Raw genomic sequence first — 114,994 nt, forward strand, 5'->3', positions numbered from 1 at the left:
CGCGCCCCTTGCGGGGCGCGACAACTCGATCACAAATACCCACGGGTTGGTCTCCATTTCAATCCACGCGCCCCTTGCGGGGCGCGACTAATTATTTGGTGCGCAGCTATTCTTTGCTTAATATTTCAATCCACGCGCCCCTTGCGGGGCGCGACGCTCGGCACAATCGTGTCGGCCGCAGACGGGAACCTCATTTCAATCCACGCGCCCCTTGCGGGGCGCGACGTTCTGGCCCAGCAGGACCCGTTGGGAGCCAGCATGAATTTCAATCCACGCGCCCCTTGCGGGGCGCGACCGCATTGCGCGGAACTCGGCACGGGTAATGTGCATTTCAATCCACGCGCCCCTTGCGGGGCGCGACCTATGTCGGTGGGAAACAAAGCGTCGGATTCGGCATTTCAATCCACGCGCCCCTTGCGGGGCGCGACGCAAGGTGTTGCGTGCGATCTCCTGGATTGTAATATTTCAATCCACGCGCCCCTTGCGGGGCGCGACCTCATTCCCGCGCCTCCAAAAGTCGTTTGCACCATTTCAATCCACGCGCCCCTTGCGGGGCGCGACGCTCGTCCCATTAAAGGTAAGTTGTAACGTACAGATTTCAATCCACGCGCCCCTTGCGGGGCGCGACTTAGTTCTCCGTGACACCATACAGGGCAATGGTATTTCAATCCACGCGCCCCTTGCGGGGCGCGACGCCCCCCGTCACCGCCTCCGACAACGGCAAGGTCCTATTTCAATCCACGCGCCCCTTGCGGGGCGCGACCGGGGCCGGTATCATCACTAACCCCGCTTACTGATTTCAATCCACGCGCCCCTTGCGGGGCGCGACAGACGAACCTTATGGTATCGCTTGCCTACACGTTATTTCAATCCACGCGCCCCTTGCGGGGCGCGACTTGCACGATGGGACATGGTGGCCACATGGGTTAATTTCAATCCACGCGCCCCTTGCGGGGCGCGACCGGCGGGTCGTCTCAGTGCGATTTCGCCGGTCAAATTTCAATCCACGCGCCCCTTGCGGGGCGCGACCCTCAATCTCTTCCGGTGTGTCCCACGGCAGATTATTTCAATCCACGCGCCCCTTGCGGGGCGCGACCCTCACGCCCCTCTCGGAACTCCGGCATCAGCCGATTTCAATCCACGCGCCCCTTGCGGGGCGCGACTAAATGATCTGCAAGATTGATCGCATCACCGACCATTTCAATCCACGCGCCCCTTGCGGGGCGCGACTTCTGGACTACATCACCGGCTCCGCCGCCGGCATATTTCAATCCACGCGCCCCTTGCGGGGCGCGACGTGATGCGGTCTATCGTGGGGTAGGCGCTTAGAGAATTTCAATCCACGCGCCCCTTGCGGGGCGCGACCTACCCGATTGCAACGTAGCGGTACGTTATGCGGATTTCAATCCACGCGCCCCTTGCGGGGCGCGACCTTCTGCGCCAGCGCTACGGCGGCGGGCTCCAAATTTCAATCCACGCGCCCCTTGCGGGGCGCGACTGGTCATCGTGCCGCGTTCCCTGCCGGGCTACGTATTTCAATCCACGCGCCCCTTGCGGGGCGCGACGCCTGCTCCGCGCCATCCATACCAAGCTGGCCGGATTTCAATCCACGCGCCCCTTGCGGGGCGCGACTGCCGCCCGAGGGCAATGTCCTCGTTCGTCATCCGATTTCAATCCACGCGCCCCTTGCGGGGCGCGACTGTTCTCCCTCCGTTCTAGCTGGCTGGGTGGTTGCATTTCAATCCACGCGCCCCTTGCGGGGCGCGACGCGCTGCACACGGAATACCTGCGGCGGGAGTTGGTATTTCAATCCACGCGCCCCTTGCGGGGCGCGACCTTGACAAATCGCCTCCTTTCCCCCATAATGGGGATATTTCAATCCACGCGCCCCTTGCGGGGCGCGACGGATCTCCCCCACGTCCAGGGACCCCTTTCGGTTATTTCAATCCACGCGCCCCTTGCGGGGCGCGACCGCTCTGGGATGGCCATCCTTGATGGCTCCGGTGATTTCAATCCACGCGCCCCTTGCGGGGCGCGACTGCTCCGTCTACCGGGCCGGACAGCACTGCGCACAATTTCAATCCACGCGCCCCTTGCGGGGCGCGACGAATGAGGTCACGCCCAGGTTCAACCTGCTAGCTATTTCAATCCACGCGCCCCTTGCGGGGCGCGACTTGATGGCTCCGGTGGAAAATGTGGTGGAAACAAATTTCAATCCACGCGCCCCTTGCGGGGCGCGACACGGCAATGCAAAGTACCCTGACGGGTTAAAAAATTTCAATCCACGCGCCCCTTGCGGGGCGCGACCGGCTGTGTCCTTTTTGGCGTCTACGGCAGATGTATTTCAATCCACGCGCCCCTTGCGGGGCGCGACGAGAGTTTGGGCTCTACTGCTGGGACGACAAGGGGATTTCAATCCACGCGCCCCTTGCGGGGCGCGACGTTACCTGACCATCGAGAGCAGGTTGTATAGGTCCATTTCAATCCACGCGCCCCTTGCGGGGCGCGACCGCTGCTCGTCCGTCAAGGCTCCCCGCAGGACCTGATTTCAATCCACGCGCCCCTTGCGGGGCGCGACTATGGTCATTGTGGGTAAGTACACCGCGTAAAGATTTCAATCCACGCGCCCCTTGCGGGGCGCGACGCCCTGTTGGACGTGGATGCGCTCAAGGCCAGCAAATTTCAATCCACGCGCCCCTTGCGGGGCGCGACCCGAGCTTGCCCGGTATGATCGCATCTACCAGGTATTTCAATCCACGCGCCCCTTGCGGGGCGCGACGGACTACAACACCGCCATCCGTGGGGCCTGCAAATTTCAATCCACGCGCCCCTTGCGGGGCGCGACCGTTGCAAGCATAATCTTCCTCACGCCCCTCTCGATTTCAATCCACGCGCCCCTTGCGGGGCGCGACACCGGGGGTACATCAAGCCTCGCATCGGCTCCATATTTCAATCCACGCGCCCCTTGCGGGGCGCGACAGCAAAAGTGTACAAATTGCTTTGCACATTTTTGCGATAACAGACAAGTTTTGAGCAAATTTGCGCAGAATGCCGCCTGTCAGGGCATTCTAATCCCTTTTCCATTCAGAAAATCATTGCAGATTTGGGTGCGAACCGCCCGGGCAATTTCTGCGCGCTTGCGCTTCGCACTATAAGATCATCGGTTCCTCGGGCAGATACGTCTGCTTGCAGCCGAAGTGTTCGATCTTGTTCTCGTACTTCTTTCCCAAGTAGTAAAACCTCAGGCTGTCTTTTTCCGGATCAATGATCTTACAAAGCTCATTCTGCAGCTTCCGGTACTGCGCCGTGTCCAGCAGGCACTCGAACACCGAGTTCTGTACGCGCTGACCGTAGTTGACGCACTGTTTTGCGATCCTGCGCAGCCGTCCGCGACCGGCGGCGTCGCTCGTGTTCACATCGTAGGTGATCAAAACCAGCATAGGCGCCTCATTTCCACAAAAACGGCGGATAGTCCTCCAAATCGCCCCGCAGATACCGCGCCAGCAGCAGGCTTTGTACATACGGCACCAGCCCCCACGGCATCTTTTCTTCTAAAAACGGATGTGTAATGGTCTCCTTTTTCCGCTCCTGCCACTTTTGCAGAAACGTCCTGCGTCCCGCGTCCGTCAGCAGCACCGCGCCGCTCTCGCGGAAGTCAAAATCGCTTGCTTTGAGAACGCGGTTGTTGATGAGCGTGAGCACAAAGCGGTCGGCAAAGCACGGGCGCAGCTCCTCCATCAAATCGAGCGCCAGTGACTCTCGCCCCGGCCGGTCGCGGTGGAGATATCCGACGTAGGCGTCCAGCCCCACGCCTTCGAGCGCCGAGGCGCAGTCGTGTGCGAGCAGACTGTAAGCAAACGAAAGCAGCGCATTGAGCGCATCGAGCGGCGGGCGGCGGCTGCGCTCACGGAAGAAAAACGTCTCTTTTCCTTGCAAAATCATGTCATCCAGTACGCTAAAATACGCCGCGGCACCGACGCCCTCGAGGCCGCGCAGACTGTCGAGTGATGTCTCTGATGCGATCTGCGGCAAAAGTCCTTGTAACTGTTCGGATACAGCGGAAAAGCGTGCTTCGTCGATGCGCATGGCATGGTCGCGGCGTGTGCGCTCCACGCTCCACTTCGCGTTGTAGACCTTGCCGAAGACCATCATTCTGGCGACGCGGCAACTCTGTGACGGGTTGTCCGCTACGCGGTACTGCATCCGCCGCAGCAGGACGTTCCCCTGTGCCTGCCCCGCCATGCGCGCGAGGAATTTCCCGCGCGGTGAGCAGAACGCAAGTCCGATCTCCCGCTGCGCGCACGCGCCCATCAGGGCGGGCGATGCGCCTGCGTAGGAAAACGAGACGATGCTCTGCAGCGTGTGCAGCGGGTAGCGGGCGACCGCTTCTCCGCCGCGGTTCGCCACGATGTTTTCACCGTCCAGCGAGAGGTAAATGTCCTCCGATGTGACAAAAAGCGTGTTCAAAAGCTGTCTCATCGCTCTCCCCCCATCGCGCCACGCAGATACGCGGAAACGGACTTATTCCGCATCAGCTTTGGCAGACACAATTCTTTCAGTGAGCAGGCGTTGCAGCCCTTTGTCGGCTTCACTTTCGGTGTGCTGCCGCGCGCATAGAGCGCGTGCATCTCTTCAACGAGAGCGCGCACCTCCTGCCGCAGCTCGGGGATGAAATCAACTTCCGTGCGCCGTCGCGGCTCACCGTAATAGAGCGCGCCGCGTGGGATCTCGCAGCAGAGCATTTCTTCGAGGCACATCGCCTGACCGCAGAGCTGAAGCGCGTCCTCCGTGCCCTCTTTCGGCTTTCCGCGCTTATACTCCACCGGATATGGCTGCCACAGGCCCTCGCGATCCTTGAGTGGGATTCCCCTCTCATCCCGGCGAAATTCAAGCACGTCGCACGCGCCCGACACACCGAGCGTGCGGGAGAAAATGCGCATATCCCGCGTGATGAGAAAGTTTCCCCGGCTTTCGGTGAACGCGCCGTTGTGCGCGTTTTCGTGCAGGATCGCGCCATCCGTCGTGCGGTAGTTTTCCGCCCATTGGTTTTCGATGTGGATGAGCGCCCATTGCCGGCGACAGAATTTGAAGTGTTGCAAGCCGGAAAGCTGGAGAAAGTCCTCGTCGTTAAAGTCCATCGATTACTTCCGGTTCCAATCCGGGTAACGCTTCTACGCTGATGACATAGTCATCTACAGAAAGAGGAGTATAATCCGGATCTTTCAAAGTGACTTTTACCGAACGGTGCACCTTGGCAGAAGAATACTGCCCGTCCTTGCAGTTATGCTGCCACCAGAAAAGCTTGACCACCTCCATGGAGCCATCTGGGCGGGCGGAGGATGCGTCGTTGACAAACAGCGTCCGCAGACACTCCTTTACCACCTGTGCGTCTTCCTCCGTAAAGCCAGTCTTCTCCGCCAGCTGCACATTGATGGAGCCTTTCAGCAAATAGAGCCCGAACTGCACAAAGTGCTTATTGCCCATGGTGTCCGAAGAACGCTTTTCCCCCGGTTCGCCGTTGGCGCTTTTGGTAATCTGAAGGGTCTGTACTTCAACAGGGGAAACGCTCACCGCCTGGTGGATGGAAACAGGCCCCCGCACCCCTACAGAGACGCCGCCGGCGTCCTTGCCTTTAAAGGCGAACAGTTGTCCGAAGGTACGCACGTCCAGCCAAGTCTCGCAGGCCTTTTGGGTATACTCCTCACGGTTCTTGATGCCCTTCAGCACTGCAGACGCCCGCTCACTCAGGCTTCCGCAGCCGTCATCGCACCGGTCCTCGGACTGCACAAAGATCGGATAGCCCTGATCCTGCATCCGGTTGCGAATCTTCCGCTTGATGCACACATCGGAGATTTCGCCATAGTTGTTGTAATCCGTCCGGGGCCGATTGCCATTTAAGGGATCGCCGTTGGCATTTGCCATGCTGACCGAAACCAGCGCCACAAAGTCAATCTTATTCTGTAATGTACTCATTGCTTGCTGTCCTCCTCATTCTGCTCGTTTTCTTTTTTCTGATACAGTGCGCTGCGCTGGAGATAGTACCCCATCAGGTAGCTGGGTTCCAGAGGCCGGTTCTGCTGATTCTCCGGGAATTTGTCGATCTCTTCCATGATCTGACCGATCATGTTTTTGTAAAACACCCTGCTCCCCGGGTTAAGTTTCGGTAAATAAGCCTGTTCCAGCTGCTTTTCAAGATTGGCCGTTACATACATGGGCCGCCGACAGAAAACAGACATCTGCCGGATCGCGTTGGGTTCCCGATTTTCGTTGGTTCCGTAAGTGTCCCGCTCCGCCTTTTCCATCACGGCCAGCAGCCGGCCGAACTGATAGCTGCGATCCTGTTTGCCGGGATCCAGTGCCATGTTCCATTCCTCCCCGTTTCTGTCAAAGTCATATTTTTTCAAAACAGCACACGCTATAAACAACACTTCCCGCCAGATATTCCTATTCTGTTCAAAGGATTGCGGATTGGAAGCCCGCCGCGCCAGCGTGTCCTTGATGTCGGAGGGCAGCCTGGCCCGATCCACGCGGCAGAACACCAGCCGCTGGATCTGCTGCTTTAACACCCGATTGTCCGTTTTCATCTGGCCATTCTGGACCGTTCCAAAGGTGCAGTTCACAATCTGGTATAGGGACGGCGCCCAGATGGCCCCTTGCCAGTTGGGCCAGCAGCAGGTGGCATCCCAGTCGTGGAGTCTTTGCAGGAAATCCGACCCCATCAGTTCATTGTAGTAGGTCAGGGACAAGCGGCCTGTGGTGGCGGCGTCGAAGGCCGCAATCACAACCCCGGCAGAATCCGGCAGTACAGCCCGGTAGCCCAGAAGGGTCTTTCGCAGGTCCTCCTTGTACTCCGTCGGGTTTGTGATGGCAGTGGTGTCTTTCCGGAAGGCGTCTGTCACATTGCGGACGGGCTTTCCCTGGGGGTTCCAGCATAAGAATACCCTGCCGCCGATCTGGGTGCCCTGATTCGCGGCCAGCCAGCGCAGGGCGCTGTGGGCCTTTTGGGAAGCCCCATAGCTGACGGTGGCGGCCTGCCAATCCTCCGCGAACCGGCCTCGGTAGGTAAAGCCGCTACTGTCGTTGGAGGAAATAAGTTTGGCATTGCCGCCGCACACCGGGGCAATTCCCTTGGGGTGCTGGACAGCTGGCCGGGACAGCGTTCCGCTGATCATGCACAGCTTCTGCCCCTGGTCTTCCGTTTTAGCCCGGTAGTAATCGATAAAGGCGCGAAGCAAACTTTGATCCGCCCAGCACGCCTCCTTTTCGCCGTCATCCAAGCCAACCACCCGCCAGCGCACCATGGCGTCCTCTTCCCTGGGCCTGCCTTTTTCGTCCGAGTGGATCACACCGCATCTCTCCAGATCCCGGAGGATGGTACCGCCCTTCACATAATGCAAAATAGGATGGAGTTTGGGGTGCCCATAGGGCGACTGTGCCCATTGCGTTAGCTGCGCCACATACCCTTCGTATTTCTTGGCGTCGTATCCCGCCAGGTACTTCAGCTGGTCGCAGAGGGGGTGTGGCTTGGGATTAGTTCCGCTGCGCCCGCCAGATTCCTCCGTTACCGGAATCACAATTTTCGGTTCACTTTTGTCCACCGCTCTGGCGTTCTGAAATTGCCCATCTTGATCCACGGTAATCTCAATCTGCGCGGAGGTGAGAATGTGGGAGACAGGGGCCAGCGTTTCCTTTTCAGCCTGAGGCAGGCCCACAAGGCTGACATGGCAGTCGTAGGTTTCGCAGGCCTTTTGCAGCAGTCCCATTCAGTTCACCTCCCCAAATTCCCGCAGACCAGTAAAGTTTTCCAGCGATGTTTCAAAGGGCTTTATCTCCATATTCCCCAGAGTTTTGTGTATCGGACAGTCTTCCGGCTTCGGAAAAGTGATGACGCCCTTTCGCATCACCGCGTTCCAGAAATTTGCCGTCATCTTCCCTACCGTGTCCGGGGAATAGGCTTCGTCGGCATAGGTAATCCCGTGATACATTAGTCCGAAACTCAGTTCAGGGATCTCATCATAGCTGCTGCTTCCCTCGCCGAACACACAGGGCTCCACATAGCCCTGGCATTCCCGGGTTCCCAGAAAAATGTCTCGTCTGCCGCCCTTTCGGATCATCCGTTTGGCGATTTCATGGTGCTTGTTCTCATCCCGGTCCTGGGCCAGCTCCGGCCGGTTTTCGTTCCACTCAAAATGGGCCCGCACTTGGTAGCGGCAATGCTTCAAATAGGTGTAGTAAGCCAGGTCATTGCCGCCGTGGTACTTGATAGGCCGCATTCCCTTTACCTCCGTCTGGATGGGGTTCATCACCCGGACGGCGTCGATGTACCAAAGAATAGTGGGCTTCCAGTAAATTGAGGACAGGATTCCTTTCAGCGCTTCATAGGTAGGCACCTGATAGGTGCATTTCTCCCCGCCCAGGCGGAGAATGGGATCAGAAAAGAGCGCGTAATCTCCGGTAACTTGGAATTCCACGATATTGGGGTATTGCGTATTTTTCACGGTTACACCTCCAAAAATTGCATGGATGTTTCCTCTATGGATAACCCAATCTCTTTCTTGTAAAAGCCTTCTGAAAGCGCCCATGTGCTGGTATCACCGTCTCTGACCGGCCAAAGGCCGTGCTTCTCTTCCAGCCGCCGCCGCTGGTAGTCGTACAGGGAAATGGTATAGGGCTTGGCCTTTTCCAGCCATGCTTTCCGGTATTCCAGGTTTCTTTTCGCCTGTTCAGAGCCCAGCGCGGCAATCACCTCTTTGCCCGATTCATAGGGAACAATCACATCCAGATGGTCGTCATCATACACCTGAAACAGTCTGCCGGCCAGGCGGAATGCCTGGTTCAAGAAGTAGCTTCCAAAGCTTTCGGCCCGTTCATCCGCAAAGCAGCTGTTGTCAGCCAGCAGGCTGAAAATAGAATAGGGTTTTCCCCGAACCGGGTCATCCTGAAAGCCCTCCGGCATCTCCCGATAAAGGGTCTGGTAGTAAGCGTCGATGGCCGCCTTGGAGGAAAGATCCTCCTGAAAGTCTGCCGGACGGCGGCTATACCGGGCCATCAGGCTTTCGGTTGCGTCCTTTCCACGCTGAATGTCCGTCAGTTTCGCCAGGTTCTCATCCTGGCACTGCACCAGATACACCGGCGCGGGGCTGCCGGATTCGCCATTGCGGTTGCAGCGGCCTGCAGACTGCACAACGCTGTCCATCCCCGCCGAAAGCCGGATCACCCGCTGGAAGGAGAGATCCACCCCCGCTTCCATCACCTGCGTGGATACGCAGAGGATTTTCTCTCTTGATTCCTGCGGCGCAGACTTCAAATTTTCCAGCGCCGCTTCCAGTTCTTTCAGCACTTTCCTGCGGTGGGCCATGCACATGGCGGCGGAGAGATGATAGCAGCGGAAATCACTGCCGGACAGCTTCTCGTATAGTTCCGCTGCCTCGTCTTTCTTGTTGCAAACAATCAGCAGACTCTCCGCCTGTTCCAAAACGCCCATGGCAAAGGCAGGAATCTCCGCCAGCCGCATTCTGCCGGCGGGCTGAATCCGCGTCCTGCGGAACACCTGCCACACCGCCGGGTCATAGGGCACCATCTCCGCCAGGTCGGAAACCAGCGGGTGCGCCGTCTTTTTCAGGCAGGGCTGGGTGGCGGAGCAGAGAATCACCGTTGCCCCGCAGACCTCCGACAGGAAATTCACCGCCAGGTTGAAAAGCGTCAGCATTTTGGCGGGCACGGTCTGTACCTCGTCCAGAATGATTACGCTGTTGGAAAGGGCCTGAAACCGGCGGATGGAGGAGGTTTTTCCATCCAGCAGGGTATTCAGCATCTGCGCCAGAGTGGTGATGATAACGGGAGCACTCCAGTCCTCCATTAGCAGTTCCTGCACATTCAGTTCTTCCGTTTCCTCCCGGGGGCGGACAAGGTTGGAGTGGTGTTCCAGAATGATGCTGTTATCTCCCACATACTCCTTAATTACTTCTGCGTTCTGATCCAGAATGGTCAGCAGCGGGGCGGTGAAAATAATCCGGGATTTGTTCCACCGGGCAGCATGGGCCAGGGCATAGCGCAGAGAACTCAGGGTCTTCCCCGCGCCGGTGGGCACATTCAGCTGATAAATGCCGCCCGGCCGCTCCGCAAATTGACGGCACTGATGGGAAATTTCCTGTCTGGCTCTTTGAATCTCCATACTGCCTTTCCCTGGCGCATGGGAGAGTTTTTCCAGTTCTCCTTCCAGGTGCTGCAGGCAGGTATTCCAGAGTTCCCGCTTGTCTTTCAAATCCTCCGGCCTGGGGCTCCCCGTCTGAAATTCCGCCGTGTCCCGCCGGTCCCCCTGAATCACCGCCGACAGCAGCAGCCGGGCCGTCAATCCCACATAGAAATAGTGGGCGGTGGATTCCGCAGGTTCCGAAGATATTAACTTCCCAATTCTCTCAAAAACCGGCTCCAGTTCGGCGCAGGCCTCCTGAACCAGTCCGTCCAGTTCCGCCTGCCCGGCACAGTGGGCGAGAAAATTCTCCATGGATTCCCGGTACTCATTATCGTGGGTGGAAAGTCGGTGGCAGAATCCGGAGGCGTGGTTTTCATCCACGCAGTCAAACAGCCCGTGGTGGGCGCCCACGGCAAAGGCCAGCAGTTCACAGGCAATGTCATCAAAAGAAAGGGGCGCGGTACCGTGATACTGTTCCAAAAGGAACCTGACCCCAGCAAAGGTGTGCACCACGGAGCCCCGCCGAACCGGTTCTCCCCGCGCGGCGCTTTCCAGATACGCCTGAAACAGCGATGAGAATTTTCCCGCGTCGTGGAGCAACCCCGCCAGATACGCCGCTTTGGAAAGGTCCATGCCGGACAGGCATTCTGCTGCGTAGTGGGCAGTTGCCCTGCAATGCTCCGTGACGGTTTGGCGGCGCAGACCATCGTCTGAAATGTGGGCATAATACTCCAATCCAACACCTCCCAAAAAGCAAAAATCAGCTCTGCGCGATCACAGAGCTGACTGCCGGGGCCGAAGTTTAGCCCTGAATCTTGTCTATACAATACACAAAATGGAAAAGAAAGTCAACGACAATAGGTTTAGACATACAAATTTATCTAATGTCCAACCGCCGCACTCCGTTTACAATTCTTCCGCCTTGAACGTGGTATATCCCTCGTAGTAATAGCTATGATCGATGCCCTTCATGAACACCTCGCGGCTATTCACATCGTCCGTCAGGGCCGCTTTCAGCAGCACCTTGATCTCCACATCCTTGATGGGGCTGCGCTCCATCGCCAGCAGGTAGTCCTCTTTATCGACACGGCTCCAGTCCACCACCTGCCCGATGCAAGCCTTCAGCATTTGGTCGAGCCACAGGCGGGTGCTGCGGCCGTTGCCCTCCCGGAACGGGTGAGCAATATTCATCTCTACATACTTTTCGATGATCTCGTCATAGGTGGACTGCGGCATCTTGTCAATGTTGGCCAGAGCTGCCTCCAGATACATCAACGGTACAAAACGGAAGTTTCCTTTCGCTAAATTCACCGTGCGGAGCTTTCCGGCGAAGTCATAAATGTCCTCGAAAAGCGCCTTATGAATGGCTTGCAGCGAAGTGAATTTGCCGCGCTCCAACTTGTCCAAAGCGCCGCGCTCGAACAGTTCCACGGCTTTCTTCTTGCTGATACGCTCCTCCTCTCGGGCAAGCTCGGCGGAGTTGGTGATGCCAAGTTTATTTTCCAGTGCCATTGTGGGCCTCCCTGATTCTTGTTGATGTCGTACCGTATTGATCCATCTGCCTATAATCTCACAAAATTATTATACCATAAAACGCCATATCCACAAGCAGAAAAGGAGACATCAAAGGAATGGAGCCAACCGGCATTTTGCACATTCGCGTTTTTGTCCTCTTTTTCGGCCTGTAACCCTTGCGGCGCAAGGCTTTTTTGCGGTCGTGGCCCTTTTGCCTCCACAGTCGGCACAGAAGAGCTGGGCCATTTGGAGATGATCGGTGCGCTGGTTCATCAGCTCACCCGAAACCTGAATGACAACGACGTACGGATCGCCGAATTCGCTCCTTATTTCGTGGACCATACCACCGGCGTATACCCCACGGCGGCCTCTGGCTTCCCCTGGAGCGCAGCCTCCATCGCAGTCAAAGGCGATGTGATCGGGGACCTGACAGAAGACATGGCAGCCGAGCAAAAAGCGCGTATTACCTACGACAATATCCTGCGTCTTTCCGATGACCCCGATGTCAACGACGTCATCCGCTTCCTCCGTGAACGGGAGGTCGTCCACTTCCAGCGCTTTGGCGAGGCGGTGCGCCTGGCTAAGGAGAAGATGGATCAGAAAAACGTCTATTTTGTCAATCCTGCCTTCGATAAGTAAGTCCTTTCTGCGCATGAATGCAGCCCAGGACCTGTGGTCCTGGGCTGCATGTCCGCTATGTAAAGTTTCTATCACTGCCCGCCGCAGCCGGTGCAGCCGTGGGAGGATGCCCACAGTTGATCCGCCGTGATCTTCCATTGCTCCGATGCTTCCTTGCACTTATCGCACAAGTCGTGGACGTCCTCCGGGTGGACCATGTCGGTGGAATGGGCCCCGCTCTGATCCACCATGTCTGCCAGCCGGCCGTAGTTATCCAACAGCGGGCAGGGGCGCAGGTAGTTTTTGCTAAAGGGCTGATTCTGCCGATAAGCCATAAACAGCGGAGATCGGTAGGCCTCCAGCAGAGTCTTATTGTGGATGTTGGAGTCCGAGTAGTGGATGAAGGCACAGGGCTCAATGTCTCCGTTGGCGTTGATGTGGCAATAGTGCCGGCCACCGGCAATACAGCCTGACACGTACTCCCCGTCGTTCCAAAAGTCCAGAGTAAAAACCGGCTTGGTTTCGCGGAACTTGCGGATCTGGTGGTACATGAACGCGCGCTGTTCAGCCGTGACCATCAGCTCCGGTACTGCATCGGTGCCCACCGGCATATAGGTGAAGAACCAGGCGAACTTGACGCCCCATTCCACCATCTGATCAAAGTATTCCTCGCTGCCGATGACATCGGTATTGGCCCTGGTGTAGCAGCAGGAGACGCCGAAGGGCAGCTTCTTCCGCTTGAGGATCTCCATCGCCCGCCTAACAGCCTGGAACGTACCCTGCCCACGGCGGGAATCGGTGGCCTGCTCAAACCCTTCCACGCTGATGGCGGGAACAAAGTTCTTTACCCGCAGCATCTCGTCGGCGAAGGCCTCGTCGATGAGCGTGGCATTGGTGAAGGACAAAAACACGCAGTCCGGGTGGCGCTCACACAGCGTGATGAGGTCCTTCTTCCGCACCAGAGGTTCTCCCCCGGTGTAAAGGTACATATAAGTGCCCAACTCCGTACCCTGCTTTACGATGGAATCCAGCGTCTCCAGGTCCATGTTCATTCGATTGCCGTACTCCGCCGCCCAGCAGCCGGTACAGTGGAGGTTGCAAGCGGAGGTCGGGTCCATCAGGATGGCCCACGGGATATTGCAGCCGTACTTCTCGCTGTTCTGGATCTGCTTGGGATAGCCCAGCAGACTGGCATTCACGATGAAGTTCTCAAACAGGGTCCTGCGTACTCCATCGTCAATGTCCGTCCAGAGGCTCTTGATCAACTGATACCAATTGCTCTCAGGGTCCTCAATCACCTTGCGAAACTGTTTCCGCGCGGGCCCGTAGACATTTTTCGTGTCCAACTGGTCCGCCCAATCAATCAGTTTGGGAAGATTGCGGTCCGGGTCCTGATCCAGGTAGCCATACACCATGGACATGCCCGCCTTTTTGAGTTGATCCATCCAACCCATACAGCCATCACTCCTTCTCTCTCAACGCGGAAACTCTCTTTATCTGTATGGTACTAAAGTCAGTATAGCACCTTCCGCCGCACCGGGCCATGGACAAAAAAGAAAAAATGTCACAAGCGGGCTCCAAATGGCTCAATAAATTGTATTTTCAGTCTGTTCCGTCAGATAACATCTGCAAAAATTCCGCCTCAGACAGAACAGTAATCCCCAGCGCATTGGCCTTGTCCAGCTTGGAGCCGGCCTCCTCCCCCGCCACCACATAGCTGGTTTTCCTGGATACGGATGAGGACACCTTGCCCCCCAGGGCCTCGATTCGGGCCCCTGCTTCCGCGCGGCTGAAGTGCTCCAGCGTGCCGGTGAGGACAAAGGTCTTCCCCGCCAGACGGTCGTCCACCGGCTGGGCCTGACTGGCCGTGTTGACCCCCGCCCCCTTCAGTGAGGCGATCAGGTGCTCGGCCTGATCGCTGTGAAGCCACTCCGCCAGACTGCGGGCCGTAATCTCCCCGATATCGTCCACCGCCGTGAGCTCCTCCACTGTGGCCTGGCTCAGGCGGTCCAGCGTCCCAAAGCGGGCAGCCAGCACCTTGGCCGCCTTTTGCCCCACCTGACGGATACCGAAGGCGAACAGCAGCCGGGACAGGTCCCTGGACTTGGACTTCTCAATGGCGGCTATCAGATTCTCCGCCGACTTCTGCCCCATACGCTCCAATTGAGCCACCGACTGGGCCTCCAGCCGGTAGAGGTCGCCCGGAGTGCGGACCAGCCCGGCCTTGACCAGCCCCTCTACCACCGCAGGTCCCAGACCCTCAATGTCCATGGCGTCCCGGGACGCAAAATGGGTCAGGTTGCGGAGAAGCTGGGCTGGGCACTCGGCCCCGGTGCATCGGATGGCGGCGCCGTCTTCGTCCCGCGCCACATGTGCGCCGCATACCGGACAGCGCTCCGGCAGACGATAGGGCTGCGTCCCCTCCGGCCGCTTCTCTCTTACAACGCCGACCACCTCCGGGATAATCTCTCCCGCCTTTTGGACCAGCACGGTGTCGCCAACGCGGATGTCCTTCTCCGCGATATAGTCCTGGTTGTGCAGGCTGGCGCTCTGGACCGTAGTACCTGCCAGGCGTACCGGCTCCAGCACAGCTCTGGGGGTTAGCACACCGGTCCGCCCCACCTGTACCACGATATCCAGCACCCTGGAGGGCTTTTGCTCCGGGGGATATTTATAGGCTGCAGCCCAACGCGGAAATTTCGCGGTGCTTCCCAGCAAAGAACGCTCTTGTAAGGAATTTACCTTTACAACAGCCCCATCGATATCATAGGGATAGGCAGTGCGGTTTTCCCCGATGGACCTGATACTCGCTCCCGCCTGCTCGATGGTGCTGCAGGTATCATGGGGGATCACCTTAAACCGCATACGTTCCAGCCAGTCCAGGCTTTCCGTATGTGTTGTAAAGGAGATTCCCTCCACATACTGCACATTGAATACGATAATGGACAACTGCCGCGCCGCCGCAATCCTGGGGTCCAACTGCCGGAGGGATCCCGCAGCGGCATTGCGCGGATTGGCAAAAAGAGCCTCTCCGTTCTGCTCTCGGTCCTCATTCAGCCGAGCAAACACCGTGCGGGGCATAAATACCTCCCCGCGGACAATCAGGTGCGGGACCGGCTCGGGCAGCTTCAGCGGAATGGCGCGGATCGTCTTGAGGTTAGCCGTCACGTCCTCCCCCACCCGGCCGTCCCCGCGGGTGGCGCCCCGGACAAAGGCGCCGTCTACATACTCCAGTGCTACCGACAGCCCGTCTACCTTAGGCTCCACGTCATATTCCGCCTCCGGCACCGCGCCCCGGACCCGCTGGTCAAACTCGGACAGCTCCCCCAGATCAAACACATCCTGGAGACTCTCCAGCGGAACCTGGTGGGTGACTGGCTGAAAGCCCTCCTGCACCTGTCCTCCGACTCGCTGCGTGGGAGAATCCGGAGTCACAAGCTCGGGATGCGCGGCCTCCAGCTCCTCCAGCCGGCGGAGCTGATGGTCATAGTCATAATCGCTCATGGTGGGGTTGTCCATCACATAATACTCATAGCCGGCCTGATTCAGCACTGTACGCAGCCGTTCGATCTCAGATTTTGCATCCATTCAGGAATCCTCCTATTTTGGCATCAAAATCGGGCGGTAAAGCGGGGGCCAATCGCCGCAGAAGCAGGAAAGCCCAGTAACCGCACAGTGCGCCCAAACGATTCAGGATAAGGTCGTTGATATCGCTGTTCCGCCCCACAAAAAGCGGTGTGATCTCCACGAAAAGGGAGCTGCACACGCCAGTCAGCAGAGCCTTCCTCCAGCCGGGCCCGTCCCATAGCAGGGCGGGGAAAAACCCCAGTGGAGCGAACATACTCAGGTTGCCCAAAAGCATAAAAGAAAACCCAGGGACCACTGGTCAGCCCCAGAGCGGCCAGGCGCCTTCTGCGCCAGGGCCGCAGACAGAAAAACACCGCCGCGGCCGCAAGGGCACTGGGCAACATCTGGAGTCCATAGTCCCAGATGTTGCCCAGATGCCACAGCATTTTTGGATCGGATTCATGGTTCCCCGTTCCCTTCTCTCTCAGGCCCCTCCCCACTGCAGGACGGTATCCGGCACCGCCCCTACGATCACCGTTTCGGCCACCGGGATCTGAGCGCCGATTTCGGTGTTCAGCGTGCTGCCCGGCAGGAGAATCTCCACCGCTACGGTCACATCCAGCAGGATCTGATGCCGGGTCTGGTTGATCCCGGCATCGGAGAGGCTGCTTTCAAACTCCGCATGTGCCGTACCCACCGCAACCACCTCTACCGGCAGTTCCACGCCCTTGCCGGACAGCAGGTTGATGCCGGTCAGGTTCCCCGCCGGTATGGCCAGCTCCGCCCGGTCCAGGCTGTCCACCGCTTCAACGGCGATGCCCAATATCCTGGTCCTCAACGCGTTAAGGGCGGCCATATCGCTGACCAAAGCGGTAATGCGCCCATTCTCGTCCGTTTCCATCCGGATCAAATCCCGATAGCCCAGCCCCAGCTCGGCCACATAGTCGGAGATGGCCCCGTCCAGCGTGCGGGTGACCACATTGGAGACCTTGGCCCTGGCTGCGGCCTCCAAAATGGGGCGCAGCCGCAGATCCACCGCCCAGATGAACAGCAGCGCCAGCCCGATCCCCAGGATGGCACTCCACAGGAGGCCTTTTCGCTTTCCGCTCCTCCGGGGCCGCCGCCGGGAAAGCCGCCGTACCCAAGCGTACCTCAGATGCATCAGAGGTCACCCCCTTATGCAAGCCTATGCGGCAGGCCGCTTGACCTATTCCCCCTTCAGCAGCTCCTCCACCGCCAGGAGCACGCCCGCCTTTCCCGACTCATAGGTGAGTCCGCCCTGAAGGTAGACCGTGTAGGGCTCCCGCATGGGGGCGTCGGCGGAGAGTTCGATGGAAGCTCCCTGAATAAAGGCCCCCGCAGCCATAATGACTTGACAGTCATAGCCGGGCATGTCCCAGGGCTCCGGGGTCACATAGGAGTCCACGGGGGCTCCCTTCTGTATCCCGCGGCAGAAGCGCTTCACCTTCTCCGGCTCGCCAAAGTGGATCATCTGAATGATATCGTGTCGGACCGCATCCGACGCCGGGTCGGCACGACAGCCCAGAAGTTCCATCAGCTTGGCGCCAAATACAGCGGTCTTCACCGCCTGGGCCACTGTATGAGGGGCAAGGAAAAGCCCTTGATAGAGCAGGCGGTTATTGCCCAGCGTAGAGCCGCACTCCCTGCCGATGCCTGGCGTGGTCAGCCGCATGGCGGCAGCTTCCACCAAGTCCCGGCGCCCCGCGATGTAACCGCCGGTGGGGGCCAGACCTCCGCCGGGGTTCTTGATGAGAGACCCCACCACCAAGTCCGCCCCCACATGGGTGGGCTCCCGGGTCTCTACAAACTCACCGTAGCAGTTGTCAACCAGGATATGGACCTCCGGCCGGACCTGGCGGACAGCCGTGCACAGGGCCTTGATCTCCTCCACAGAGAGGGAAGCCCGGGTAGCGTAGCCTCTGGAGCGCTGGATCAGCACTGCCTTGACACCGGGCTCGGCCACGGCCGCTCGAATGCCCTCCACGTCCGGCTGGCCGTCGGCGGTCACATCCACCTGGCGGTAGCCGATCCCATATTCCCTCAGAGAGCCGGGCCCCTTGTCCGACACGCCGATTACCCCCAAAAGGGTGTCATAGGGCGCTCCCACCGCCGATACCAGGGTGTCACCTGGCTTCAAAGCCCCGAACAGGGCGCAGGAGATGGCATGGGTCCCATTGACGAAGCCGATGCGGACCAGCGCGTCCTCGGTGCCAAACAAATCGGCATAGATGGCATCCAACTGGTCCCGGCCCATGTCGTCGTATCCATAGCCGGTGGTTCCGGCAAAGTAGCTCTCTGCCACGCGGTGTTTTTGAAATGCGGCCAGGACCCGCTCCGTGTTTTCCGCCGCAATGGCGTCGATGCGGGAGAACTGCTCCGTCAGGCCCCGCTCCGCCTGGGCTCCAAGCGCCCGGACACGCTCGCTCAACTGTAAAGTCATATGACTTGCTTCACTCTGCTTTCTCTATGGTTTCTTCAGCTCAAAGCCGGGCCTCGGCAAAAGCGGCTGCCAACCGGGCGCAGGCTTCCACATCCCCACGGTCCACCATCTCCACCGGGGAATGGACGTAGCGGCAGGGGATGGAAATTCCGCCGGTGAGCACGCCCATGCGTGTGGTATGGATGGACCCGGCATCGGTGCCGCCGCTCTTGATGACATCCATCTGCGCGGGAATGACCCGCTCCCTTGCCAGTTCGGAGAGCTTCTGCACCATTTCGGGATGGCAGATGACTGAGCTGTCCATCACCTTGATGGCGGCTCCGCCGCCCTGGATGCTGCTGCCCCGGTGTTTGGTACCCAGCTCGTCTCCGCTGAGGGTGACGTCCACGGCTATGCCGTAGTCCGGGTCCACGGCATAGGCCACCGTTTTGGCCCCCCGCAGCCCCAGCTCCTCCTGAGTGGTGAAGACGAAATAGAGATCGTTTTCGCTCGTTTGGAGCTGCTCCATCGCCAGCAGCAGGACGACGCAGGAGATGCGGTTGTCCATATAGGGAGAGACCAACCGGTCTCCGGCGGCAAAGGTGGGGGTATTGTAGACTGCGGTATCTCCGATCTGTACCATAGCCTTGGCCTCATCGGCGTCATGGGCACCGATGTCAATATAGAGATCATCCAGGGTCATGTCCTTGGGCTCCACCCCCTCATCCAGGGAGATCACTCCCTGTACGCCACTTTTAAACCGGACAGGGGTATGCAGGATGCTGTGGGGATGCAGGCCGCCCACCTTGCCAAAACGGAGAAAGCCCTCCTTCTCGATGTGGGTTACGATACAGCCGATGGAGTCCATATGGGCGCAGAACAGCACGCGGGAGCCAGGTCCCTTTTTATGGCAGATCAAATTCCCCATCACGTCGGTGCTGCACGCGTCCACATAGGGGGCGGCCAGTTTCTGGATGGCGTCGGCGATCTCCCGTTCGTCGCCGGAGGGACCGTGACAGGCATTGAGGGTCTGAAGCGTGTGCAGAATATCCATGATACTTCCTCCTACTGGTTGGACGAGGCGGCAATGGCCTCGATAAATTTCCGGGTCAGGGTATACATGTGGCCGAAATCGCGGATCGAGGCTACACTGGACGGGGTATGGAGGTAGCGGACCGGCGCCGATACAGCCGCCACCCGAACGCCCGCCTTGGTGCGCTGGATAGCAGAGGCGTCATTTCCGCCGGAGATATAGTCTTTGGTCTGCCAGGGAATGCCGTTCTCCTGAGCCAGACGGCGAAGCAGCTCAAAGAGCTCCCGGTCATAGGCCGTACCGCCGTCCATAAAGGAGAGCACCGGCCCTTTGCCCGGCGTAGCCACCCGTTTATGTGCCGCCGTACCGGGCAGATCGGCCGCCGTGGTGCCCTCCAGCACAAGTGCGATCTCCGGTGTGACCGAGAAGGCCGCACCGAATGCGCCGCGGGTCCCCACCTCCTCTTGCGCGGAGAATACAAAGAGGCAGTCCATGGGCAGGTCCTGCTGGATCAGCCGGAGCATGACGGCGCAGCCCACCCGGTCATCGATGGCCTTGGCCTTCAGCATCCCGTCGCCAAACTCCACCGCATCGCTTTCAAAAGCAGCCAGATCGCCCAGAGCCACCAGCGCTTCCGCCGCTTCCCGATCCTTGGCCCCGATGTCGATATACATGTCGTCCAGCTTGGGAACGGTCTTTTCCTCCTCGGCGGTCACCAGGTGATACGCCTTAAGGCCCACTACGCCGGGCACCTTCTTGTCCCCGATCCGGACCTTTTTCCCGATGACCACCCGCCGGTCGAGCCCGCCCACCGCGGCAAACTTCAGATAGCCGTCGTCCGTGATGTCGTTGATGATGAAGCCCACCTCGTCCATATGGGCGGTGAGCATCAGCTTGTGGCCGGTGGCCCGCTCCCCTTTCTTGAAGACGATCAGGTTGCCCATCACGTCGGTCCGGGTCCAGTCGGCGTAGGGCTCCGCCTTGGCGCGGATGAACTCCCGGACCGCGTCCTCAGCGCTGGAGACGCCGTCGAGGCAGCACAGCTCCTTGATGAGACTCAGCACAGCTTCCCCACCTCCTTGCCCAGATTTTCCGTAAAGGCGGCCAGCAGGGCCGCCACATGCTCGATGTCTTGGATATCCAGCACCTCGATGGGACTGTGCATATACTTCAGGGGCAGGGAGACCACCGAGGTGGCCACCCCCTCCCGCGTGACCTGCATGCCCCAGCCGTTGGTGCCGGTGTGGCCCTCCATGACCTCCGGCTGATAGGGGATGGCATTGGCCTTGGCCTTCTCGATCATGCGCTGAGTCATCCAGCGGGTCATATTGGGGCCGATGCCGATCTGCGGCCCACCCCCAATGGAGCTGCGGCGGTGGAGGTTGGCGTCCGGCGTCTTGCCGTGGGTCACGTCCACCGCTACACAGAAGTCCGGGTTGATGCCATAGGTGCCCACCTTGGCACCCGCGCCACTGACCTCCTCCCGGGTGCTGCCCATGATATAGAGGTCCACATCCAGAGGCTTGTCCTTCAGCAGCTCGGCCGCCCGTAGCAGGGTGACGAAGCAGGAGCGGTCGTCCATGGACTTGCCGCAGAGCTTGTCCCCGTCCAAGGCGAAGCTGCCGCCGCGAAAGACCATCGGGGTGCCGATTGGGATGGCCGCCTCCGCCTGCTCCTGGCTCATGCCGACATCGACGCGCAGGTCGTCAATGGGGATGGACTTTTTCATATCCTCCGCCTGGAGCACATGGGGCGGCAGGCAGGCCACAACGCCCAGGATGGGGGGCTGCGTCATTACCGTGAGCTCCCGGTCGGGCAGCATCCTGGGGTCTACCCCGCCGATGGTGCGGAAGCGGAGAAAGCCCTCCTCGATGCCGGTGACCATGAGGCCGATCTCGTCCAGATGGGCGTCCAGCAGCAGCTTCTTCGCGCCCGGTCTGCCGCACAGGCGCACGCCGATGGCATTGCCGAAGCGGTCTACCGCCGCCTCATCCACATAGGGACGCATCAGCTCCACGGCCTGCTCGGCCACCGCCCGCTCAAAGCCGGAGGGGCCCGCCATGGAACATAGAGTATCCAGTGTCTTGCGAATGTCCAATGAATTCACTCCTTGCCGTGACGTTTGCGGGGCCGCCCCCGGATGGAGACGGCCTCTGGACGCCACTTATTCTCTTTACAGCTCGTAGATGATCTTCTTGAATGCCTCGCCCCGCTGAGCAAAGTTCTTAAACTGGTCAAAGGAAGCGCAGGCCGGCGAGAGAATCACCACATCCCCCGGCTTGGCCATGCTGTGGGCCGCCAGGACCGCCTCGGTAAAACCGTCGTACTTGGTGATGGGCGGCTGCCCGTGATACTCCGGGCACCCGCGGACCGCGGCGCTGATCTTGTCCGCCGTCGCGCCGGTGAGAATCAGGTGCTTGACGTGAGCCACCACCTCCGGTCCCAGCACGTCAAAGGGAATGTGCTTGTCGTAGCCGCCGGCGATCAGGATGACCTTTTCCGCAAAGGAGCGCAGCCCGGCCATGGTCCGCGACGGGCTGGAGGCGATGGAGTCGTTGTAGTAGCGCACACCGTCCAGCGTCCGCACCAGCTCGATACGGTGCTCCACGCCGCCAAACCGGGCGGCAAAGCCCCGAATGACCTCGTCCGGCACCAGGCCGTCCACGGCGGCGATGGCCGCCATGTAGTTCTCCACGTTGTGGCCGCCGGGCAGGAGGATGTCTTTCAGCGGAAGCACCGGGCGGGCACGCACCTCGTTGGCCACCCAGATGGCCCCGTCCTTGAGGTAGACGCCCCGCTCCAGCTCCTCCCGGCGGCTGAATTCCATCACCCGGCCGGGAGCCGTCTCCGCAAAGCCGTGGGTAATGGCGTTGTCCCGGTTGAACACAGCCTTTTCGTCATCGTTTTGGTGGATAAAGATATTTTCCTTGGCGGCCACATACTCGCGCATGGACTTGTGGACATCCAGATGGTTGGGGGCCAGGTTGGTGACCACCGCGATCTCCGGGCTCAGGTCCATGGTCATGAGCTGGAAGGAGGACAGCTCCAGTACCGCCCAGTCCTGGGGCTCCATACCGTAGACGTCGGCCAGCAAAGGTTTTCCGATGTTGCCGCCGAGGTAGGTGTTGTGCCCGGCGGCCTTGAGCAGAGAGGCGATGATGGTGGTGGTGGTGGTCTTGCCGTCGCTGCCCGTCACACCGATGGTGTGGCAGGGGCAGACCTGAAAAAACACCTCCATCTCTGAGGTGACGACGCTTCCCCGGGCCTGTGCCTCCAGCAGCGCCGGCACGTCCGGGCGCATTCCCGGCGTACGGAAGATCACCTCCTGATCCAGTCCCTCCAGATAGCGTTCCCCTAACTGCAGGCAAGCGCCAAGGCTCTCCAACTCCTCACAGAGCCCCCCAAACTCCTCCCGCTTATTCTTGTCACAGGCTGTCACGGAAATACCCTCTCGAAGGAGCATTTTGATCAGCGGCGTGTTGGATACGCCGATCCCGATGACAGCCACTCGTTTTCCCTTGAGACCGGCCAGATACTCCCTGATGTCCATACTGCCGTCCCCCTTTGCTTCTAAAATCAACTGGAATCACTCGATGAATGCAATTATTATACTGTATCCAGCCAAATATTTCAATCGAATCCGCACCGGTTTACAGAGTGTTTGACTTTCCCTCCTGGATGAGGTACAATAAGATCCGCAAGTAAGCTGGACAGTCGCGTGAGCAGGCCGAAAGGCCGCGCATGAGGAAAGTCCGGGCTCCACAGGGCAAGGATAACGGGTAACGCCCGCCGGAGGCAACTCCAGGAAAAGTGCAACAGAGAGATACCGCCTTGCCCCTCACGGGGGACGAGGTAAGGGTGGAAAGGCGAGGTAAGAGCTCACCCGATGGCTGGAAACTGCCCATCGCTGTAAACTCTATCCGGAGCAACACCGTGGAGGGACACAAAGGCCGGCCCGGCCGTCCCGAGGAGGTGGCTGGAGCGCGCCGGCGACGGCGCGTCTAGATAGATGACTGTCTTCAATGACAGAACCCGGCTTACAGGTTTGCTTGCAAATATGGGGTCCGAAGGCTGATCGCCTCCGGCCCCCTGTTTTATGCCCGGGTCAGGCTCCCATCCGGTCAAAGCGGCGGGCGGTCCATGACCGTCCGCCGCATATGGATCGGATCTGTTGCTTATTCCTGCTCCCAGTTATGGTACACGTTCTGGACATCCTCGTTCTCTTCCAGAAGGTCGATGAGCTTCTCCATGTTTTTGATATCCTCTTCGCTCTCCAGCTTGACATAGTTCTGAGGGACCATCTCCACTTTAGCGGAAACGAAGCTGTATCCTTTCTCCTCCAGCGCCGCCAGCACGGTGCCGAAGCCGTCAGGGGTGGTGGTGATTTCAAAGCACTCGTCGTCGGAGGCATCCATGTCGTCGGCCCCGGCATCCAGCGCGTCCATCATAACGGTGTCCTCGTCCAGATCTTCCTTTTCGATGACGATGACGCCCTTCTGATCAAAAGACCAGGAGACACAGCCGGTGGCGCCCAGCCCCTTGCCGTACTTATCCAGCAGATGGCGCACCTCGGGAGCGGTGCGGTTGCGGTTATCGGTGAGTGCCTCCACGATGACGGCCACACCGGAGGGACCATAGCCCTCATACACCACGCTCTCGTAGCTGTCGGCATTGCCGGAGCCCAGAGCCTTGTCGATGGTGCGCTTGATGTTGTCGTTGGGCATATTGGCGGCCTTGGCCTTGGCCACGACGGTGGCCAGCCGGGAGTTGTTGTTGGGGTCGCCGCTGCCGCCCTGCTTGACCGCCACGATCATCTCGCGGGCGATTTTGGTGAAAATCTGAGAGCGCTTGGCGTCCGCCGCGCCCTTGGTTTTCTGAATATTGTGCCACTTGGAGTGTCCAGACATAATATCGATCCCTTCTCGAAAATTGGCAAAAGCATTTTATCACAAGCCTTTGCAGATGGCAACCCCCCCACGGCCCCACAGCGCTTATAAATAGGAAAAAACCTCGCCATGGACGGCTGAAATCCGCACTTCAAGGCCCGGAAAGGCCCGTTTCAGACGCTCCGCCAGCACCGGGCAAATCACGTTTTCCGTTGGAAAATGTCCCGCGTCGATCAGGTTGAGCCCCAGCGCCCTGGCATCCAGGAAGCCGTTATATTTTACATCCGAGGTGATAAAGGTATCGCATCCCTGGGCGAGGGCGTCCCCCATCAGATCGCCGCAGGCACCGCCGCCCACCGCCACCCGGCGGATCGGCCGTCCGGCGTCCACGTAGCGCACGCCGTTAGCCTGCAAAGCCGTTTTCACCTGGGCGGCATAGTCTGCCAGCGTGACAACTGCCTTTCCTTTCAGCACCCCTACCCTGCCGATCCCATAGGGGGCGCCGTTCTCATCCACGCCGCTGGTCTGAAGCATTTCAATTTCCGTCAGGCCTACGGCCCGGGCCAAGGCGTCGTTGATACCCCCGGCCACGGCATCCAGGTTGGTGTGGGCGCAGACGGCGGCGATGCCGCCCTCGGCCAGAGCCAGCAGAATGCGTCCCGTGGGGTCCTGATCGGTCACCGAGCGGGCGGGATGAAAAATAACGGGATGGTGAGAGACGATGAGCTCCGCCTTCCACTCCGACGCCTCCCGCACCACCTCTTCCGTGATGTCCAGAGAAACTAGAATGCGCGTTACCTGCCGCCCTCCCCTGCCCACCAGAAAGCCTGCGTTGTCAAACGACATCTGATAGGAAAACGGAGCCAGTTGATCCACAAATGCATAGATTTCATTTACCGTTGCCATTTGTCCCACTCCTCTTTCATCCGTGCCAGATCGGCGTACCGCTCGGTGAGCTCCTCCAGCCGCCCCGCGTCTCCCGGCTTGGTGGAGCGGCGCAGCCCCTCCAGGGCGCGGCTGGTACGGTTGAGCAGCAGAGTCAAATACTCTGTCCTCCAGGGGCTGTCCATACCCCGGTATTGCCGTCCGGCCCAGGCTTCGCCCGGACTCAGCGCCGACATCGGGCCGGGGCGCGCCTGCATGGTATGGTACAGGGTCTCCCCCTCCCGGATCAGTTCCTCCCGCTGGATGGAAAAGCCGTGCCCCGCCAGCCAGAGCCGCAGGTCCGGCACAGAGGTCATCGGCTGAAGCAGGAAGGTATGTTCCCCCTCCTGGGTCCAGGCCGCGGTCTCCAGGATAGAGGCGATGGTCTCCCCGCCCATCCCGGCAATGGCAATCACATCCGCCTCTTCCGGCCGTACCGGCGCAAGGCCGTCTCCCAGCCGGAAGGAGATCCGCTCCGTCAGGCCGTGCCGGGCAGCCGTCTGGCGCGCCCGCTGCAAGGGCCCCTCCCGCAGATCGGTGGCAATCGCCTGCTCAATTACACCCTGCTCCAGCAGCCAGACCGGGAGCCGGGCGTGGTCGGTCCCCACGTCGGCAAAGCGTGCGCCCCGGGGCACCTGACGGGACAGGGCCAGCAGCCGCGGCGTCAGCATAATCGGTCTCACTTGGTTCACCTCACCTTCTGTCCGCGCATTTCACAGCACAGGGTAATCGGGACAGATATCCTCGTAATGGCCGTCCTTCATCCGAAATCCGCCGGGGATGACGCCCAACGGCTGAAAGCCCAGCGGCTTCCCCTGAAGCAGGCAGTCCAAGACCGGGTCCCGGTCACCATAGGCTCTTACGTATACGCTCATTTCTGCTGGTCCCTCTTTTCTGCACAAGAAAAAGCGGAGCGGCGACGCCGCTCCGCTTTCCTCTGGTTTTTACTTCACAGCCGCCAGCACGGAATTGACCTTTTCCAGCAGAGCGTTCACGTCCACGCCGTGGACCATGCAGGCCTGCTCCACGGTCTCGCCGCGGGAGGAGGGGCAGCCCAGGCAGTGCATGCCGATGGACAGGAAAATGGGAGCCGTCTCGGGGGCGATATCCAGAATGTCGCCGATGATGGTATCTTTGGTGATCTGAGCCATTGAAAACTACCTCCAAATGAGTAGGAATTAGGGTATGCTTTAGTATACCCCATAATCCCGCATATTTCAATAGTCAATTCTCTCCCTGGACAGAAAAAGAGGACGCCGCAATGCGGCGCCCTCTTTTTGCGTTCCTGGATTAACCCTGCTCACGCATACGAGCAAAGCACTCGCTGCAGTAGACAGGCCGATCGGACTTGGGCTCGAAGGGAACCTTGGCCTCGCCGCCGCAGGCAGCGCAGGTCGCAGTGAAATACTCGCGGGGGCCGCGGGCGGCCTGCTTGCGGGCATCACGGCAGGACTTGCAGCGCTGGGGCTCGTTCTGGAAGCCGCGCTCGGCATAGAACTCCTGCTCACCAGCGGTGAACACGAACTCCTGGCCACATTCCTTGCACACTAAAGTCTTGTCTTCGTACATGATTTTTCCCTCTCTTTGACTCGTTTGCCCAGGTCCGGAATAAACCGACAGTGCTGGGTCTGTAATATTGCGTTCAGCCTTGGCTGAAATCGCCAGATGAAAGGTGCTGCGCCACCTTGCGCCGAATGCGCTGCACAGCGTTGTCCACCGCTTTCGGGGACCGGTCGACCTCTGACGCAATCTCCATATAGGATAAACCGCGCAGGTAGAGGTCCAGAATTTGTGCTTCGAAGCCGGATAACTGCCCCTTGAGCGTCCCCAGCCGTTCCCGTCGCTCTTCCCTGCTGATCAACATATCCTCAGGGTTCTGCTGAGGCTGCCGGGATGCGCTGAGTGGATAACTGTCGGTGTTCCCATCTAAAAGAGGGGTTTCGTAAGAGACATAGTGATTGAGCGGGGTATGCTTATCTCTGGCTGCCGCCCGAATGGCGGAGAGAATGCGATTTCGAATGCAGGTTTCGGCATAGGTGCGAAAGGAGCTTCCCTTACCAGGGACGTACTCCCGAATCGCGTTGAGCAGTCCCACCATGCCCTCCTGGATGAGGTCCTCGCTGTCGCCCCCGGCCAGAAAATAGGGCCGGGCACAAACACGCACCAGGCGGTTGTAACGCATCACAAGGGCTTCCTCTGCGATGCGGTCGCCTGATGCGGCCAACGAACACAGCGCCTCGTCTGCAGTTGGATTCTGGGTGGTGTAAACTGATTTCATGCCTGAACTCCTTGAGTATTATAGGGCGAAATAGGGTGCAATGTCAAGCGTTTATGCAGATTATTTTATGAAATTAAAAAATTTCACAGCCTTTTTATGACATTTGCCAAGAGTTCCGCCGACGTTTGGGCCATTTCCTCGCTCTGGGCCTCCACCATAACGCGTATGAGTGCCTCCGTGCCGGAGGGACGCACCAGTACACGGCCATTCTCCCCCAACACCGCCTCCTGCTCCGCCACGGCCGCCCGCAACGCTTCGGACGCCATAATGGACCTCTTCTGGGCGTTATCGGTCACCGCCACATTGACCAGCACCTGGGGATACTGCCTGCAGTCGGCCACCAAGCGGGAGGCGGGCACTCCCGCGCTGTGGAGCAGGCTGAGAAATTGCAGAGCCGTCAGTTCTCCATCGCCGGTGGTGGCGTGCTCCAGGAAGATCATATGGCCGGACTGTTCGCCTCCCAGCCGATATCCGTTGGCAACCATGCACTCCAGTACGTTGCGGTCCCCTACGTCGGTACAGACCACCTGCATCCCGTTTTCACGGACAAAGCGGTGCAGACCGATGTTGGACATGACCGTGGCCACCACGGTACCGCCCGGGAGCTTCCCCTGCTCCTGCAGCCAGCGGCCGCAGACCGCCATGATCTGGTCGCCGTCAATGGTCTCGCCCCGCTCACTGACCAGCAGGCAACGGTCTGCGTCGCCGTCGAAAGCCACGCCCAGATCATAGCCTCCCGCCTGGACCATGGCGACCAGGCCCTCCAGATGGGTGGAGCCGCACCCGGCGTTGATGTTCACGCCGTCCGGGTCGGCGTTGATGACGTCCGTATGCAGATCGGAGAAACGGTCAAACAGCCGGGCGGCTGTAGCCGAGGCCGCGCCGTTGGCGCAGTCTACCAGGATGCGCAGGCCGGCCAAATCCGAGTCCACCGTGGACACCAGGTGGTCGATATAATCCTCCGACGCCTTGGGGGCCACATAATGGACTCGTCCGATCTCCCCGTGGGTCTTGCGGGGGACCTTGTTGGTGCCGTTCAGGATGATATCCTCAATTTTTTCCTCCAGCTCGTCGGAGAGCTTGAAGCCCTGCCCGTTAAAGATCTTAATGCCATTGTGCTCAAAGGGATTGTGCGAAGCGGAGATGACGATGCCGGCGTCGGCCTTCTCATCCAGCGTCACCCAGGCCACTGCCGGGGTAGGGATGGTTCCCAGATCCAGCACGTCGGCCCCGGCGGAGCACAGCCCCCCAATCAGCGCCCCTTTCAGCAGGTCGCAGGAGATGCGCGTATCTTTGCCGATGGTGAACAGCGGCCTTCCGTCCTTCTTCTCTTCTGAGAGGACCTGCGCGGCGGCGAGGCCCACTTTATAGGCCAGCTCGGCGTCCAGGCCGGCGTTGACCACGCCGCGGATACCGTCTGTGCCAAACAGTCTACCCATTCTACATCAGCTCCCGACTATGTCATGATAGCTCCATCTGCTCCTGGCCAAAATAGGCCAGGCCCAGATGTCCGTATGCTTTTTTGGTGACACACCGCCCTCTGGGGGTGCGGGTGAGGAAGCCCATCTGCATCAAATACGGCTCGTAGACATCCTCCAGAGTGACGGCCTCCTCGTTGATGGTGGCGGCCAGGGTCTCCAGGCCCACGGGGCCGCCTCCGTAGTGCTCAATGATGCTGCGGAGCATCCGGCGGTCGATGGTGTCCAGCCCCAGGTGGTCCACCTCCAGGGCGGTCAGGGCCTGGTCGGCCACAGAGCGGGTGATGACGCCGCCGGCCTTGACCTGGGCAAAGTCCCGCACCCGCCGGAGCATCCGGTTGGCGATCCGGGGCGTGCCTCGGCTGCGTTTGGCGATCTCCATGGCCCCCTCGTCCTCGATGGGGACACCCAGGATACCGGCGGAGCGGGTGACGATGAGGCAAAGCTCCTCCGGGGTGTAGAGCTCCAGACGCAGGGTGACGCCGAACCGGTCCCGGAGCGGCGCGGAGAGCTGGCCCGCCCGGGTGGTGGCCCCGATCAGGGTGAATTTTGGCAGGTCCAGACGGATGGAGTTGGCCGAAGGCCCCTTGCCGATGATGATGTCGATGGCGTAGTCCTCCATGGCCGGGTAGAGGATCTCCTCCACCGAGCGGTTGAGCCGGTGGATCTCGTCCACAAAGAGGATATCGTTTTCATTCAGGTTGGTCAGCAGGGCCGCCAGGTCGCCGGGCTTTTCGATGGCAGGCCCGGAGGTAATGCGGATATTGACCCCCATCTCGTTGGCAATGATGCCGCTGAGGGTGGTCTTGCCCAGCCCCGGGGGTCCGTGCAGCAGCACATGGTCCAGGGGCTCATGGCGCATTTTGGCCGCCTGGATAAAGATCTCCAGGTTTCCCTTGGCCTTCTTCTGGCCAATGTATTCGCTCAGGGTCTTGGGGCGGAGGGAGTATTCCCCCTCGTCCTCCCGCAGCAGCGAGGTGGTTACCAGAGGCTGCTCCGTCTCAAAGCCCTCGCTGGAAAAGTCGATGCTCAAACACCCCGCCCCCTCTTGATTCGATATCGTTCCGCCCGCATGCTATTTCACCATCTTTTTCAGGGCCTGCTTGATGACGTCCTCCAGCTTGAGATTCTCCACGTCAATGCCCTTCAGGGCCACGGAGACCTCCTGGGTGCTGTAGCCCAGCACCGCCAGGGCGGCGGCGGCCTCAGTGGATTTGTTCTCCGGAATGATGGTCACGCCGGTACCGCCGTAGGGCTCCCCGCCCGCCGTCATCTGCCCCTTGGCCAGCTTGTCCTTCAGCTCCAATATGATGCGCTGTGCAATCTTCTTTCCGATGCCCGGCGCCACGGTGAGGGCTTTTTCATCCCCGGTGATGATGCTCATCGCCAACCCCTCCGGCGAGGTGGAGGACAGGATGGACAGGGCCGCCTTGGGACCCACGCCGGACACACCGATGAGTTCCAGGAAGCAGTTCTTCTCCTCCTCCGTGGCGAAGCCGTAAAGCTCGAAGATCTCCTCCCGCACATAGAGGTGGGTGTAGAGCTTGGCGCTCTCCCCCACCTTGAGCCGGGCCAGGGTATTGTGGGTGGTGCGGCAGGCGTAGCCCACCCCGCCGCAGTCCACAACCGCCAGATAGGGGGCCATATGGGCCACCGTCCCCTTCAAATAATAAAACATGGTGGATGCTCCTATTTCTTTCGTACTTCATAGCGCCCACTGCCCGGCCGGGCAGCTTCGGGGCTTTGCAGGCGGGAGGTACGGGAGCGGGCGTGGCACAGGGCGATGGCCACTGCGTCCGCCGCGTCGTCCGGCCGCGGAACGGCGCGGAGTGCCAGAAGCCGTCTGGTCATCTCCATAACCTGCCGCTTTTCCGCTTTTCCATAACCCGCCACCGCGAGCTTGACTTCCGACGGGCTGTACTCAAAGATCGGCACGGCCTGCCGCTCCGCCTCAGTCAGAATGACGCCCCGCGCCTGGGCCACGCTGATGCCGGTGGTCACGTTGTTGTTGAAATAGAGCTCCTCCACCGCCATGGCATCCGGCTGGAACACCGTCAGCAATTCGCTCATATCGTTGGATATTTGCAGCAGTCGGGCTGGCAGAGGCTGTCCGGCGGGGGTGGTGATGGTCCCGCACCGGATCAGGCGCGTAGTCCCCCGCTCTGCCTCCAAAACCCCGAATCCCACAATGGCAAAGCCGGGGTCAATCCCTAAAATGACCATGGATACCTCCCAGTGTTCATACAAGGGATATTGTACCACGGCCGGCGGGCCGACGCAACCAAAAAACCCGGAACAAGATGCTCCGATCTGCGGCCGCATTTCCTTCCGGCCTCAGGAAGGCAAAAAGCCTCTCCCCAGTCTATGCATTCCAATTGCTTTATACGACAGGTTCTGCTATAATATGTTTCAATAATGGAACCATTCAGGAGGTTTTGAGATGGAACGCCAGGTCCACGCCATGTACTTCAGCGCCACCGGCACCACCGAAAAAGTCGTAACCGCCATCGCCGACCATATCGCCCGCACGTGGAACGGCACGGCTGCCCTGCGCTTCGACTTCACGCTGCCCGCCGCCCGTCAGGCTGTCAAGGCCTTTGGAGACGGGGATCTCGTCATTTTCGGCGTACCGGTCTATGCCGGTCGGGTCCCCAACGTACTGCTCAACTACCTGCGCACGGTGGAGGGCGGCGGCGCACTGGCCGTCCCCGTGGTCTGCTATGGCAACCGCAATTTCGACGACAGCCTGGTAGAGCTCCGGGACCTGCTGGAGGCGGATGGCTTCCGCACGGTGGCAGCCGGAGCATTCATCGGGGAGCACTCCTTTTCCACCACCCTGGCGGCCGGCCGCCCCGACCAGGCCGACCTGGAACGGGCCGCCCGCTTTGCCGACGGCATCCTGGAAAAGCTGTCAAAGCCCCTGGGGGAGTACATACCCATCCCGGTAGAGGGGCAAATCCCTTACCGACCCTACTATGTGCCCAAGGACCGCAACGGAAACCCGGTCAATATCCTGAAGGACAAGCCCAAGGTACACGACACGTGCAATGACTGCGGCCTCTGCGCCAAGGTCTGCCCTATGGGCTCCATCAGCCCTGAAAACGTACGGGAGTATACCGGCATCTGCATCAAGTGCGGCGCCTGCGTCAAAAAGTGCCCGGTCCACGCCCGGTACTATGACAGCTACAACTATCTCTACCACAAAGAAGAGCTGGAACTGGGTTTTACCCGGCGGGCCGAGCCCGCACTGTTCTTCTGAGCATCCGACGGTCAAAAAGGCAGACGCCGCAGCGTCTGCCTTTTTCATGCCCTGGGGTGGGCCTTGATGTATACGTCCTTCAGCTTCTGTTTGACCAGTTGGGCATAAATCTGGGTGGATGAGATGTCTGCATGTCCCAACATCTCCTGGATGGAACGCAGGTCCGCCCCGTTTTCCAGCAGATGGGCGGCAAAGGAATGGCGCAGGGTATGCGGGGTAATGTCCTTTTTGATGCCGGCCTTCTCCTGATAGTGCTTGATGATCTTCCAAAAGCCCTGCCGGGACATACGCCTGCCGTTCATATTGAGGAACAGGGCGGTCTCCTCCGGGTCCTCCACCAGTTGCGGGCGCACGTCGCGGAGATAGTCGTTCAGGGCCCGGACCGCCGCCGGATACAGGGGGATGATCCGTTCCTTCCCCCTCCCCTCACAGCGGAGAAACCCGCCGGACAGGTTGAGATTGTCCACATTCAGGTCGATGAGCTCGGTGACCCGGATGCCCGTGGCATAGAGGAGCTCCAGCATGGCATGGTCCCGATAGCCCTTGGCGTCAATGCACTCCGGCTGGTCCAGGAAAAGCTCCACTTCCTTGCTGGTCAGGATCTGGGGCAGCTTACGCTGCACCTTGTCCGGGACCACGCTTCGGGCCGGATTGGCCGAAAGCCGGCCCGCATGGACCATATAGGCGTAAAACGACTTCAGGGAGGCCACTGCGCGTGTGACGGTGGAGACCGACTTGCCCTTGCTGACGAGGTACTTGACGTAGCGCTCCACATCGCTCTGCGTCACGTCGTCCAGCGCACGTTCCTCCCGCTCCAGGTAGGCCGCAAACTGCCGAACGTCCCTCAGATAGGAGCTCAGGGTATTGGCAGAAGCCTTTTTTTCGGTTGTAAGAAATACCTCATAGTCCTTCAGATCGTCCAAGCCAATACCTTCTCTACTCCAGGATTCAAAACAGCGGGGCCACCAGCCGGACCAGCGCGGGCACTGCCGCATACTCCAGCAGTGCGCAGAGACACAGCGCGGCGCTGCACAGGCCGCACCGCACCCAATACGCCCGGCCAAAGGGCAAACTCCGCTTGCCGTCTCCCAAAAATCGCCCGGCCAGCAGCCGGGCCGCCGCCAAGCTCTGCACCCCCAGCACAAACAGGACGGGAATGGCCACCAGCCCCGTAACGCCAAAGGTGAGGAAGGCCAGCACCCCGCCCACGCCGCCGAACATGCGCACAAAGGAGGTGATGGCGAAGGATAGCAGAAAGCCCCGTATGGAAAACAGCACTGGGATGCCCAGCAGCCCCAGCCCCGTAAAGCCCATCAAAACCGCAAAGACCGGCCAGCGTATGGTGCTCCAGACCACGGATAACATATGAGGCGGCGCCGCCTCACCGGCCCGGGCGGCGGTCAGATACCCCGTTACATAGGCGCGCAGCATATCGCCTCCGCCGCCGCCTACCTGAGCGGCCAGCCCGCAGCCCAGTACACCGCCCAAAGCAAAGGCGGCGGACACGACCACCAAAGCGGGCAATATGCCGCCTGCCGGTACATCCCATATCCTCACGATACGCTTTCTCACTCCCATGGCCGTCACCTCTCTCTGACAGCCTATGAGACAAGCGTTGGGATTATTACCGGCCCAGCTCCCTGGATCGCTGGGTGCAGCGGCGCATGGCCTCCAGCATGAGACCCTCGTAGTTCATCTCATCGAAGGCCGAAAGAGAGGCCAGCGTCGTTCCGCCGGGCGAGCAGACCTGTCTGCGCAGCTCCCCCGGAGTTTTTCCGCTCTCCTGCAGCAGCTTGGCGCACCCCTCCATGGTCTTGGCCGTCAATCGCAGGGCAGTACCGGCGTCGATCCCCACCGAGACCGCCCGCTGGACCATGACCTCGGCCATGCGGAAAAACCAGGCGGGAGAAGAGCCGTTCACGTTGATGATATCGTCCATCTGCCCCTCGGGGATCACCACCACCTCGCCAGCCGCGGAAAAGAGCTTCAGCACCGTCTGAAAAAGCGCAGGCGGTACGTCCGGCGCTTCCGCCACCGCCGTGGCGCCCACTCCCACCATCAGCGGCGTGTTGGGCATTGCACGCACCACGTGGGCGCCGGGCAGCATTTCCCGCAGGTAGGCGGTGGAAACGCCCGCCGCGATGGATACCACACACCTGCCAGCCGTCACACCGCCCAGTCCGGGAAGCACATCCCCAAACATTTGGGGCTTGACGCCCAGCACGATCACGCTGGCCTGCTCCGCCACCCGGCGGTTGTCGGTGGTCGTATGGACGCCCCGTTCCTGAAAAGAGGCCAGCTTGCCTTCACTGCGATTGGAGAGCCAGACCTGTCCGGGCGCGACCAGGCCCTGGGACAGCACCCCGTTCAATATGGCGGAATTCATATTTCCAGCCCCGATAAAGCCCAAAATCAGCTCGTCCATGGCAAGTATTCCTCTTTCTTTTTCTCAAATGGTGTAAATACTATAATCGAAGCTACTGCAATATGCAATGGCTTCCAGGGGATTTTATCATTTTTGTGTATTATGTCAATGCATTATGTATACTGAATTATGTAAATCGCAAGGATAAGGAGCTGGGCGGTGTATCGCGCACCGCCCAGCTCCTTATCTAAATATAGTGCTTTCAGCATTTGCAACCGCAAGATTTTGCTATTTCCCGCAGGATAGCCGCCGCGGGCCGTGGTATACTCTCTGTATAATTACATTTTGTATAAGCTATCAGCCCATACCGGCTGCCAGGGCCTTCAACGCAATGGCGCACTCCAGCCGTTTGCGCTCCATCTCGCACCCCACATGGTTGGGCTTTTTTATGTCTCCATTTACGAGCAGATTAGAGGCGCTGCATCCGCCGCTGCAATAAAAGCGGGCCCAGCAGTCCCGGCACTCCTCCCTGGTGTAGATGTTCAGGCAGGAGAACCGATGGGACAGCTCCATATCGAAGCTGCCGTCGGACAGGCTTCCGATTTTGTACGCGGGATTGCCCACAAACTGGTGGCAGGGGTAGATGTCCCCTTCCGGCGTGACGGCCACGTACTCGCAGCCCGCCCCGCAGCCACGCAGCCGTTTGATGACGCAGGGGCCCTGGGCCAGGTCCACATTGAAGTGGAAGAAGTTCACGTCGGCCCGGTCCTTCAGCTTCTCCGCCAGCTTCTCATACTGCTCCAGAACCACCGGCAGATCCTCATCCTTCAGCGCATAGCCGCAGGTCTCCTCCCCCACTACCGGCTCCACAGAGACGTTGCGGAAGCCCAGGTCGGCCATATGCATGACATCCTCGGCAAAGTCCAGATTATAGTGGGTAAAGGTGCCCCGCAGGTAGTAGTCCTTGGTTCCGCGGCCCGCCACCAGCTTTTGGAACTTGGGAACAATAACCTCATAGCTCCCCTTCCCGTTGACCGTCTTGCGCATGCGGTCGTTGACCTGGGGTCGCCCGTCCAGCGAAAGGACGGCGTTGGACATCTCCCGGTTGATGTAGTCGATGTTCTCATCGTCCAGCAGGACTCCGTTGGTGGTAATCGTAAAGCGGAAACACTTACCGGCCTTTTTCTCAATGGAGCGTGCATAGGCTACTGTGGCCTTGACGGTATCCATCGCCATCAGCGGCTCGCCGCCGAAGAAGTCCACCTCAATATTCCGGCGGCTGCCGGAGCGCTGGATGACAAAATCAATGGCCCGTTTTGCGGTCTCAATGTCCATGATCTTCCGACCGGTACCGAAGTCGCCGGTGGACGCAAAACAATACTGGCAGCGCAGGTTGCAGTCGTGGGAGACGTGGAGGCAAAGGGCCTTGATGGGGGCGGACTGCTGCAGGGCGGTGGCCGCCGCGGGGTCCACATAGTCGTCCTCCACAAAGAGCAGCCCGTTCCCGGCCAGCTCCCGCAGGTCCTGCCATCCCTCCTCCACCGCCTCTGTGCGGTATTCGGGTAGCCGGGCCAGGAGCTCCGGCGGACAGTGCTCTGCCATGGGGGGCTCCACCAGGGGCAGCAGGCGGTAGGTCAGGTCGTCCAGTACATGGACGGCCCCGCTGTTTACGTCCACGGCGAGTTTGACGCCGAGGGCTTCAAATGTATGTACCATCTTTCTTTCCTTTCGGGCATGGAAAAAGGGTGGGGACCCCCACCCTTTCCAATCGTCTCAGAATCTTACTGGTTGTTCTCGCACTTCTGGTTGGCAACGGTGCAGGAGGTCTTGCAGGCAGACTGACAAGAGGTCTGGCACTCGCCGCAGCCGCCGTGGGCAGCGCTCTGCTTCAGCGTGGCGCCGTTGAGCGTTTTGATATGGGTCATGGTATCTCCCCCCTATATGTAGCATTTGGGTGAATTATAGCACAGCATCCCATGTTTTTCAATCTTATTTTTTTCTCCGCTTCTTTTTTGGCTTGGAGCCCATCAGTCCGGCCGCCGCGCCGCCGCACAATCCCCCGCACAGCAGACCCAGTCCGCCCGCCTCCAAGGACATGCTCTCAAACAGCAGGACGCCCACGGTGAGCAGCAGCAGGAAGAACACCGCTCCGACCGCCAGGCCCACGATCAGGGCCCGGGAGCCACAGCGCCGCACCGCAGTCATCGCACCGGCAAAGCCGCCGATCACGCAGCTCACCACCGCCATCTGGTACATCAGCCCCTCCTGAAGCCAGCCGCCTGAGATTCCGATCGAGCACAGGAACAGGAACATGAGGCAGACCGCCAGCGCGACGACGCCGCCCAGCAGAATATTGGTCATGGCCCGGACCAGCCGCGTCCCCTGATCCTCTTCCGTCTTGCGCATAAAACACCCTCCTCGCAACAGCTTTGTACAGCCTATGCGGGGAGGGTGCTTGTCATGCTATTTTGTTCGAAAGGAATGTTACTTCGTCTCTTCAGTGGTCTGGGCGCCCTTGGTGGAAATGGCCCACTTGGCGAACTCCATCCGTACACGGTCCGCGCCGGTCTCGATGACGATGCTCTCATCCTTTACGGCGCAGATCGTGCCGAGGATGCCGCCGATGGTGGTGATTTCATCCCCTACCTTCAGGGAGTTGCGCATCTCGTTGAGCTGTTTTTTCTTCTTGTTCTCCGGGCGAATGAGCATGAAGTAGAAGATGACCAGCATCACTACAATCATACCAATGGTTCCGAACTGCTCCAAAGTAATTCCCTCCAGTGATTTTAGCGTGTCGTTTGTGCCGGCCGGTACACGGCATTGCAGTATATTATACAGGTTGCGGTCATAATTGACAAGCCTTTTTCAAAATTTTGCGCCTTTTTGCCCCCGTTTCAAATCCGTCCATCCAGTTTCTGGGAGTACATGTGCCGAAACGCCTGGAAGCACCCCTGATCCAGCGCCTGACGGATGCGGGCGGTCAACTCGTTGTAGAACCAGAGGTTATGCAGGACGGCCAGGCGCATGGCCAGCATCTCTCCTGCCACGAACAGGTGGCGGAGATAGGCCCGGGAGAAAGAGCGGCAGGCGGGACAGCCGCAGTTGGGGTCGATGGGCCGCTCATCCAGCTTGTACTTCTCATTTTTGATGTTCATGGCCCCCTCCCAGGTGAAGAGCTTGGCGTGCCTGGCGTTGCGGGCCGGCATCACGCAGTCGAAGAAATCCACCCCTCGGGCCACGCCCTCAATGATGTTGGAGGGCGTGCCCACCCCCATCAGATAGCGGGGCTTGTCCGCCGGCATGTGGGGCTCCACCGCGTCGATGATGTCGTACATCACCTGGGTCTCCTCCCCCACCGCCAGACCGCCGATGGCGTAGCCGTCGCAGTCCAGCTTGGCGATCGCGTCCATATGCCACACGCGCAGGTCGGGGTAAGTCCCCCCCTGGTTGATGCCGAACAGCATCTGATGCGGATTGACCGCGCCGGGCTGGGCGTTGAGCCTCTCGTGCTCCTCCTTACAGCGCACCAGCCAGCGGTAAGTCCGCTCACAGGAGGGCTTGACATACTCATAGGTGGACGGGTTGGCCACACATTCGTCAAAGGCCATGGCCACATCGGAGCCCAGATGGGACTGGATGCGCATGGACTCCTCCGGCCCCATGAAGATGCGCCGCCCGTCGATGTGAGAGGCGAAGGTGACCCCCTCCTCGGTGATCTTCCGCAGGCCGGAGAGGGAGAACACCTGAAACCCACCGCTGTCGGTCAGGATCGGCCCCTTCCAGTCCATGAATCTGTGGAGCCCCCCCAGGTCCCGTACCACCTCGTCTCCCGGCCTGAGGTGGAGGTGATAGGTATTGGACAATTCGATCTGACAGCCGATCTCCGCCAGATCATGGGCGGAGACCGCCCCCTTGATGGCCCCCTGAGTCCCTACGTTCATAAACACCGGGGTCTGCGCCGTGCCATGAGCACAGGTAAAAACGCCCCGCCGGGCGCGGCCTTCGGTTTTGATGACTTCAAACATGCACGTTTACTCCTACATTTGTCTATAAAGTCTGGAAGAAGGCCCTCAGCTCTTCCCTTTTCGCTGCGGCCAGTTCCTTTTTGGGGATGCCCTCTACAGCCCCCTCCAGCGCCTGAAGCTGGTTCAGACAGGCGCCGGGGTCCACCTGGACCCGGATGCGGCGCAAAGCCTCCATGCTCCCCAGCTTACGGAGCTGTTCCGGCGTCTCCACGCCGATCTTCCGCAGATTGGCCGCAAGCACAGGGCCGATGTTGGGCAGGTCCGTCAATCGGTTCATGGATTTCTCCTCCCTCTAGTAAATGAACATCGCATCGCCAAAACTAAAGAAACGGTAGCGCTCCCGCACCGCCTCCTCATAGGCCGCCAGGATGTGCTCCCGGCCCGCCAGCGCCGAGACCAGCATGACCAGCGTGGACTCCGGCAGATGAAAATTGGTGACCAGCGCGTCCAGCACCTTGAACCGATAGCCCGGATAGATGAAAATATCGGTCCAGCCCGCGGAGGCCTTCAGGGTGCCGTCCTCACCGGCCCAGGACTCGATGGTCCGGCAGGAGGTGGTCCCCACGCAGACGACCCGCCCGCCGGTTTGCTTGGTCCGGTTGATGATGTCCGCCGTCTCCTGCGGGATCATGCAGTACTCCGCGTGCATCTCATGGTCGGTGATCTCGTCCTCCTTCACCGGCCGGAAGGTCCCCAGGCCCACGTGCAGCGTCACGTAGCACAGGCTGACTCCCATGGCCTGGATCTGATCCAGGAGCTCTCTGGTGAAGTGGAGCCCGGCCGTGGGAGCGGCGGCGGAGCCCACCTGTCTGGAATACACCGTCTGGTAGCGCTCCGGGTCGTTGAGCTCTTCCTTGATGTAGGGGGGCAGCGGCATTTTTCCCAGCCGCTCCAGGGTCTCTAGGAAGATCCCCTCATAGTCGAAGCGAATCAGCCGATTGCCTCCCTCCAGGGCCTCCAGGACCTCGGCCGTCAGCGCACCTTCCCCAAAGGAGAGCCGCGTCCCCGGCTTCACCTTCCGCCCGGGCCGGACCAGGCACTCCCACACCTGATCGCCCCGATCCACCAGCAGCAGCACCTCTGCCGCCCCGCCGGTGGGCTCCCGGCGTCCCAGCAGCCGGGCGGGCAGCACCCGGGAGTCGTTCATCACCAGGCAGTCCCCCGGCCGCAGCAGCCGGGGCAGATCGTAAAAATGTCCGTGGCCGGTCTCCCCGGTGCGCTTGTCCAGCGTCAGCAGGCGGGAACCATCCCGCCGCTCCAGCGGCGTCTGCGCGATGAGCTCCGGCGGCAAATCATAGTAAAAATCGGATGTCTTCATAAAGATCATGTCACTGCTTTCCTTACCGGACCTCAACGCCGGTAAAATAAAATTTGAGGATTTCCTCATAGGTGTGGCCCCGCCTGGCCATGGCATTCGCCCCCCACTGGCTCATCCCCACGTTGTGGCCCCAGCCGTAGGTGGTGACGGTGAAGGTGTTCCCCGACGCGGCTTCTCCCTCCATCCGGGCGATTCCGTCACGGGTGACCACATAGGGCATAGAGCCGGAGGGCACCTGGCTTACGTTTCCGCTGCCGTTTACCGCGTAGACGCCGCTCATGGAGGGCAAAACGCCATCCTTATTCACATAGTAGCTAGCCCCGCTGCCAGAGATGGTGTAGCGCTGGGACCGCAGCCCGAAAAAGGTGCGGGCCTTTTCCTTGGAAAAGGACCAGCTCTTCCCCGCCGCGTCGAACACCGTTACGGTAAGCACATTGCCGGTGGGTGTCGTCTCGGTGACCCGAAAATCCACCACGTCGGCACACATGTAATTTTTGGAGTGAAGCAGCTCCTTCAGTTCCCGTTTGGTAAACGTGACAGTGGAGGTGTATTTTTCGATTTGGCTGGCCACATCGGCCTCGTAGGGGTCCACGACTCCCTTCAGATAGGGCATGTCCACATCCGACCGCCAGACGTTGCCCACGCTCTCGGTGGCGCCGCCGTCGCAGGAAAAGTAAAAGGTCTGTGCCATGCGGCCGCCGTACCAGACGTGCTTTCCCGCCGTCTCCTCCGCCGCCCGGGCGGTGTTCGTTCCCGTCCAGGCCGTACCAAAATAGACCTGACAGTCGGTACTCCCGCAGACATCGAAGCCGTTGGAGCTGTGCTTGTTCCGATTCATGGCGGCATAGGTGCGCGCGCATACCGCCTGCGCCTTCAGCGCCTCCAGCGGCCAGGAGTTGCTCATCTCCCGGGAAATCACGCAGTTGACATAGTCCTCCATGGGCACGAAGTTGACCACCGTGAGGTTTCCTCCGGAGCGGCGCTGGTATTGGAAGTCCCCATAATAGCGGTAGCCCCGGAAGTGGGTGACGGTTTTGACACCGTCCTCCAGGCCGGGACGGACCGCCAGCGAGACGCCTGCGCCTCCGTCGAACTGGAAGAGGACCCGGCTGGTGCCGGTCCGGACCACCGAGACGCCGCTGCTGCTGGTGCCAACCGCCTCAGCTCCCGCCGCGCCCAGGGCGGCTGCCGCGGCGTTGGCCTCGCCACTGGTGAGATAGGCCCCCACCCGCACATAGTATGTCCCTTCTATCCAGGCCGGAAACCCGCCGGACACCGACACGGCCGCCTCCTGCGCCGCCTCAAAGGTGCCGTATGCCGTCGGGAGCTGGACGTGCCAGCAGCCCACCGCAATGTCGGAGGTGATGGTGTCATAATACCCGGCCCAGTCCCCCACCTTGCCGTAATAGACGTTTTGGGTCTTGACCACGGAGATGGCGCTCTCCCCCGTGCTGCCCACCGGGCAGAACCGCGTGTCCCCGTCAAAATAGCCGAAACGATAGCCCGTACCCACATCGTTGAGCAGGTTGGCGCCGGGCAGGGCGCTGCTTCCGTAAAACAGCCCCACCCGTATCACATCCTGCTCCGCCGCGTCCGCTGCTGAGACTACACCGGACAGACATATGACCGCAGCAAAAAGAATCGCCGCAAATTGTATGATTTTTTTGCCCATGTGGCCGCTCCATTTCTCTAAATCGCCGGTTTACAGTAGTAAAGAATTGTGTTAGGATATACCAAATATACAAACTCACCGACAAAATCTTCGCGGGAAATATCCAGTTTTGTCATTATACTACAGGTTCTGTCCCTCTTTCAACTGCTGTTTTCTCCGAGGGAGGGGAAACTCTGACCTGCTTCCGGTATAGAATGGTAATAACGAGACAATGGAGGTCTGCAGCATGGAAAAGTACAAGGTTGGCGTGATCGGCGGCACCGGCATGGTGGGACAGCGCTTTGTGACTTTGATGGAGAACCATCCCTGGTTCGAACTGAAGGTCATCGCGGCCAGCCCCCGCTCTGCGGGCAAAACCTATGAAGAGGCCGTGGGCGGCCGCTGGGCTATGGATACCCCCATCCCCGAGCAGGCCAAAAACTTGGTGGTGATGAACGCTGAGGCCGACGTAGCCGCCATCGCCGCCCAGGTGGATTTCGTCTTTTCCGCTGTGGACATGAAAAAAGAGGAAATCAAGGCGCTGGAGGAGCAGTATGCCCAGCAGGAGTGCCCGGTGGTCTCGAATAACAGCGCCCACCGCTGGACGCCCGACGTGCCCATGGTGATTCCGGAATTGAACCCCGAGCATATTAAAGTGGTGGAGGCACAGCGAAAGCGACTGGGGATGCGGCGCGGGTTCATCACAGTCAAGTCCAACTGCTCCATCCAGAGCTATGTGCCCGCTCTTCATCCCCTGCGCGGTTTCGGTCTGGAGAAGATCCTGGTCTGCACATACCAGGCGATCTCCGGCGCCGGTAAGACGTTCCAGACGTGGCCGGAGATGGCGGATAATCTGATCCCCTACATCGGCGGCGAAGAGGAGAAGTCTGAGCAGGAGCCCATGAAGGTCTGGGGCCATGTGGAAAACGGCGTCATCGCCAACGCCGTGAAGCCGGCCATTACGGCTCAATGCCTCCGCGTTCCCGTCTCCAACGGGCACACTGCTGCAGTTTTTGTGGATTTTGCGAAAAAGCCCCCGATGGACGAAATGAAGGCCATCTGGGCGGAATTCAAGGGCCGTCCCCAGGAGCTTCAACTCCCCATGGCCCCGAAGCAGTTCCTGCACTATTTTGAGGAGCCCGACCGCCCCCAGTCCAGGCTGGACCGGGACCTGGAGCGCGGCATGGCCGTCTCCATCGGGCGGCTCCGCCCCGATACGCAGTACGACTATAAGTTTGTCTGTTTGTCCCACAACACACTCCGCGGCGCAGCAGGCGGCGCGGTCGAGCTTGCCGAGCTGCTCTGCGCCGAGGGGTATATTACAAGGAGGTAATCCCCCATGAGAAACCCCGTATTTACCGGCGCCTGTCCTGCCATCGTCACCCCCTTCGACGCCAGCGGTGCCGTCAATTATACCGCGCTGGAAAAGCTGATCGACCATGTGATCGAGGCCGGAGTGGACGCCATCTGTGTCTGCGGCACTACCGGCGAATGTTCCACTCTCAGCCTTCGCGAGCACATCGCGGTGGTGGAGCACAGCGTCAAGTACATCAACCACCGGGTCAAAGTCATCGCTGGCGCGGGCAGCAACGATACTTCCGCCGCCGTCTACCTCTCCCAGCACGCGCAGGACTCCGGTGCCGACGCCCTGCTCCATGTCACCCCTTACTATAACAAGTGCTCCCAGGCCGGCCTTATCCGGCACTATGAGTACATCGCCGACCGGGTGGAGCTGCCCATCATCCTCTACAACGTTCCCTCCCGTACCGGCGTCTCCTTTACCGCCGAGACCTATCAGGTCCTGTCGCAGAACCCCCGAATCAACGGTGTCAAAGAGGCCTCCGGCAACTTCTCCCTGCTGGCTCACACCCGCCACCTGTGCGGCGATGATTTCTACGTCTGGTCGGGCAACGACGACCAAACCGTGCCTATGATGGCCCTGGGCGCCAAGGGTGTCATTTCTGTTGTGGCCAATGTGGCGCCCAAGCTGATGGTAGATATGACTCACCTCTGCCTGGCCGGGGATTATGCATCCGCCTCCAAGCTGCAAATCGAAAACATGGATTTCATCGACTCCCTCTTCCTGGAGGTCAATCCCATTCCCGTCAAGGCTGCCATGAATCTGATCGGCATGGAGGCCGGAGGACTGCGTCTGCCTCTGTGCGACATGTCGGAGAGCAATCTGGAAAAGATGAAGGCCGCCATGGCCCGCATCGGCCTGCTTCGCTGAACCTTGGAAAAACGCCCGGTGGGGCGGCCCGCTGCGGGCCGCCCCACCGCCATATGGACCGCAGAAAGGACTGTGAAAATTATATGCTCAAGCTTATTATTTCCGGCTGCAACGGCCACATGGGCCGCGTCGTCTCCTCCCTCTGCGAGGCCGATCCGGACCTTGCCGTTGCCGCCGGCTTCGATCTTCTGGGAACTGCCGACCGGGAATTCCCCGTATTCTCCTCCCCCGCTGAATTTTCCGGCGAGGCCGACGTGGTCGTGGACTTCTCCAGTACCGCCGCCCTCACCCCCCTGCTGGCCTTCTGCACGGCCAGGAGGCTCCCCCTCGTGCTGTGCACCACCGGCTTCAGCGAGACTCAACTGGTTGAGATTGAATCGGCGGCCACAGCCATCCCCATCTTCCGCTCCGCCAATATGTCCCTGGGCGTCAGCGTCCTCCAAGCCCTGGTCAAAAAAGCCGCCGCCGTCCTGGAGGGCTATGACATTGAGATTGTAGAGCGCCACCACAACCGCAAGGTGGACGCCCCCAGCGGTACGGCCCTCATGCTGGCCGGCGCCGCAGCCTCCGCGCGGTCTCAGCCGTCGCAATATATCTATGACCGCCACAGTGTCCGTCAGCCCAGAGGCTGCGATGAGATCGGGATCTCCTCGGTGCGGGGCGGAACCATCGTAGGAGAGCACGAGGTCATCTTTGCGGGGCGGGACGAAGTCATCGAACTGCGCCATTCCGCCCAATCCCGTGAGATTTTCGCCAGCGGCGCGCTCCGGGCGGCGCGTTTTTTGGCGGCTCCCGGCCAGCGCCCTGGACTCTACAGCATGTCGGATTTGGTTGCCTCTGTCGCAGAGTAAAAAAGAGCTCCGGCCCCGCGGGGCCGGAGCTCTTTTCAGCTCTCTTCTTCTGTTCCCCTGCTTGTGGGCAACGGATTTCCGTCTCCGTCGATGCCCTTGCTCTCCAGCCTGGCGTTGGTCCACTCCCGCACCAGGGAGTAGAGCACCGCAAAGGTTGGGACGCCCAACAGCATCCCCGGGAAACCGAACAGCCCGCCGCCGACCACGATGGCTACCAGCACCCAGATGGCGGACAGCCCCGTGCTGTCTCCCAAAATCTTGGGACCCAGGATATTGCCGTCAAACTGCTGCAGTGCAATGACCAGGATGCCGAAGCGCACTGCGGCCCACGGGTCCACGATGAGCAGAATCATAACACAGGGCACCGCCCCGATGATGGGACCAAAGAACGGGATGATGTTGGTGACGCCCACAACCACGCTGACCAGGACGGGATAGGGGATACGAAAAATCATCGTCAGGATGAAGCAGAGCACCCCGATGATCGCAGAGTCAATAAGCTTACCGTTGATAAAGCCCACGAATACCCCGTTCGCTCTGGAACAGACACTGAGGAAGCGCTCGGCGCTGGTCTTTGGCGCGATGGCGTAGGTGAGCTTTTTCAACTGCGGCACCAGCCGGCCCTTTCCTGCCAGCATATAGATGGAGGAGATGAGCGCAGTGATCGCCGTGACCACACCGCTGCCCACCGCCACGCCGAAATTCAGGATTTTTGGCATGGCGTCGGAGGCCAGACGGGTGATCTTATTCATCAGCTCCTGATAGGAGATCACCAGGTCGGTGATTCCCTCTCCCTCCAGGTGGAATCGGGCTATGAGGGACTGCACCAGAGTGTTGAGCTGCTCCAGATAGGTCTGCATGTTGACCATCAGGTCTGTGATGCTCTGCACGACCTGGGGTATGATCAGATTGAGCAGGATGGACAGAATGGCCACACCCAGCAGGTAAACTGTAACGATGGACAGTCCACGCCGATAACGGAGGTTCCGGTAAAGGGTGCGCTCAAAAAAGCACATGGGCGAATTGAGCAGATAGGCGATGGCAAACCCTGTGATAAAGGGCATAAACACCCCCATCACCATGCTGATCTTTGCCCGCACCTCGTCGAAACGGTAGAGGGCAAAAAAGAAGGTAATGCCCAGCAGCACCACAATCAGGTTGGATAAGGTCTTGGAGTCCAGAGGCCAGGGCTTCTTTTTGATGGCAATCCATCCCCTTTCCGGGTGTTCATTGGAACTGTGCCCATTGTACCATGTCTGTCGGATAAAGTCTAACGCATCTTTTTATAAATATGTTTAATCTTTTATGAAGATCATAGCGGCCCGGAGCCGACGCTCCGGGCCGTTATGATCCTATTCCGCCACCGCCCGGTGGAATACCTTTTTGCCCTTTTTCAGCATGAGGCCGTCCCCACTAAACTGCTCCACGGCAAAGACGGCGGAGGGGTCGGAGACCTTTTCCCCATTGACGGTCAGACCGCCCTGCTGGACCAAGCGGCGGGCCTCGCCCTTGGAGGCTGCCAGGCCGCACTTGACCATCAGGTCCAGCGCGCCGATCCCGCCTTCGGTAAAGTCTCCGGCGGTCAGCGTGGTCGTCGGCATGTGCGCCTTGTCCCCGCCGTCGGCAAACAGGGCACGGGCCGCGTCCTGTGCTTTCTGTGCCTCCGCCTCGCTGTGGACCAGCTTGGTCAGCTCAAAGGCCAGAATTTCCTTGGCGCGGTTGAGCTGCTCGCCCTGCCAGTGATCCATCTCGTCGATCTGCTCCAGAGGCAGGAAGGTCAGCATGCGGAGACACTTGAGCACGTCGGCGTCGCCCACATTGCGCCAGTATTGGTAGAAATCATAGGGGGTGGTCTTTTCCGGGTCCAGCCACACGGCGCCGGACTGGGTCTTTCCCATCTTCTTGCCCTCGGAGGTGAGGAGCAGGGTGATGGTCATAGCGTAGGCATCCTTGCCCAGCTTGCGCCGGATGAGCTCCGTACCGCCCAGCATGTTGGACCACTGGTCGTCGCCGCCGCACTGCATGTTACATCCCACCTTCTGGAACATGTGGTAGAAATCGTAGCTCTGCATAATCATATAGTTGAATTCCAGGAACGAAAGCCCCTTCTCCATGCGCTGCTTGTAGCACTCGGCCCGCAGCATGTTGTTGACGGAGAAACAGGCCCCCACCTCCCGGAGCAGCTCCACATAATTGAGCTTCATCAGCCAGTCGGCATTATTGAGCATCAGGGCCTTGCCCTCAGAGAAGTCAATAAACTTGCTCATCTGCTTTTTGAAGCAGTCACAGTTGTGCTGAATGGTCTCGGGTGTCATCATGGTACGCATATCGGTGCGTCCGGAGGGATCTCCGATCATACCCGTTCCGCCACCCACCAAAGCGATGGGACGATTGCCCGCCTGCTGGAGCCGTTTCATCAGGCACAGCGCCATAAAATGCCCCACATGGAGGGAATCCGCTGTGGGATCAAAGCCGATATAAAAAGTGGCCTTTCCGTTGTTGATGAGCTCCTTGATCTCTTCTTCGTCGGTCACCTGTGCAATGAGCCCACGGGCCTTTAATTCGTCGTAAATGGTCATTGTTCATACTCCTTACGTTCCTTTTTGTGGACTGTCCAGACGGCCTCCACCGCCCGGGCTGCTTGTCTGGGAGGAATTCCGCCATCCTCCCAATACGCAAAAACACCCCCTGTCCCTTCGGACAGAGGGCGTCAAAAACGCGGTACCACCTCTGGTTCGCTCCCCCCCTCGCGGACGGGGCCTCACGCCGTGCCATCACACGGCAGCGCTGTAACGGGCGCTTCCCGACTCACCCTACTGCTCTCGGTTCAGGCGGCCGCTCCGAGGGGTATTCACGGCCGGCCCCTCTCCCCCTTCCACCAAGCCGGGGGCTCTCTGGGCAGACAGCCATGCCGCTACTCTTCCTCATCCTCGCGTTGTTGTGACGGCATTCTAGCACATGCCGCCTCAATTGTCAACCAAAATTCCTCCATGCCACCCCGGGATTGGCCACCAGTACCAGCCGTTCAAACTGTTTTTCCTCCTCTGCGGAACCAAACGCCCATCTAGGCAGAAGGATATAGCTCTCCTTCCCCTCAAAGAGGAAATAAAAGTCTCTGTTCCGCCAGACCTTCGATACCCGCCAGTCCAGCAGCACGGCGACCTCGCTGTCCTGCCGGGCGATGTCCTCCCCGTTAAAGCGGAACCGGACCTCCCGGTGCAGCATCGGGTCTCGGTCGAAGATGCGGCCGGGCTTGAGCAGATACTGATACAGGCTGTAGACCGCCAGCATCACCGCCAGCACGAAGAGCATTGTGCACAGGACACTCACCCGTTCCATCACCCGTGCCATCACCACCGCGAGAGCCAGCGCCACGGCGATGGTCAGAAGCTGTATCCAGCTCACCAGATGGCGTTTGCGCAGACAAAACCGCAGCGCCCGGACATACTCGCTCCGGGAGAGCCGGAAGGCAACCTCGATTTCCATTATACCCCTCTTTTGTACGCCTGGGCCGCCGCCAGCAGCTCTCCGGCCCCGGCCAGCATGGCGGGCGTGATGCGGGCCCCGCCTGTGAGGCGCGCCAATTCCTCCCGCCGCCGCTCCGGCGTGAGCCGCTCCACCGCCGTATAGGTCCTGCCGTCCCGCTCTCCCTTCTCCACGGAGAAGTGGGTGTCCGCCATGGCGGCAATCTGAGGCAGATGCGTGACGCACAGTACCTGTTTGGTCCGGGCCACGTCGGCCATCTTCTCAGCCACCTTCTGCGCGGCCCGACCGCTGACTCCGGTGTCTACCTCGTCAAAGACCAGCGTAGTTACATCATCGTTTTCCGCCAATACATTTTTCAGCGCCAGCATGATGCGGGCCAGCTCGCCGCCGGAGGCGATCTTCTGGATGGGCTTAAGCGCCTCCCCCACGTTGGCCGACATCAAGAATTGCACCTCGTCCATTCCGGTGGCGTCCATGCCGTGCTCCCCGGCCTTGGGCGCAAAATCCACTTTAAACTGGACCTTTGGCATATCCAACTGCCGCAGCTCTCTCTGGATGCGCTCCTCCAGAGCCCGGGCCGCCTCCTGCCTGGACGTGGAAAGCAGTTTCCCTTTCTCCCTCGCTGTTTTCAGAGAACTGGACAGCTTTTTCTCCAGGCGAGCCAGGGTATCGCTGGAAAACCGCATCTCATCCAGCTCCCTGCGGCAATGCTCCAGGTAAGAGAGCATGTCGGACACCGTATCTCCGTATTTCTTCCGCAGCCGGTAGATTACGTCCAGGCGGCCTTCCACCTGGTCCAGCTCGCCGGGCGCGACATCAAAGCGGTCCCGCAGGTCCCGGACCAGCTCGGCCAGATCGTCGGCGGCATAGCGCAGCTCAGCCGCCTTTCCCCGCAGATCCGCCACCTCCTCGCTGATGGTCGACGCAGAGGCCAGCGATTGCTCCGCTTCCATGATGAGGGCCACGGCTCCCTCCCGTTCATCGTCGCCGGTCAGAGCCTGGCAGGCCCCCTCCACCGCTTCGATGAGCCTGCCCGCGTTGCGCAGTACATTCCGCCTGGCATTCAGGGTCTCATCCTCGCCCTCCTTCAAATCGGCCCGCTCCAACTCGCCGATCTGGTATTGGAGGCTGTCAATCCGGCGGGATTTCTCCGCCTCATCCATCTGAAGGGCCGTCATCTCCCGCTGGATAGCGTTCACAGCGTCGTAGGCCGCCCGAAACGCCGCCTGAGCCGGCTCCAGTCCCCCAAAGCGGTCCAGATAGTCCAGATGACAGGCCGGGTCCAAAAGCTGCTGTCCATCGTGCTGACCATGGATGTTCAAAAGCTGTCGGCCCAGCTCCCGGAGCTGGGAGACCGTCAGCGGGCGCCCGTTCAGGCGGCAAAGGTTCTTCCCGTCCGCCTGGATCTCCCGCTGGAGGAGCAGGACGCCCTCCGCGTCCGGCCCGGCTCCGTTTTCCCGAAACCAAGCCAGGTCAGGCAGGCCGGTAAACTCCGCGCTGACAAAAGCCGACCTAGCTCCGGTGCGGATCAGATCCCGGGAGGTCCGCTCGCCGATGATGGCGCCAATGGCATCCACCACGATTGACTTGCCGGCGCCCGTCTCACCCGTCAGGGCGTTGAAACCAGAGCCGAACGGAATGTCTGCCGACTCGATCACCGCAATATTCTCAATGTGGAGCAGGGAAAGCACGCCGCCACCCCCCTTTTCACGGACTTCAATTCAGCATGGTGTGGATCTCTTCGCAGAAGGACGCCGCTTTTTCGTTGTCCCGCATGATCAGCAAGGCGGTATCGTCTCCCGCCAGGCTGCCCACCAGACCGCTGATCTCCATGCCGTCAATGGCCGCGCAGGCCGCGGAGGCCAAGCCGGGCATCGTCTTGAGAACCACGATATTCTGCGCGCGGTCAAAGGAGGTGACTCCCTCCTTGAAAATGGTCCGCAGCCGTCCGGCAAAATTCAGCGAGGTCTTGCGGCCGGACACCACATACTTGTAGGTGCCGTAGCTGGTGAGCTCCTTGATCAGATGCAGTTCCTTGATGTCCCGGGAAATGGTGGCCTGGGTCGAGCTTACCCCTCTTGCCTTGAGTTCCGCGAGAAGCTGGTCCTGCGTCTCCACGTCCACTTCCTCTATGATGCGCAAAATCTCCGCCTGCCGTTTGGATTTCACGCGCCTCAGCCCCTTCCCAATTTCTGATTGATGATTTCGTAAAAGCTCCTCTGCGTCAGCCGCACTACCTGTGTGACACATTTGGAGCGCCGGACCTCCACCACATCACTGCTGCACAGCTTAAACGCCCTACCGCCGTCCACCGACAGATGGGCGCTTTTGCGGGACAGCCGGCCGATTTTCACGCGCACCACCCGGCTCCGGTCCAGCACCAGGGATTTGGCGTGGAGGGCGTGGGCGCAGATGGGCGTGACGATGATATTTTCCGCCGTGGGCTCCACGATGGGACCGCCCGCCGACATGGAATACGCCGTAGAGCCGGTAGGCGTGGACAAAATCACACCGTCGCCGGAAAAATCGTAGATGGGCACGCCGTCGCCCGAAACGTCCAGATCGATCACCCGGGCCACCGCTCCCTTCGTGATGACCGCGTCGTTGAGCGCCAGGTCCCGGCAGACGATATCCTTTCCCCGGCGGATCACCACGTCCAGCATCATACGGGGCTCCAGCGTATACTTTTTCTCCGCGACACGGCTCAGCAGATCAAGCTCGCTGTGCTCCAGCTCCGCCATGAACCCCACGCTGCCCATGTTCACGCCCAGCACGGGGACCTTATGGGCGATGGCGTCCCGGGCCGCGTGGAGGATCGTGCCGTCCCCCCCAAAACAAATCAGCATATCGGCGTTCTTCAGCTCCGCCTGCATCGCCCGGAATTCCTGCTGGCTGGGCAGCTCCACCCGGCTGCCGCTGTCCAGTGAAAAGGGCAGGCACATACTGGTCTCGATTCCACCCTGCTCCAGGATGGCGCTGGCGCGGAGCGCCGCCTTCAGCCCCCGGTCCCGGTACGGGTTGGGGCTCAATACCACCTTCAAGCGTGCTTCCCCCCCTCGAGCGTGCTGTGGGACTCTGCCACCAGGGCCGCCAGGTCGCCGCAGCAGGCTTCTCCTGCCCCCGTGGACAGGTAGCCCAGGTATTCGATGTTGCCCTCCGGTCCTCGGATTGGTGAAAAGGTCAATCCCTTTACAGAAAAGTCTGCCTCTGCCGCGTGGAGCAAAAACCGCTCCAGCACCTCGAGATGGACGCCCGGCTCCCGCACCACGCCCTTTTTTCCCACCTTTTCACGGCCTGCCTCAAACTGCGGCTTTACCAGACACACCACATGTCCCCCCGGCTTGAGCAATCCCCGGAGAGCGGGTAAAATCAGCCGCAGCGAAATAAAGGACACGTCCACACTGGCGAAGTCCAACGCATCCGGCACCTGCTCATGGGTCAGATAGCGGGCGTTGGTCCGTTCCAGGCAGACCACCCGCGGATCGCTGCGGAGCTTCCAGGCCAACTGCCCATAGCCCACGTCCACGGCGTAAACCTTCTCCGCCCCGTTTTGGAGCATGCAGTCGGTAAACCCTCCGGTTGAAGCGCCGATGTCGCCGCACACCGCCCCCTGAAGCCGGATGGGAAACGTCTTCATCGCCTTTTCCAGCTTGAGCCCTCCGCGGCTCACATAGGTCAGCTCCTGTCCCCGGATCCGGAGCTCCGCCGACTCGTCCACCGCCATGCCCGCCTTATCCATCCGCTGGTCGCCCATAAAAACCAGGCCGGACATGATGAGCGCCTGGGCCCGCTGGCGGCTCTCCACCATACCCCGTTCACACAGCAACACGTCCAGACGTTTTTTACCCACGCCGCAAGACCTCCAATGCCCTCTCATACAGCGAGCTGACATCCAGCCCACAGAGCTTTTTCTGTTCCGCCACCGTCCCCTGCGGGATAAAATGCGCTCCGGTGTTACACAGTGCCATGGCTCGGGGCGCCAGGCCCGCCATGGCCAACCCGGCGGCAATTCGCTCTCCCACACAGCCCATGGCGGCGCACTCCTCAGCGACCAAAAGGCGGCCCGTACGGGTGACCGAGGCCAGCACCGGCTTCCAATCCAACGGGTGGATCTGGTTGAGCTTAATGACCTCCGGGGAGTATCCATCCTGCCTCAGCCGCTCCGCCGCCGCCAGAACCTCGCCGGTCAGCGTCCCATATGTGACAAGTGTAATTCCTTGTCCGGCCTCCAATATCACTGTCTTTTCGCCCCAGTGGTCCGAATGATAGGCGGACTCGCCTCCCCGGGGGTAGCGCAGGGCCACCGGCCCCTTCTCTTCCCGGACCGCATGGAACAGCATAGAGCGCAACTCGGCAAAGCTGGCGGGGGCCAGCACCGTCATCCCGGGTACCGTGGCCAAATAGGCCACGTCAAACAGGCCGTGGTGGGTCTCACCGTCCTCTCCCACCAGGCCAGCGCGGTCAACGCCAAACACTACATGCAGGCCCTGAATGCCCACATCGTGGAGCAGCATGTCATACCCTCTCTGCAGGAAGGAAGAATAGACCGCCAGCACCGGCACCGCCCCCTCCTTGGCCATCCCGGCGGCCATTGCGACAGCATGCCCCTCTGCAATCCCTACATCAAAATACCGGTCCGGATGGCAGCGTGAAAATTCCTTCAGCCCGGTTCCGTCCCGCATGGCGGCTGTGATGGCGCACAGGCGGCTTTCTTGCTCTGCCAGAGCGCACATAGCGGCTCCGAAGGCACCTGAGAAGCTGGGCTTGGAGGGCTGAAGGGCCTCTCCGGTCTGGATGCAGAACCTGGATACCCCATGAAACGCATCGGGATTCTTTTCAGCAGGTGGATAGTCTTTCCCCTTTACCGTTCTGACGTGGAGCAGGACCGGCGTTTCCAAATCCCGCGCGTAGCTCAAAAGGCGGGTCAGGCCGCGCACATCGTGTCCGTCCACCGGCCCTAGATAGGTAAAGCCCATGTCCTCAAACATGCTGCAGGGCAGCAGAGTCTCCTTAATCGCCTTTTTGATCTGATGCGTCACATTATAAATATGCTTGCCCCCCGGCAGGATTGCCATGGCCCGCCGGTAGCCCTTCTTGAACCGCAGGTACTGCGGCTTCAGCCGCTGATGGGCCAGATGCTCCGCCACGCCGCCCACATTTTTCGTGATGGACATTCCGTTGTCGTTGAGAATGACCAGAATGGGCTCGCCGCTCTCGCCGGCATTGGACAGCCCCTCATAGGCCAGGCCGCCGGTCAGCGCGCCGTCGCCGAGCAGGGCAGCCACATGGTAATTCTCCCCTTTCAGCGTTCTCGCCCGGGCCATACCCAGGGCTACAGACACCGAATTGGAGGCATGCCCGGCGATAAAGGCATCGTGGACGCTTTCCTGCGGCTTCGGATAGCCGGACAGCCCTCCAAAAGTCCGCAGGGTATCCATCAGCCCGTCCCGGCCGGTCAAGATTTTATGGCAGTAGCACTGATGTCCCACGTCGAACACCAGCCGGTCCCGGCCAGTGTCAAAGACCCGGTGAAAGGCCACCGTCAGTTCCACCGCCCCCAAATTGGAGGCCAAATGCCCTCCGGTGCGGGATACCACATCCAGCAGCCGGGCCCTCAGGCGGGCGCAGAGGGCTTCCGCTTCCGCATCGCTGATGTGATGCAGGTCAGGAATCTCATCGAATTCTATCAAGGCGCACCTCCCGGCGCGGCGGGATACTCCCCATAGCCGCTCTTGCCGGTCCCTATGTTCTCATAAATAGTATAGCATATTGAATAAAAAACCGCAAATGTACTTATACGCCTACGACCAGCCAGGCCCCCAGCAGACCGATCCCCGTACCCAGCAGGCCGCCCGCCAAGACTTGGATCGGCGTATGCCCCAGCAGCTCTTTGAGCTCCTTGCTGAACAGGGCGGGCTTCATCTCCATCCAGTGGTCCATCATGTAGTTGAGGATCTTAGCCTGTTCGCCGGCCGCCCGGCGGACATTGGAGGCGTCGTACATCACAACGATGGCCACCACGGCGGCAATGGCAAACAGCGGCGAGGACCAGCCGTAGAGCATCCCTGTGGTGCTGGCGCAGGCGCAGACAAAGGCAGAATGGGAGCTTGGCATCCCGCCGCTGGCCCAGATGTACCGCCAGTCCAGCCGCCGTCTGGTGATCAGCACCACCACAACCTTCAGCACCTGAGCGGAAGCCCACGCAATGGCAGAGAGCACCAGGATCAGATTTCCCATATGGTAGTTGGGCAGATTATATTCAGGCATCTCACATCACTTCTCCCGTCCCGCCAATTGATCCGCCAACCAGCACAAAAAGCCGCGTTCCTCAAATGTGGACAGCGCCTCTTCCGCTTCCCGGGTCAGCGTTTCCACCAGCTCCCGGCAGGCATCCAGGCCCTTAAGGGTGTAGAATGTGGTCTTCTCATTGGCGCTGTCGGAGCCAATGCTCTTGCCCAGTGTCTGCTCGTCCCCCACCACGTCCAGCATATCGTCCCGGATCTGGAAGGCCAAGCCCAGCTTCTGAGCATAGCGGCGCACCGCCGCCCGCTCCAGCTCGTCTCCGCCCGCCGCGATGCAGCCCATCTCTGCGGCGGCTGCGATCAGCGCTCCGGTCTTGAGGGCTTGAAGCCGCTCCAGCTCCTGCTGGCGCAGGCTGCGTCCCTCCGCCGCCATGTCCAGCGCCTGGCCGCCTACCATGCCCCGGGCTCCGGCGGCCCTCGCCAGGCAGGCACACGCCGCCGTCACCCTCTCCGCAGGCAGGCATTCGCCCCCCTCTAGCGCAGTTTCAAAGGCGGCGGTCAGCAGGCCGTCTCCCGCCAGGACCGCCATAGCCTCCCCAAATACCTTGTGGTTGGTGGGGCGGCCCCGCCGGAGGTCGTCATCATCCATGCAGGGCAGATCGTCATGGATCAGAGAATAGGTATGGATCATCTCTGCCGCACAGGCAAAGGGCAGAGCTTGGACCGGGTCCCCGCCGCACATACGGCAGACCTCCAGAGTCAGAACGGGCCGCACCCGCTTACCGCCTGCCAAAAGGCTGTACTCCATGGCGTCATACAAACCGGCCATGGGCTCGCACGCCCGAAAACGCTCCTTGAGGCGGACCTCGATCAGGGTGACATCTTCATCTAGCTGCTTTCGATAGTCCATATCATCCCTCCCCGGGCAGAAACGGCTCTTCCGCCGGCTTCCCGCCGGGCCCCGCCGAGAGCTTGACCACCTTCTGCTCAGCCTTATCCAGCAGGCCGGAGCACTGCTTCATCAGCGAGGTGCCCTCCTCAAACAGCTTGAGGGATTCCTCCAAAGGGGCCTCCCCTTTTTCCAACTGGGTCACGATCTCCTCCAGGCGGGCCATGCTCTCCTCAAAGGACCTCTTTTTTTCCGCCATCGTTCTCTCCTCCTTGCTTGGCCTCCACCCGACAGCGGAGGGCTCCGTCCGCCAGGCGCACCGTCACATTGTCTCCCGGCTCCACGCCGGACACGGATGCAAGTACCCGCCCCGCCCCGTCGGTGGTCAGAGCATAGCCCCGGCTCAGCACCTTCAGGGGGCTGAGCGCATCCAGCGCCGCGGCCAGCCGGGCAAAACGTTCCCGCTCCACCGCCAGCGTGCCGTGGAGCCCGTGGACCAGGCGGCGGCTCTGGTAGTCCAGCAGCATCCTCCGGTCCTGGATGTAGTACAGCGGGTCCTGCAGGGCCCGGGCCCTGCCCAGACGCTCCAGCTCCCGCCGGTTACGCTCCAGCCTGCTCCCCATGGCCTGTTCCAGCCGCGCTTCGTATTGGAACAGCGCCGCGAACAGCTCGTTCTGATCGGGCACCGCCAGTTCTGCCGCGTTGGAAGGTGTAGCCGCCCGCAGATCAGCCACGAAATCCGCAATGGTCACATCGGGCTCGTGCCCCACCGCGGAGATAACGGGAGTCTCACAGTCGTAGATGGCCCGTGCCACGCCTTCGTCGTTGAACGCCCACAGGTCCTCCATGGAGCCGCCGCCCCGGCCGGTGATGATGAGGTCGGCCACCCGGTGCTGATCGGCATACCGAAGGGCCGAGGCGATCTCGCCCGGCGCTTCCACCCCCTGGACCCGTACCGGCAGCAGCACGATCCGAGCCAAGGGCCAGCGTGCCCCCAGAATGCGCAGCATATCCCGCACTGCCGCCCCCGCGGGTGAGGTAATCAGAGCGATCCTTTGGGGATACCGCGGAATCGGCCGCTTATGGCCCTGGTCGAAAAGTCCCTCCCGAAAGAGCTTTTCCTTCAACTGTTCAAAGGCCACATGCAGGTCTCCGACGCCATCCGGAGAGAGCTCCTGGCAGTAAAGCTGGTACTGTCCGTCCCGCGGAAAGACAGCCACCCGGCCAAAGGCCACCACCTTCATCCCGTTTTCCGGCCGAAACCGAAGCCGGGACGCCTCCCGGCGGAACATGACGCACCGGATGGCGCCCCCCTCGTCCTTCATGGAAAAGTAGTGGTGCCCAGAGGGGTACATCTTATAGTTGGAGATCTCCCCGCGGACAAAGAGGCCGGACAGAAGTCCGTCCCGGTCCAGCAGGTCTTTGATATAGCCATTGACCTGGGATACGCTGTAAACACGCCCCTGGATGCTCATGTGCTCGCCTCCTGTTTCAGGGCCCGACCGGCCAGGATGGCCACGCCCAGGGCGTTGTCGGTGGAATACTGCGGCGGGGCAAACACCGCGTCCGTCATCCGCCCCCGGAGCAGTCCATTGGAGGCCACGCCCCCGGAGCAGAGCACCGGCAGGCCGGGGTAACGCTCCAGCGCCGCCCGGGTGGTACGGACCACCGCTCCGGCGACCGTCTCCAGGACAAACCGCGCGATCCGGGCCGGATCGGTCCCGTTTTCTGCCTGTGCCTTAACCTGGTTCTCCACCCCGGACAGCGAAAATGTTAAGTCCTTTACCTTGACGGGAAACCCCTGGACCTCCTCCGCACCGCGGGCCAGTGCATCCACAGCCTTCCCGGCGGGAAAGGTCAGGTTCAGCAGCTTACCCGTGCGGTCAATGAGCTGGCCGGCAGAGATGTCGCTGGTGCCCCCGATGCAGGTACACTCCACCGTGGCCCCGGCGGGCTCCACCAGCACCAGCTCCGTAGTGCCGCCGGAAAGATGCCACGCCAGATGGGGACGGTCCAGCAGCTCCGCACGCCCCGCCGACCAAGCCGCAGCGGCGATGTGTCCCTGCTGGTGAGCGCAGGGATAAAACGGGACATGGAGCAGATCCGCCAGGCTCCGCCCCTGAGACTCCCCCGCCAAAAAGCAGGGCATATAGGAGCCCTCCACCCATCGCGGCTTGACGCTGGCCCCCACGGCGGAGATCGGGGCGTCCAGTTTCCCCTCCGTCCGGAGCTGATGAATCAGCAAGGGCAACCGCTTTACATGCTGGAACAGCGCGTCGCTCTGCCGCAGGCCCAAAGCCCCCTCGGGCACCTCCAGCAGCCGTCCCAGATTATAGCCTCTCATCCCGTCGAACAGGGCCACTGAGGTGGTGTAGTTACTGGTGTCGATTCCCAGACAGACCGGCATACCCTATTCCCCGTCCGCAGCAGGGGCGGCGGGCTGGTTGGCCCGCTCCGGAGGCAGCTCGCCCCGCATGAAGGCGCCCAAAATGCCATTGATAAAGGAGACCGTCTCCGGCGCCTCATAGTGCTTGGCGATCTCCACCGCATCGTTAATGGCGGCGGCGGCGGGGATATCCGGCATGTATAAAATCTCATACATGGCCACCCGCATCACGGCTGCCGCCATGCGGGAAATCCGGGAAAAGGCCCAGCCGATGGCATATTTGGAAATATAGCTGTCCAGCTCGGGCCCGTGACTGCAGACTCCCTTCACCAGCGCAGATATGTACTGGCGCTGTTTTTCGTTGGGGAATTCTGCATAGAGAGGCTCCTCCTCCCGAAGCGTCTCGAAGTGCTCCCTGGTCAGGGAGCGGTCCAGCAGCTCCTCAGCGCTCAGGTTGGAAAAGCCCAGCTCGAAGGACAGATGGACGGCGATCTCCCGGGCAATGCTTCTGGTCATGGCGGTTCCTCCCACAAAACGTTCTTTTATATCCAATCCTCTTTCAACGGCGGCGCGCTCCGCCTCTCCGGACGGATGCCGCTATTCATACAGCATAGATTATATACATTTTCCCCTCAAAAATAAACACCAAATTACCACAAAAAAGCATTGGGCGACCACTCGCCCAATGCTTTTTTCGTGCGGTCAGGAAATTACTGGGGCTTGCGGGTCTCTTTGTCAAAAATGACCCCGCCCACATTGACGTTCACAGCCTCGACCGTCAGACCGCTGGTCGCCTCGATGCTGCTCATCACGGCCTCCTGCACAGCCCGGCCCACCTCTGGAATGGTGTGCCCGTATTTGACCAGGATATTGACATCCACGGTAACGTTCTCTTCGGCCACCTCCAGGCGGATGCCCCGGCTGAGCGTCTTTTTGCCCAGCAGCTCGGCCAAATCGGTGCCCAGGTTGGCGGCCAGTCCCCCGACGCCCTCTACTTCCAGCGCGGCGGCGGCGGCAATCACCGCCAGGACCTCTTCCGATATATGGATATTGCCCAGTTCATCCGACCGGGAAACATACTCCTTGCCCTCGCCCATGAGAATCACGCTCCTTGTTGTAGTAGTAGCATTATACCACAAAACGAGCGAATTACAATGACTTTTTAGCTGGCCTGGATGATCTTGATCTGGCTGGCCTTCAGTCCGGTCTCTCCCATGACGATTTCGCTGATCCGGGCGGTGTCGGTGTCGGTCAGGCCGTTCTCGCTGGCCGAAACGACCACGCTGATGCCGTTATCGCTGAGGAAGGCCACGCAGTCGCCATAGCCCTTGGCGGTGACCAGATTCTCGATCTGGGCCTCGGCCAGGGTGTTGGCGGCCATGGTCTGGATGGCCTGGTTGGCCTGGTCCACGGACGCCTGATCCGCCTTCTCGTCGCCGGCGGCCTGCTGCAGCAGGGACAAGGCGCTGTCCCGGGCCTGCTGGCGGTTGAGGCGGGCGCTGGCAAAGTAGCCGCTGCTCGTCTGAGGCGCCTGGGTCTCCGTGCCATCTGAGGCGCTCGGGGTGGGAGATGCCCCTCCTTTATTCCCGAACAGTGCGTCGGTGTCCGCGCCGGAGCCGCCTACCAGGGCGGCCTCGCCCAACACCTTTCCCGTCCCCGCAGAGACCCCGTTCCCCTCCTGGCTGTAAGACCAGTTGAGGTAGACCGCCGCGCATACGAACAGGACGATCACCGCCACTACCGCGTTCCGTTTCCATAGCTTCATTGTCTGTTCCTCCTTATTTTCCCTTGCAGATACTGATTTTATCGGAACCCAGCCCCGTCAGAGCGGAGACCGCTTCCACCATCGCCAGCCGGATACCGGGGTCGTCCGCCCCCTCGCACACCACCAGAGCCCCCTGAAACTGGGGGTAGATCTGCTGGAGCGGCACCGCCTCTTCCCGTCCCGAACCCTGAGAGACCACCACCGTACTGCGGCTTTCCTCGGTCTCCCCCTCTTTTTGCGAGGTGGAGGCGTCTTGAGCCAGCACCTGGCGGGTGCTGGTCTTTACTGTCAGCGCCACGGAGACCTTTCCCGCTCCCTCGACCCGGGAGAGGGTATCGGCCAGCTTGCGCTCCAGCCCGTCCAGATCGAAGGCCAGGCCGGCAGACTCCATCGCAGCCGCCTGTTCCCGCGCCGTCGCGCTCCCGCCCAGATCCGGCAGGGTGAGCAGGACGATGCCCGTCAGGATCACCAGCAGAACGAATTTATACTTTTCCAGAAGGACCAGGAGCTTTTGCCCGCTCCGGACTACACCTTCCGCACTTTTCTTCATTCCAGGTCACCGCTTTCGTATGTTTGGCGGTCGGCTGGGATGGCCAGATCCGCCTCGATCTGCCGTGTCAGGGTCCGGCGTTGGGCCTCGTCCAATGTGCCGGTGATGACCACCGCTGCAGGATAGGGCATATCGCCCGTTCCGACCTGGCAGGTCACTGTCACCCGCTCCAAATGAGCCCCGAAAGCCTCCGCCTTGTCCAGAATATATGCGCCGGTACGCTCGGCTATGATGGTTTTCATCAGGTCCAGGTTAGTTTCTTCCAGCTCCAGGTCATAGGCGCCAAAAGCGGCCTGATAATCGGTCGCCGCGATGGCCATGGCGCTGTAGTCAAAGGTGAGGACGGGCTGCAGTACAGCCAGCAGCAAAACCAGTCCTCCTACCAGCTTTCCCACCTTCCGCACCGTGCCGGATGGGGTAAGGCTGTCCGCCAGCGCGATGATCATGGCGGCACAGGTGACCCCCACCAGCCACTGTCTCAACAGCTCCATCATGCCGTCACCACCGAGATGGCCGAGATCATGGAGACCAGCAGCAGCAGGGCGCAGGCTCCCGTCATGCCCAGCACCAGACCGAAGGCCCCGCCGATGTTGTCGATGAGCCCGGCCACCCGGCCCTCCGCCACCGTGGCGGACAAGGCCGCCGTCAGCTTATAGGCCAGATAGTGGACCCCAAGCTGCAAAAATGGGATCACGCACATGGACAGCACTGCCAGCATCCCAAACACCCCCACGCTGTTTTTCAAAAGCCCGGCGCCGGCCAGCACCGTCTCCGCCGCATCGGACAGGATGCCGCCCACCACCGGCACCATGCCGGAGACGGCGAACTTAGCCGCCTTTATCGCCACCGCATCGGCGGAGCCGGCAATCACCCCGCTGACTGTAAGATAACCCACAAAGGCCAGCATGATGGTGGTGAGGGCCGAGGTCACCCCCCATTTGAGCAGTCCGGCCACTCGCTTGAGCCCCTCGTTTCCCACGGCCGCATGGGCCACGCAGGCGGCGATATAGGCGTACACCAGCGGGAGCAGCAGCCGGTCGATCAGCGTCAGGAGGACATCGGCAAAAAAGACCGTGGCTACCTGCCGGGCGACCGCCCCCGCCGGTGACCCTCCCGCCGCCGTCGCTGCCGCCAGGGTGGGCAGCAGCACCTTGGAGAAGGAGTCCATGCTGTCCAGCGCCTGCCGCCCCATGCCGATGAGGGAGCTGACGTCAGTCACCGCCACGGCTGTGATGGCCAGTGCCCCCACAATGGGCACGATTTCCAGGCTTGTCCCGAAGCCCGTTCCGGAGTAGGCCCCATCCCCCAGGGCACAGAGCAGCACCACCGTCAGCAGCAGGATGCCGCTGCGCACCGCCTTGCGCACCACGCCCCACAGGGCGGCGCTCCCGGTATCCAGAATGGACTGAAGGCCCTCGTTCAGATCCACCTGCGCCCCCGCGTCGCCGGGGGCGTACTCTCCCGCCGCCTCGGTCAGCTTGTCCAGCTCCAGGGCCTCGCCTTGCCGGACCAGCACATCGCTCTCCGCCGCCTGGGCCGGTCGGGCCAGCAGCACCGCCAGCGCCAAAACCAGCAGTGGGATCATGGCCTTGCTTGCATATCTCATACATTCACACCTTGCCTACAGCAGTCCTGTCACCATACTGAGCACTGTGCGCAGCAGAGGCAGGGCCACAAACAGGGCGGAGGCCGCCCCGGCCGTCTCCACAAAGGCGGCGATACCGTTCTCCTTGGCATCCCGGCACAGTTCCGCCGCAATTCGGGTCAGAATGGCGATGCCCACCGTCTTGAGCACTGGGGCCAGAATGGCCGGTGACAGCCCGGCAGTATCGCCCAGGGTGTCCATCAGCTCCCGGACGCCTTCCAACGCACCCAAGGAAAGCCCCAGGATGACCGTCCCGGCCGCCAGGGCCAGGACCAGCCCCAATTCGGAGGCATTTTTCTTCACTACCACCGCGCACAGAGCGGCGGCCACGGCCACAGCCGCGATCTTTACCATATCCGGCATGGTACATCACAGCCCAAACAGGTTTTTTACCAGGTTGAACAGATCGCTGATCTCCTGAACCACCATCATTAGCACCACCACGAGCCCCGCCAGGGTGGTCATGGTGGCCTGCTCGTCCCGCCCCGAGCGGGTCAGCACCTGATTGAGCACGGAAACCAAGATGCCGATGGCCGCTATTTTGAAAATCAGATCTACATTCATGCTTTCTCCACTTCCCCCGCAGCCGCTCCCCGGCGGTCTGTTCGAAATCGGTTTACAGCAGGAGAATGACCGTCAGCGCACCGGCTCCCATGCCCAGCACACCGTACATCCGGCCCAGCCGGTTCCGATCTTCCTCCGCCCGTTCCAGGCAGCGGGCCAGCTCGGCTAGGGCAGACTCCAGCGCCTCCCTCTGTCCATCTCCGTCATAACGGCCCAGCACCTCCCCCAGCCCCGCCAGGACCAGAGTTTCCTCTCCCGAGAGCAGCAGGTCGGGCTCAGCGTCCAGCGCCTCCCGCCACAGCTCGCCCAGGCTCTTCTCCCCCAGCCGGTCCAGACTGTCCCGGCACCGGGCGAAGAAATAGCAGGCCGGGGCCTGTGCCCGTTTTGCTACGACGGCCAGCAAGTCCGGCATAGGGGTCAGCCGAAAAGAGAGCTCCCGCTCCATCAGTTCCAGCCCGCCGATCAGCGCGCGCAGGCTGGTCACCCGTGCCCGGAGCTGGGCTGCGGCTCCAAACCCGATGCTGGAAGCTCCCGCCATCAGGATCAAAGCGCCGGCCAGTTTCAGCACAGCCACTTCCCCCTTTCCGGCTCTGTCACCTCATAGTGCCGCCCGGCCTCACCCGCACGAATCAGGACGACCCGCCGGAACAGTCCGGCGTCCATCAGCCGCCGGTAGAGCGGCCGGGTCCACAGGTCCCGCAGGGACCCACCATGAGCGGTGCACAACAGCGCCACACCGCAGCCCGCCGCCTGTTCCAGAGCCTCGATGTCCTCTGCCGCGGTAATCTCATCGGCCGCCAACACCTGAGGATTCATCCCCCGCAGCAGCATGGCCAGCGCAGCCCCCTTGGGGCAGCCGTCCATCACATCGGTGCGCTCACCCACGTCTACCTGGGGGACCCCCTCGTACATGGCGGCCACCTCACCCCGCTCATCGGCCAGCCCTACGCGCAGGGCCTCCATCCCCACCCCGTCAGAAATGCAGCGGACCAGGTCCCGCAGCAGCGTGGTCTTGCCTCCGCCGGGCGGCGAGAGCAGCAAGGTGCTGTGCAGTTTCCCGCCCTCCAGAAGTTTGGGCAGCACCCCCGCCGCCGCTCCGGGCACCTCATGCGCAATCCGGATGGCCAGCGAGGACATCTGCCGCAGATTATGTATCTCCCCGTCTCGAACCACCGCGCTGCCGCAGATGCCTACCCGGTGACCGCCCCGGACGGTGACGAATCCGCATTTCACCCGGTCCAGCACCGTGTGCGCCGAGGCCCGGCTGGCCACCTCCAGTACCAAACCCAGATCCTCCGGGCGGACCGGGCCTGGGCAGTGCGGAATCTCCCGCTCCCCCGCCGGTCCCGCCACCATGGGCGGCCTGCCGGCCCGCAGCCGGAATTCTTCCGCTCTGGCCTTGTCCCTCTCCGGCATTTTACATGCCGCCTGCCGCAAATCATAGGGAAGAAGGGCCGCCGCCTGCTCGAACCGAGCTGCCTCCGTCCGCACCCTTATCGCCGTCTCCATGGGTTATTTTCCCCCTTGTCCTGTGTTGATGCTCCATTCTATGTATGGTTGTCCATGTCTATGACTGGACCGTTCAAAAGTTTTCTGATGCAAAGGTCGGAGGGATTGCGATGTGGACATAGCCAGGTGCTCAGGGGGAAAAATAAAGGAGCAGCTCTGCGCTGCCCCCTGAGACAAATTATGTAAAAGGTCTTCCCTCACCGCACAGAACAAAGGGGGGCAATATGAGCGGAAATGTGGTAAAGTGATTTCATGGATCAGCAGATGACCCTGTCAGCATTCAGCGACGCTCTGGCGAATGTACGGACGAAGAAAAAAGAATTTCTATCGCAGATAGATCGCATTGTTCCGTGGGGAGAATGGGTGTCGAAAATCAAGCCGTGCGATTACAAGGGGAGCGCGGGAATAAGCCCTACGATTTGGAACGGATGCTGCGGATCTATATGCTTCAAAATCTGTATGACCTGTCGGACATGGGAACCGTAGCAGAGGTCATAGACAGCCGCGCGTTTTCCGCGTTTTGTGGCGTTGATTCCAGCAACCAGGTGCCGGACGGAGACACGCTGGGACGCTTCCGCCATATTCTTGAGGAGAACGGGATTCAGCAGAAACTGTTCGCCCAGGTGGTCCGGCGGCTCATGGAAAAAATAATAAAATGACTTGTGCGTAGCTTTTCAGCACCGTAAAACTTGAAAGGAAGCACATAGTTACTTCTATTCTCCCGCAAAGCATCGATTAGCGCATTTAGGACTATGGGCTCTCTTTGTTCTGGTGGTCTATTTTCCAACTCATGCTTAAGCTTGGCTGTGCGTGCTTCACCAAATAAGCTTCGCAAATGTTCATCAAACTTGGTGTTACTACTTAAAGCCATGTTAATGCGGTTGTAATTAAAGAAATCCTGCTGCGGGACGAACTCACCGCCAGCTACTTTGTGGCCGTGTGGAAGATGCTCCGCAAAAAGGGCTGCGTCCCCAGCGCCCTCACGCAGAATGTGAAAGACCTGCTGGCAAGCCCGGCCATCTCCAACATTCTGGACAACACGGATTTTCTGATCCTGTTGTCGCGGGCTCAAAGTGACCGGGCGATCCTCGCCAAGCAGCTGGGCATTTCCGAGCACCAGCTCTCCTACATCACCCACTCCAATTCCGGCAAGGGGCTGCTGTTCTATGGAAATGTGACCATCCCGTTTGTGGATCGGTTCCCCAAGGGAGAGATCTATAACCTGCTGACCACCCGCCCGGAGGATATGGCCCATGAACGAAAAGACGAATAAGGCCGGGGCCACTTCGGGACAAAAAGGGTCCGTTGGCAAAATAGCAACTTAACCGCGGGAGAGAAATTGTGCGCAAGAAAAAAGACGCCGGATGGCGTCAGTTCATGGCCCAAATCATTCTTATTGCTCTGGAATGAGGCCTACATGGAAGATCCCGTACCCGTCAAGGAGGAATATACCTATCAAGTCGGCAAAATTCAATTCATTGTCACGCCTGTCTACAAGGACAAAGGCAAGTCCATGCATGACATCCTGTTGAAGCTGATGCTGGCCGATCTCGAGCCAGCTTAACTGTTCCATCGACATCCTTAACACGGGCAGTCGGCAGAGGTACAATATACATAGATAAGAACCTCTTGCTTGATTGCAGGAAGGAGGATATTTTGAAACAGTCAAGCAAGAAAATCTCTACCGGCACAGCCGCTCTCTACTGCCGACTGAGCCGTGATGATAATATGGACAGCGAGTCTAACAGCATCCAGAACCAAAAGAAGATTCTCCAAAAGGCCGCCAAGGACAAAGGCTATACGGACACCATCTTTTTCGTGGACGACGGTATCACAGGCACCACCATGAAACGCCCTGGATTTCAGAAAATGATCGCCGCAATCGAGGCCGGGTACATCTCGGCAGTGTTTGTGAAAGACCTCTCCCGGCTGGGCCGGAACTACATTGAGGTGGGCAAGCTCACCGAGGAATTTCTCCCGCTCCATGATGTGCGGCTGGTGGCGGTGTCCGATGGCGTGGACAGCGACGAAGGCGAAGATGATTTTACCCCGTTCAAGAACATTATGAATGAATACTACGCCAAAGACATTTCCAAGAAGCGCCGCATCGTCAATAAGATGAAAGGCAACGCCGGGATTCCGCTTTCTCCGCCGCCCTACGGCTACATAAAGAACCCGGACGATCCCCGGTTTTGGGTGATTGACCCGGAGGCTGCCGAGGTGGTGCGCTGTATCTACCGCATGGCGCTGGACGGGTATGGGCTGGCTGAAACTGCCGCTGCCCTCGGTGCGGATGGGATTGTCAACCCGACCTACTATTGGCACAGCAGGAGTACAAGCAGGGGAGGCTCTAAAAGCACCGTGGAGCCCACAAAATGGGGACACACCACGATCAAGAAAATCTTGACCACCCAAGAATATTGCGGCGATGTCATCAACTTCAAAAGCTATTCCAAATCCTATAAAATGAAGCGCCGGATTGAAAACCCGGAGGAAAACCGGGCGATCTTCCTCAATGTCCATGAGCCTATCATTGACCGGCCAACTTGGGAAAAGGTACAGGCGTTAAAGGCCGGGACACGGCGCAAGCGTCCCACCGTTACGCAGGAGTCCAGCGCCTTTTGCGGCTATCTGAAATGCCCGGAGTGTGGCGGCAATCTGGATTTCCATTTTAACCAGGGCAACCACGACATCAAATTCTTTAGCTGTAAGAACCACAATTCCGGGCTCCGTAAATGCTCGTCTACCCACTATATCCGGCCGGACTTCTTGGAGCAGGTCGTGCTCTACGAGATCCACCGGCTGGCCTGCTTCGCTAACGAATACGAAAATGACTTCATCAAAGCGATGGTAGGTCGCTCGGCAAAGGTAGCGGAAAATGACCGGGTACGCAAGAAACGGGAGCTGGACGGACTGTTGGCCCGGGACAAGGAACTGGATATGTCACGGTTGGGCCGGGACTATTTGCAGGTTGGAATGTATACAGACAAGTTTTTCCCAGAACATGATGTGCGCTTTATCGCTGTCAACGATGGCGTGGACAGCGCCGAGGGGGAAAATGAGTTTGCACCATTCCGTAATATTATGAATGAGTGGTACGCCAGAGATATATCCCGCAAGATACGCAGTTCCCATCGGTTGCGTGGAAACACAGGCGTTCCGCTTTCCCAGCCGATGTATGGATACATCAAAGACCCGGAGAACCCCCGGCGGTGGATTGTGGACGAGGAGGCCGCCCAAGTGGTGCGATATATCTATAAGCTGTGTATCGACGGCATGAGCGAGTACCGCATTGCCGACCATTTGGAAAAGCAGAAAATTCTAACCCCCACGGAGTATTGGAGAAGTAAAGGTATCCGCAGGAGCGGAAAAAAGGGCGGCGCATACAAGGATAGCCCCTATTACTGGTGCAAGACCACCATCAACAAAATTCTCAACGCCCGTGAGTACATGGGCGATGTGGTGAACTTCAAAACCTACTCTAAGTCATTCAAAGACAAGCGACGCTTTGAGAACCCCGAGGAAAATCAAATGATTTTTGAGGGTGTCCACGAGGCAATTATTGACCGTCAAACGTGGGAAATGGTACAGCGCACCCGGCAAGGGAACAAGCGGCGTCAACCCAAGAAAGTTGAAAAGAATATGTTTTCGGGGTTGCTGTTCTGCGCTGGCTGTGGGCGTAAGTTGCATTTCAACGTCAACCACCCGCACACGGAAATCCAATACTTCAACTGCTCCAACTACCGGGGCAACCGGGGAACGTGCAACGACACCCATTATATTCGGGCCGATGCGCTGGAACAGGTCATGCTTTTGGAGCTGCGCCGCATGACTGCCTTTTTGCAGGACAAGGAGGAGGACTTTGTAAAGCTGCTGATGTCTAAATCCATGCAGGAGGCCGTCAAGGAGAGTAAACGCCGGGGGCAGGAACTTCGGGCCATGTTGGCCCGAAGTAACGAACTGGATGCCCTGTTCTCTAAGACCTACGAGGACAATGCCAGCGGCAAGCTATCCGACGAGCGGTATATGATGATTACCAAACGGTATGACGATGAACAGCTTGCTCTTAAAAAGAAAATCTCCGCTCTGCAAGCGGAGATCGACGAGGAGCAGCGGAGCAAGGACAGCGCCGCCACCTTTCTACGGACTGTCAAGAAGTACACCAATATTGAGGAGCTAACGCCGACTATTCTAAACGAGCTGGTGGAAAAAATCGTCGTTCATCAAGCCGAGGGTGTGGGAAAAGGCCGTACCCAGCGGCTTGACATCTATTACAATTTCATCGGCACCCTTGACACGCCGGAAGTTGCCGCCTTGCCCGCAAGCGTCACCCTTGACACAAGGCAAGGGGTGGCGGTTGAGTACATTCCCCGAAAGGCCGGGTGATGACGGTGAATAAGAATAAGCCCGTGAGAGTAGCCCTGTACTGCCGTGTAGCCCATGAAAGCCAGCTCTGCATTGACGCACAAAAGGCCCAGCTTACGCAATATGCCCATTCGCTGGGTCATACCGACCTTACATATTACACCGACAACGGCGCAAGCGGCTTGACCCTCGACCGCCCCGGTTTTCGCCAAATGGAGGCCGCCATACGGGCCGGGGGTGTTGGTGCGGTGTTGGTAACAGACTTTTCACGATTGGGCCGTGATATGTGGCAAGTGCTACGCTGGGGCGATAGTGTCAAGCGTGAGGGCGTGGCCGTTCTTTCAGCGAGACACCCCGGTGAGCCGCTTGTATCGCCAATCATGGAGAGCCTTTACAAAGCCTATGCCAGCCAACGCCGTAAAAAAAGAAAATAGGAGCAATCTTTCGATTGCTCCTATCTCCCGAATGTTCAGTGTCGTTATGAACATTCGACATGGTCGGAGTGGCGGGACTTGAACCCGCGGCCTCTTGGTCCCGAACCAAGCGCGATACCAAACTTCGCCACACCCCGAAACAACGTTACCAATGTATTATAGTGATTTAGCCGCAGAATGTCAAGAACTTCCCTTCGGCTTTTTCTGTGGTTTTGCCGGAGCCCATATGGGCTCCGGCAAAACCCGTCACGCATCCTCCTGCTTGTCCTCTGCAGCCTGCGGAGCCGACGCTTCCCTGTCCGCTTCCGCCGCCCGCAAACGATTCACATAGAGTTCCTCCGGCGTATGCTTTTTAACCGCCAGGTGGTAGACCAGAAGCGCCACAGCCGCCACCGCTGTAGCAAAGCCAAATACCTGCGAAACCCGTATGCCCGTGTGGAAGAAATACAGGCTGTCGGTACGCAATCCCTCGATAATCCCGCGCCCAAAACCATACCAGGCGAAGTAGGTCAGCATAAGCTGGCCGTCAAACCTTCGAAATTTCCTGGAAATCAGCACAAGAAGCAAAAATCCTGCCAGATTCCACATGGATTCATAAAAAAAGGTCGGGTGGACCTCCATATACTGCCATACTCCGTCCATATAAACGTCGATTCCCATGCGCCAGGGAAGCTCCGTCGGACCGCCGAATGCCTCTACATTCATAAAATTTCCCCACCGACCGATGCACTGCCCAATAAACAGTCCGAACACGCCTACATCCGCAAAGGCGAGGAAATTAATTCTGCGCACTCTGCAGAAAATCAGCAGGGTAAAAAAGGCGACGATGACCGCCCCATAGATTGCCAGCCCGCCATCCCGGATATCCATCATTTTATAGAGGCTCAGGCTTCCGTCCTCCCTACGGAACAGGTCCAGATAAAAGACGATGTAGTAGAGCCGCGCCCCGATAATGGACAGGGGCACGGCAAAAAACAGCATGTCGATCACATCGTCCTGCCGGATTCCCAGCTTGGGGGCCTTATGGTAGCAGTAGACCACCGCCAGCAGGAAACCCACAGCGATGATGATACCATACCAATAGACAGCAAAGTCTCCCAAGCGGAAGGCCACCCGATCCAGGTGGAACTCCAGCCCCAAGCCCGGAAAGGCCACGGTTCTCATGCCCTCGCCTCCTTGGGCTCTACAATGGACAGGCCGGTGCGCCCCGGCACTACCCAACGGCGGATGCAAGCCTCTACGTCCGCCTTTTGAATGGTGTCGAACACCTCCGGGAAGCGGAAATGCTCCGCGCCCGCAAAATGGCCCTGGGCCAGGCCCACGCAGATATTCTCAAACGAATTCAGGCCCCGCACACGGCCGCCGTAAGCCGCGCGCTTCAGCCTGTCCCACAGGGCAGGCTGGATGCCCTCCCGACCAATTCGCTCCGCCTCCTGAAGGACGGCGGCCCGCACGGCCCGCGGGTCCCGGCTCTCCCCACCGGCGGCCAGGAAGGCACAGCCAGGATACGCCTCATAGCCGTATCCAAAATTCTGGTTGACCAGGCCCTCCCGGTACAAGCGCGCATAAAGGGCGGTGGAGGTGCCGAACAGAGCTTCACAGGCCAGCTCCCCCATAAGCTGACAGCGCAGGCGCTCCTCCCCCATGGGAGCGGGGTCCGCCTTCCAGCCCAGTTGGAAAATGGGTGTGGAGACCTCCATCCGCTGAACCTTTTCCGGCATGGCGGCCGTCTCCGGCTCTTCCCCGCCGTAATCCCTGGGGATATCCGCAATCCCCTCCCGGGGCAGGATCTCCCGGGCGATCTCGCAGATGCGCTCTGGGTCCACATTGCCCGCCACACACAAGACCATATTTCCCGGATTATAAAACGCCGCATGGCAGGCATACAGGGTATCCGCTGTGATGTGGGAAATGGACTCCACCGTGCCGGCAATGCTCACCTTAATGGGGTTGTGAACATACAGGGTCTCCATCATCCCATAAAACACCTGGTTTTCCGGATCGTCCTCGATCATACGGATCTCCTGGCCAATGATGCCCTGCTCCTTATCCACGCTCTCCGGCGTAAACCAGGGCTCCGACACGAAGGACAGTAAAATCTTCAGGTTCTCCTCAAACTTCTCCGTGCTCTCGAAGTAGTAGCCCGTAATGGCTGAGCTGGTGAAGGCGTTGGGACTGGCTCCGTTAGCGGCCAGGTCCTGAAGGGCGTTGCCGTCCTTGGTGTCAAACATCTTGTGCTCCAGGAAGTGCGCCACCCCGGCAGGGGTATCGTGCCACTCCCCGTTGAGCTGGAAGCGCATGTCCATGCCGCCGTAATTGGTGGCAAAAAAGGCGTAGCTCTTGGAAAATTCCGGCTTTACATCCACATAGACATGCAGGCCGTTGACCAGCTCGCCATGATACAGGCTCTCTCCAATGCGCGGGTATTCCTTCTTAACCATGTGCTTTGCCCTCCCGGCCCTTCAAGAAGTAAACGGTATCCAGCTCCAGACGGCGGGCGGCCGCCACCACCTGGTCCATCGTGACCGCCTCCACCCGGCGGGCCAGTTCGTCCGGCCCCTCGGTCAGTTCGGCCACCGCCTGGCCCAGCCAGTGCTCCTCCAGTCGGCCCTGGGCGTCCATCGTGGTCCGCAGGGCGCTGATGACCGACTGGCGTGCCCCTACCAGCTCCCACTCCTCGATGGTCCCGGCCCGGCAGTTCTCCATCTGAGCCAGGATCTCCGCCTTGGCCGCCTCAAATTTGTCAAATTCAATGCCGGAGGAAACCACCATCAGCCCGCTGAACTTCTCCAGCATGGAGCTGGCGTAATAGCATAGGGACAGCTTTTCCCGCACGTTGAGGAAGAGCTTGGAGGTCGGTGTGCCTCCATAGACGGCGTTCATCACCAGCAGGGCTGGAAACTCAGGGCTGGCCGCCGTCAGGCCGCCGGTGCGGAAGCCCAGCGCCAGCTTGCCCTGGGTCACGTCCATAGCCTCTTCTTCCAGCCGCGGCCCGCCTGGAGCCGCATGGGCCCCGACGGACTGTACCCCCGCCGCTGTGCGCGTCTCCTCTCTGGGCAGGTCCCGGAAGGCGGCGACCAGGGCCGCCTCTACCCGCTCCAGCGGAGCCGAGCCGCAGTAATAGAGCTCCACACGGGCCGTCCGCAGCAGAGCCCGGTACGCCCCCCACAAGCCGTCTGCCGTGATGGCGGTGGCGGATGACTCGTCCCCCAGCTTATCCACACCGGCGGGTTCTCCGGCACAGACCAGTTGAATCAGCTTCTGCACGGAATATTGGCGCTTGTCGTTGACCTGGGCCCGAATCCGGTCCACCAGGTTGGCGCGCTCCCCTTCCACATACTCACGCCGGAAGCCGCCGTCCTCCTTTACCGGGTGGAGGAGCAGGTCCCCCAGCAGGGCCGCGGCGGGCTCCAGAATCGCTTCCCGGCCCGGCGTATAGGTGTCATCCAGGAAACTGCCTGTAAAGCCAATACACTGAACAGACCCTTTTTTACGGACGTTGGGCTCGATGGAGCCGCCGTACAGCTCGTCCAGCGCGGCGGACAGGGCTTCCATATCCGGCGCCCGCTCCGTTCCGCGCCGAAGAACGAATGGCACCAGCGCGTTCAGGGAGGCCGTCTCCTTCCGCAGCGAGGTAAGCAGCGTGGCGCTCAGCAGACAGGTCTTAAATTTTTCGGTATGCACCGCCGTCAGATGAACGCCGGGCATCAGGTCCTTTTGCGTTACTTGGATCATCGGTGGACCGTCCTTTCTCTGTTGCAGTCATAGAAGGTATTATACTATATTTTTTCCATTTTTCCACCCTCAAAACGTAAAAAGGATGGTATGCTCTCCCGTCAGGTCCCGAATGGGGATGCCGCCGGCGTGGGAACGCCCGTCCAGCGTCATCTCCTTCGTCCCGCCCCGGCGCACCTGGATGTGAAACAGGCCCTTCCCGCTCTGCCAGCGGGCGGAAAAGCCCGGCCAATCCTCAGGCAGCTTGGGCTCCAGATAGAGCAGGCCCGCCCGCAGCTTCAGGCCCAGCAGCTCTTCCACCGCCGTACGGTAATACCAGCCCGCCGCGCCGGTGTACCAGCTCCAGCCGCCCCGGCCCTGATGCAAAGGGTTGGAGTAGACGTCGGCGGCCAGGACGTAGGGCTCCGCCCGATAGCCGGCCGGATCGTGGGCGCTGGGCAAAAGGGCTCTGAGCACTTCCCATCCCTCCTGCCGCCAGTCCATCCGCAGGCAGGCCAAGGCCAGCCACACCGCCGCATGGGTATATTGTCCGCCGTTTTCCCGCACCCCTGGGAGATAGCCCCGGATATAGCCCGGGTCCCGCTCCCCCTCGTCAAAGGGAGGGGTAAACAGGCGGACCACCGCATGTTCCCGGTCAAACAGCCGGTCCAAAGCCGCGCGCAGGCCCCGGGCCGTCCGCTCCGGCTCTCCCATCCCGCTGATGACGGCAAAAGACTGGGGCAGAGAGTCGATCTGGCACGCCTGGTCGGCATGGCTGCCCAGGGTAGCGCCGTCGTCATAGTAGCCTCGGAGGAACCATTCGCCGTCCCAGGCGGCGTTGGCCGCCCGGGCGCAGGCGGCCAACGCCGCCTGATAGCGCTCTGACCGAGCCTCGCCGCACAGCGGGAGCAGACGGCGCAGCACCAGTCCCAGAAACCAGGTCAGCCACACACTCTCGCCGGAGCCGCCGGCCCCCACCAGATCCATCCCGTCGTTCCAGTCCCCCGTCCCCATGAGCGCCAACCCATGGACGCCAAAGCCCCGGTCCAGCACCCGGTCTGCCGCCCGGAGGGCGTGCTCCAGGACCGCGGCCCGCTCCTCCGACCGGGCGGGCTCCTCGTAGCGTTCCCGTTCCCCCTCCGCCAGTACATTGCTGACAAGGAATTCTACTTGCTCATTTAAAAGTGAGCGGTCCCCTGTCTGATCCAGATACTCGCACAGGGCATAGGGCAGCCATAGCAAGTCGTCGCTGATGCGAGTACGCACCCCCTTGTCCGGCGCTCCATTTTGCCCGGGGTGCCACCAGTGCATCACGTCTCCCTCCCGGTACTGATGGGCGCAGGCCCGCAGGATCTGCGCCCGGGCCAGCTCCGGCGCGATTGGGAGAACAGCGCAAACATCCTGAAGCTGGTCCCGGAATCCGAAGGCCCCGCCGTTTTGATAGAGGGAAGTCCGTCCAAATAGACGGCAGGCGATGATTTGATAGGGCGCCCAGCCATTGAGATAACGGTTCAAGGCCTGATCCGGCGTGTCAAACCACAGCGCCCCCGTCTTTTCCCGCCAGTAGTCCTCCGTCTCCCGGAAGAGCCGGTCGGCCAGGGTAAAGTCGATAGGCTCCGTCCCCTCCGGCCCAGTCCGCAAGCAGAGCCTATCCCGGATGGACCAGCTCCGCTCCGCTTCGCCCTCCCGGCGATAGAGGACCCGGCCCTCGCCCCCCGCCTCCAGGAGGAGGATACGGGCATCCAGATCCGGCGGTACAAAGGCGGTGCAGCGGATCGTCCGCCCCCGCCAGGTCTTTTCCCAATTGGCATTTCCTGGGAAATACGTCACCTGGCAGGGCATCCCGTCCGCATGGGCAAAAAAGGAGCAAACCTCTTCTCCGCTCTGGTACAGGAGTTCCTCCGGTCCCCCGATTGCCAGCGGGTCGTTCTGCCAGCGGGTCAACGGCTGCTCCCTGGCATTGCCGTGCCAGAGGTGTCCGCCCCCCGTCTCATCGGTCATCCAGCCGAAAGACCCGTTGCAGAGCATCATCGACCACCCCACCGGGGGCAGGGTCTCCCCGGTCTGAAAGGAAAACGCCCCCGACCGGGCCCAGGAAAACGCAGGCATCTCTGCAACACTTGACAGGTTTATCTCCTTTACAGTCTCTTCTAGAGCGGATTTCCGTTCTGGGAACGAGCCCCCCGTCCCCAGAAGCAGCCCCACAGACTGCAAAGGCCCGGCTGCCTGGGCCGCATCCAGCAGGTAGACTCCGCCCTTTACGCCGATGCGATGGGACCAATCCTGGTCTCGCAGCCCTTCCAACAGTTCCTCCCGGATTGGCTGGCGGTAATCGCCGCCCTCCGAGAGAAGGAAAACCAAATCAAACCGGAACCCGCTGCGGTCCAGAAACTGGTGCTCCAGAGTCAGGCGAAGGGCATCCTCCAACTGCTCCTGCGCCTCTACCGGCAGGACCGCAATGGGCAGGTCGCCCGAGATGCCGAAGGGCCACAGGGCGCGTTGTTCCTCGGAACCGGGCCGCACCGGGGACCGGTCGGGAAACTGGAGCCGCCTCAGGAGCTCAAATGCATGCAAAGTTATTTCACTTGTCAGATTGAGCTGGCGGATCAGCCAGTCCATCCGGCCGCCGCAGCTCTCCTCGGGGCGACGCAGCAGACGGGCCGCGCTCTCCACGGCATGGTCTCCGTCATCGGCGGCGGACAACGCCATCCGGAAGTGAGTCTCGGTCCCGCCGGAAAGCGTCAGAGGAAAGCGGGCCAGCAGACACGGGTCCAACACAGCCCCCTCCGTCCCCTGGGGCGGGCGAGTCAACGCGCTTTCCAGGGCCAGCAGTCCACCCCGGCCCAGCGCCGTCTCCCGGGAGGTATCCAGTCTGGCCTCCGCCCCCTCCCACAGTACCGCCATGGCCGGACGGTTTTCCCCGCTTCGCCGGGGACGGCGGGTAAAGAGGACACCGTCTCCCAGGTCCCGGCTCTCCAGCGACAACTTGGAGAATGCCGGGTGCGCCTCGTAGTCCTCTCTGCGCGCCAGCACGGGTTCCAGGTAGCAGACCAGCTCCACTGTCCGCTCTCCTGCGCCGTTCCACCGCAGGGTCACCTCCCGTAGCTCCCCGTTCTCTTCCTCCAAAACCTGTAAGGTTAAAATACTTGCGTATAAATTCCACTCCATGGTCCACGCTGCGCCGTTCCCGTCAAAGCGCCAGCCGTAGGCCGGCTCCTCCCGATAGAAGGGCGCGGGCGTCAGGGGCATCAGCCCCTCCGGCCCAGAGAGAAACAGGGCAACGCCCGGCCCCTGCCAGGGCCGCGCCAGGCTGCACCGAGTCAAATCTGTCCCTCCCATCACGGAGCGGGACGCCCCCGCGTCGGTGCACAGGACCCGCCAGGCCCCACCGGACAGCAGGTGGCATTCCGGTAGGCTCCGGTTGCAGCCCTCCCCCATCCGCTGAAAGCCTCCCGGCTCTCCCCGTCGGGGCTTCTCCGGCACCTCCCGCCGGGGCGCGCGCAGGACCTGGGCCCCCACCGGCACCTTCTCCTGGAGCAGCTCGCGGTAGGAGGCCATGGCGGCGTCGGCCATAAAGCGCCGCTGCATGATCGGTCCATTGAGGGTATTGTCGATGGCCACCAGGCTCATGCCCAGATGGTGGGCCATATAGGAGCGCACTGGCTCAAAGGTTTTTCCGCCGGTCCGGCGGTCGGGGGTGAAGTCCGCCGCCTCGTAAAGACCGTAGGGGCCCTCCAGCCCCATATCCCGCAGGCGGCGCAGGTTGCGTACTGCCCGGCCCGGCGCCAGTGGCAGCGTCAGGAAGGTGGAATAGGGGGAAATGACCAGCTCCCGGTCCAGGCCCCGCTTGAGGCCCAGCCGCTGGACGCCGTGGGCCTTGTACTGATAGTTCAGCCCGGCGTCGAAGGAGTTGAAGGCCGACTCGGAGATCCCCCACGGCGCGCCGGTCCCCGCCACCCGCTTTCGCTGCGCGTAGGCGCAGAAGGTCAGCGATTCGTACAGCAGCGAGTTCGGCTCAGCGGGCAGCAACAGGTGAGGCATGAAATATTCAAACATGGTGCCCGTCCAGGAGGCCATGCCGCAATAGTGGTCCCAGGACACCAGGGCCCGGGACAGCCTCCGCCAGTGGCGGGGCTCCACCTCCCCCCTGGCCACGGCGATATAGCTGGTCTGCCGGGCCTCGCTGGCCATCAGGTCATACCAGCCTTGGGTATACTCCCCTTTGGTGCAGTCGTAGCCGATATAGAACAGCCGGCGGGTGGCATCGTACAGCGGGGCAAACTCCATGGCCGCCCCCAGCGCCGCCGCCCGGTCGGCCTCTCCGTCCGCCCCCCACTCCCGCAGGCCCGCCTCCAGCGCAATCAGGCAGCCGCACAGGTTTCCGCTGTCCACCGTGGACACGTAGCGCGGCTCCAGCGGTACAGCGGCGGCGGTGTCGTACCAATTATACAGATGTCCATGCCACTTGGGCAGCTTCTCCACCGTGTCCAGAATGTGCCCGATGAGGGAGAGCGCCCGGTTTCGGGGCGTCAGCTCCAGGTCCGCCGCCGCCAGACAGCACAGCAGCGCCATGCCGATGTTGGTGGGCGAGGTCCGCCGGGCCAGGCCCACGGCAGGCTGTTCCTGCCAGTTGTCCGGCGGCAGCCAGTGGTCCTGCGGCCGGAGGAACTCGGCAAAATACTGCCAGATCAGGGCCGCCTGGTGGAGCAGGAAGGGCCGATCCTCCTTCTCCAGCCTCCGCGCCCGGGCGACGGGGCGGCTCATGGCCCAGGAAAAGACCGGAGAGGCCATCCACACCAGTCCGACGGCGGCTCCGGCTGGGAACCGGGAACATACCACGCAGAGCAGCCCCGCCGCCACCGATGGCCACATTTTTTGGTAATTGGCCCAGAGTCCGTCCCCCGCTCTCCGTTCCGCCTCGGCAGCGGTGGTCCAGGCCAGGAGTTTCTTGTGGGACACCCCCATCCGCCACAGGGCGGTGAGGGCGGCGCTGGCGCAGATCCATGCCTGATAGGGCAGGAACAAAAGCTGCACCAGCGTCTGGAGGAGAACCCCTCCAAACCCCGTAATAATAGTGGAGTGGTAGCGCTCCGTAAGGCCTCTTCCCCGCCGGAAGGCCAGATCGGCCCCGGAAAGAAGCAGATGGGAGGCGGCGGCCAGGACCGCCACCCCCGCCGCCGCCGCGAACACCGGCCCGGACAGGCACATACCCAGCACCAGGGCCAGCAGGGTGGACACCGGCACCAGGCTGCGGCGCAGGTTGTCGAAGAGCTTCCACTTGGCGATGGGCCCCACGGGGTTGGCCTCCCGCCTGCCGTTCTCATCCCGGACCGTCCGGCCCAGCCAGGGCAAAAGCTGCCAATCCCCTCGCACCCAGCGGTGGAGTCGGGAAAAATAAGAGGTTACCTTATAGGGATAGCCGTCGGTAAGCTCCACGTCTCCGATGAGTCCCGCCCGGAGATAGGCGCCCTCCAGCAGATCGTGGGACAAAATGGTATTTTCGGGAAACCGCCGGTCCAGGCAGGTGAAAAACACGTCCACGTCGAAGATGCCCTTGCCGGTATAGGTGCCCTCATCAAAGAGGTCGTGATACACGTCGCTGGCGGCCGAGCCGTAGGGGTCCACCCCTCCCTGGCCGGCGAAGATGCGGGAGAACTGGGAGTGATTGGCCGCCTCCAGCTCCACCCCCACCCGAGGCTGGAGCAGACCGTAGCCGGAGACCACCACCCTGCGCCTGGGGTCCACTCTGGGCCGGTTCATGGGGTGCAGCATGGCGCCGACCAGCTCCCGGGCGGTGCCCACGCTCAGGCAGGTGTCCGAGTCCAGCGTGATGACATAGCGGGTCCCCTTCAGCGCCGTGCGGTCCCCGGCCAGCACCTCCAAGCCGGAACGCCGCCCCTTCAGCAGCCGGACCAGCTCGACTAGGGCCCCGCGCTTGCGCTCCCAGCCCATGTAGCGCTCGTCCACGGCATGGAAAGCGGGCCGGCGGAAAAAGAGATAAAACCCGCCGCCGTATTTGGCGTTCAGACCCTCCACGGCATTTCGGGCCGACTCCGTCCAGCGGCGCTCCGCCTCTCCCATGGGGCTGTCCCGGTCCGGCAGGTCGGCCAGAAGGCCGAAGCGCAGCTCCGCCCCCGCGTCCCGATTGGCCAGCCGATAGCGCTCCAGCAGGGCGGCCAGCTTGTCTCCGCTGTGCCCGTCGGTGAGCAGGCTGGCGATGACACAGAGGGTCCGCCCCTCCTCCGGCACCCCCTCCTTCAGCGCCAGCCGGTGGACCGGCCGGGGATGCACCAGACGCACCACCAGGAAGTCGGCCCCGTTCTTCACTATGTCGGATACCGGCAGAAGCAGCAGCATCGGCGCCCACAGGCAGTCCAGCCGGAACCCCAGCAGTAAGGAGAGGAAGAGCGTGGTCACCACCACCGCCCCCACATACAGGACGCCTGCGGTCAGGTGCGTCTGGGGCTCAAAGAGCTGGAAGCCCACATGCCGCTCTTCCCCCTGTGCCTGGGCTGCCGATTGGATCGCCCGCTCCGCCGTGTCAATCTCGGAAAGGCCCTTCTGCCGGGCCAGGCGGCAGACCTGATGGCGGTAGCGGCCCCGGGTCTCGTCGTCCATGAGGGAATAGACCCCCGCAGGATCGCTCTGGAGGATGGCCTCCACCCGGCTGGCCCGCTCCAGCAGCCCGGACAGGTCGGCGGTGGACAGGGTCCGCAGGGCGGTAAACACCGACCCCATCCCGGCGCTCAGCCGCTCCTCCTCGCCATCCTCCCGGTTCAGCTCCCTGCACAGCAGGTCCAGCCGCTCCACCAGAGCGCATTTCAGGGCCGGAACGAAGAGCGAGAGCTCCCGCTCCGTCAGCGGCTGGGCGCCCTGCGCCCGCTCCAGAAAGAGCTCCAGTCTTTGGGGGCCGGCGTCCGCCCCCGCCCCCCAGACAAAGGCCCGGGCCAACTCCAGCACCAGCGGCCGGCGCACTCTATCCCGCACGATATACCGCAGCCGCCGGGCCTTTCGGAAGGCTGCCGCTCCGTCCCGGCCCTCCCGCTGCGCCAAATACCAGTTGTCCAACAGCCACTCCGCCGCCCCGCTCTTCTCCGCCCGCCAGACCCGGTCCCGCACCGCGGTAACGCGTTGGAGGCACTCCAGGGTCAGCCGCCAGACCGGCCGCCCCCCCATCCAGCCCTCCGGCCGGAAGGCGCGGGCGGTATTCTCTCCAAACTGCCCCAAATGCTTATCGTCCATGGGAAGAAATGTGGTGCGGTCCATGGGGACTCCCCTTTCCGTGCTGTGCTCATTTTCTCCCTAGCTTTTCCCAATCGGCCCCCAACCTATTCCTCCCGCCCCGCAACCGGGAAAATCTCCGCCTTTCCGGGATTTCATCTTGACAACGGGCGCAAAATGTTGTATCATATTCGTTGTGTAAAGGTCAAAAGCTTTACAAAATGCAGACGGAGGTGTGGACATGAAGAATCAGGCTTACCGTATGGCCCTGCTCTTCGACTTTTACGGCGATCTGCTCACAGACCGGCAGAAGGAGTTCTACGACCTCTATTACAACGAGGACCTCTCTCTGGCTGAGATCGCCGAAAATTACGGTATCACCCGCCAGGGCGTACGGGACGTGATTGTCCGGGCGGAGGCCTACCTCACCGAAATCGAGGACAAGACCGGCCTGATCCGCCGGTTCCACACCATGCAGGCCCAGCTCAAGGAGGTGGAGGGCTGCGCCCACAGACTTCTGGAGCTCAACGCCGCTCGCTTTGAGGACGACGAGCTGGAAGCGCTGGGTAAGCGGCTCGAGGGCCTGGCCGAGACTTTGATTCAGGAGTAAGCATGGCATTCGAAGGTTTGACCGAAAAGCTCTCCTCCGCCTTTAAGAAGCTGCGCGGCAAGGGCCGCCTGTCCGAGTCCGACGTCAAGGAGGCCATGCGTGAGATCCGTCTGGCCCTGCTGGAAGCCGACGTCAGCTACAAGGTGGTCAAGGAGTTCATCAAAAAAGTCACGGAGCGGGCCGTAGGCGCCGACGTGCTGGAGAGCCTCACCCCCGCTCAGATGATCGTCAAGATCGTCAACGAGGAGCTCACCGCCCTGATGGGCGGCCAGAGCACCAAGCTGAACCTATCCCCCAAGCCGCCTACCGTAGTCATGCTGGTGGGTCTCAACGGCGCGGGCAAGACCACCAACGGAGCCAAACTGGCGGGGTATATGAAGAGGCAGAACGGCAAGCGCCCTCTGCTGGCAGCCTGCGATACCTTCCGCCCCGCTGCCATCCACCAGTTGGAGGTCGTAGGCGGGCAGTTGGACATTCCCGTGTTTCAGATGGGGCAGATCGACCCGGTGGATATTGCCAAGGCAGCCATTGAGCATGCAAAGAAGCACGGCAACGACATTGTGTTCGTGGATACCGCCGGCCGGCTCCATGTGGACGAGGAGCTGATGGAACAGCTCAAGGTGATGAAGGCCGCCATTGACCCCGACGAGATCCTGCTCATCGTGGACGCCATGATCGGTCAGGACGCTGTCAACGCCGCCCAGACCTTTGACGAAGCCCTGGACATCACCGGCGTCATGCTCACCAAGCTGGACGGCGACGCCCGGGGCGGCGCGGCGCTCTCCATCAAGGCCGTCACCGGCAAGCCCATCAAATTCGTGGGCGTGGGTGAAAAGCTGGACCAAATCGAGGTCTTCCACCCGGACCGTATGGCCTCCCGCATCCTGGGTATGGGTGACGTGCTCTCCCTCATCGAAAAGGCGGAGCAGAACTTCGACGCGAAGAAGGCTGCCGAGCTCCAGGAGAAGATGAAGAAAAACCGTCTCACCCTGACGGATTACTACGAACAGCTTATCCAGCTCAAAAGCATGGGCTCGCTGTCCGATATCGCCGGGATGCTCCCTGGCGTCAACGCCAAGGCGCTGGAGGGCGCCACCGTGGATGAGCGTCTGCTGTCCCAGACTGAGGCCATCATCCTCTCCATGACCCCTGCAGAGCGGGAGAACCCCTCCCTGCTCAACTCCAGCCGCAAAAAGCGCATCGCCGCCGGCAGTGGCACCCAGGTTGTGGACGTCAACCGACTGCTCAAGCAATTTGAGCTGATGCAGCAGATGACCCGCCAGATGGCAGGCGGCAAGCTGGCCAAAAAGATGGGCCGCTTCGGCGGCATGGGTAAAAGGAAGGGCTTTCCCTTCGGATGATCCCGGTTGGTAAGCGTCCCCGCGGACGTTTCCATATAAAAGATGTAGAACAATATGGAGGTGAATATAAAATGGTGAAAATCAGACTGCGTCGGATGGGCGCCAAGAAGGCTCCCTTTTATCGTATCGTGGTGGCCGACTCCCGTTATCCCCGCGACGGACGCTTTATCGAGGAGATCGGCACCTATGATCCCAAGGCCAATCCCGCTGAGCTGAAGGTGGATGTGGAGCGCGCCCAGGCCTGGATCAAGACCGGCGCCCAGCCCACCGAGACCGTCAAGTCTCTGCTGAAGAAGGCCGGCGTGTAAGGAGAACACCAATGAAGGAACTGCTTACCTATGTGGCCCGGAACCTGGTGGAGCATCCCGAAGCGGTTTCCGTCACTGAGACCGCCGGGGCGGGCGAGACCGTTCTGGAACTGCGGGTGGCCCCCGAGGATATGGGCAAGGTCATTGGCCGTCAGGGCCGCATCGCCAAGGAGATCCGCACGCTGATGCGCTCCGTGGCCCAGCGCAAAGGAACGAAGGTTTCAGTTGAGATCGTCGATTGAGACAAGAACGGCGGGGGCAGCCCCGCCGTTTTCGTTTATTGAAAAAGGAGCGACCTATGAAAAACAAGTTTTTAGAGGCCGGGCAGATCGTCAACACCCACGGTGTACAGGGGGAGTTGAAGATCGTCCCATGGGCCGACTCGCCGGAGTTTCTCCGCGGCTTTGACGTCTTTTATATCGATGGTACACCGTTCAAGGTGCTGGGCGCCCGCGCGCACAAAGGAAATATCCTTGTCAGGCTGGAGGGCGTGAGCGACGTCAATGCCGCCATGCGTCTCAAGGGCAAAATCATCTCCATCGACCGCACCGGAGTGGTCCTCCCTGAAGGGCGGCACTTTATTGCCGACCTGATTGGCCTGGAGGTGCGGGACGCCGCCAGCGGCGAGGTGCTGGGAGCGATCGCCGATGTGCTCACCCCGCCGGCCCACGAGGTCTATGTGGTGAAGGGCGGGCGCCACGAGTATATGATTCCCGCCGTGGATGAATTTTTGGCGGAGACCAATGTGGAAGGCGGCTACATTCGGGTCCGCCTCATCGAAGGGATGGCCAGCGATGTATAGGATCGATATCATGACCCTCTTTGACGAAACGGTGGGGGATATGATGAGCGAGTCCATCCTGGGCCGGGCCCAGGAGCGGGACCTGATCCGCATCGAAGCCCATCAGATTCGGGATTATACCTTAAACAGGCAGAAGCAGGTGGACGACTATCCCTACGGGGGCGGACGCGGGGCCGTGATGCAGGCCGACCCGCTCTACCAGTGCTGGAAACACATTGTAGACACCTACGGCCCCGGACGCACCATCTACATGTCTCCGGCAGGCAAAACCTTTGACCAGGCCGCCGCCAAGCGCCTGAAGAACGATTATGATCACCTGATCCTGGTCTGCGGGCACTACGAGGGCATCGATGAGCGGTTCATTGAGGAGTGCGTGGACGAGGAGCTTTCCATGGGGGATTTCGTCCTTACCGGCGGGGAGATCCCCGCCATGGCGGTGGCCGATGCGGTGGCCCGCATGGTCCCCGGCGTCCTTCCCGACCCGGAGTGCTTCGAAGAGGAGAGTCACTACAACGGGATGCTGGAATATCCCCAATACTCCCGTCCCGAGGTGTGGCATGACCGCGCCGTCCCGTCCATTCTGCTGTCCGGTCACCACGCCAACATCGCCAAATGGCGGCGCAAGCAGGCCCTCCTCCGTACCCGGACCCGGCGGCCGGACCTCTATGCGCGACTGGACCTGTCCTCCAAGTCTGACCAGAAGCTGCTGCGGGAGCTGGAGGCCGAGGAGGCGGAAATACCCCCCCTTACCTGACGCGATTCTCCCTTTTTCAGCCGAAAATATGCATTTTTTCTCTCCAGGTTACACAAACTTTCATGGGACAGCCCTCCCCTGTCTCCGACAGCTTTCACAAGATTTTTTGGAATTATCTTGCTGTTCTGGAACTTTCTTTGTCAAAATACAGGGAAAATCTTTGAATTGAAACGAATCTTTCCCTCCGCTCGCCGGTCCTCGACACCAACGGCCCCCCTCTTTTCCCGTTTCATCGCCCCAATCGCCCAATCCATTGGGGCACAAGCATTTTATCTGTAACTTTTTGTTACCTTTCGTTTCTCTTTTTCCCTCATGCCGACGGAATCCGCCTTCACATAATTTCCCTTTTTACATTGAAATCTTCTGAAAACCGGGTTGTAAGTTTGACTTTTGCTCCAAATGTGGCTATAATCCCTGTACTGTAGTCCAAATGCAAAAGTAACAAATCATTGCAGTCTTGTTTCAGGAGGTTCTTCCTTAATGTTTACACGATTATCCCAGCGGGGCCGCGTCATCGTCTTTCTGCTGACTGCCGCCCTGGCCGTCACTCTGGTCACAGGCTCCGCGACGCCCCGCACCACCTATATCATCACCGACGGTGACGTGGTCACCACGGTGGAGGGCTACGCCGGAGAGCTGGACGGCGCACTGGAGCGGGCGGGCATCGCTCTCTCCGCTGCCGACCAGGTCCGGTCCGTCCGCGAGGACCGGGTCGTCCAGGTGGAGATTGCCCGCCCCCTCACCACTTATGAGACGGAGCTCGCCGAGCTGCTGCCCTACCAGACCGTCCGCCGTGAAAACCCCGAGCTGGAGCTGGGGCAGGAGCAGGTCGTCCAGACCGGCCGTCAGGGGCGTGTCATCGAGACCACCCGGATCGTCACCGATCCGGACGGCACCGTGCACCGCTCTGATCTGGGGCGCTCTGTGGCGGAGGAGCCCGTAGACGAGATCGTGGAGTACGGCACCCGGCTGCCCGCCGTGGCCGCCTCCTACCTCAGCGTCACCAGCGACGTGCTCACTCATGTGAACGCCGCGGAGGACGGCAGCGGCGTCCTTACCACCGCCTCCGGCCAGACGCTGCGTTACGCCAGGGCCCTCACCGTCAAGGCCACCGCCTACACCACGGAGCGCCAGTCCTGGAAAAAGACCGCCACCGGCACCATCGCCCGGGTAGGCGCCATCGCCGTGGACCCCAAGGTCATTCCCTATGGCACCCGCATGTATATCGTCTCCTCCGACGGCACCATCACCTACGGCGTTGCCACGGCGGAGGACTGTGGCGGCAGCATCAAGGGCAACCGGGTCGATCTCTTCTTCGACACCTACAGCGAATGCATCAACTTCGGCGTCCGAAGCTGCACCGTCTATATCCTGGACTGAACCCATCCGGAAAACCACCTCCCCCTGAGGTGGTTTTCCATGCGCTCCGGCCGCAATTTTAATCTGGTTATTCTTGACTTCCCTTTGGTCCAATGATACAATCTAATTTACAATACCAGATTAGGAGATTCTTTTTATGAGTTTCAAAATCATTGTGGACAGTTGCTGCGACCTGACCCCCTCCCTCCTGCGGGAGCCCTGCTACAGCAGCGTCCCCCTCACCATCCGGGTGGGGGACAAGGTTATCGTGGATGACGCCGCCTTCGACCAGGCGGAGCTGCTGTGGCGGATGAAGGAAAGCGAGAGCGCTCCCCAGACCTCCTGCCCCTCCCCCGCCCAGTATCTGGACGCTTTTGACTGCGGCGCCGACGAGCTGTACGTGGTCACCCTCTCCGCCCTGCTGTCCGGCTCCCATAACAGCGCCCAGCAGGCCCGGCAGATCTGGCTGGAGGAGCATCCGGATGCCAAGGTGCACATCTTCAATTCCTGTTCCGCCTCGGCCGGGGAGGCGCTTTTGGCCATGAAGATCCGGGAATTTGCCTCTCAGGGTCTGCTCTTCCAGCAGGTCATCCGCGAAGTGGACCGCTTCTCCCGGGACATGCAGACCCTGTTCGTGCTGGAGTCCCTGGACAATCTGCGGAAGAACGGGCGGCTCACCGGACTGCAGTCGGTGGTCACCGGGGCCCTGCGCATCAAGCTGCTGATGGGGGCCACTCCCGAGGGAGAAATCTGCAAAAAGGGTCAGGCCATCAGCATCAAACAGGCTCTGTCCAAAATGGTGGAGCTGATGGTCAAGGACGCCAAGCATGTGGGCCGGACCCTGGTGCTCTCCCACTGCAACTGCCTGGAGCGGGCCTTCCAGCTCAAGGAGATGGTGCTCAAGGCCTGTCAGTTCCGGGACGTCGTCATTGTGGAGACCAGGGGCATCAGCACCGTCTACGCCAACGACGGCGGTATCGTCGCCGCCTATTGAACGAAAAAGGTGCCGGAACCAACGAATTGGTTCCGGCACCTTTTTTGGCGTCTATCGCTCCTTGCCCACGGGCCGCAGGCGGGCCATAACGTACTCGTCCACATAGCGGCCATTTCGCACGGTGGTCATACGCTTGCACCCCTCCTTCTCAAAGCCCAGCTTTTCATAGAGGTGGATGGCCTTAACGTTGTCAGTGAACACCTCCAGCTCCACCCGGACCAGCATGAGCCAATTGTCGGCCAGATCCAGCACCGTCTGCATCAGCGCGGTACCCACGCCCTTCCCCTGCCAGTCGGTGTGGACAAAAATGCCCACGTCGGCCGTGTGGCGCATCCGAAGCTGGGGCCTCACCTTAAGCCCCACCACACCGATAACCGTGCCGTCCGGGGTCACAGCCACAAAATTGTGGTCGTCGGGCCCCAGCGACGCGATGCCGTCCTGGTTGCGCTTGACCCGCTCTGAGGGCAGGCCCAGCGTGTTCTCGAATACCCCCGGCATCCGACGCAGGGCGTTAAAGCCCTCCGCGTCCTGCGGCCCAATGGGCCGTATGCTGTATTCCATCTCTCTTCCTCCTCTTATCGGATGTTTCCATTGCCTTCGGTGGACAGATATGCGGTGTCGTCCCGGATACAGATCACCACATCCGGCCGATACTCCTCCAAATACTCCAAAATACCCTTCTGGTCATAATAGCGCAGATCCAAACTGCGGGTCTCATTGAAGCCGGTATAGAACAGGGTCTCCAGCGGATTCGTGAACGAGTCCCCAAAAATCAGCAGATTGGGCAGCTCGGGCCGGTCCGTCCGGAGGATGGTCTCGGCCTTGTCGCCCCCCATATACACGTCGTAGGTCACCTCTGCCGCCGGGTCCTCCGGCAGCTCGTACAGGGTCGCCGGAACCGGGGCTCCGTTATCCGTCCGGGCAAAGGGGACGGGCGCGGCCTGCACCCCGATAGAGAGCTTCTCCGCCCCGGTCCACAGTCCGTAGAGCTTCCGGTTCCGGGACCCCAGAAAGGGATTGGGCGCGGGCACGATGGTCAGCTCCTCCTCCGTCAGCACCGGCAGATTCCACCCCGTATCGGCATTGATATGCGCCATCATAGCCTGATAGGAGGCGAAGGCTCCCCGGTAGCTGAAATGATGGTCGGAGGCGGAGTAGCAGCCCGCTGGCCTCCCCTGGGCCGCGAATACGTCCCCCATATTCAGGAAATCCAGCCCTTTCTCCTCCATGGAGGCGGCAAAAGCGGCGGTCATACCGTCTACATGCCATTTGCGGTTTTCCAGATAATCCGGGTAGCGGTCGTAGAAATAGGAGCTCTGAAGAGGGACGCCCAAGTAATAGAACCGGCCGCCCCAAGTCTCTAACGTCTCGTTCAGCCGGGCAAGGCCCTCGGTGACCTGGTCCGCCGTTTCGGCCAGATAGGCAAGGTCCCAGGTTCCATATGTCTGGAAGGGCAGCAGCACGTCGGCGGCCACCACCACGTCGTTGACCACAGGCTTTTGCAGCAGCCGGTAGTCGATTTGGGTGTTGAGGCCCAACAGCCGGTCCCGGCTGGGGATGTGGTCGGTCAGCCAGGTATCCCAGGCGCTGAAGTATGCCCCGCTGAGCAGGTCCGCCGTCTGGTACTCCGGCATGGCTGCCAGAGTGCGGTTTTCATAATAAGAGGTCTGATTGTCCGCCCCCCGCAGGGCGATGAGCAGCGGCACCGCCGCCAGAATCCCCAAAAAGCACAGCAGGAAACCCATCTGTGAGGCCCGTTTCATGGCTTGTCCCCCTTTCAGAAGCGGAAATAGATGAAGGGATTGAAGCTGGAGCTCACCAGCCGCAGGAAGGACAGGCCGAACGTCCCCAGCGCGATGAGCTTGGGGCCCCAAGCCAAAAGAGCTTGGGCCGCAGCACCGCTCTTTGACTCCAGCCAGTTTTGGAGCCAGCTCTTGACGGGCATGGCCGCAGGGATGGCCAGGAGGAGTTCCCAACGAAATTCCAGCAGATAATAGGTGGTGCGGCCGTCAGTAAGCCCTCCTTGGGCAAAGCCCGCCATGGCCTGCAAAAACCGCACGGCATAGTCCAAGGTCCCGGCGCGGAACAGCACCCAACTCACGACAATCAGCACCATGGCGTAAAGGTGCCGCAACGCCGCGGGAGCCCGCTCCAGAATTCTCCCCCAGCCGTACTTTTCTCCCAACAGCAACAGCCCGAAATAGAGGCCCCAGCACAGGAAATTCCACGCCGCCCCATGCCACAGGCCGGTGAGCGCCCAGACCACCAGGATGTTGCGGATATGCTTCCAGTGGGCGCAGCGGTTGCCCCCCAGCGGAATATAGAGGTAATCCCGGAACCAGGTGGACAGGGAAATATGCCACCGCCGCCAGAACTCCGTGACGGACTGAGAGAGATACGGGTAGTTGAAATTCTCCAGGAAGTGAAAGCCGAACATCCGCCCCAAGCCGATGGCCATATCAGAATAGCCCGAAAAGTCGAAGTAGATCTGCCCCGTATAGGCCGCCGCCCCCAGCCAGGCCAGCGCGGTGGTCAGGAACTCCGGCCGGGTGGCATAGACCTGGTCGGCCAGCAGGCCGAGCTGGTTGGCCAGCAGCATTTTCTTGCCCAAGCCGAAGAGAAAGCGGACCGCTCCATCTGTAAACGCATCCAAAGTCTCCCGTCGGTTCCGGATCTCGTCCGCCACGGTGGTATAGCGGACAATGGGGCCCGCCACCAACTGGGGAAACAGGGAGATATAGAGCGCTACCCGCAGAGGGTTGCGTTCAGGCGCAGCCTCTCCCCGATAAACGTCCAGCACATAGCTCAACCCCTGAAAGGTAAAAAAGGAGATCCCGATGGGCAGCGCCACTTCCGGCACCGGAAGCCCGGTCCAGATGCGGTTCAGGTTTGCCCCCAGAAAGCCGGCATATTTGAACCAGCCCAGCAATCCCAGGTTGACTGCCGTCACCAGGCCCGTCCACAGCCTGCGTCTCCGTCGGTCCGGAGCGGCCAACAGGCCCCCCGCGTAGTTGACCGCGATGGAGAGCAGCATCAGCAGCAAAAATCGGGGGCCGCCATAGCCGTAAAAAAACAGGCTGAACAGCAGCAGGACCAGATTCCGTCCCTCTCGCAGACGGGCCGGCAGCAGAAAGTAGACCGCCAGCAACAGCGGTAAGAACACAAACAGAAAGCTGATGCTGCTAAAGACCATGAAGCGCCTCCCAATGCCGTATCAAAGCGTGTTGTATAGGATACCACAAACAAGCCTGTTTGCCAACTCTCTTTCCTGCATGCGCGCGCAGCACCAGTGAGTGACAAATGCTCAGAAAGCTGGTATAATGCCTATACTTGACCGCAAAGGTGGAACATACGATATGGACCTGTGCAACATCAGCGACATCAAGGCCCTGCTGGGCCGACATGGCTTCCATTTTTCCAAATCCATGGGGCAGAACTTTCTGATCGCCTCCTGGGTGCCCGAGGATATGGTAGCCGGAGCCGGAGTGACCCGGGAAAACGGTGTGCTGGAAATCGGCCCCGGTATCGGCCCGCTCACCGTCCGGCTGTCCGGCGCGGCGGCCAAAGTCGTGGCCGTGGAGCTGGACCGCGCCCTTCTCCCTGTGCTGGCCGAGACCTTGGCCGGGCGGGACAACGTACAGGTCGTCCCCGGGGATATCCTCAAGCTGGACCTGGCCGCCCTGGTGGAGCGGGAGTTTTCCGGCCTGGTCCCCATGGCCTGCGCCAATCTACCCTACAACATCACCACGCCGGTGCTTACCGCCCTCATTGACTCCGGCCTCTTCTCCGCCATCACCGTAATGATCCAGCGGGAGGTGGCCGCACGGATCTGCGCTGCACCGGGCACCTCAGATTACGGGTCCTTTTCCGTCTACTGCCAGTACCACACCCTTCCCGAGCTTCTCTTCGACGTGCCCCCGGAGTGCTTCGTCCCCGCCCCCAAGGTGACCTCCTCGGTCATCCGTCTCACACCCAGGCCCGCCCCGCCGGTGGAGGTGGATCAAAAGCGCTTTTTCCAGGTGGTCAAAGCCGCCTTCGGTCAGCGCCGCAAAACTCTGCTCAACGCCCTGTCCGCCGGGCTGAGAGATTGCGGCGACAAGGAGCGGCTCCGGGCCGCCGTCGCGGCCTGCGGCCTTCCCCCCGATGTCCGCGGCGAGCGGCTGGGTATTCCGGAATTTGCCGCCCTGACCCGCGCGCTCTACTCCTGAGCAGGCTCTTTTTGCACAAAACCCTGCAAATTCAAACGGCGATCCGTTTGAATTGCCACTTCTCCGCCAATTCTTGGGTTTCCCTTGCAATTTGTATGGTTCTATCTTACAATAATGACAACTCTCACCCACACCAAAGGAGGCTCTTTTTATGGAACTCACCCAAAATCGCGCAGTTTTGGACTGGATCGACCAGATGGTCAACCTGTGTCAGCCCGACTCCATCGTCTGGATCGACGGCTCTGAAGCGCAGTTGGAGGAGCTGAGGGCTCAGGCGGTGGCCACCGGCGAACTGACCAAGCTGAACGAGGAAAAGCTGCCCGGCTGCTACCTGCACCGCACCGCCCCCAACGACGTGGCTCGGGTGGAGGACCGCACCTTCATCTGCTGCCGGAAGCAGGAGGACGCCGGCCCCACCAACAACTGGATGGACCCTCAGGAGATGTACGCCAAGCTCTTCCAACTGTATACCGGCGCCATGAAGGGCCGCACCATGTACGTCATCCCCTACTCCATGGGCGTGGTGGGCTCCCCCTTTGCCAAGTACGGCATCGAGCTCACCGACTCCATCTACGTGGTGCTCAATATGGCCATCATGACCCGGGTGGGGCGGCAGGTGCTGGACGCCCTGGGGGACTCGCCCGACTATGTCAAGGGTCTCCACGCCAAAGCGGACATTGATCCGGAGAACCGCTATATCGTCCACTTCCCCGAGGATAACACCATCATGAGCGTCAACTCCGGCTACGGCGGCAACGTGCTGCTGGGCAAGAAGTGCTTCGCTCTGCGCATCGCCTCCGTTCTGGGCCGGGATCAGGGCTGGATGGCCGAGCATATGCTCATTCTGGGCATCCAGAACCCGCAGGGCGAGGTTCGCTATCTGGCCGCCGCCTTCCCCTCGGCCTGCGGCAAGACCAATCTGGCCATGCTCATCCCCCCTGAGCACTACCGCAAAGCCGGCTGGAAGGTCTGGTGTGTGGGCGACGACATCGCCTGGCTCCGTGTGGGCGAGGACGGCCGCCTGTGGGCCATGAACCCCGAGTACGGCTTTTTCGGTGTGGCGCCCGGCACCAATGAGAAGTCCAACCCCAATGCCCTGGCCTCTACCCGCGAGGGTACCATCTTCACCAATGTGGCCCTCAATCTGGACGACAACACCGTGTGGTGGGAGGGTCTGGACAAAAATCCGCCCCAGCACGCGCTGGACTGGCTGGGCAATCCCTGGAACGGCACCACCTCCGCCGAAAAGGGCGCCCACCCCAACTCCCGCTTCACCGCTCCCGCCAAAAACTGCCCCTGCATCTCCCCGGAATTTGAACGCCCCACCGGCGTGCCCATCTCCGCCATCGTTTTCGGCGGCCGCCGGGCCAAAACCGCTCCCCTGGTCTATCAGTCCCGCGATTGGGACCATGGGGTCTTCGTAGGCTCCATTATGGCCTCCGAGACCACCGCAGCCGCCGCCGGCGCGGTGGGCGTGGTCCGCCGGGACCCTATGGCCATGCTCCCCTTCTGCGGCTATCACATGGCCGACTACTGGCAGCACTGGCTGGACATGGGCAAGGTGCTCGGCGAAAAGGCCCCTAAGATCTTCAACGTAAACTGGTTCCGCACCGACGACGAGGGCCACTTCATCTGGCCCGGCTTCGGCGATAATCTGCGGGTGCTGGAGTGGATCATGAAGCGCTGCTTTGACGAGGCCGACGCGGTGGACTCCCCCATCGGCTATCTGCCCAAGGCCGAGGACATCGACCTGGAGGACGCCGGCGTGGATCTGAACACTCTCAAGGGCCTGCTGGAGGTGGACCGGGCCCTTTGGCAGGAGGAGGCCGCCGGTATCCACACCTTCTATCAGAAGTTCGGCGACAAGCTGCCCCAGGAGCTGTCCGATTCGCTGGAGGAGCTGGAGGCCCGTCTGGCCGAATAGCAGCCTCCTTCAAAAGAGGAGCCGGGATTTTCCGGCTCCTCTCTTTTTTACATTCCATAATGTTATAATATGTGTAATATAAGAAGGTATTTTTATGGACGCGTCATTGTTCTGCGCACGAAAAAGGATCTGAAGGTTTATATGAGCCCGGTCCGACAGCCGCTTCTGCGGACGCTGGGCGGCTGCCTGCCGCAGGACAAGGGCCGCATGATTCATGCTCCAGCCATGTGCTGAATCGCGATCGCGTACATCGGCGGGGAACGGCAAAATTCATGGTGGCTTTCTGCGGCGGGATAAGGTAAACTGGGGCCAGACCATACTGCGGAGGATCGCTATGGAAGCCTATTATTATCAACAGATGGACCGGACCGGGCAAAGCATCTACCACGCAATGAAAACCGGATTTGCCGAGCTGCGCCCCTCCTTTCCGGTCCCGTGTCTGGATGGCCGCCGGTTGAGCGACGTCTTTTTCAAGCTGCGTCTGGACTGCCCTGACATCTTTTACGTCACCGGGTTTTCCTACCGCCTTGTCCCGGGGGCCTCCAATGTGGAGCTGCTGCCGGACTATCGGTTCGGCAAGGGTAAGGTGCGCGAGCATCAAAAGGCCCTCTCCGCCCGGATCGACAAGCTGGTCCGCCCGGCTATGGCCCTGACTGCGGCGGAGAAAGAACAATATATCCACGACTTCATCTGCCGGAATGTGCACTACGACAAGCTGAAGAAGCCCTATTCCCACGAGATCATCGGACCGCTGGGCCAGGGCGTGGGAGTGTGTGAGGGGATCGCCAAGTCGGTCAAGGTCCTGTGCGACGCGCTGGGCGTGTGGTGTATCATCGCGATCTCCGAAGCGGCGCCGGACCGAGGTATCCAGTACCGCCATGCTTGGAATGTCCTTCGGCTGGATGGGCGGTATTTTCACCTGGACGCCACCTTCGACGCCTCCCTGAGCCGGGACGGCCCGCTTCGGCACGACTACTTCAATTTGGATGACAAACACCTGCTCCGCGACCATGAGCCGGCCATGTACCCTATTCCCGCCTGCACGGACGGGGAGCGGTTCTACTACCGGGAGAAAAAGCTCTCCTTCACCAAGACGGAGGAGGCATGCAAGCGGGCGCAGCAGGCCATTCGAAAAGGCCTCCCTTTTCTCTTCCACTGGAGAGGTGGTCCTCTGACCCGGGAGGTGCTGCGGGAACTGCTGCTGGGACTGGAGCAGGCGGCGCAGCAGAAGGGCCGTCACGCGGCGGTGTCCCTCAACTGGCCCCAGGCGGTGCTGCTGGTCCGCTTTCCAGAGCAGGCACCCGAGCAGGAGGTCATCTCGGAGGAGGCCAACGAGGCGGAGCGATATCAGGCACCGGACCCATAAGCCCGTCTCCTAAAATCACCACGGGGTCCCTGAACGGGACCCCGTGGTGATTTTTTACGATAGGTTGCCGCTACTGTCCGACCGATCTCCGAACAACGTCTGCCATCTCGCCCCACCGGCGCTCCATATCGGAGACCAGTTTGAACTGTGTCCGGCAGCGGTCCAGGTTCTGACCCTCCCGGTGGACCGCAAAATAGTGGTCTCCCTCCAGATAGTCGGTCAAAAAACGCATCCCGCACTCAAGCGTCATTAATTTTGCCCCCCAGGGCAGATATTCCAACTCCGCGGAGGTCAGAGAGCCGGCACAGCCCTCTAAAAATCCCCGGGTATAGACGGCAAATAAATCCAGATCAAAGCCAACCTTGGATAAGTCCTTTTCATCCTCCGGCGCATGATTGGCTCCAAACCGGATGGAATCCCCAAAATCGTTGATGGCCAGGCCCGGCATCACGGTATCCAGGTCGATCACGCATACCGCTGCCCCCGTCCTGCGGTCCAGAAGCACATTGTTGAGCTTTGTGTCGTTGTGTGTGACGCGCAAGGGGAGCTTCCCGGCCCGCTGGGCCTCCAGTGCCACAGAGCAGTCGGGCTCCCGAGCCAGAACGAAGTCGATCTCCGGTCGGACGCCTCCGGCCCGGCCCATCACGTCGGCCTGTACAGCCGCCTTGAACCTGCGCAGGCGGTCCTCGGTGTCGTGGAATTTTTCAATGGTCTCGAACAGCGTATGCGCCGGATAGTCCCGCAGACGCCTCTGAAACTGCCCGAAGGCCCGGGCTGAGGCGGCAAAGAGCTCCGGCGTTTCAGCGGATTGGAGACAGACGGTATCCTCGATAAAGGGCATACATCTCCAAGCGCGCCCCCCCCGGTCGGTATAAAAGGTCTCACCGGCCCGGGTATGCAGAATGGTGAGGGTCTCCCTCTCCGGGTCGCCGCCCTCCTCCGTTATGATCCTTTTCAGGTAGTCGGTAACCCCGACGATATTCTGCATGAGCTGGACCGGGCTGCTGAAAGCGGCGTCACTGATTCGCTGCAGAATGAATCGGACGCAGTCGCCCTCCGGCGGCTGCGTATGTACGCAGAACGTGTCGTTGATATGGCCCTGCCCAAAGCGGACGGCCCCCACCACAGGCGCATGGAGGTCGTACGCCTCCAGTACCTCACCAAGGTACTTCTCTGCCGGCTGCATCACACGCCCTCCTCATACCCGTTTGGGTTCATGCTCTGCCACTTCCAGGAGGAGGCGCACATTTCATCAATCCCGTATTCCGCCTGCCAGTCCAGCTCCGCCAGGGCCCTGGACGGGTCGGCCCAGCACGCGGCAATGTCGCCGGGACGGCGGGGGTCCAGCACATAAGGAAGGGTTTTGCCGCAGGCCCGCTCATAGGCGTGGAGCACATCCAGTACGCTGTACCCCCTGCCCGTGCCCAGGTTGCAGATAAACAGGCCGCAGTTCTGGTCGAGCTTGTTTAACGCGGCCACATGGCCGCGGGCCAAATCCACCACATGGATATAGTCCCGCACACCGGTGCCGTCGTGGGTGGGCCAGTCGCTGCCGAACACGTGGAGCTCAGGCAGTTGTCCCACCGCCACCTTGGCGATATAGGGCACCAGATTGTTGGGGATGCCGTTGGGGTCCTCTCCAATCCGCCCGGAAGCATGGGCGCCGATGGGGTTAAAATACCGCAGCAGGGCCACATTCAGACTGGGGTCTGCGGCGCAGCAGTCGGTGAGGATCCGTTCCAGGAAGAGCTTTGTGGTCCCATAGGGGTTGGTGGTGGACAGGGGGAAATCCTCCCGGATGGGGACGCTGGCTGGATCGCCGTATACGGTGGCGGAGGAGGAGAACACAAAATTCCGCACCCCATGGGCGCGCATGGCGTTCAGCACCGTCAGGGTGTTCACCAGATTATTGGTGTAATACTCCAGAGGTTTACACACGCTCTCCCCCACAGACTTGAGCGCGGCAAAATGAATCACGGCTTGGATATCCGGATGCTGAGCAAACAGTGTCTCGACCCCGGCGGCGTCGCACAGATCCACCTCGACAAAGGGAATGGGCTTCCCCACAATTTCCTCCACCCGGCGGACCGCCTCACGGCTGGAATTGACCAGATTGTCGGCAATCACGATGTCGTAGCCTGCATGGATGAGCTCCACACAGGTATGGCTGCCAATATAGCCGGCGCCGCCGCTGACCAGAATAGACATATATACCACTCCTTACTGTATCAGGCTTCTATGGCCATTGTACTGACGAATCGAAAAAAGGAAATGGACGGTTTTGCAGAATATTTGCACAATTGGATTTGTCGCACCGTCCGGCCTACTCCCCCGGGTCTTCTGATTCAATGCCCGGACGCTGCCGATAGACTCGCTGTGGGATAGGGCATGGCGGACCTCATCATGGCTCGGACTGGGATCGGCTCCCAGATCGCTGCTGTTTTCGGTACTCCATGGGACTCATCCCCGAGAGCTTGCGAAAGCTTTGGGAAAAGTAGCTGGGAGAGGAAAAGCCCAGCATATGGGCGATCTGCGACAGCGAGTGGTCCGTGGTGCTGAGGAGATAGCGGCTCTCCTGGATACGCCGGGAAATGAGATAGTTGATGGGCGAGATGCCGTATTCCCGGCTGAAGGCATGGACCATATAATACTTATTGACGTGGGTCAACTGCGAGAGCAGCTCCAGATTGATGCTCTCCTTAAAGTGGCTGTCGATATACCGGCGCACGGCGGCGCACTCCTTACTGGTCCTCCGCCCCGTCGGCGCTACGCTGAGCGTGAAATTGGTCCTGCGCATGAGGCGGACCAGCAGCACCTCCAGCAGGTCCTGACACACCACCTGATAGCCCTCCGCCTTTGTCTCGATCTCCCGCAGCATGGCCCGCAGATAGAAGAGCATCTCCTCGCCCCCGCCCCGGAAATTGACGAGGGCATATCGGTCGTCCCCGTCCTCAGCGGGCTCGAACTCCAGCCCCTCCACCCCCAGAACGATGTACTCCAACGGGCTGGCATTGAGACTCAGCTCCGTATGCTCCACATTGGGATTGACGATAACCAGATCGTCGGTGGAGACCGGCAGCAGCCGGTCAGCAATGTTGAACTGTCCCATCCCGCCCACCACATAAAACAGCTCCGTGCAGGCGTGGGTGTGCAGGAGGCTGTGCCAGTCGCCGCCGTATTTGGCGGTACTCACATACAGCAATTTGGTGACTGAGCGGTCAATGGGGCTCGGGTTTCCCCCGGAAAGCTCATAGCGGTCGTTGCTCACGGCCATCCCCTTACCATCGCTTTAGAATTCTTGCGTTAGAAACCTAAAATGCTTGCGTTTCAATCATAGCACACTGTCTCCCGTTCTGCAATCTGAAAAAAAGAAAGTAATTGCGCCTCACAACTCAATCTTTTTCTTTTATTCGGCATTTCTGTTAAAATCCTCGGCGCAATTTTGTGGATATTATGCACAAAACAAGTTTTTCAATTCCGCAATTATTATTTAAAAAGCCAGAAAAGCAATTTTTCTAAAAATGCACGCAAGAATAAAATTGAACTGTGGCTTCCATCGGCTATACTTAAAGTATCTCAAGCGGCGGGTGTGCTCCAAAGCCGCCGCCCATCTAAAACAATTTAACAGGAGGTCAAGAGGAAATGAAAATGAAAAATGTGCTCAGCGCCGCTTTGACCGGCGCCCTGATGCTCTCCCTGTTTGCCGGGTGCTCCGGCGGCAGCGGCTCCAGCCTCTCTCCCAGCGCTTCCGCCTCCCCGGAGGCCTCCCAGCAGCCCGAAGCCACCACCATTCAGGTGGCCGCCCTGGAATCGGGCTACGGCGCCGACATGTGGCGGGAAGTCGCCGACGCCTTCACTGCGCAGACCGGCATCCAGGTGCAGCTCACCGTGGATAAGAAGCTGGAGGATGTCATCGGTCCCGCTATGCAGGGCGGCGAATTCCCTGACGTGATCCATCTGGCCACCGGCCGCGAGGCCGGCCTGACCGATCAGTTCATCAAGGACAACAACATCATGGATATCACCGACGTGCTCTCCATGACCGTGCCCGGCGAGGACGTGAAGGTCAGCGACAAGATCGCCGGCGGCTTCACCGACACCTCCCTGACCAACCCCTACGGCGATGGGAAGACCTATCTGGCCCCCATGTTCTACTCTCCCTGCGGCCTGTTCTACAACAAGGGCCTGTTTGATGCAAAGGGCTGGACTGTTCCCACCACCTGGGACGAGATGTGGGCGCTGGGCGACCAGGCGGCGGCTGAGGGCATCTCGCTGTTCACCTACCCCACCACGGGCTACTTCGACGCCTTCTTCTATGCGCTGATGTACTCTGTGGGCGGCCCCGAATTCTTTGACAAGGCTACCCACTATGAGGAGGGCATCTGGGATACCCCCGAGGCCCAGACCTGCTTCGATATCGTGACCAAGCTGGCCTCCTACACCGACCCTGTCACCCCTGCCCAAGCCAACGACAACGACTTCACCCAGAACCAGCAGCTCGTGCTGGACAACAAGGCCCTGTTTATGCCCAACGGCACCTGGATCGTGGGCGAGATGGCCGAGGCTCCCCGCGCGGATGGCTTTGAGTGGGGTATGACCGCGCTTCCCGCGGTGGAGGCCGGCGGCGACGGCTACAGCTACACCTGGTTTGAGCAGGCCTGGATGCCCGCTGGTGCCGAGCACGTGGAGGCCGGAAAGCAGTTCCTCGCCTTCCTGTACAGCGACACCGCCTGCGAGATCTTCGCCAAGGCCGGCGCCATCCAGCCCGTGTTGGGCATCGCCGACAAGCTGGAGGGCGACAACGTGATGTTCTACTCCATCTACGACAACGGCGCCAAGGCAGCCATGGGCAACTTCGCCGCCTATAACTCCGTTGCCGGGCTGGGCACGGTTCGTGAGGTCTTCTTCGATCCGGTGAACAAGCTGGTCTCCGGCAACGCCACCGAACAGGAGTGGATCGACGGCATCAAGGCCGCCAGCGACCAGATGCGCGCCAATCTGAAATAAACAGAGGCCATGGAAGCGGCGGTGAGCGGAAAGCTGCTCACCGCCGCCCTATTCTTCCCGAAAGGAGCCGAGCATGTGAACAAGCACAGCGGACGCCGCCGGTTCATCGCCCTGTGTGTGGCGCCGGCCGCCCTCCTCTTCGCCTTCTTTATGGTCCTCCCCACCCTGAATGTATTCCGCATGTCCCTTTTTGAGCGGGGCGCCTATTCCCCCACGGAAACCTTCGTGGGACTGCAAAATTTCAGGACCCTGTTTCAGGATGCCAAATTTATCTCCTCCATGCAGAATACCATCCTGCTCATCGTGGTGGTCACAGTGGTGACCTTCGCCTTCGCCCTGGTGTTCGCCGGCATCCTGACTCGGGAAAAGATCCGGGGGCAAAATTTCTTCCGCATCATCTTCTATATTCCCAACATCCTCTCCGTGGTAGTCATCGCGGGTATCTTCTCCGCCGTCTACAAGCCGGAAAACGGGATGCTGAACAGCATCCTATCCATGTTGAAGGGCGAGACTGTGATGGTGCTCTGGAAGGACCAGCCCCTGGTCATCGTCAGCATCATCATCGCCATGGTGTGGCAGGCCATCGGTTATTACATGGTCATGTATATGGCCTCCATGGCCAGCGTGCCACAGAGCCTCTACGAGAGTGCCGCTCTGGACGGGGCCGGTCGGATAACGCAGTTTTTCCAGATCACCATCCCCCTCATCTGGACCAACATCCGCACCACCCTCACCTTTTTCATTATCTCCACCATCAACATGGCCTTCCTTTTTGTCAAGGCCATGGTGGCCAAGGGGATGGCCGATGTGGGCCTCAGCTTCATGTATAACCAGAAGGACGCGGGTCTGTATGGCTACAGCATGGCGGCGGGTGTGGTCATTTTTCTCTTCTCCTTCGCGCTGGCCGGTCTGGTGAACTGGGTCACCCGGCGCGAACCGCTGGAATTCTAAGGAGGTGCGTCGCAGCATGGAGCAAGTAAAAAAACACGGTGCGGGTGAGCGCCTCTACAAGGTCTTTCTCTACGTCGCTCTCATCACCCTGGCTATCTGCATCATCGTGCCGGTGGCCTGGGTCTTTCTGGCCTCCATCAAGCAAAACCGCGAGTTTTATGGGAACCCCTGGGCGCTGCCCGCCGGGTTCTACTGGCAGAATTTTACTGACGCCTGGAATGCCGCCCGGATGGGTGAGTATATGCTCAACTCGGTCATCGTCACCGCACTGGCGCTGCTGCTGCTGCTGGCGGTGGCCCTCCCCGCGGCCTACTGCCTGTCCCGCTTTCACTTCAAAGGCCGCCGGTTCCTGAACACTTGCTTTATGGCCGGACTCTTCATCAACGTCAACTACATCGTGGTCCCCATTTTCCTCCTGCTCAAGGATGGGGACGCATTCCTCAAAAATACCGTCGGCGGAGGGTTCCTGCTGAACAATATTTTTGTACTGGCGGTGGTCTACGCCTCCACGGCCCTGCCCTTTACCATCTACCTGCTGTCGGGCTACTTCGCCACCCTGCCCCATGATTTTGAGGAAGCTGCCTATATCGACGGCGCAGGCTACGGCCGGACCATGGTGAGCATCATCTTCCCTATGGCCCAGCCCTCCATCATCACCATCATCCTCTTCAACTTCCTCTCCTTCTGGAACGAGTATATCATTTCCATGACCCTGATGAGCTCGGCCAAGGGTCCCAAGACTCTGCCGGTGGGACTGCTGAACCTGATGCAGGCCCAACAGTCCAAGGCCGAGTACGGTATTCTGTACGCCGGTCTGGTGCTGGTGATGCTGCCCACGCTGATCCTCTACATCTGCGTGCAGAAAAAGCTGACCCAGGGTATGACCGTGGGCGGTCTGAAAGGATAGGTGCCGCGATGCGATTTTGGAAGGAACATACCACCCTGCGCGCCGGTCTTATGGCGATATTTGTTGTCTTGGGCTTTGTGCTGCTCATCGTGGGCTGGAAGATGACCGGCCAACTGACCGGCCTGGCGCTCATGCTGGCGGGGGTCGTGCTGCTGCTGACCGCCCTGATGCTCTACAACAAGCCGTTTGAAGAGCCCAAATAATCTGAAGTCTTTAGGAGAAAGATGCCTATGAGTGAGCAAGTGCACAGGGGGCGCGTCACCATCCCCACGGATGTGGATGTGGTGCCAGAGACGCTGGAGATCCTGAAGCGCTGGGGCGCCGACGCCATCCGGGACTGCGACGGCACCAACTACCCCGAGGCCCTCAAGGGAGTGGACGCCAAGGTCTACTCCACCTACTACACCACCCGGAAGGACAACGCCTGGGCCCGGTCCCATCCGGAAGAGGTACAGCAATGCTACATCATGACCGGCTTCTATACCGCCGCTGCCGGCGCGCTGTCCATCCCGCTGATGCGGGGCATCAGCCCGGAACTCATACAGGTCAATACCCGGGACGACATCAAACGCTGGTGGGAGGTGATGGACCGCACGGCCGGGACGGTCGTGGCCCCCTCGTCCTGGCGGTACGACGGAGATAGCGGCTGCGTGGTGCTGGAACAGCCCCTCCCCTTCCATGAGTATACCGTCAGCTTTCTGGCTTACCTCATCTGGGACCCGGTGCATATGTATAACGCCGTGACCAACGGCTGGAAGGATTTTGAACACCAGATCACCTTTGACGTCCGGCAGCCCAAGACCCACCGGTACACGATGGAACGCCTGCGGAAGTTCATCGCCGACCACCCCTATGTGGATGTGATCCGGTACACCACCTTTTTCCACCAGTTTACCCTCCTGTTCGACGAGTTGAAGCGGGAAAAGTATGTGGACTGGTACGGCTATTCCGCCTCGGTCTCCCCCTACATTCTGGAGCAGTTCGAGCGGGAAGCGGGCTATCCCTTCCGGCCGGAATACATCATCGATCAGGGGTACTACAACAACCAGTACCGGGTGCCGAGCCGGGAATTTCTGGATTTTCAGGCCTTCCAGCGGCGTGAGGTGGCGAAGCTGGCAAAAGAGATGGTGGACATCACCCACGAGCTGGGCAAGGAGGCGATGATGTTCCTGGGGGACCACTGGATCGGCACCGAACCCTTCCTGCCCGAGTTTCAGAGTATCGGCCTGGACGCGGTGGTGGGGAGCGTGGGCAACGGCTCGACTCTGCGGCTCATTTCGGATATTCCCGGCGTGAAGTATACCGAAGGCCGCTTCCTGCCCTACTTCTTCCCGGATACCTTTCACGAGGGCGGGAACCCAGTGAAGGAGGCCCAAGAGAATTGGGTGACCGCTCGCAGGGCGATCCTGCGCAAGCCTATCGACCGCATCGGCTACGGCGGCTACCTGAAGCTGGCCTGCCAGTTCCCGGATTTTGTCTGCTATGTAGAGAGGGTGTGCGACGAGTTCCGCCAGCTCTATGCCAACATTCACGGCACGACCCCCTACTGCGTCGGCCGGGTGGCGGTCCTAAACTGCTGGGGAAAGGCCCGCTCCTGGGGCTGTCACATGGTCCATCACGCCCTGTACCAAAAGCAGAACTACTCCTACGCCGGGATCATCGAGGCCCTGTCCGGCGCTCCCTTCGACGTGCAGTTTCTCTCCTTTGATGAGGTGAAGGCAGACCCCCAAGTCCTGGACGACATTGACGTCCTGCTCAACATCGGGGACGGCGATACCGCCCATACCGGCGGCCCTGTGTGGGAGGACCCCGCGGTGTCGGCAGCCGTGCGCGGCTTCCTCTGGAACGGCGGCGGCTTCATCGGCGTGGGAGAGCCCTCCGGGCATCCGTATCAGGGCCATTACTTGCAGCTCGCCTGTGCTTTGGGAGTTGAAAAGGAGATTGGCTTTACACTGAATTACGACAAATACAACTGGGACGAGCACCCGGATCATTTCATCCTCGCCGATCACACGGGCCCGGTGGACTTTGGCGAGGGCAAAAAGAGCATCTACGCCCTGGAGGGCGCGGAGGTCCTTGTCCAGCGTGACAGAGAGGTGCAGATGGCCGTCAACAGCTACGGCAAGGGCCGGTGTGTCTATCTGTCCGGACTGCCCTACTCGTTTGCCAACAACCGGCTGCTCCACCGGGCGATCCTCTGGTCCGCCCATCGGGAGGACGAACTGCACCGTTGGTTTTCCAGCAACTACAACGTAGAGGTCCACGCCTATGTGAAAAACGGGAAGTACTGCGTGGTGAACAACACCTATGAACCACAGCACACCGTCGTTTACCGCGGGGACGGGTCCCATTTTACGCTGGATCTGGCGGCCAACGAGATCAAATGGTATGAGCTTTGAGCCATGCAGAGAAAAAGCGTGCCGCAGGAGAGCCTGCGGCACGCTTTTTCCGTCAGAGTCCTTTTTTGTGATCCAGGGGACGGCTTTCAGGGATCGGGCGATAGGTCCGGGGCGCCAGACCGCCGCCGTCCGCCTCCAACTCGATCTGGTAGCCGTGCCCCGGCGCACTCTGCCACTGGAAGCGGTTTTTCCCCTCGCCGGGGAACAGGCCCGCCATAATGGCGGCAATCGGACCGCCATGGGTCACGATCAGTGCGTCCCCCGCCCCGACTAGCCGCCGAAAGGCCCGCCAGACCCGGGCCGTCATCTCCCTGCCGCTCTCTCCGCCCGGACAGCGTTGGTTCTCGTTGTCTCCGCTGATCCAGGTCTGATAGTCCGCGCGTTCGGCCAGCTCCTCATAAGAATGCAGCTCAAACACGCCGAAATCCAGCTCCCGCAAATCGGGCTCAACCTGGTGGGCCACCGGACCGAAGAGAGCCTTCAGCGTCTGCTCTGTCCGCACCATTCCGCTGGTATAAATGGAATAGCCCGCCCGCTCAGGGTATCCGGCGCCCTCACGCAGGTGCAGCAGCTCGGCCAGTCCCCGATCCGACAGGGGCAGGTCGCTTGATCCGCAGTACAGACGCGCCTCATTGGCCCGCGTGGCTCCATGCCGAATGAGACAGACTCGCCTCATTTCAGCGCCTGCGGTATGCCGTAAAAAAGCCGCGTCACCGACTCCGCCTGCCGGGAGAGCTGCCCCAGCAGCGTCCCCACCGCCTCCCGCCAGACGCGCAGCTCCGCCTCCATGGGTACCACGCCGCAGGAGATATCCCGGCACAGAATGACCCCGTCCGGACGAAGCGGCACCTCGGGCTGCTCCCCACGGCGGACACAGCCCAGAACATATTCCTCCAGGCGGCAGATACAGCGCTTTCCGGGGTCAATGGGATGCTCTGGCGTACAGAAAAACAGATCCTCGTCCGTCAGAGCATATGTCCGGCGGGCGTATTCCAGTTTGCCCTGGTAGGCCCCTCCGATCACCAAGTCCATGCCCACACCTGCTTTCCTAAAAATGTCAGAGCAGCGACGCCGCAGAATTCCCCAACCGTCACCGCAAAGCCGGAGATGTCTCCGGACATCCCGCCCAACTGCCGGACGCCGCACTGCAGGGCCAGGGCGCTGCCGCACGCGGCGGCGGCGGCGCAAAGGCCGGGTATGCCAAACAGTGCGGCGGAAAGAACCGGAAAAATCACCGTCAGAGCAGCCGCAGTCAGACGATGGATACGCCCGACCTGCGCCTGAAAGCCGCCGGCGTAGGAACTCCCCCCCATGGGGGACAGCGACAGGACGGCCAGAGCGGCGGGGCCGCGGGCGGCGGCGGGCAGGAAGAGCAGGGGCCGCCACACCTTCGACCACTCCGCCGTGGCAAAAAGTGCGACGCTCAGCAGCAGAAGGAGGTCCACGCAGATCACGGCAAAGGCCCCCACATGGGAGTCCTTCAAGATCCGCTGCCGCTCCTCCAGCGGGCGGCGGGATAAAATGGCGTCACAGCAGTCCATGAAACCGTCCAGATGGAGAAAGCCGGTCAAAAGGCAAGGCAGGGCCGCCAGCAGGGCCGGACCGAACAGGCCCAGGCCTCCCCACCGGGCGATCAGCCAGGCGGCCGAGCACCAAATGCCTCCCAGCAGCATGCCCAGGAGCGGAAAGCAGACCAGCATCAGCGGTCGGAGCCGCTCGTCCCAGCGCTGGTACGGGCACGGGATGGCACAGAACATGCCCCAGGCCATAAAAAAGGCGGTGGTCAGCCGTTTCACCAGGGCATTGCCCCCTTACACAGAATATAGTTGCCGCCGCAGGTCTCCGCCACGGTATCGCAGTAGGCCGCCAGGGCTTTTCCGATATCGGCCAGCCCCCTGCGGTAGGCCTCGGTGTACCCATCGTAGCGGCCTGCGTCGGAAAAGATAAAGTCGCAGACAAAAACTGCATGCTCGGCCCCGGCGGCAAAACGCAGCAGATCCGCGCACACCCGGCGGGGGGCGTCGGGATCAAAGCTCCCATCCGGCCGGAACATCTCATTGGCCAGCAGAGCGGTCACGCTGTCCACCAAAAAGGTGCCGCACCGCCCAGCCAGGCAACTGGAAAGGTCCCAGCCCTGTTCCACCGTCTGAAAACCACAGCCCTCCCGGTCCTGCCGGTGGCGGCGAATCCGGGCCCGGTCCTCCTCGTCATGGGGGATCATCGTAGCCACATACCACAGCGGGCCCTCGCCAGCCAGCGCCCTGGCGGCCCGCTCTCCCAGTGTGGATTTTCCGTTTTTGCTTCCGCCGGAAAGAAAAATCGTCATACGGTAAAGCTGTCCTTTGCTCGTATTTCATCCAGATAGCCGTCGTTGATGGCCGCGTCTTCAAACGTGGCCATTCCATTCATCGCGGCGCAGGCGGCGGCCATGACCTGAAAGGCCAGCGGACAGCCGCTGCCCTCCCCCAGGCGCATGTCCAGCAGCAGCCAGGGTGAGAGACCCAGCTCCCGGGCCGCCAGCGCATAGCCCCGCTCATAGGAGGCATGGGAGGGAAAACAATATCCGGCGGCGGCGGGGCAGAGCCGGGCGGCGCACAGGGCGGCCACTGCGGAGATGAAGCCGTCAATCACCACTGGGATGCGGCAGCGGGCCGCTCCCAGAAACACTCCGCACAGGGCCGCCAGGTCGAAGCCGCCCACCTTGGCGAGCACATCCACCGGATCAGCGGCATCCGGAGCATTGCGGCGCAAGCTCTCCGTGATCACCTGCTTTTTGCGCGCAAAGCTCTCATCCGTGATTCCTCCGCCCCGGCCGGTCACCGTCTCCACCGGCGCGCCGGTGAGGGCGGACAGCACGGCGGCGGAGGTGGTAGTGTTTCCGATTCCCATCTCTCCCGTGCCCAGCCCTTGTATTCCGTCCGCCTGGGCCTGCGCCGCCAGGGCCGCGCCGGTCAGGATGGCCCGAAGCGCCTGCTCTCGGGCCATGGCGGCCCCATAGCGGATGTTTTGGGTCCCTTGGGCAATTTTCCGGTCGAGGATCGCCGGGCATTCATAGGGACAGGCGATGCCCATATCCACCACCTGCACCTCATCGCCAAACCAGCTTGCAAGGGCGGACATTCCGGTTTTCCCACGGGTCATATTCACCGCCTGAGCGGCGGTGACGGACTGCGGCGCGGACGCCACCCCCTCCTCCACCACGCCGTTGTCGGCACACAGGACCAGAATGCGGCGGTGGTCCAGGCGGTTGTGCACCCGTCCGGTGATGCCGGACAGCCGGACAGAGATCTCCTCCAGCTTCCCCAGGCTGCCGGGGGGCTTGGCCAGCCGGGACTGGCGGGAGCGGGCCGCCTCCATGGCGGCTTCATCCAGCGGTCGGACTGCGGCAAGCAGCCGCTGCAACTCCGATTCCATATGCTCACCTCCGCAAAAAGCCGCGCTGCAGCAGCCAGTTCACCGACGGACCGGCCTCGACGCTCTCGATGGTCAGGGTGGATCCGGGCGCTTTGCATATTAGTTCTGTCAGACATTTCTCCATGTCGATGGTTCCCGTCCCCAACGGAGCGTGCAGGTCCCGGTCCCCCTCATTGTTGTGGAGGTGCACATGGGACAAATAAGGGGCGCAGCAGGCGATCCACTCGGATACAGGAACGTTTGAGGCGCTGGAGTTGGCGTGCCCCACATCCAAGCACAGTCTAAGCCGCGGATCGTCCACACGGCGGATGATTTCGAGCAAAAGGCCGGGCTCATCCTCCATGACGTTTTCCATACAAAGCAGTGCATCCGCCGGAACCTCCCGGAGGAATTCCGTCCAGAACTCCACGGAACGCTCGGCAAACCAGGTTTTATCGTAGACCAGCGGGATATAGCCTGAGTGGACCACCAGCCTGTTGATTCCATAGGCGCCGGCCAGCGCGATCCCCTGCCGGTAACGTTCCCAGGCCAACCGGCGGGCTCTGGGATCGATAGCCGCCGGGCAGAGCTCGTTGAAGGGGAGATGAAAGGCGGCGCGGTCCGTCCGGGCCAGCTCGCGCCGCACGGCGGCGTCGGCCTGCGCAAAGCCGTCGTCCATATTGCTGGCGGTGCAGTATTCCGCGATCTCCAGCCCCAGACCATACCTGGCCGCCAGCGCTTCCGCCTCCTCCGCCACCGTTGAGAGATACCAGTTTTGGTTTTGGACCATATCCACCCTCTTTTCTTTCTCTGCAATCATAGCACAGGAGCCGGACGGTATCAAGTAACGGCGGACCTTTCAAAACCCTCTTGCCAAAATTTTCATTTCCAATCACATCGTTATCTCCGGAGGTAATATGGACGCGCCAAGCTCCCCGCACTGCTGCATAACCCGACAACCGCTTCCCGTGGAATATCGTCAAGCTATCATCGTCCTGCGCACGGGCGTCGCCATCGCACCCACCCTTTTGAAAAACAGCCCGCCTCCCTGTTGGAAAAGGCTGGTAAATACCGCGGCTGAAAACAACAAAAAGACAGGTAGTTACCGCCAAACAGCGCACTTCTGACAAAATTCAATACGCAGGAAAAAGCACAACTCGACGAGTTGTGCTTTCAGCCTGTCGAAAAAGGCCAACGCCTTTTTCGACAGGCTGAGGCGGCCCCACAAAAGTGGGGCCGCCAACTCAGATTCCCTTAGCAGCCGACGCCAAAATACCGGCAGAGAGCCTCCCAGATGGAGCCGCAATTAAAGTTATTGCCAGTGAAGCAAAACATGGGTTAAACCTCCTTATAAGTATTGGTCTCGCGAAGACGCTTTAATTGTAACCATTTTGTAACTATTTTTCAAATGTAATATTTTCCGGTACCCAACCGGACCATCTTATGATAATCCAAACTACATTATCCAGGTGGGTAAAATGTAAATATTGAATAAAATCTATGCGGGGGAACATCTACATTATGATGCTCCCCCGCGTTATTATGGTAAATTATCTTATTTTCCACCCATCATCAGCCTGCCAATTGTCCCCGGCCCAATACAAAATATCAGAAGAATCTTCTCTGTTCAAATATGTATGAATTTCCAACCCTTGCAGGGGAGAATCCTCTATATCAACGATTTTTGTGGTATCTTTGATTGATTCTTCATTTGGAAACGCTTCTCCAGAATTCATAACAATGCCTTTTGTCGTGTCCATGCGGATAACGCTGATTGGTTCTGGGGCCGTTCCAACGGGGAAAACATCCAACGCAAAAATGTTTACTGCGCCATAATTGCTCCCCGAGACGGGAACTTCCAGAACAATCGCATCCTTATCTTTTGAAAACAGTTTTCCTGTCAAAAAGTTATATGGCCCACATACAGGGAAAACATTCGCCACAGTTTCTCCTGTCCCCAAATGGATACGGAGTACAGTTATCTTCTCGTTATATTCTCCGTATTCAAAAATACTTACATAGGCTTCGTCATCTGCATTACCAATGCCATCCAAGTTCAGCCCTTGAAATAACTGTCCATCAGACTGGACTCCCTGTGCCCAAAGCGGCTCTGCATCTGTTTCAGTAAAATAATATTGCTGTATGTCGGATTGGCCAATATCAGCTTCTTTACCACAGGCAGCCAGCATAAAAACGCAAAGAATGGCCATGACAAAAGGAAAAATCCTTTTCATTTTTCAATAACACCTCTCTCTTGTGGTCACTACAATTCTAATAGGTGTAGTATAAAAAGCAAGGGCAGAACTATAATTTCCACCCTAAGGGAGGGAACGAAGTTTACTCCCTTGTTGTTAGATGCTCATCTGAAATTAGTGAATCGTACCAGGTGCATAGGGTCCATAAATGGATGTCAAGAACCCATCATCGTCTAAGGTTATCTCCAGGAAGGAATCGTCTGCAAGTGTCAGTTTGATCACTCCCTCATACTGCGCTGGGCCGATGGACACAACCTCGCCGTAGTCAAAGTAACTGCTTTTCCGATACCACCATAGGGCACGCCGTTCCTTCGTCATGTCCGTCCATTCGCCGGGGAGGTCCACCGCATCCTTCCGCAGAGGCGACCAGGGCGCCCACTCTGACTGCCACTGTAGGTTTACGCTGGGGATAAATAGGCTGTAATCCACAAGCTCCCATCTGTTGTTGTAGTTTGGCAGATCGTAGCTCATGTAGAAAAAGCTCCGATGATCTCCGTCCCGGTCGATGGCGACCTGCTGGGATTCTATGCCGCCCCAAAGATAGCAGCGCTCCGGGCGGTATCCCGACAACGCCTCCAGTTCCTCCAGCAGAAGGGCCCCCTGCTCCCGCGCGGTGGGCATCGGAGTCCCTTCCGGCGTCCAACCGGCCATCTCATCGGGGCGCAGCTCCATAAAGGTCACAGTGGTGCCGCCGATGGCCCCGCCCTGTGTGCGGGTGTCCTTGACGCCGTCTCTTCGCCAGAGAAAGCCGGGGGAGAGGCGGTCGTACACCGGGGCGTATTCGTTCAGATACCACTTGGTGCCCAACTCATAGGAAAAACCAAAGGCTCTGCCCGGCTCATAAAACAGGAAGAAACAGTCCTCCGGCACCAATAGCTCGTCCATTTCCTCCGGCAAGGTATACATACAGTATCCGTCTGGCAGGCGGTCGTAGATCTGGTAAGACTTGCGGGGGACTTCGCCCTCCGGCTTGGCCACAATTTCCAGCTCCCCGTCCAGGTCAAGGTCTGCCATACCCGCTAAATGCTCCGTGATATGAAAGACTATCCTGGGTTCCTGGTCGATAACGGAGAAGAACACCGCCTGGTCATCACCGCCGCAGCGCACCACAAAGCTGGGATAGCCCAGAACGTTTCCGGCGAAGGTGGCCCAAGAGCCGTCCTCGTTCCATACAAGCCCCTCCTCGTCGCAGCGAAACAGCACGTTCCAATCTTGCCCGCCGCCCCGTCCAAGGAACCAGCAGGTGGGGCCGTCGTAGGGCTCCTCAGTCCGAACCAGGGCAAGGGTGCAGTTCTCCTCCATTTGCACCTCCGACTTCACCTCCCAACCCTCGGAGAGGTATTTCTCCGGGGGCCCCCAGGGCCGCAGGCGGTCGAAGTCCGCCAGGTCGGTGCGCTCTAATTCCAGATGGTCGGGCCACTGATAGTATTCCAACTGCCGGGCAAGGCGTTCTTCCTCACCGGGAGATGACAGGGGCATATCAAACAGCACCGTTCCATCCTCTTGGGTAGGAACGGTTACCGCCACGTCTACCGCTCCCTGCGGGGTCTGAAAGGCCATGGTGACCTGTTTGTTTCCAGTTGACATTTCTTCCTCATTGGAAGTAGACGACCGTTGCGCGGTAAACCAGCCCAGAGAGAAAACCATCGCAAGTGCGACCACTCCCACAATGCTCGTCAATAAAATGCACTTTTTCGATATTTTTGGAGTAGAAGGCGGTTCCCGCTCCTCCTCTTTGAGCAATTCAGCCAGCGTACCGGCAGGAAGATCAAGCGCCGCTTCGATGCCTTCCAGGTTTCGCGGGGTGGGGACAGATTGACCCATCTCCCATTTGGACACCGCCTGTCTGCTGACGCCAAGTTCTTCCGCCAATCGCTCCTGGCTCATGCCCTTTTCTTCTCTGGCCTGACGAATCGCAGTTCTCAGCATAGACACCGCTCCCTTCCTGTCTTGCCTTAATTATAGCAAGTGGCCCCGGTTGCGTCTACAAACTTTCTCGCAACCAGAACAGTTGCGGGAAAAAGCAGTGGGAACATCGTAGAGATGTCCCCGCCCTGCTCATTATCCTTGCTCGTCCCTGCCTGCCTCTTGTTGTACTTTCCACTCGGCAAACTCCCGTTGCCCTTCCTCGCTCTCGAAAAAGGCTTGAATCTCCGGAAGCAGGGCACGGGCGAGAGATTCTACCTCGTGATACGGAATCCCCGTCCCGTAGTCAGGAAGATAGCTTCTGATACAAGCTGATTCTCTTCCTTCGCACATCACACGCCAAAGAGAAGGCCCCTCGTGCCAAAAACGGCCTACATCTTGCAGCAAGCAAGATGTAGGCCGTTTTTCTTTTCCGCGAGACCCATGCCGCCGTTCCGGCCGCTTTCAAATCGTATCATTCCGCCGCCTTCAGCAGTTGCCTGGTATAGGGGTGCTGCGGGTGGTCAAAGAGTTCATCCACCGTATTCTGCTCCACGATTACGCCGTCCTTCATCACCAAGACCCGATTGCAGATCTGATAGACCACGTTTAAATCGTGGCTGATAAACAGATAGCTCAGGTCAAACTCCTTTTTCAAATCCACCAGGAGCTGCAGGATCTGCGCCTGAATGGTCACATCCAGTGCGCTGACCGGCTCGTCCGCGATGATGAGCTTGGGGCGGGTGATCATGGCCGCGGCGATAGAGACCCGTTGGCGCTGCCCACCGGAGAGCTCCCAGGGACGGCGGGAGGCAAACTCTCCTCCCAGACCGATCTTATCCAGCATGTCCAGCACGGCGGCCCTGCGCTGTGCCCCCGTCATGCCCCCTGCCACCCGCAGCGGCTCTTCCAGTATCCAGCCGATGGACCGGGCCGGATTCAGGCTGCTGAAGGGGTCCTGAAAGACCATCTGGGGCCGGACCGAGTGATGCACGATCTCTCCGTCGTAGTCCTTGAGCATCCCCAGGATCGTGCGGGACAGCGTGGTCTTTCCGCAGCCGCTCTCCCCTACCAGGCCCAAAATCTCACCCTGTCCGATGTCAAAGGTGACATCCTTCAAAATCTGTCTGCGGGGCCCCTTGTGGCTCAGGATCGAGTGGTCCTGGCGGTAATAGCTGTTCAGGTGCCGAACTTCCAGCACCGGTCCCCTGGCCATGGACCATCCCTCCTTCTGCTCAGGTCAGTTTTCGGTTCCGCGTGGGAATCGCGGCGATGAGCCGTCTGGTGTATTCCTGCCTGGGATTTTGGAAAATATCCTGCACCAGGCCGGTCTCCACCAGGTGTCCCCCCTGCATCACAGCCACCCGGGTACACAGCTTCTGCACCACGTGCAGGTTGTGGCTGATGAACAAAATCGCCATGCCGTGTTCCCGATTCAGCTTTTTCAGCAGCTCTAGAATCTGCGTTTGAATGGTCACGTCCAGGGCGGTGGTGGGCTCGTCGGCCAGCAGCAGCTTGGGGCCGCTGATGATGGCCGAGGCAATCATCACACGCTGGAGCATCCCGCCAGAAAGCTCGTGGGGATATTTTCGATATAGGCTCTCCGGATCGGGCAGCTCCGCCTGGATCATGGCCTCCAGCGCCCGCTGCCGCCGTGCCTCCGGCGAGAGGCGGGCGTGGACCCGCAGGCTCTCCTCCACCTGCGGCCCGATGCGCAGCACCGGGTTCAGGCTGGTCATAGGCTCTTGAAAGACCACGGCCAGATCATCGCCCTGAATCTTCCGCAGCTCTTCCTCCGGACATTGGAGGATTTCCCGCCCCCCCAGCTTGATGCTGCCGCTTACTTCGGCCTGCCGCCGGGGCAGCAGCCCGCTGATGCTCATGGCCGTTACCGATTTTCCACTGCCGCTCTCCCCTACCAGGCCCAAAATCTCCCCTTCCTCCAGAGAAAAGGAGACGCCGTCTACGGCGTTGCGGCCCTTTGCCGCGATGTGAAAATGGACCCGCAGGTCCTGAACGTTCAAAAGCTCTGCCATGCTTCCACCTCAATTCCGGCGGCCGCGCTGCTGGAGTCCCTCGCTGAGGAGGCTGAACCCCAGAATCAGCAGCACGATGGTGCCCCCGACGCTCAGCGCGTACCAGGGGGCGCTTCTCAGATAGGTCTGGCTGTCGTTGAGCATGGAGCCCAGACTGGCATGGGGCGGCTGAATGCCAATTCCCAGAAAGCTCATGCTGGCCTCGCTGAGAATGGCGTTGTTGAAGCCGATGGTGATGGCAGGCAGCAGCACGGAGAAGGTGTTGGGCAGGATGTGGGAAAACAGGATGCGGGCATCGCCTACCCCCATCAGCTTGGCGCTTTGGATGTAGTTCAGATGCCGGCACCGGGCAAACTCGCCCCGGACGATACGGGCGAAGCTGGGGATAAAGAGGATGCCCAGCGCCAAAATGATGTTGTAGGTACCGCTCCCCACCACGCTGACAATGACCAGAGCCAGCAGGATACTGGGAAAGGCGGTAATGGAGTCACAAACTCGGGTCAGGATCACGTCGGCCGTACCGCCATAGTAGCCGCACAGGCTGCCAACGAGAATACCGGCCAGGCAGCCGATGGCCACCACGCTGACAGCAATCAGAAAGGACGTGCCCGCCCCCTGGAGCACCCGGCTGAAGATATCCCGGCCAAAGTTGTCGGTGCCCAGCAGATGCTGCAGGGAGGGCGCCTGCATTTGGGCGGAGGCGTCCATCTGGGTAGGACTGTAGGGGGTCCAAATGTACCCCATCAAAATGAGCAGCGTCATCACCAGCGAGATGCCGCCGCCGATATAGAAAAAAGAGTTCCTTGCTTTTTTCATAGAAATGGTCCCTCTCAGCGCAGTCGGATGCGTGGATCGACCAGTTGATAGAGCAGGTCTGCCACAAAGTTCACTACAACAATCCAGGCCGCCAGAATGACCACGATGGCCTGCACCACAGGAAAGTCGCGGTTGGAGATACTGGCCAGCAGCAGCCGGCCCACGCCGGGGATGGTAAAGACCTGTTCAATAATGATGCTGCCGGTCATGATCTCGGCAGCAGAGACGGCTAAAAAGGTGATGACAGGAATCAGGGCATTTTGCAGCACATGGCGCTGCAGGATGGCCCGGCGGCTGTTGCCGCGGCTCTGGGCCGTGCGGACATAATCCTGGCCCAGCTCGTTGAGAATGGCGCCCCGCAGCATCTTCACCGTCATGGCGATGCGGGGAATGGCAATGGATAGGGCGGGAAACAGAAGATAGGCAATACAGGCGCCCCAATCCTGAGTATAGGAGACAAAATTGCCCGGGGTAAAAAGCCGGAATACGATGCCGAACAGGAAACAGGCCAGGATGCCGATGAAGAAGGAGGGGATACTCATCACCACCTGATCGAAGGCGGTGATGAGCCAGTCCAGGGCCTTGCTACGGACGCTGCCCGCCAAAATGCCCAGCGGGATGGACAGAATCACGGTAAAGGCAAAGGAAAGGATCGTCAGGATGGCGGTGATGGTCAGCTTTTCCGAAAGCATCTCCCCCACCGGCATGTGATAGCTGTAGCTGGTACCCATATCTCCGGTCAGGAAGGCGGTCAGCCAGTTCCAATAGCGCACAGGAACGGGCTTGTCCAGCCCCAGCTCCGCCCGCAGAGCGGCCACTGCCTCCGGCGTGGCCTCGGTGCCCAGCATCTTGGTAGTTGGATCGCCGGGAATGACCTGAAAGGCGAGAAAGGCGAGGAGTGAAACGATGAACAATGTAATAATGAGAGTGAGGAATTTTTTCGCGACATATTTCATCTCCCCGCCTCCTCTCGTTTCATATTCCGGCTTTACGCGGCAAAGTAGAGTTTCGCCATGTCGATCACATAGAGGGGATAGAACTCATACCCCTCCAGCGCCGGGTCCATAGCCACGAAATCGGCCATGTCCTGGAGATAGACATTGGCGGCGGTATCGCTGAGGATCTTCAGGCACTGCTTATACAGGGCCGTCTGCTCCTCGTCGTCGGTGGTGCTCTGCGCGGCGGCAAAGGCGGCGTCATAATCCGGATTGTTGTAGTTGATCATGTTCTTGTCGTTGTCGCTGACCCAGCGGGCCAGCATGCCGCTGGCGTTCAGGGTGCTGGAGTCGAAGCCCACCACCGTGGACTGGAAGTTACGCCCGCCGTATACGTCGTTCACCCAGGTGTTCCAGTCCACCTTTTGGATGTCCGCCGTGACGCCCACCGCCGAGAGCTGCTGGGCCAGCACCACAGCGGTGTCCACGTGGGGCTGGTAGTTGCTGGGTACCGTGATGGTGAAGGTGAACCCGTCGGGATAGCCCGCTTCCGCCAGCAGCGCCTTGGCCTTCTCCGGATCGTGGGGATAGGCATCAGCCAGAGAGGCGTCAAAGTACTTGCCGAAAGACGGATACATGGAGGACCCCACCTTGGTGCCGTGGCCATCGGAGGTCAGGTCCAGCATGGCGTCCACGTCCACCGCATAGCACAGGGCCTGGCGCACTTTCACGTTGTCGAAGGGGGCCACCGCGTTGTTCAGGTAGATGGCCTGCACCAGGTTCATGGTGCCCTCCAGCACCTTATAGCCGTTGGACAGATTGTTGACCTGATCCATGGTCAGATGGGCCACCAGGTCTAGGGAGCCGCTGTCCAGCGCGGTGAACAAAGCCGTGCCGTCCTCATAGATCTTGTAGGTCACCTTGTCCAGATGGGCGGGCTCTCCATAGTATTCCGCGTGCTTCTCCAGAATGATGTTTTCCTGGACGCTGCGGGAGATATACTTGAAGGGGCCGGTCCCCACCGGCTTGGTGGCCTGGTCGGCGTAGTCGGCGGGCACGATGTACACGCTGGCCACATAGCTTAGGAAATCGCTGTTGGGCGCGCTGAGGGTCATGGTAATCTGGTTTCCGTCCACCACCGTATCCGTGACAGCAGAAAGCGCCGTCACCACGGCGGAAGTCACCGAGGTAGCGGCGCAGGTTTCAAAAGAGTAGAGCACATCGTCCGGCGTGCAGGTCGCGCCATTGTGGAAGACCACACCGTCACGCAAAGTGAAGGTGTAGGTCAGTCCATCTTCCGA

Annotated in this window: 108 protein-coding genes, 1 tRNA gene, 1 other RNA gene, 4 pseudogenes and 1 CRISPR repeat array (1 of these 115 cut by a window edge); of the genes and pseudogenes, 27 read left to right on the forward strand and 87 right to left on the reverse strand. The window is 60.3% G+C overall.

All coding sequences use genetic code 11. The annotated features are described in order from the left end of the window. Positions 1–55 precede the first annotated feature (55 nt). A CRISPR array of direct repeats spans positions 56–2,979; the repeat unit is 33 nt; unit sequence ATTTCAATCCACGCGCCCCTTGCGGGGCGCGAC. Positions 2,980–3,149: 170 nt separating this feature from the next. The 8 genes from cas2 to fic form a co-directional block, all read right to left on the reverse strand. Further along, the gene (gene cas2 / locus B3H64_RS07040; protein WP_050618382.1) at positions 3,150–3,440 is read right to left on the reverse strand and encodes a CRISPR-associated endonuclease Cas2; all 291 of its coding nucleotides are present in this window, start codon (positions 3,438–3,440) and stop codon (positions 3,150–3,152) included. 7 nt (positions 3,441–3,447) lie between these two features. Continuing rightward, positions 3,448–4,479 carry a type I-C CRISPR-associated endonuclease Cas1c gene (gene cas1c / locus B3H64_RS07045; protein ID WP_050618383.1) on the reverse strand — a complete coding sequence of 344 codons (1,032 nt, stop codon included), beginning with the start codon at positions 4,477–4,479 and terminating at the stop codon, positions 3,448–3,450. After that, a complete protein-coding gene (gene cas4 / locus B3H64_RS07050; protein ID WP_050618384.1) occupies positions 4,476–5,138 on the reverse strand; it encodes a CRISPR-associated protein Cas4 in 663 nt (220 codons plus the stop codon). Before cas4 ends, cas1c begins: the two co-directional genes overlap by 4 nt. After that, positions 5,128–5,973, reverse strand: a complete 846-nt coding sequence (gene cas7c / locus B3H64_RS07055; protein ID WP_050618385.1) for a type I-C CRISPR-associated protein Cas7/Csd2 — start codon at positions 5,971–5,973, stop codon at positions 5,128–5,130. The genes cas4 and cas7c overlap by 11 nt, the downstream gene beginning before the upstream one ends. Continuing rightward, entirely contained in the window at positions 5,970–7,763 is a 1,794-nt protein-coding gene (cas8c, locus tag B3H64_RS07060) for a type I-C CRISPR-associated protein Cas8c/Csd1 (protein WP_050618386.1), read from the reverse strand. The genes cas7c and cas8c overlap by 4 nt, the downstream gene beginning before the upstream one ends. Continuing rightward, complete coding sequence (cas5c, locus tag B3H64_RS07065) at positions 7,764–8,498, reverse strand: type I-C CRISPR-associated protein Cas5c (protein WP_050618387.1); 735 nt, start codon at positions 8,496–8,498, stop codon at positions 7,764–7,766. A gap of 2 nt (positions 8,499–8,500) precedes the next feature. Next, entirely contained in the window at positions 8,501–10,945 is a 2,445-nt protein-coding gene (locus B3H64_RS07070) for a CRISPR-associated helicase/endonuclease Cas3 (protein WP_094762426.1), read from the reverse strand. Positions 10,946–11,101: 156 nt separating this feature from the next. Continuing rightward, positions 11,102–11,707, reverse strand: a complete 606-nt coding sequence (fic, locus tag B3H64_RS07075; protein WP_050618389.1) for a protein adenylyltransferase Fic — start codon at positions 11,705–11,707, stop codon at positions 11,102–11,104. 225 nt (positions 11,708–11,932) lie between these two features. Here fic and B3H64_RS07080 point away from each other — a divergent pair. After that, positions 11,933–12,349: pseudogene (locus B3H64_RS07080) on the forward strand (manganese catalase family protein); the annotation flags it as partial. A gap of 71 nt (positions 12,350–12,420) precedes the next feature. Here B3H64_RS07080 and B3H64_RS07085 read toward each other — a convergent pair. From B3H64_RS07085 to murD, 9 genes are all read right to left on the reverse strand, one after another. Continuing rightward, entirely contained in the window at positions 12,421–13,782 is a 1,362-nt protein-coding gene (locus B3H64_RS07085) for a radical SAM protein (protein WP_286734053.1), read from the reverse strand. A gap of 148 nt (positions 13,783–13,930) precedes the next feature. After that, positions 13,931–15,916 (reverse strand): NAD-dependent DNA ligase LigA, encoded by a 1,986-nt coding sequence (gene ligA / locus B3H64_RS07090; protein WP_286734056.1) that lies wholly within the window; start codon positions 15,914–15,916, stop codon positions 13,931–13,933. After that, on the reverse strand, positions 15,900–16,190 hold the full coding sequence (locus B3H64_RS12060) for a VanZ family protein (RefSeq protein WP_368042494.1): 291 nt from the start codon (positions 16,188–16,190) through the stop codon (positions 15,900–15,902). The genes ligA and B3H64_RS12060 overlap by 17 nt, the downstream gene beginning before the upstream one ends. A 189-nt stretch (positions 16,191–16,379) precedes the next feature. Continuing rightward, complete coding sequence (gene yunB, locus B3H64_RS07095) at positions 16,380–17,057, reverse strand: sporulation protein YunB (RefSeq protein ID WP_050618392.1); 678 nt, start codon at positions 17,055–17,057, stop codon at positions 16,380–16,382. Between the two features lie 45 nt (positions 17,058–17,102). Next, positions 17,103–18,356: an aminotransferase class I/II-fold pyridoxal phosphate-dependent enzyme gene (locus B3H64_RS07100; protein ID WP_050618393.1), complete on the reverse strand. Its 1,254-nt coding sequence runs from the start codon at positions 18,354–18,356 to the stop codon at positions 17,103–17,105. A 40-nt stretch (positions 18,357–18,396) separates the two neighbouring features. Then, complete coding sequence (locus B3H64_RS07105; RefSeq protein WP_050618394.1) at positions 18,397–19,389, reverse strand: M42 family metallopeptidase; 993 nt, start codon at positions 19,387–19,389, stop codon at positions 18,397–18,399. Between the two features lie 11 nt (positions 19,390–19,400). Beyond that, positions 19,401–20,432, reverse strand: coding sequence for a M42 family metallopeptidase (locus B3H64_RS07110; protein WP_050618395.1), 1,032 nt, complete (start codon positions 20,430–20,432; stop codon positions 19,401–19,403). Further along, a complete protein-coding gene (locus tag B3H64_RS07115) occupies positions 20,426–21,466 on the reverse strand; it encodes a M42 family peptidase (protein ID WP_242853723.1) in 1,041 nt (346 codons plus the stop codon). The genes B3H64_RS07110 and B3H64_RS07115 overlap by 7 nt, the downstream gene beginning before the upstream one ends. A 75-nt stretch (positions 21,467–21,541) precedes the next feature. Beyond that, positions 21,542–22,918 carry a UDP-N-acetylmuramoyl-L-alanine--D-glutamate ligase gene (gene murD / locus B3H64_RS07120; protein WP_286734067.1) on the reverse strand — a complete coding sequence of 459 codons (1,377 nt, stop codon included), beginning with the start codon at positions 22,916–22,918 and terminating at the stop codon, positions 21,542–21,544. Between the two features lie 148 nt (positions 22,919–23,066). On the opposite strand from murD, the gene rnpB reads away from it, so the two are divergent. Further along, positions 23,067–23,424: RNase P RNA component class A (gene rnpB, locus B3H64_RS07125), an RNA gene on the forward strand. Between the two features lie 119 nt (positions 23,425–23,543). Here rnpB and B3H64_RS07130 read toward each other — a convergent pair. The 11 genes from B3H64_RS07130 to ruvC all read right to left on the reverse strand — a co-directional run bounded on the left by B3H64_RS07130 (position 23,544) and on the right by ruvC (position 31,157). After that, positions 23,544–24,275, reverse strand: a complete 732-nt coding sequence (locus B3H64_RS07130) for a YebC/PmpR family DNA-binding transcriptional regulator (RefSeq protein ID WP_050618397.1) — start codon at positions 24,273–24,275, stop codon at positions 23,544–23,546. 84 nt (positions 24,276–24,359) lie between these two features. Beyond that, the gene (locus tag B3H64_RS07135; RefSeq protein ID WP_286734071.1) at positions 24,360–25,160 is read right to left on the reverse strand and encodes a Nif3-like dinuclear metal center hexameric protein; all 801 of its coding nucleotides are present in this window, start codon (positions 25,158–25,160) and stop codon (positions 24,360–24,362) included. Next, a complete protein-coding gene (locus B3H64_RS07140; RefSeq protein WP_256319139.1) occupies positions 25,148–25,861 on the reverse strand; it encodes a tRNA (adenine(22)-N(1))-methyltransferase in 714 nt (237 codons plus the stop codon). Before B3H64_RS07140 ends, B3H64_RS07135 begins: the two co-directional genes overlap by 13 nt. A gap of 30 nt (positions 25,862–25,891) precedes the next feature. Continuing rightward, positions 25,892–26,053 (reverse strand): hypothetical protein, encoded by a 162-nt coding sequence (locus B3H64_RS12065; protein ID WP_414653479.1) that lies wholly within the window; start codon positions 26,051–26,053, stop codon positions 25,892–25,894. A gap of 69 nt (positions 26,054–26,122) precedes the next feature. After that, on the reverse strand, positions 26,123–26,329 hold the full coding sequence (locus tag B3H64_RS07150; protein WP_050618400.1) for a DUF1858 domain-containing protein: 207 nt from the start codon (positions 26,327–26,329) through the stop codon (positions 26,123–26,125). Positions 26,330–26,468: 139 nt separating this feature from the next. Continuing rightward, on the reverse strand, positions 26,469–26,747 hold the full coding sequence (locus tag B3H64_RS07155) for a zinc-ribbon domain containing protein (RefSeq protein ID WP_050618401.1): 279 nt from the start codon (positions 26,745–26,747) through the stop codon (positions 26,469–26,471). Positions 26,748–26,820: 73 nt separating this feature from the next. Next, the gene (locus tag B3H64_RS07160) at positions 26,821–27,456 is read right to left on the reverse strand and encodes a sigma-70 family RNA polymerase sigma factor (protein ID WP_286734076.1); all 636 of its coding nucleotides are present in this window, start codon (positions 27,454–27,456) and stop codon (positions 26,821–26,823) included. 83 nt (positions 27,457–27,539) lie between these two features. Further along, positions 27,540–28,895: a phosphoglucosamine mutase gene (gene glmM / locus B3H64_RS07165; RefSeq protein WP_286734079.1), complete on the reverse strand. Its 1,356-nt coding sequence runs from the start codon at positions 28,893–28,895 to the stop codon at positions 27,540–27,542. A 22-nt stretch (positions 28,896–28,917) separates the two neighbouring features. Then, positions 28,918–29,967 carry a Holliday junction branch migration DNA helicase RuvB gene (gene ruvB / locus B3H64_RS07170; protein WP_094762428.1) on the reverse strand — a complete coding sequence of 350 codons (1,050 nt, stop codon included), beginning with the start codon at positions 29,965–29,967 and terminating at the stop codon, positions 28,918–28,920. A gap of 42 nt (positions 29,968–30,009) precedes the next feature. After that, positions 30,010–30,612 carry a Holliday junction branch migration protein RuvA gene (gene ruvA / locus B3H64_RS07175; RefSeq protein WP_050618404.1) on the reverse strand — a complete coding sequence of 201 codons (603 nt, stop codon included), beginning with the start codon at positions 30,610–30,612 and terminating at the stop codon, positions 30,010–30,012. Positions 30,613–30,623: 11 nt separating this feature from the next. Beyond that, positions 30,624–31,157 (reverse strand): crossover junction endodeoxyribonuclease RuvC, encoded by a 534-nt coding sequence (ruvC, locus tag B3H64_RS07180; protein WP_050618405.1) that lies wholly within the window; start codon positions 31,155–31,157, stop codon positions 30,624–30,626. Between the two features lie 217 nt (positions 31,158–31,374). Here ruvC and B3H64_RS07185 point away from each other — a divergent pair, with 217 nt between their 5' ends. Next, positions 31,375–32,193 carry an EFR1 family ferrodoxin gene (locus B3H64_RS07185; RefSeq protein WP_286734085.1) on the forward strand — a complete coding sequence of 273 codons (819 nt, stop codon included), beginning with the start codon at positions 31,375–31,377 and terminating at the stop codon, positions 32,191–32,193. A 44-nt stretch (positions 32,194–32,237) separates the two neighbouring features. Here B3H64_RS07185 and xerD read toward each other — a convergent pair whose 3' ends face one another. The 11 genes from xerD to B3H64_RS07240 all read right to left on the reverse strand — a co-directional run bounded on the left by xerD (position 32,238) and on the right by B3H64_RS07240 (position 41,468). Further along, positions 32,238–33,116: a site-specific tyrosine recombinase XerD gene (gene xerD, locus B3H64_RS07190; protein WP_286734087.1), complete on the reverse strand. Its 879-nt coding sequence runs from the start codon at positions 33,114–33,116 to the stop codon at positions 32,238–32,240. A 25-nt stretch (positions 33,117–33,141) separates the two neighbouring features. After that, on the reverse strand, positions 33,142–33,771 hold the full coding sequence (locus tag B3H64_RS07195; protein WP_286734089.1) for a hypothetical protein: 630 nt from the start codon (positions 33,769–33,771) through the stop codon (positions 33,142–33,144). Between the two features lie 46 nt (positions 33,772–33,817). Continuing rightward, a complete protein-coding gene (gene proC, locus B3H64_RS07200) occupies positions 33,818–34,618 on the reverse strand; it encodes a pyrroline-5-carboxylate reductase (protein ID WP_286734091.1) in 801 nt (266 codons plus the stop codon). 297 nt (positions 34,619–34,915) lie between these two features. Continuing rightward, the gene (gene scfB / locus B3H64_RS07205) at positions 34,916–36,274 is read right to left on the reverse strand and encodes a thioether cross-link-forming SCIFF peptide maturase (protein ID WP_238074443.1); all 1,359 of its coding nucleotides are present in this window, start codon (positions 36,272–36,274) and stop codon (positions 34,916–34,918) included. A 65-nt stretch (positions 36,275–36,339) separates the two neighbouring features. Next, positions 36,340–36,483, reverse strand: coding sequence for a six-cysteine ranthipeptide SCIFF (gene scfA, locus B3H64_RS07210; RefSeq protein ID WP_094762430.1), 144 nt, complete (start codon positions 36,481–36,483; stop codon positions 36,340–36,342). A gap of 64 nt (positions 36,484–36,547) precedes the next feature. Further along, on the reverse strand, positions 36,548–36,964 hold the full coding sequence (locus tag B3H64_RS07215) for a TIGR04086 family membrane protein (protein WP_238074444.1): 417 nt from the start codon (positions 36,962–36,964) through the stop codon (positions 36,548–36,550). Between the two features lie 78 nt (positions 36,965–37,042). After that, complete coding sequence (gene yajC, locus B3H64_RS07220) at positions 37,043–37,324, reverse strand: preprotein translocase subunit YajC (protein WP_050618412.1); 282 nt, start codon at positions 37,322–37,324, stop codon at positions 37,043–37,045. Positions 37,325–37,452: 128 nt separating this feature from the next. After that, on the reverse strand, positions 37,453–38,583 hold the full coding sequence (gene tgt, locus B3H64_RS07225) for a tRNA guanosine(34) transglycosylase Tgt (protein WP_050618413.1): 1,131 nt from the start codon (positions 38,581–38,583) through the stop codon (positions 37,453–37,455). Between the two features lie 22 nt (positions 38,584–38,605). Beyond that, positions 38,606–38,860, reverse strand: a complete 255-nt coding sequence (locus B3H64_RS07230) for a TfoX/Sxy family protein (protein WP_286734101.1) — start codon at positions 38,858–38,860, stop codon at positions 38,606–38,608. 15 nt (positions 38,861–38,875) lie between these two features. Next, on the reverse strand, positions 38,876–39,901 hold the full coding sequence (queA, locus tag B3H64_RS07235; protein ID WP_286734279.1) for a tRNA preQ1(34) S-adenosylmethionine ribosyltransferase-isomerase QueA: 1,026 nt from the start codon (positions 39,899–39,901) through the stop codon (positions 38,876–38,878). 22 nt (positions 39,902–39,923) lie between these two features. After that, positions 39,924–41,468, reverse strand: a complete 1,545-nt coding sequence (locus B3H64_RS07240) for a SpoIID/LytB domain-containing protein (RefSeq protein WP_286734102.1) — start codon at positions 41,466–41,468, stop codon at positions 39,924–39,926. 331 nt (positions 41,469–41,799) lie between these two features. Between B3H64_RS07240 and asd the strand changes: the two genes are divergently transcribed. From asd to dapB, 3 genes are all read left to right on the forward strand, one after another. Beyond that, the gene (asd, locus tag B3H64_RS07245; protein WP_286734105.1) at positions 41,800–42,885 is read left to right on the forward strand and encodes an aspartate-semialdehyde dehydrogenase; all 1,086 of its coding nucleotides are present in this window, start codon (positions 41,800–41,802) and stop codon (positions 42,883–42,885) included. Positions 42,886–42,891: 6 nt separating this feature from the next. Further along, positions 42,892–43,782, forward strand: a complete 891-nt coding sequence (dapA, locus tag B3H64_RS07250; protein ID WP_050618418.1) for a 4-hydroxy-tetrahydrodipicolinate synthase — start codon at positions 42,892–42,894, stop codon at positions 43,780–43,782. Between the two features lie 83 nt (positions 43,783–43,865). Further along, positions 43,866–44,633: a 4-hydroxy-tetrahydrodipicolinate reductase gene (gene dapB, locus B3H64_RS07255; RefSeq protein ID WP_050619588.1), complete on the forward strand. Its 768-nt coding sequence runs from the start codon at positions 43,866–43,868 to the stop codon at positions 44,631–44,633. A 35-nt stretch (positions 44,634–44,668) separates the two neighbouring features. Here dapB and B3H64_RS07260 read toward each other — a convergent pair whose 3' ends face one another. The 23 genes from B3H64_RS07260 to B3H64_RS07370 all read right to left on the reverse strand — a co-directional run bounded on the left by B3H64_RS07260 (position 44,669) and on the right by B3H64_RS07370 (position 63,669). Continuing rightward, positions 44,669–45,781, reverse strand: coding sequence for an AI-2E family transporter (locus B3H64_RS07260; protein ID WP_286734108.1), 1,113 nt, complete (start codon positions 45,779–45,781; stop codon positions 44,669–44,671). 204 nt (positions 45,782–45,985) lie between these two features. After that, complete coding sequence (tyrS, locus tag B3H64_RS07265) at positions 45,986–47,212, reverse strand: tyrosine--tRNA ligase (protein ID WP_286734110.1); 1,227 nt, start codon at positions 47,210–47,212, stop codon at positions 45,986–45,988. A 394-nt stretch (positions 47,213–47,606) separates the two neighbouring features. Beyond that, on the reverse strand, positions 47,607–48,119 hold the full coding sequence (locus B3H64_RS07270; RefSeq protein WP_286734113.1) for a YcxB family protein: 513 nt from the start codon (positions 48,117–48,119) through the stop codon (positions 47,607–47,609). Next, a complete protein-coding gene (gene recN / locus B3H64_RS07275) occupies positions 48,119–49,810 on the reverse strand; it encodes a DNA repair protein RecN (RefSeq protein WP_286734115.1) in 1,692 nt (563 codons plus the stop codon). The genes B3H64_RS07270 and recN overlap by 1 nt, the downstream gene beginning before the upstream one ends. Before the next feature lie 25 nt (positions 49,811–49,835). After that, on the reverse strand, positions 49,836–50,288 hold the full coding sequence (locus B3H64_RS07280) for an arginine repressor (RefSeq protein ID WP_050618423.1): 453 nt from the start codon (positions 50,286–50,288) through the stop codon (positions 49,836–49,838). 5 nt (positions 50,289–50,293) lie between these two features. After that, positions 50,294–51,154, reverse strand: a complete 861-nt coding sequence (locus B3H64_RS07285) for an NAD(+)/NADH kinase (RefSeq protein WP_242853778.1) — start codon at positions 51,152–51,154, stop codon at positions 50,294–50,296. Between the two features lie 2 nt (positions 51,155–51,156). Further along, on the reverse strand, positions 51,157–51,996 hold the full coding sequence (locus B3H64_RS07290; RefSeq protein ID WP_050618425.1) for a TlyA family RNA methyltransferase: 840 nt from the start codon (positions 51,994–51,996) through the stop codon (positions 51,157–51,159). Continuing rightward, positions 51,962–53,809: a 1-deoxy-D-xylulose-5-phosphate synthase gene (gene dxs, locus B3H64_RS07295; protein WP_050618426.1), complete on the reverse strand. Its 1,848-nt coding sequence runs from the start codon at positions 53,807–53,809 to the stop codon at positions 51,962–51,964. Before dxs ends, B3H64_RS07290 begins: the two co-directional genes overlap by 35 nt. Positions 53,810–53,912: 103 nt before the next feature. Then, positions 53,913–54,386 carry a divergent PAP2 family protein gene (locus tag B3H64_RS07300; protein WP_094762433.1) on the reverse strand — a complete coding sequence of 158 codons (474 nt, stop codon included), beginning with the start codon at positions 54,384–54,386 and terminating at the stop codon, positions 53,913–53,915. 6 nt (positions 54,387–54,392) lie between these two features. Next, the gene (locus tag B3H64_RS07305; RefSeq protein WP_286734124.1) at positions 54,393–55,271 is read right to left on the reverse strand and encodes a polyprenyl synthetase family protein; all 879 of its coding nucleotides are present in this window, start codon (positions 55,269–55,271) and stop codon (positions 54,393–54,395) included. 1 nt (position 55,272) lies between these two features. Further along, a complete protein-coding gene (xseB, locus tag B3H64_RS07310; RefSeq protein ID WP_050618428.1) occupies positions 55,273–55,509 on the reverse strand; it encodes an exodeoxyribonuclease VII small subunit in 237 nt (78 codons plus the stop codon). Next, on the reverse strand, positions 55,484–56,725 hold the full coding sequence (gene xseA, locus B3H64_RS07315; RefSeq protein ID WP_278895288.1) for an exodeoxyribonuclease VII large subunit: 1,242 nt from the start codon (positions 56,723–56,725) through the stop codon (positions 55,484–55,486). Before xseA ends, xseB begins: the two co-directional genes overlap by 26 nt. Beyond that, entirely contained in the window at positions 56,722–57,657 is a 936-nt protein-coding gene (locus B3H64_RS07320; protein ID WP_286734128.1) for a DNA-binding protein, read from the reverse strand. The genes xseA and B3H64_RS07320 overlap by 4 nt, the downstream gene beginning before the upstream one ends. 3 nt (positions 57,658–57,660) lie before the next feature. Next, a complete protein-coding gene (gene nusB / locus B3H64_RS07325) occupies positions 57,661–58,152 on the reverse strand; it encodes a transcription antitermination factor NusB (RefSeq protein ID WP_050618431.1) in 492 nt (163 codons plus the stop codon). 194 nt (positions 58,153–58,346) lie between these two features. Continuing rightward, the gene (locus tag B3H64_RS07330) at positions 58,347–58,733 is read right to left on the reverse strand and encodes an Asp23/Gls24 family envelope stress response protein (protein WP_050618432.1); all 387 of its coding nucleotides are present in this window, start codon (positions 58,731–58,733) and stop codon (positions 58,347–58,349) included. A gap of 65 nt (positions 58,734–58,798) precedes the next feature. Next, a complete protein-coding gene (locus B3H64_RS07335; RefSeq protein WP_286734133.1) occupies positions 58,799–59,401 on the reverse strand; it encodes a SpoIIIAH-like family protein in 603 nt (200 codons plus the stop codon). Between the two features lie 13 nt (positions 59,402–59,414). Continuing rightward, a complete protein-coding gene (locus B3H64_RS07340; protein ID WP_286734135.1) occupies positions 59,415–59,951 on the reverse strand; it encodes a stage III sporulation protein AG in 537 nt (178 codons plus the stop codon). Further along, positions 59,948–60,445, reverse strand: a complete 498-nt coding sequence (locus B3H64_RS07345) for a stage III sporulation protein AF (RefSeq protein WP_238074459.1) — start codon at positions 60,443–60,445, stop codon at positions 59,948–59,950. Before B3H64_RS07345 ends, B3H64_RS07340 begins: the two co-directional genes overlap by 4 nt. Further along, complete coding sequence (locus tag B3H64_RS07350) at positions 60,442–61,557, reverse strand: stage III sporulation protein AE (protein ID WP_256319448.1); 1,116 nt, start codon at positions 61,555–61,557, stop codon at positions 60,442–60,444. The genes B3H64_RS07345 and B3H64_RS07350 overlap by 4 nt, the downstream gene beginning before the upstream one ends. 15 nt (positions 61,558–61,572) lie before the next feature. Then, positions 61,573–61,959: a SpoIIIAC/SpoIIIAD family protein gene (locus B3H64_RS07355; protein WP_050618437.1), complete on the reverse strand. Its 387-nt coding sequence runs from the start codon at positions 61,957–61,959 to the stop codon at positions 61,573–61,575. A gap of 6 nt (positions 61,960–61,965) precedes the next feature. Then, a complete protein-coding gene (spoIIIAC, locus tag B3H64_RS07360) occupies positions 61,966–62,160 on the reverse strand; it encodes a stage III sporulation protein AC (protein WP_033116648.1) in 195 nt (64 codons plus the stop codon). 52 nt (positions 62,161–62,212) lie between these two features. Beyond that, entirely contained in the window at positions 62,213–62,728 is a 516-nt protein-coding gene (locus tag B3H64_RS07365; protein ID WP_286734143.1) for a stage III sporulation protein AB, read from the reverse strand. Next, on the reverse strand, positions 62,722–63,669 hold the full coding sequence (locus B3H64_RS07370) for a stage III sporulation protein AB (RefSeq protein WP_050618439.1): 948 nt from the start codon (positions 63,667–63,669) through the stop codon (positions 62,722–62,724). The genes B3H64_RS07365 and B3H64_RS07370 overlap by 7 nt, the downstream gene beginning before the upstream one ends. 264 nt (positions 63,670–63,933) lie before the next feature. Between B3H64_RS07370 and B3H64_RS07375 the strand changes: the two are divergent. The 5 genes and pseudogenes from B3H64_RS07375 to B3H64_RS07395 form a co-directional block, all read left to right on the forward strand. Further along, positions 63,934–64,316, forward strand: a pseudogene (locus B3H64_RS07375) (transposase); the annotation flags it as partial. 248 nt (positions 64,317–64,564) lie between these two features. Next, positions 64,565–64,942: pseudogene (locus tag B3H64_RS07380) on the forward strand (VirB4-like conjugal transfer ATPase); the annotation flags it as partial. A gap of 144 nt (positions 64,943–65,086) precedes the next feature. Then, entirely contained in the window at positions 65,087–65,233 is a 147-nt protein-coding gene (locus B3H64_RS07385; protein WP_286734145.1) for a hypothetical protein, read from the forward strand. Positions 65,234–65,325: 92 nt separating this feature from the next. Continuing rightward, a complete protein-coding gene (locus B3H64_RS07390) occupies positions 65,326–68,055 on the forward strand; it encodes a recombinase family protein (RefSeq protein WP_286734147.1) in 2,730 nt (909 codons plus the stop codon). After that, on the forward strand, positions 68,055–68,468 hold the full coding sequence (locus tag B3H64_RS07395) for a recombinase family protein (RefSeq protein WP_050618477.1): 414 nt from the start codon (positions 68,055–68,057) through the stop codon (positions 68,466–68,468). The genes B3H64_RS07390 and B3H64_RS07395 overlap by 1 nt, the downstream gene beginning before the upstream one ends. Positions 68,469–68,528: 60 nt before the next feature. Here the strand turns inward: B3H64_RS07395 and B3H64_RS07400 are convergent. The 5 genes from B3H64_RS07400 to B3H64_RS07420 form a co-directional block, all read right to left on the reverse strand. Then, a tRNA-Pro gene (locus B3H64_RS07400) sits at positions 68,529–68,605 on the reverse strand. 109 nt (positions 68,606–68,714) lie between these two features. Further along, positions 68,715–69,632, reverse strand: a complete 918-nt coding sequence (lgt, locus tag B3H64_RS07405; protein ID WP_286734150.1) for a prolipoprotein diacylglyceryl transferase — start codon at positions 69,630–69,632, stop codon at positions 68,715–68,717. Further along, on the reverse strand, positions 69,629–70,909 hold the full coding sequence (gene yfmH, locus B3H64_RS07410; protein WP_238073209.1) for an EF-P 5-aminopentanol modification-associated protein YfmH: 1,281 nt from the start codon (positions 70,907–70,909) through the stop codon (positions 69,629–69,631). The genes lgt and yfmH overlap by 4 nt, the downstream gene beginning before the upstream one ends. Further along, positions 70,902–72,203, reverse strand: a complete 1,302-nt coding sequence (gene yfmF / locus B3H64_RS07415) for an EF-P 5-aminopentanol modification-associated protein YfmF (RefSeq protein ID WP_286734153.1) — start codon at positions 72,201–72,203, stop codon at positions 70,902–70,904. The genes yfmH and yfmF overlap by 8 nt, the downstream gene beginning before the upstream one ends. A gap of 69 nt (positions 72,204–72,272) precedes the next feature. Further along, complete coding sequence (locus B3H64_RS07420; protein ID WP_286734155.1) at positions 72,273–79,448, reverse strand: GH36-type glycosyl hydrolase domain-containing protein; 7,176 nt, start codon at positions 79,446–79,448, stop codon at positions 72,273–72,275. Positions 79,449–79,644: 196 nt separating this feature from the next. On the opposite strand from B3H64_RS07420, the gene ylxM reads away from it, so the two are divergent. The 8 genes from ylxM to B3H64_RS07460 all read left to right on the forward strand — a co-directional run bounded on the left by ylxM (position 79,645) and on the right by B3H64_RS07460 (position 85,591). Next, positions 79,645–80,013 (forward strand): YlxM family DNA-binding protein, encoded by a 369-nt coding sequence (gene ylxM / locus B3H64_RS07425; protein ID WP_050618482.1) that lies wholly within the window; start codon positions 79,645–79,647, stop codon positions 80,011–80,013. 2 nt (positions 80,014–80,015) lie between these two features. Further along, a complete protein-coding gene (gene ffh, locus B3H64_RS07430) occupies positions 80,016–81,374 on the forward strand; it encodes a signal recognition particle protein (RefSeq protein WP_050618483.1) in 1,359 nt (452 codons plus the stop codon). A gap of 71 nt (positions 81,375–81,445) precedes the next feature. Continuing rightward, positions 81,446–81,682 carry a 30S ribosomal protein S16 gene (rpsP, locus tag B3H64_RS07435; protein ID WP_050618484.1) on the forward strand — a complete coding sequence of 79 codons (237 nt, stop codon included), beginning with the start codon at positions 81,446–81,448 and terminating at the stop codon, positions 81,680–81,682. An 11-nt stretch (positions 81,683–81,693) separates the two neighbouring features. After that, entirely contained in the window at positions 81,694–81,924 is a 231-nt protein-coding gene (locus B3H64_RS07440; RefSeq protein WP_050618485.1) for a KH domain-containing protein, read from the forward strand. Between the two features lie 56 nt (positions 81,925–81,980). Further along, positions 81,981–82,484 (forward strand): ribosome maturation factor RimM, encoded by a 504-nt coding sequence (gene rimM / locus B3H64_RS07445; protein ID WP_050618486.1) that lies wholly within the window; start codon positions 81,981–81,983, stop codon positions 82,482–82,484. Then, a complete protein-coding gene (trmD, locus tag B3H64_RS07450; RefSeq protein WP_050618487.1) occupies positions 82,477–83,238 on the forward strand; it encodes a tRNA (guanosine(37)-N1)-methyltransferase TrmD in 762 nt (253 codons plus the stop codon). Before rimM ends, trmD begins: the two co-directional genes overlap by 8 nt. Before the next feature lie 480 nt (positions 83,239–83,718). After that, complete coding sequence (locus tag B3H64_RS07455) at positions 83,719–84,618, forward strand: G5 and 3D domain-containing protein (protein WP_286734163.1); 900 nt, start codon at positions 83,719–83,721, stop codon at positions 84,616–84,618. 136 nt (positions 84,619–84,754) lie between these two features. Then, the gene (locus tag B3H64_RS07460; protein ID WP_050618489.1) at positions 84,755–85,591 is read left to right on the forward strand and encodes a DegV family protein; all 837 of its coding nucleotides are present in this window, start codon (positions 84,755–84,757) and stop codon (positions 85,589–85,591) included. A 51-nt stretch (positions 85,592–85,642) separates the two neighbouring features. On the opposite strand, the gene B3H64_RS07465 is transcribed toward B3H64_RS07460, so the two are convergent. The 3 genes from B3H64_RS07465 to B3H64_RS07475 are packed head-to-tail and all read right to left on the reverse strand — an operon-like array spanning position 85,643 to position 88,784. Further along, positions 85,643–86,152 (reverse strand): GNAT family N-acetyltransferase, encoded by a 510-nt coding sequence (locus B3H64_RS07465; protein WP_286734168.1) that lies wholly within the window; start codon positions 86,150–86,152, stop codon positions 85,643–85,645. Between the two features lie 14 nt (positions 86,153–86,166). Beyond that, complete coding sequence (locus B3H64_RS07470; protein WP_286734170.1) at positions 86,167–87,354, reverse strand: alginate O-acetyltransferase AlgX-related protein; 1,188 nt, start codon at positions 87,352–87,354, stop codon at positions 86,167–86,169. A 14-nt stretch (positions 87,355–87,368) separates the two neighbouring features. Next, the gene (locus B3H64_RS07475; RefSeq protein ID WP_286734172.1) at positions 87,369–88,784 is read right to left on the reverse strand and encodes an MBOAT family O-acyltransferase; all 1,416 of its coding nucleotides are present in this window, start codon (positions 88,782–88,784) and stop codon (positions 87,369–87,371) included. 163 nt (positions 88,785–88,947) lie between these two features. On the opposite strand from B3H64_RS07475, the gene rsmA reads away from it, so the two are divergent. From rsmA to B3H64_RS07490, 3 genes are all read left to right on the forward strand, one after another. Continuing rightward, positions 88,948–89,799: a 16S rRNA (adenine(1518)-N(6)/adenine(1519)-N(6))-dimethyltransferase RsmA gene (rsmA, locus tag B3H64_RS07480; protein WP_278894069.1), complete on the forward strand. Its 852-nt coding sequence runs from the start codon at positions 88,948–88,950 to the stop codon at positions 89,797–89,799. Positions 89,800–89,950: 151 nt separating this feature from the next. Continuing rightward, positions 89,951–91,723 carry a phosphoenolpyruvate carboxykinase (GTP) gene (locus B3H64_RS07485; RefSeq protein ID WP_286734177.1) on the forward strand — a complete coding sequence of 591 codons (1,773 nt, stop codon included), beginning with the start codon at positions 89,951–89,953 and terminating at the stop codon, positions 91,721–91,723. 334 nt (positions 91,724–92,057) lie between these two features. Beyond that, positions 92,058–93,089: a transglutaminase domain-containing protein gene (locus B3H64_RS07490; protein WP_238073194.1), complete on the forward strand. Its 1,032-nt coding sequence runs from the start codon at positions 92,058–92,060 to the stop codon at positions 93,087–93,089. A 70-nt stretch (positions 93,090–93,159) separates the two neighbouring features. Here the strand turns inward: B3H64_RS07490 and B3H64_RS07495 are convergent, their stop codons facing one another. The 3 genes from B3H64_RS07495 to B3H64_RS07505 form a co-directional block, all read right to left on the reverse strand. Then, positions 93,160–94,275 carry a phosphotransferase enzyme family protein gene (locus tag B3H64_RS07495; protein ID WP_050618496.1) on the reverse strand — a complete coding sequence of 372 codons (1,116 nt, stop codon included), beginning with the start codon at positions 94,273–94,275 and terminating at the stop codon, positions 93,160–93,162. Further along, a complete protein-coding gene (gene galE, locus B3H64_RS07500) occupies positions 94,275–95,297 on the reverse strand; it encodes a UDP-glucose 4-epimerase GalE (RefSeq protein WP_286734178.1) in 1,023 nt (340 codons plus the stop codon). Before galE ends, B3H64_RS07495 begins: the two co-directional genes overlap by 1 nt. Positions 95,298–95,490: 193 nt before the next feature. Further along, positions 95,491–96,357, reverse strand: a complete 867-nt coding sequence (locus tag B3H64_RS07505) for an AraC family transcriptional regulator (protein WP_050619594.1) — start codon at positions 96,355–96,357, stop codon at positions 95,491–95,493. A gap of 380 nt (positions 96,358–96,737) precedes the next feature. Between B3H64_RS07505 and B3H64_RS07510 the strand changes: the two genes are divergently transcribed. The 5 genes from B3H64_RS07510 to gnpA all read left to right on the forward strand — a co-directional run bounded on the left by B3H64_RS07510 (position 96,738) and on the right by gnpA (position 102,353). Next, a complete protein-coding gene (locus tag B3H64_RS07510; RefSeq protein ID WP_349676168.1) occupies positions 96,738–98,096 on the forward strand; it encodes a carbohydrate ABC transporter substrate-binding protein in 1,359 nt (452 codons plus the stop codon). A 75-nt stretch (positions 98,097–98,171) separates the two neighbouring features. Then, positions 98,172–99,047 carry a carbohydrate ABC transporter permease gene (locus B3H64_RS07515; RefSeq protein WP_238073237.1) on the forward strand — a complete coding sequence of 292 codons (876 nt, stop codon included), beginning with the start codon at positions 98,172–98,174 and terminating at the stop codon, positions 99,045–99,047. A gap of 16 nt (positions 99,048–99,063) precedes the next feature. Then, positions 99,064–99,954, forward strand: a complete 891-nt coding sequence (locus tag B3H64_RS07520) for a carbohydrate ABC transporter permease (protein ID WP_256304752.1) — start codon at positions 99,064–99,066, stop codon at positions 99,952–99,954. A gap of 8 nt (positions 99,955–99,962) precedes the next feature. Further along, the gene (locus B3H64_RS07525) at positions 99,963–100,157 is read left to right on the forward strand and encodes a DUF6903 family protein (RefSeq protein WP_238073188.1); all 195 of its coding nucleotides are present in this window, start codon (positions 99,963–99,965) and stop codon (positions 100,155–100,157) included. Positions 100,158–100,184: 27 nt separating this feature from the next. Further along, positions 100,185–102,353 carry a 1,3-beta-galactosyl-N-acetylhexosamine phosphorylase gene (gnpA, locus tag B3H64_RS07530; RefSeq protein WP_286734187.1) on the forward strand — a complete coding sequence of 723 codons (2,169 nt, stop codon included), beginning with the start codon at positions 100,185–100,187 and terminating at the stop codon, positions 102,351–102,353. A gap of 52 nt (positions 102,354–102,405) precedes the next feature. Here the strand turns inward: gnpA and B3H64_RS07535 are convergent, their stop codons facing one another. The 14 genes and pseudogenes from B3H64_RS07535 to B3H64_RS07605 all read right to left on the reverse strand — a co-directional run. Then, positions 102,406–103,029, reverse strand: coding sequence for a histidine phosphatase family protein (locus tag B3H64_RS07535; RefSeq protein WP_050618502.1), 624 nt, complete (start codon positions 103,027–103,029; stop codon positions 102,406–102,408). Beyond that, positions 103,026–103,385, reverse strand: coding sequence for a hypothetical protein (locus B3H64_RS07540; RefSeq protein WP_154666662.1), 360 nt, complete (start codon positions 103,383–103,385; stop codon positions 103,026–103,028). Before B3H64_RS07540 ends, B3H64_RS07535 begins: the two co-directional genes overlap by 4 nt. After that, complete coding sequence (locus tag B3H64_RS07545) at positions 103,373–104,149, reverse strand: adenosylcobinamide-GDP ribazoletransferase (protein WP_050618504.1); 777 nt, start codon at positions 104,147–104,149, stop codon at positions 103,373–103,375. Before B3H64_RS07545 ends, B3H64_RS07540 begins: the two co-directional genes overlap by 13 nt. Next, entirely contained in the window at positions 104,146–104,679 is a 534-nt protein-coding gene (locus tag B3H64_RS07550; protein WP_050618505.1) for a bifunctional adenosylcobinamide kinase/adenosylcobinamide-phosphate guanylyltransferase, read from the reverse strand. The genes B3H64_RS07545 and B3H64_RS07550 overlap by 4 nt, the downstream gene beginning before the upstream one ends. Next, complete coding sequence (cobT, locus tag B3H64_RS07555; protein ID WP_050618506.1) at positions 104,676–105,767, reverse strand: nicotinate-nucleotide--dimethylbenzimidazole phosphoribosyltransferase; 1,092 nt, start codon at positions 105,765–105,767, stop codon at positions 104,676–104,678. Before cobT ends, B3H64_RS07550 begins: the two co-directional genes overlap by 4 nt. Positions 105,768–105,771: 4 nt before the next feature. After that, positions 105,772–106,536, reverse strand: a complete 765-nt coding sequence (locus B3H64_RS07560; protein ID WP_050618507.1) for a sugar phosphate isomerase/epimerase family protein — start codon at positions 106,534–106,536, stop codon at positions 105,772–105,774. 760 nt (positions 106,537–107,296) lie between these two features. Beyond that, positions 107,297–107,980, reverse strand: a complete 684-nt coding sequence (locus B3H64_RS07565) for a lipoprotein (RefSeq protein ID WP_050618508.1) — start codon at positions 107,978–107,980, stop codon at positions 107,297–107,299. Between the two features lie 135 nt (positions 107,981–108,115). Beyond that, positions 108,116–109,588 (reverse strand): hypothetical protein, encoded by a 1,473-nt coding sequence (locus tag B3H64_RS07570; protein WP_286734303.1) that lies wholly within the window; start codon positions 109,586–109,588, stop codon positions 108,116–108,118. A 165-nt stretch (positions 109,589–109,753) separates the two neighbouring features. After that, positions 109,754–109,930: pseudogene (locus tag B3H64_RS07575) on the reverse strand (helix-turn-helix transcriptional regulator); the annotation flags it as partial. A 451-nt stretch (positions 109,931–110,381) separates the two neighbouring features. Then, positions 110,382–111,122 carry an ABC transporter ATP-binding protein gene (locus tag B3H64_RS07585; protein WP_050618511.1) on the reverse strand — a complete coding sequence of 247 codons (741 nt, stop codon included), beginning with the start codon at positions 111,120–111,122 and terminating at the stop codon, positions 110,382–110,384. A gap of 19 nt (positions 111,123–111,141) precedes the next feature. Then, positions 111,142–111,942 carry an ATP-binding cassette domain-containing protein gene (locus tag B3H64_RS07590; protein ID WP_050618512.1) on the reverse strand — a complete coding sequence of 267 codons (801 nt, stop codon included), beginning with the start codon at positions 111,940–111,942 and terminating at the stop codon, positions 111,142–111,144. A gap of 9 nt (positions 111,943–111,951) precedes the next feature. Further along, positions 111,952–112,758 (reverse strand): ABC transporter permease, encoded by an 807-nt coding sequence (locus B3H64_RS07595; RefSeq protein WP_050618513.1) that lies wholly within the window; start codon positions 112,756–112,758, stop codon positions 111,952–111,954. 14 nt (positions 112,759–112,772) lie between these two features. Then, positions 112,773–113,714 (reverse strand): ABC transporter permease, encoded by a 942-nt coding sequence (locus B3H64_RS07600; protein WP_050618514.1) that lies wholly within the window; start codon positions 113,712–113,714, stop codon positions 112,773–112,775. Between the two features lie 32 nt (positions 113,715–113,746). After that, positions 113,747–114,994 carry the 3' portion of an ABC transporter substrate-binding protein gene (locus B3H64_RS07605; protein ID WP_286734203.1) on the reverse strand. Its footprint extends 300 nt past the window's final position, so the window shows 1,248 of its 1,548 coding nt (coding positions 301–1,548); its start codon lies beyond the right edge, outside the window; it ends in the stop codon at positions 113,747–113,749.

Origin of the sequence: Intestinimonas sp. UBA1698 (assembly GCF_002320075.1) — a bacterium.
Lineage (GTDB): Bacteria > Bacillota > Clostridia > Oscillospirales > Oscillospiraceae > Intestinimonas > Intestinimonas massiliensis.

Coding starts and splice junctions, on each gene's coding strand:
- cas2 (WP_050618382.1), bottom strand. CDS start 3,440: ATGCTGGTTTTGATCACCTACGATGTGAACACGAGCGACGCCGCCGGT.
- cas1c (WP_050618383.1), bottom strand. CDS start 4,479: ATGAGACAGCTTTTGAACACGCTTTTTGTCACATCGGAGGACATTTAC.
- cas4 (WP_050618384.1), bottom strand. CDS start 5,138: ATGGACTTTAACGACGAGGACTTTCTCCAGCTTTCCGGCTTGCAACAC.
- cas7c (WP_050618385.1), bottom strand. CDS start 5,973: ATGAGTACATTACAGAATAAGATTGACTTTGTGGCGCTGGTTTCGGTC.
- cas8c (WP_050618386.1), bottom strand. CDS start 7,763: ATGGGACTGCTGCAAAAGGCCTGCGAAACCTACGACTGCCATGTCAGC.
- fic (WP_050618389.1), bottom strand. CDS start 11,707: ATGGCACTGGAAAATAAACTTGGCATCACCAACTCCGCCGAGCTTGCC.
- B3H64_RS07085 (WP_286734053.1), bottom strand. CDS start 13,782: ATGGGTTGGATGGATCAACTCAAAAAGGCGGGCATGTCCATGGTGTAT.
- ligA (WP_286734056.1), bottom strand. CDS start 15,916: ATGGATGCAAAATCTGAGATCGAACGGCTGCGTACAGTGCTGAATCAG.
- B3H64_RS12060 (WP_368042494.1), bottom strand. CDS start 16,190: ATGCTTTTGGGCAACCTGAGTATGTTCGCTCCACTGGGGTTTTTCCCC.
- yunB (WP_050618392.1), bottom strand. CDS start 17,057: ATGCATCTGAGGTACGCTTGGGTACGGCGGCTTTCCCGGCGGCGGCCC.
- B3H64_RS07100 (WP_050618393.1), bottom strand. CDS start 18,356: ATGACTTTACAGTTGAGCGAGCGTGTCCGGGCGCTTGGAGCCCAGGCG.
- B3H64_RS07105 (WP_050618394.1), bottom strand. CDS start 19,389: ATGGATATTCTGCACACGCTTCAGACCCTCAATGCCTGTCACGGTCCC.
- murD (WP_286734067.1), bottom strand. CDS start 22,918: ATGGACATCAGGGAGTATCTGGCCGGTCTCAAGGGAAAACGAGTGGCT.
- B3H64_RS07130 (WP_050618397.1), bottom strand. CDS start 24,275: ATGTCTGGACACTCCAAGTGGCACAATATTCAGAAAACCAAGGGCGCG.
- B3H64_RS07135 (WP_286734071.1), bottom strand. CDS start 25,160: ATGGCAACGGTAAATGAAATCTATGCATTTGTGGATCAACTGGCTCCG.
- B3H64_RS12065 (WP_414653479.1), bottom strand. CDS start 26,053: ATGAGCGTATACGTAAGAGCCTATGGTGACCGGGACCCGGTCTTGGAC.
- B3H64_RS07150 (WP_050618400.1), bottom strand. CDS start 26,329: ATGGCTCAGATCACCAAAGATACCATCATCGGCGACATTCTGGATATC.
- B3H64_RS07155 (WP_050618401.1), bottom strand. CDS start 26,747: ATGTACGAAGACAAGACTTTAGTGTGCAAGGAATGTGGCCAGGAGTTC.
- B3H64_RS07160 (WP_286734076.1), bottom strand. CDS start 27,456: ATGAAATCAGTTTACACCACCCAGAATCCAACTGCAGACGAGGCGCTG.
- glmM (WP_286734079.1), bottom strand. CDS start 28,895: ATGGGTAGACTGTTTGGCACAGACGGTATCCGCGGCGTGGTCAACGCC.
- ruvA (WP_050618404.1), bottom strand. CDS start 30,612: ATGTTTTATTATTTGAAGGGGACGGTGGCCCATATGGCCCCCTATCTG.
- ruvC (WP_050618405.1), bottom strand. CDS start 31,157: ATGGTCATTTTAGGGATTGACCCCGGCTTTGCCATTGTGGGATTCGGG.
- B3H64_RS07185 (WP_286734085.1), top strand. CDS start 31,375: ATGGAACGCCAGGTCCACGCCATGTACTTCAGCGCCACCGGCACCACC.
- B3H64_RS07195 (WP_286734089.1), bottom strand. CDS start 33,771: ATGGGAGTGAGAAAGCGTATCGTGAGGATATGGGATGTACCGGCAGGC.
- proC (WP_286734091.1), bottom strand. CDS start 34,618: ATGGACGAGCTGATTTTGGGCTTTATCGGGGCTGGAAATATGAATTCC.
- scfB (WP_238074443.1), bottom strand. CDS start 36,274: ATGGTACATACATTTGAAGCCCTCGGCGTCAAACTCGCCGTGGACGTA.
- scfA (WP_094762430.1), bottom strand. CDS start 36,483: ATGACCCATATCAAAACGCTCAACGGCGCCACGCTGAAGCAGAGCGCT.
- B3H64_RS07215 (WP_238074444.1), bottom strand. CDS start 36,964: ATGCGCAAGACGGAAGAGGATCAGGGGACGCGGCTGGTCCGGGCCATG.
- tgt (WP_050618413.1), bottom strand. CDS start 38,583: ATGTTTGAAGTCATCAAAACCGAAGGCCGCGCCCGGCGGGGCGTTTTT.
- B3H64_RS07230 (WP_286734101.1), bottom strand. CDS start 38,860: ATGAACCGATTGACGGACCTGCCCAACATCGGCCCTGTGCTTGCGGCC.
- queA (WP_286734279.1), bottom strand. CDS start 39,901: ATGAAGACATCCGATTTTTACTATGATTTGCCGCCGGAGCTCATCGCG.
- asd (WP_286734105.1), top strand. CDS start 41,800: ATGGAAAAGTACAAGGTTGGCGTGATCGGCGGCACCGGCATGGTGGGA.
- dapA (WP_050618418.1), top strand. CDS start 42,892: ATGAGAAACCCCGTATTTACCGGCGCCTGTCCTGCCATCGTCACCCCC.
- dapB (WP_050619588.1), top strand. CDS start 43,866: ATGCTCAAGCTTATTATTTCCGGCTGCAACGGCCACATGGGCCGCGTC.
- tyrS (WP_286734110.1), bottom strand. CDS start 47,212: ATGACCATTTACGACGAATTAAAGGCCCGTGGGCTCATTGCACAGGTG.
- B3H64_RS07270 (WP_286734113.1), bottom strand. CDS start 48,119: ATGGAAATCGAGGTTGCCTTCCGGCTCTCCCGGAGCGAGTATGTCCGG.
- B3H64_RS07290 (WP_050618425.1), bottom strand. CDS start 51,996: ATGAGAGGGCATTGGAGGTCTTGCGGCGTGGGTAAAAAACGTCTGGAC.
- B3H64_RS07300 (WP_094762433.1), bottom strand. CDS start 54,386: ATGCCTGAATATAATCTGCCCAACTACCATATGGGAAATCTGATCCTG.
- B3H64_RS07305 (WP_286734124.1), bottom strand. CDS start 55,271: ATGGACTATCGAAAGCAGCTAGATGAAGATGTCACCCTGATCGAGGTC.
- xseB (WP_050618428.1), bottom strand. CDS start 55,509: ATGGCGGAAAAAAAGAGGTCCTTTGAGGAGAGCATGGCCCGCCTGGAG.
- xseA (WP_278895288.1), bottom strand. CDS start 56,725: ATGAGCATCCAGGGGCGTGTTTACAGCGTATCCCAGGTCAATGGCTAT.
- B3H64_RS07320 (WP_286734128.1), bottom strand. CDS start 57,657: ATGCCGGTCTGTCTGGGAATCGACACCAGTAACTACACCACCTCAGTG.
- nusB (WP_050618431.1), bottom strand. CDS start 58,152: ATGACCAGAAGCATTGCCCGGGAGATCGCCGTCCATCTGTCCTTCGAG.
- B3H64_RS07330 (WP_050618432.1), bottom strand. CDS start 58,733: ATGGGCGAGGGCAAGGAGTATGTTTCCCGGTCGGATGAACTGGGCAAT.
- B3H64_RS07335 (WP_286734133.1), bottom strand. CDS start 59,401: ATGAAGCTATGGAAACGGAACGCGGTAGTGGCGGTGATCGTCCTGTTC.
- B3H64_RS07340 (WP_286734135.1), bottom strand. CDS start 59,951: ATGAAGAAAAGTGCGGAAGGTGTAGTCCGGAGCGGGCAAAAGCTCCTG.
- B3H64_RS07345 (WP_238074459.1), bottom strand. CDS start 60,445: ATGATGGAGCTGTTGAGACAGTGGCTGGTGGGGGTCACCTGTGCCGCC.
- B3H64_RS07350 (WP_256319448.1), bottom strand. CDS start 61,557: ATGAGATATGCAAGCAAGGCCATGATCCCACTGCTGGTTTTGGCGCTG.
- B3H64_RS07355 (WP_050618437.1), bottom strand. CDS start 61,959: ATGCCGGATATGGTAAAGATCGCGGCTGTGGCCGTGGCCGCCGCTCTG.
- spoIIIAC (WP_033116648.1), bottom strand. CDS start 62,160: ATGAATGTAGATCTGATTTTCAAAATAGCGGCCATCGGCATCTTGGTT.
- B3H64_RS07370 (WP_050618439.1), bottom strand. CDS start 63,669: ATGGAGACGGCGATAAGGGTGCGGACGGAGGCAGCTCGGTTCGAGCAG.
- B3H64_RS07385 (WP_286734145.1), top strand. CDS start 65,087: ATGGAAGATCCCGTACCCGTCAAGGAGGAATATACCTATCAAGTCGGC.
- B3H64_RS07395 (WP_050618477.1), top strand. CDS start 68,055: ATGACGGTGAATAAGAATAAGCCCGTGAGAGTAGCCCTGTACTGCCGT.
- lgt (WP_286734150.1), bottom strand. CDS start 69,632: ATGAGAACCGTGGCCTTTCCGGGCTTGGGGCTGGAGTTCCACCTGGAT.
- yfmH (WP_238073209.1), bottom strand. CDS start 70,909: ATGGTTAAGAAGGAATACCCGCGCATTGGAGAGAGCCTGTATCATGGC.
- yfmF (WP_286734153.1), bottom strand. CDS start 72,203: ATGATCCAAGTAACGCAAAAGGACCTGATGCCCGGCGTTCATCTGACG.
- B3H64_RS07420 (WP_286734155.1), bottom strand. CDS start 79,448: ATGGACCGCACCACATTTCTTCCCATGGACGATAAGCATTTGGGGCAG.
- ylxM (WP_050618482.1), top strand. CDS start 79,645: ATGAAGAATCAGGCTTACCGTATGGCCCTGCTCTTCGACTTTTACGGC.
- ffh (WP_050618483.1), top strand. CDS start 80,016: ATGGCATTCGAAGGTTTGACCGAAAAGCTCTCCTCCGCCTTTAAGAAG.
- rpsP (WP_050618484.1), top strand. CDS start 81,446: ATGGTGAAAATCAGACTGCGTCGGATGGGCGCCAAGAAGGCTCCCTTT.
- B3H64_RS07440 (WP_050618485.1), top strand. CDS start 81,694: ATGAAGGAACTGCTTACCTATGTGGCCCGGAACCTGGTGGAGCATCCC.
- rimM (WP_050618486.1), top strand. CDS start 81,981: ATGAAAAACAAGTTTTTAGAGGCCGGGCAGATCGTCAACACCCACGGT.
- trmD (WP_050618487.1), top strand. CDS start 82,477: ATGTATAGGATCGATATCATGACCCTCTTTGACGAAACGGTGGGGGAT.
- B3H64_RS07455 (WP_286734163.1), top strand. CDS start 83,719: ATGTTTACACGATTATCCCAGCGGGGCCGCGTCATCGTCTTTCTGCTG.
- B3H64_RS07460 (WP_050618489.1), top strand. CDS start 84,755: ATGAGTTTCAAAATCATTGTGGACAGTTGCTGCGACCTGACCCCCTCC.
- B3H64_RS07465 (WP_286734168.1), bottom strand. CDS start 86,152: ATGGAATACAGCATACGGCCCATTGGGCCGCAGGACGCGGAGGGCTTT.
- B3H64_RS07470 (WP_286734170.1), bottom strand. CDS start 87,354: ATGAAACGGGCCTCACAGATGGGTTTCCTGCTGTGCTTTTTGGGGATT.
- B3H64_RS07475 (WP_286734172.1), bottom strand. CDS start 88,784: ATGGTCTTTAGCAGCATCAGCTTTCTGTTTGTGTTCTTACCGCTGTTG.
- rsmA (WP_278894069.1), top strand. CDS start 88,948: ATGGACCTGTGCAACATCAGCGACATCAAGGCCCTGCTGGGCCGACAT.
- B3H64_RS07485 (WP_286734177.1), top strand. CDS start 89,951: ATGGAACTCACCCAAAATCGCGCAGTTTTGGACTGGATCGACCAGATG.
- B3H64_RS07490 (WP_238073194.1), top strand. CDS start 92,058: ATGGAAGCCTATTATTATCAACAGATGGACCGGACCGGGCAAAGCATC.
- B3H64_RS07495 (WP_050618496.1), bottom strand. CDS start 94,275: ATGCAGCCGGCAGAGAAGTACCTTGGTGAGGTACTGGAGGCGTACGAC.
- galE (WP_286734178.1), bottom strand. CDS start 95,297: ATGTCTATTCTGGTCAGCGGCGGCGCCGGCTATATTGGCAGCCATACC.
- B3H64_RS07510 (WP_349676168.1), top strand. CDS start 96,738: ATGAAAAATGTGCTCAGCGCCGCTTTGACCGGCGCCCTGATGCTCTCC.
- B3H64_RS07520 (WP_256304752.1), top strand. CDS start 99,064: ATGGAGCAAGTAAAAAAACACGGTGCGGGTGAGCGCCTCTACAAGGTC.
- B3H64_RS07525 (WP_238073188.1), top strand. CDS start 99,963: ATGCGATTTTGGAAGGAACATACCACCCTGCGCGCCGGTCTTATGGCG.
- gnpA (WP_286734187.1), top strand. CDS start 100,185: ATGAGTGAGCAAGTGCACAGGGGGCGCGTCACCATCCCCACGGATGTG.
- B3H64_RS07535 (WP_050618502.1), bottom strand. CDS start 103,029: ATGAGGCGAGTCTGTCTCATTCGGCATGGAGCCACGCGGGCCAATGAG.
- B3H64_RS07540 (WP_154666662.1), bottom strand. CDS start 103,385: ATGGACTTGGTGATCGGAGGGGCCTACCAGGGCAAACTGGAATACGCC.
- B3H64_RS07550 (WP_050618505.1), bottom strand. CDS start 104,679: ATGACGATTTTTCTTTCCGGCGGAAGCAAAAACGGAAAATCCACACTG.
- cobT (WP_050618506.1), bottom strand. CDS start 105,767: ATGGAATCGGAGTTGCAGCGGCTGCTTGCCGCAGTCCGACCGCTGGAT.
- B3H64_RS07560 (WP_050618507.1), bottom strand. CDS start 106,536: ATGGTCCAAAACCAAAACTGGTATCTCTCAACGGTGGCGGAGGAGGCG.
- B3H64_RS07565 (WP_050618508.1), bottom strand. CDS start 107,980: ATGAAAAGGATTTTTCCTTTTGTCATGGCCATTCTTTGCGTTTTTATG.
- B3H64_RS07570 (WP_286734303.1), bottom strand. CDS start 109,588: ATGTCAACTGGAAACAAACAGGTCACCATGGCCTTTCAGACCCCGCAG.
- B3H64_RS07585 (WP_050618511.1), bottom strand. CDS start 111,122: ATGGCCAGGGGACCGGTGCTGGAAGTTCGGCACCTGAACAGCTATTAC.
- B3H64_RS07590 (WP_050618512.1), bottom strand. CDS start 111,942: ATGGCAGAGCTTTTGAACGTTCAGGACCTGCGGGTCCATTTTCACATC.
- B3H64_RS07595 (WP_050618513.1), bottom strand. CDS start 112,758: ATGAAAAAAGCAAGGAACTCTTTTTTCTATATCGGCGGCGGCATCTCG.
- B3H64_RS07600 (WP_050618514.1), bottom strand. CDS start 113,714: ATGAAATATGTCGCGAAAAAATTCCTCACTCTCATTATTACATTGTTC.